At 55.8% G+C, this 115,343-nt stretch carries 95 protein-coding genes and 3 pseudogenes (2 of these 98 only partly in view); 36 read left to right on the top strand and 62 right to left on the bottom strand.

From position 1 onward, the window contains the following. From OC597_RS05235 to OC597_RS05220, 4 genes and pseudogenes are all read left to right on the top strand, one after another. Positions 1–759, top strand: partial view of an ABC transporter permease gene (locus OC597_RS05235; protein WP_085116706.1) — the 3' portion only. The gene continues 258 nt to the left of window position 1, outside the view; the window shows 759 of its 1,017 coding nt (coding positions 259–1,017); its start codon lies beyond the left edge, outside the window; it ends in the stop codon at positions 757–759. Positions 760–764: 5 nt separating this feature from the next. Then, positions 765–1,651 (top strand): annotated as a pseudogene (gene ddpC / locus OC597_RS05230) (D,D-dipeptide ABC transporter permease). Beyond that, positions 1,651–2,655, top strand: coding sequence for an ABC transporter ATP-binding protein (locus OC597_RS05225; RefSeq protein ID WP_262207880.1), 1,005 nt, complete (start codon positions 1,651–1,653; stop codon positions 2,653–2,655). Before ddpC ends, OC597_RS05225 begins: the two are co-directional and overlap by 1 nt. Further along, entirely contained in the window at positions 2,645–3,592 is a 948-nt protein-coding gene (locus OC597_RS05220; RefSeq protein ID WP_262207878.1) for an oligopeptide/dipeptide ABC transporter ATP-binding protein, read from the top strand. Before OC597_RS05225 ends, OC597_RS05220 begins: the two co-directional genes overlap by 11 nt. Before the next feature lie 12 nt (positions 3,593–3,604). Here OC597_RS05220 and lpxA read toward each other — a convergent pair whose 3' ends face one another. Both lpxA and OC597_RS05210 read right to left on the bottom strand, forming a co-directional pair. Beyond that, positions 3,605–4,393: an acyl-ACP--UDP-N-acetylglucosamine O-acyltransferase gene (gene lpxA, locus OC597_RS05215; RefSeq protein ID WP_262207876.1), complete on the bottom strand. Its 789-nt coding sequence runs from the start codon at positions 4,391–4,393 to the stop codon at positions 3,605–3,607. 296 nt (positions 4,394–4,689) lie between these two features. Then, positions 4,690–4,971 carry a YjcB family protein gene (locus OC597_RS05210; protein WP_085116713.1) on the bottom strand — a complete coding sequence of 94 codons (282 nt, stop codon included), beginning with the start codon at positions 4,969–4,971 and terminating at the stop codon, positions 4,690–4,692. Positions 4,972–5,264: 293 nt separating this feature from the next. Here OC597_RS05210 and mrdA2 point away from each other — a divergent pair, with 293 nt between their 5' ends. Both mrdA2 and OC597_RS05200 read left to right on the top strand, forming a co-directional pair. Continuing rightward, the gene (gene mrdA2, locus OC597_RS05205; protein ID WP_262207874.1) at positions 5,265–7,190 is read left to right on the top strand and encodes a peptidoglycan DD-transpeptidase MrdA2; all 1,926 of its coding nucleotides are present in this window, start codon (positions 5,265–5,267) and stop codon (positions 7,188–7,190) included. A 102-nt stretch (positions 7,191–7,292) separates the two neighbouring features. Beyond that, the gene (locus tag OC597_RS05200) at positions 7,293–9,011 is read left to right on the top strand and encodes a penicillin-binding transpeptidase domain-containing protein (protein WP_261254850.1); all 1,719 of its coding nucleotides are present in this window, start codon (positions 7,293–7,295) and stop codon (positions 9,009–9,011) included. 31 nt (positions 9,012–9,042) lie between these two features. Here the strand turns inward: OC597_RS05200 and OC597_RS05195 are convergent, their stop codons facing one another. Beyond that, positions 9,043–10,281, bottom strand: a complete 1,239-nt coding sequence (locus OC597_RS05195) for a putative porin (RefSeq protein ID WP_262207872.1) — start codon at positions 10,279–10,281, stop codon at positions 9,043–9,045. A 443-nt stretch (positions 10,282–10,724) separates the two neighbouring features. Beyond that, positions 10,725–10,937: an osmotically-inducible lipoprotein OsmB gene (gene osmB, locus OC597_RS05190; protein WP_085116717.1), complete on the bottom strand. Its 213-nt coding sequence runs from the start codon at positions 10,935–10,937 to the stop codon at positions 10,725–10,727. A 173-nt stretch (positions 10,938–11,110) separates the two neighbouring features. Between osmB and OC597_RS05185 the strand changes: the two genes are divergently transcribed. Further along, on the top strand, positions 11,111–11,305 hold the full coding sequence (locus OC597_RS05185) for a hypothetical protein (RefSeq protein ID WP_262207869.1): 195 nt from the start codon (positions 11,111–11,113) through the stop codon (positions 11,303–11,305). 8 nt (positions 11,306–11,313) lie between these two features. Here the strand turns inward: OC597_RS05185 and OC597_RS05180 are convergent, their stop codons facing one another. Next, positions 11,314–11,607, bottom strand: coding sequence for a hypothetical protein (locus OC597_RS05180; protein WP_262207868.1), 294 nt, complete (start codon positions 11,605–11,607; stop codon positions 11,314–11,316). A gap of 334 nt (positions 11,608–11,941) precedes the next feature. Then, positions 11,942–12,481, bottom strand: a complete 540-nt coding sequence (locus tag OC597_RS05175) for a helix-turn-helix transcriptional regulator (protein ID WP_262207867.1) — start codon at positions 12,479–12,481, stop codon at positions 11,942–11,944. Between the two features lie 625 nt (positions 12,482–13,106). Here OC597_RS05175 and OC597_RS05170 point away from each other — a divergent pair. Then, on the top strand, positions 13,107–13,241 hold the full coding sequence (locus tag OC597_RS05170) for an AcrZ family multidrug efflux pump-associated protein (RefSeq protein WP_262207865.1): 135 nt from the start codon (positions 13,107–13,109) through the stop codon (positions 13,239–13,241). Between the two features lie 39 nt (positions 13,242–13,280). Here OC597_RS05170 and OC597_RS05165 read toward each other — a convergent pair whose 3' ends face one another. From OC597_RS05165 to OC597_RS05140, 6 genes are all read right to left on the bottom strand, one after another. After that, positions 13,281–14,042, bottom strand: a complete 762-nt coding sequence (locus OC597_RS05165) for an amino acid ABC transporter ATP-binding protein (protein ID WP_261254844.1) — start codon at positions 14,040–14,042, stop codon at positions 13,281–13,283. After that, a complete protein-coding gene (locus OC597_RS05160) occupies positions 14,039–14,956 on the bottom strand; it encodes an amino acid ABC transporter permease (RefSeq protein WP_261284547.1) in 918 nt (305 codons plus the stop codon). Before OC597_RS05160 ends, OC597_RS05165 begins: the two co-directional genes overlap by 4 nt. Continuing rightward, complete coding sequence (locus OC597_RS05155) at positions 14,953–15,867, bottom strand: ABC transporter substrate-binding protein (protein ID WP_262207863.1); 915 nt, start codon at positions 15,865–15,867, stop codon at positions 14,953–14,955. Before OC597_RS05155 ends, OC597_RS05160 begins: the two co-directional genes overlap by 4 nt. 16 nt (positions 15,868–15,883) lie before the next feature. Beyond that, a complete protein-coding gene (locus OC597_RS05150) occupies positions 15,884–17,221 on the bottom strand; it encodes an LLM class flavin-dependent oxidoreductase (protein ID WP_262207861.1) in 1,338 nt (445 codons plus the stop codon). 17 nt (positions 17,222–17,238) lie between these two features. Further along, entirely contained in the window at positions 17,239–18,558 is a 1,320-nt protein-coding gene (locus OC597_RS05145; RefSeq protein ID WP_262207859.1) for an MmgE/PrpD family protein, read from the bottom strand. Between the two features lie 276 nt (positions 18,559–18,834). Next, the gene (locus tag OC597_RS05140) at positions 18,835–19,698 is read right to left on the bottom strand and encodes an alpha/beta hydrolase (protein WP_262207858.1); all 864 of its coding nucleotides are present in this window, start codon (positions 19,696–19,698) and stop codon (positions 18,835–18,837) included. Positions 19,699–19,870: 172 nt separating this feature from the next. Here OC597_RS05140 and OC597_RS05135 point away from each other — a divergent pair, with 172 nt between their 5' ends. Beyond that, the gene (locus tag OC597_RS05135; protein ID WP_262207856.1) at positions 19,871–21,307 is read left to right on the top strand and encodes an MFS transporter; all 1,437 of its coding nucleotides are present in this window, start codon (positions 19,871–19,873) and stop codon (positions 21,305–21,307) included. Here OC597_RS05135 and OC597_RS05130 read toward each other — a convergent pair. From OC597_RS05130 to OC597_RS05120, 3 genes are all read right to left on the bottom strand, one after another. Then, complete coding sequence (locus OC597_RS05130; protein WP_261254816.1) at positions 21,286–21,687, bottom strand: VOC family protein; 402 nt, start codon at positions 21,685–21,687, stop codon at positions 21,286–21,288. The genes OC597_RS05135 and OC597_RS05130 overlap by 22 nt on opposite strands. 81 nt (positions 21,688–21,768) lie before the next feature. After that, complete coding sequence (locus OC597_RS05125; RefSeq protein ID WP_262207853.1) at positions 21,769–23,016, bottom strand: LVIVD repeat-containing protein; 1,248 nt, start codon at positions 23,014–23,016, stop codon at positions 21,769–21,771. Between the two features lie 9 nt (positions 23,017–23,025). Beyond that, on the bottom strand, positions 23,026–24,099 hold the full coding sequence (locus OC597_RS05120; RefSeq protein ID WP_262207852.1) for a sugar ABC transporter substrate-binding protein: 1,074 nt from the start codon (positions 24,097–24,099) through the stop codon (positions 23,026–23,028). Between the two features lie 222 nt (positions 24,100–24,321). Here OC597_RS05120 and OC597_RS05115 point away from each other — a divergent pair, with 222 nt between their 5' ends. Next, on the top strand, positions 24,322–25,410 hold the full coding sequence (locus OC597_RS05115; protein WP_262207850.1) for an oxidoreductase: 1,089 nt from the start codon (positions 24,322–24,324) through the stop codon (positions 25,408–25,410). A 54-nt stretch (positions 25,411–25,464) separates the two neighbouring features. Here the strand turns inward: OC597_RS05115 and OC597_RS05110 are convergent, their stop codons facing one another. From OC597_RS05110 to OC597_RS05065, 10 genes are all read right to left on the bottom strand, one after another. Continuing rightward, positions 25,465–26,886, bottom strand: a complete 1,422-nt coding sequence (locus OC597_RS05110; RefSeq protein ID WP_262207849.1) for a hypothetical protein — start codon at positions 26,884–26,886, stop codon at positions 25,465–25,467. After that, positions 26,867–28,792, bottom strand: coding sequence for a hypothetical protein (locus OC597_RS05105; protein ID WP_262207847.1), 1,926 nt, complete (start codon positions 28,790–28,792; stop codon positions 26,867–26,869). Before OC597_RS05105 ends, OC597_RS05110 begins: the two co-directional genes overlap by 20 nt. A gap of 10 nt (positions 28,793–28,802) precedes the next feature. Then, positions 28,803–30,464, bottom strand: coding sequence for a hypothetical protein (locus OC597_RS05100; protein ID WP_261284558.1), 1,662 nt, complete (start codon positions 30,462–30,464; stop codon positions 28,803–28,805). A 13-nt stretch (positions 30,465–30,477) separates the two neighbouring features. After that, positions 30,478–32,313, bottom strand: coding sequence for a hypothetical protein (locus OC597_RS05095; RefSeq protein WP_262207844.1), 1,836 nt, complete (start codon positions 32,311–32,313; stop codon positions 30,478–30,480). Positions 32,314–32,380: 67 nt separating this feature from the next. Continuing rightward, entirely contained in the window at positions 32,381–34,531 is a 2,151-nt protein-coding gene (locus OC597_RS05090) for a hypothetical protein (RefSeq protein WP_262207842.1), read from the bottom strand. 21 nt (positions 34,532–34,552) lie between these two features. After that, positions 34,553–35,986, bottom strand: a complete 1,434-nt coding sequence (locus OC597_RS05085; RefSeq protein ID WP_262207840.1) for a hypothetical protein — start codon at positions 35,984–35,986, stop codon at positions 34,553–34,555. Continuing rightward, complete coding sequence (locus tag OC597_RS05080; RefSeq protein ID WP_262207838.1) at positions 35,983–37,734, bottom strand: hypothetical protein; 1,752 nt, start codon at positions 37,732–37,734, stop codon at positions 35,983–35,985. Before OC597_RS05080 ends, OC597_RS05085 begins: the two co-directional genes overlap by 4 nt. Before the next feature lie 3 nt (positions 37,735–37,737). Further along, positions 37,738–39,339 (bottom strand): Hint domain-containing protein, encoded by a 1,602-nt coding sequence (locus OC597_RS05075; RefSeq protein ID WP_262207837.1) that lies wholly within the window; start codon positions 39,337–39,339, stop codon positions 37,738–37,740. Positions 39,340–39,427: 88 nt separating this feature from the next. Then, the gene (locus tag OC597_RS05070) at positions 39,428–39,952 is read right to left on the bottom strand and encodes an NUDIX hydrolase (RefSeq protein WP_262207836.1); all 525 of its coding nucleotides are present in this window, start codon (positions 39,950–39,952) and stop codon (positions 39,428–39,430) included. A 518-nt stretch (positions 39,953–40,470) separates the two neighbouring features. Then, the gene (locus OC597_RS05065) at positions 40,471–41,085 is read right to left on the bottom strand and encodes a TetR/AcrR family transcriptional regulator (RefSeq protein ID WP_262207835.1); all 615 of its coding nucleotides are present in this window, start codon (positions 41,083–41,085) and stop codon (positions 40,471–40,473) included. A 177-nt stretch (positions 41,086–41,262) separates the two neighbouring features. Here OC597_RS05065 and OC597_RS05060 point away from each other — a divergent pair, with 177 nt between their 5' ends. Continuing rightward, the gene (locus OC597_RS05060; RefSeq protein WP_262207834.1) at positions 41,263–42,477 is read left to right on the top strand and encodes an MFS transporter; all 1,215 of its coding nucleotides are present in this window, start codon (positions 41,263–41,265) and stop codon (positions 42,475–42,477) included. A gap of 45 nt (positions 42,478–42,522) precedes the next feature. Here the strand turns inward: OC597_RS05060 and OC597_RS05055 are convergent, their stop codons facing one another. The 4 genes from OC597_RS05055 to OC597_RS05040 all read right to left on the bottom strand — a co-directional run bounded on the left by OC597_RS05055 (position 42,523) and on the right by OC597_RS05040 (position 44,804). Continuing rightward, complete coding sequence (locus OC597_RS05055; RefSeq protein ID WP_261254754.1) at positions 42,523–42,717, bottom strand: ribbon-helix-helix protein; 195 nt, start codon at positions 42,715–42,717, stop codon at positions 42,523–42,525. A gap of 56 nt (positions 42,718–42,773) precedes the next feature. Then, positions 42,774–43,562 carry a spermidine synthase gene (locus OC597_RS05050; protein ID WP_261284565.1) on the bottom strand — a complete coding sequence of 263 codons (789 nt, stop codon included), beginning with the start codon at positions 43,560–43,562 and terminating at the stop codon, positions 42,774–42,776. Positions 43,563–43,599: 37 nt separating this feature from the next. Then, positions 43,600–44,055: a 3-hydroxyacyl-ACP dehydratase FabZ gene (fabZ, locus tag OC597_RS05045; protein WP_261284566.1), complete on the bottom strand. Its 456-nt coding sequence runs from the start codon at positions 44,053–44,055 to the stop codon at positions 43,600–43,602. A 254-nt stretch (positions 44,056–44,309) separates the two neighbouring features. After that, a complete protein-coding gene (locus OC597_RS05040; protein WP_012145114.1) occupies positions 44,310–44,804 on the bottom strand; it encodes a TIGR00645 family protein in 495 nt (164 codons plus the stop codon). A 311-nt stretch (positions 44,805–45,115) separates the two neighbouring features. Between OC597_RS05040 and OC597_RS05035 the strand changes: the two genes are divergently transcribed. The 3 genes from OC597_RS05035 (at position 45,116) to OC597_RS05025 (ending at position 50,163) form a co-directional block, all read left to right on the top strand. Continuing rightward, the gene (locus OC597_RS05035; protein ID WP_261254699.1) at positions 45,116–46,582 is read left to right on the top strand and encodes a serralysin family metalloprotease; all 1,467 of its coding nucleotides are present in this window, start codon (positions 45,116–45,118) and stop codon (positions 46,580–46,582) included. A gap of 321 nt (positions 46,583–46,903) precedes the next feature. After that, complete coding sequence (locus OC597_RS05030) at positions 46,904–49,261, top strand: TonB-dependent receptor domain-containing protein (protein WP_262207829.1); 2,358 nt, start codon at positions 46,904–46,906, stop codon at positions 49,259–49,261. An 83-nt stretch (positions 49,262–49,344) separates the two neighbouring features. Further along, a complete protein-coding gene (locus OC597_RS05025; RefSeq protein WP_261462584.1) occupies positions 49,345–50,163 on the top strand; it encodes a heme/hemin ABC transporter substrate-binding protein in 819 nt (272 codons plus the stop codon). Here OC597_RS05025 and OC597_RS05020 read toward each other — a convergent pair. Continuing rightward, complete coding sequence (locus tag OC597_RS05020; protein WP_099062084.1) at positions 50,160–50,453, bottom strand: Rdx family protein; 294 nt, start codon at positions 50,451–50,453, stop codon at positions 50,160–50,162. The two genes, OC597_RS05025 and OC597_RS05020, sit on opposite strands and share 4 nt — an antisense overlap. A gap of 67 nt (positions 50,454–50,520) precedes the next feature. After that, positions 50,521–52,479, bottom strand: coding sequence for a sigma-54-dependent Fis family transcriptional regulator (locus OC597_RS05015; RefSeq protein WP_262207826.1), 1,959 nt, complete (start codon positions 52,477–52,479; stop codon positions 50,521–50,523). Positions 52,480–52,672: 193 nt separating this feature from the next. On the opposite strand from OC597_RS05015, the gene OC597_RS05010 reads away from it, so the two are divergent. The 6 genes from OC597_RS05010 to OC597_RS04985 all read left to right on the top strand — a co-directional run bounded on the left by OC597_RS05010 (position 52,673) and on the right by OC597_RS04985 (position 59,993). Next, the gene (locus OC597_RS05010) at positions 52,673–53,689 is read left to right on the top strand and encodes a Gfo/Idh/MocA family oxidoreductase (RefSeq protein WP_262207825.1); all 1,017 of its coding nucleotides are present in this window, start codon (positions 52,673–52,675) and stop codon (positions 53,687–53,689) included. Next, positions 53,689–54,468, top strand: coding sequence for a TIM barrel protein (locus OC597_RS05005; protein ID WP_262207824.1), 780 nt, complete (start codon positions 53,689–53,691; stop codon positions 54,466–54,468). Before OC597_RS05010 ends, OC597_RS05005 begins: the two co-directional genes overlap by 1 nt. Before the next feature lie 93 nt (positions 54,469–54,561). Further along, entirely contained in the window at positions 54,562–55,485 is a 924-nt protein-coding gene (locus OC597_RS05000) for a substrate-binding domain-containing protein (protein ID WP_262207823.1), read from the top strand. A 107-nt stretch (positions 55,486–55,592) separates the two neighbouring features. Continuing rightward, the gene (locus tag OC597_RS04995; RefSeq protein ID WP_261254672.1) at positions 55,593–56,489 is read left to right on the top strand and encodes a helix-turn-helix transcriptional regulator; all 897 of its coding nucleotides are present in this window, start codon (positions 55,593–55,595) and stop codon (positions 56,487–56,489) included. Positions 56,490–56,590: 101 nt separating this feature from the next. Then, positions 56,591–58,288 carry an ABC transporter ATP-binding protein gene (locus OC597_RS04990; protein ID WP_262207822.1) on the top strand — a complete coding sequence of 566 codons (1,698 nt, stop codon included), beginning with the start codon at positions 56,591–56,593 and terminating at the stop codon, positions 58,286–58,288. Beyond that, positions 58,278–59,993 carry an ATP-binding cassette domain-containing protein gene (locus OC597_RS04985; RefSeq protein ID WP_262207821.1) on the top strand — a complete coding sequence of 572 codons (1,716 nt, stop codon included), beginning with the start codon at positions 58,278–58,280 and terminating at the stop codon, positions 59,991–59,993. The genes OC597_RS04990 and OC597_RS04985 overlap by 11 nt, the downstream gene beginning before the upstream one ends. 51 nt (positions 59,994–60,044) lie before the next feature. Here the strand turns inward: OC597_RS04985 and OC597_RS04980 are convergent, their stop codons facing one another. Continuing rightward, a complete protein-coding gene (locus OC597_RS04980) occupies positions 60,045–61,256 on the bottom strand; it encodes an MFS transporter (RefSeq protein WP_262207819.1) in 1,212 nt (403 codons plus the stop codon). Between the two features lie 97 nt (positions 61,257–61,353). Here OC597_RS04980 and OC597_RS04975 point away from each other — a divergent pair, with 97 nt between their 5' ends. From OC597_RS04975 to OC597_RS04955, 5 genes are all read left to right on the top strand, one after another. Beyond that, positions 61,354–62,292, top strand: a complete 939-nt coding sequence (locus OC597_RS04975) for a LysR family transcriptional regulator (RefSeq protein ID WP_261254656.1) — start codon at positions 61,354–61,356, stop codon at positions 62,290–62,292. Positions 62,293–62,452: 160 nt separating this feature from the next. Further along, positions 62,453–63,214: a dimethylarginine dimethylaminohydrolase family protein gene (locus tag OC597_RS04970; RefSeq protein WP_261254633.1), complete on the top strand. Its 762-nt coding sequence runs from the start codon at positions 62,453–62,455 to the stop codon at positions 63,212–63,214. A gap of 27 nt (positions 63,215–63,241) precedes the next feature. Beyond that, a complete protein-coding gene (locus tag OC597_RS04965; RefSeq protein WP_112349794.1) occupies positions 63,242–64,015 on the top strand; it encodes an ABC transporter substrate-binding protein in 774 nt (257 codons plus the stop codon). A 36-nt stretch (positions 64,016–64,051) separates the two neighbouring features. Continuing rightward, the gene (locus OC597_RS04960; RefSeq protein WP_099061995.1) at positions 64,052–64,744 is read left to right on the top strand and encodes an ABC transporter permease; all 693 of its coding nucleotides are present in this window, start codon (positions 64,052–64,054) and stop codon (positions 64,742–64,744) included. Continuing rightward, positions 64,744–65,466, top strand: a complete 723-nt coding sequence (locus OC597_RS04955; RefSeq protein ID WP_085116754.1) for an ABC transporter permease — start codon at positions 64,744–64,746, stop codon at positions 65,464–65,466. The genes OC597_RS04960 and OC597_RS04955 overlap by 1 nt, the downstream gene beginning before the upstream one ends. Before the next feature lie 6 nt (positions 65,467–65,472). On the opposite strand, the gene OC597_RS04950 is transcribed toward OC597_RS04955, so the two are convergent. Beyond that, entirely contained in the window at positions 65,473–65,928 is a 456-nt protein-coding gene (locus tag OC597_RS04950; protein ID WP_085116755.1) for an Lrp/AsnC family transcriptional regulator, read from the bottom strand. Positions 65,929–65,942: 14 nt separating this feature from the next. Between OC597_RS04950 and OC597_RS04945 the strand changes: the two genes are divergently transcribed. Continuing rightward, complete coding sequence (locus OC597_RS04945) at positions 65,943–67,049, top strand: succinylglutamate desuccinylase/aspartoacylase family protein (protein WP_261284577.1); 1,107 nt, start codon at positions 65,943–65,945, stop codon at positions 67,047–67,049. Here the strand turns inward: OC597_RS04945 and OC597_RS04940 are convergent, their stop codons facing one another. From OC597_RS04940 to OC597_RS04920, 5 genes are read right to left on the bottom strand one after another with little or no spacing between them, the layout of a single operon-like run. Next, positions 67,050–67,970, bottom strand: a complete 921-nt coding sequence (locus OC597_RS04940) for a metallophosphoesterase (RefSeq protein WP_262207813.1) — start codon at positions 67,968–67,970, stop codon at positions 67,050–67,052. A gap of 17 nt (positions 67,971–67,987) precedes the next feature. Beyond that, positions 67,988–68,830 (bottom strand): carbohydrate ABC transporter permease, encoded by an 843-nt coding sequence (locus OC597_RS04935; RefSeq protein ID WP_261423876.1) that lies wholly within the window; start codon positions 68,828–68,830, stop codon positions 67,988–67,990. Next, on the bottom strand, positions 68,827–69,738 hold the full coding sequence (locus tag OC597_RS04930) for a carbohydrate ABC transporter permease (protein WP_261254612.1): 912 nt from the start codon (positions 69,736–69,738) through the stop codon (positions 68,827–68,829). The genes OC597_RS04935 and OC597_RS04930 overlap by 4 nt, the downstream gene beginning before the upstream one ends. A gap of 11 nt (positions 69,739–69,749) precedes the next feature. Further along, a complete protein-coding gene (locus OC597_RS04925; RefSeq protein WP_262207812.1) occupies positions 69,750–71,036 on the bottom strand; it encodes an ABC transporter substrate-binding protein in 1,287 nt (428 codons plus the stop codon). A gap of 32 nt (positions 71,037–71,068) precedes the next feature. Further along, on the bottom strand, positions 71,069–72,172 hold the full coding sequence (locus OC597_RS04920; RefSeq protein WP_262207811.1) for an ABC transporter ATP-binding protein: 1,104 nt from the start codon (positions 72,170–72,172) through the stop codon (positions 71,069–71,071). 366 nt (positions 72,173–72,538) lie between these two features. Here OC597_RS04920 and adhP point away from each other — a divergent pair, with 366 nt between their 5' ends. Further along, a complete protein-coding gene (adhP, locus tag OC597_RS04915) occupies positions 72,539–73,552 on the top strand; it encodes an alcohol dehydrogenase AdhP (RefSeq protein WP_261254603.1) in 1,014 nt (337 codons plus the stop codon). A 188-nt stretch (positions 73,553–73,740) separates the two neighbouring features. Here adhP and exaC read toward each other — a convergent pair whose 3' ends face one another. Continuing rightward, positions 73,741–75,261 (bottom strand): acetaldehyde dehydrogenase ExaC, encoded by a 1,521-nt coding sequence (gene exaC / locus OC597_RS04910; RefSeq protein ID WP_262207810.1) that lies wholly within the window; start codon positions 75,259–75,261, stop codon positions 73,741–73,743. 281 nt (positions 75,262–75,542) lie between these two features. Between exaC and OC597_RS04905 the strand changes: the two genes are divergently transcribed. After that, positions 75,543–77,339, top strand: a complete 1,797-nt coding sequence (locus tag OC597_RS04905) for a sigma-54-dependent Fis family transcriptional regulator (RefSeq protein ID WP_262207809.1) — start codon at positions 75,543–75,545, stop codon at positions 77,337–77,339. Positions 77,340–77,385: 46 nt separating this feature from the next. On the opposite strand, the gene OC597_RS04900 is transcribed toward OC597_RS04905, so the two are convergent. The 10 genes from OC597_RS04900 to OC597_RS04855 form a co-directional block, all read right to left on the bottom strand. Further along, complete coding sequence (locus OC597_RS04900; RefSeq protein ID WP_262207808.1) at positions 77,386–78,312, bottom strand: ABC transporter substrate-binding protein; 927 nt, start codon at positions 78,310–78,312, stop codon at positions 77,386–77,388. A 150-nt stretch (positions 78,313–78,462) separates the two neighbouring features. Then, positions 78,463–78,657, bottom strand: a complete 195-nt coding sequence (locus tag OC597_RS04895) for a heavy-metal-associated domain-containing protein (RefSeq protein ID WP_261254595.1) — start codon at positions 78,655–78,657, stop codon at positions 78,463–78,465. A gap of 73 nt (positions 78,658–78,730) precedes the next feature. Then, positions 78,731–79,216, bottom strand: coding sequence for a Cu(I)-responsive transcriptional regulator (cueR, locus tag OC597_RS04890; RefSeq protein ID WP_427639498.1), 486 nt, complete (start codon positions 79,214–79,216; stop codon positions 78,731–78,733). A 13-nt stretch (positions 79,217–79,229) separates the two neighbouring features. After that, the gene (locus OC597_RS04885; protein ID WP_261254593.1) at positions 79,230–81,746 is read right to left on the bottom strand and encodes a heavy metal translocating P-type ATPase; all 2,517 of its coding nucleotides are present in this window, start codon (positions 81,744–81,746) and stop codon (positions 79,230–79,232) included. Between the two features lie 77 nt (positions 81,747–81,823). Beyond that, the gene (locus tag OC597_RS04880) at positions 81,824–83,302 is read right to left on the bottom strand and encodes an efflux transporter outer membrane subunit (protein ID WP_316044859.1); all 1,479 of its coding nucleotides are present in this window, start codon (positions 83,300–83,302) and stop codon (positions 81,824–81,826) included. Next, entirely contained in the window at positions 83,299–86,475 is a 3,177-nt protein-coding gene (locus tag OC597_RS04875) for an efflux RND transporter permease subunit (RefSeq protein WP_261462602.1), read from the bottom strand. The genes OC597_RS04880 and OC597_RS04875 overlap by 4 nt, the downstream gene beginning before the upstream one ends. Next, the gene (locus tag OC597_RS04870; protein ID WP_262207807.1) at positions 86,472–87,605 is read right to left on the bottom strand and encodes an efflux RND transporter periplasmic adaptor subunit; all 1,134 of its coding nucleotides are present in this window, start codon (positions 87,603–87,605) and stop codon (positions 86,472–86,474) included. Before OC597_RS04870 ends, OC597_RS04875 begins: the two co-directional genes overlap by 4 nt. A gap of 96 nt (positions 87,606–87,701) precedes the next feature. Continuing rightward, entirely contained in the window at positions 87,702–89,795 is a 2,094-nt protein-coding gene (locus OC597_RS04865; RefSeq protein WP_262207806.1) for a putative bifunctional diguanylate cyclase/phosphodiesterase, read from the bottom strand. Between the two features lie 282 nt (positions 89,796–90,077). Further along, complete coding sequence (locus tag OC597_RS04860; protein WP_262207804.1) at positions 90,078–92,513, bottom strand: glucose/quinate/shikimate family membrane-bound PQQ-dependent dehydrogenase; 2,436 nt, start codon at positions 92,511–92,513, stop codon at positions 90,078–90,080. Between the two features lie 676 nt (positions 92,514–93,189). Further along, complete coding sequence (locus OC597_RS04855) at positions 93,190–94,122, bottom strand: LysR family transcriptional regulator (RefSeq protein ID WP_262207802.1); 933 nt, start codon at positions 94,120–94,122, stop codon at positions 93,190–93,192. 136 nt (positions 94,123–94,258) lie between these two features. On the opposite strand from OC597_RS04855, the pseudogene OC597_RS04850 reads away from it, so the two are divergent. Continuing rightward, positions 94,259–94,952, top strand: a pseudogene (locus OC597_RS04850) (SDR family NAD(P)-dependent oxidoreductase). A 36-nt stretch (positions 94,953–94,988) separates the two neighbouring features. On the opposite strand, the gene OC597_RS04845 reads toward OC597_RS04850, so the two are convergent. Then, positions 94,989–95,873 carry a LysR family transcriptional regulator gene (locus OC597_RS04845; protein ID WP_262207800.1) on the bottom strand — a complete coding sequence of 295 codons (885 nt, stop codon included), beginning with the start codon at positions 95,871–95,873 and terminating at the stop codon, positions 94,989–94,991. A 131-nt stretch (positions 95,874–96,004) separates the two neighbouring features. On the opposite strand from OC597_RS04845, the gene OC597_RS04840 reads away from it, so the two are divergent. After that, complete coding sequence (locus OC597_RS04840; RefSeq protein WP_261254552.1) at positions 96,005–96,427, top strand: ester cyclase; 423 nt, start codon at positions 96,005–96,007, stop codon at positions 96,425–96,427. A gap of 78 nt (positions 96,428–96,505) precedes the next feature. Here the strand turns inward: OC597_RS04840 and OC597_RS04835 are convergent, their stop codons facing one another. The 5 genes from OC597_RS04835 to OC597_RS04815 all read right to left on the bottom strand — a co-directional run bounded on the left by OC597_RS04835 (position 96,506) and on the right by OC597_RS04815 (position 103,679). Beyond that, positions 96,506–97,978: a pyridoxal phosphate-dependent decarboxylase family protein gene (locus OC597_RS04835; protein ID WP_261284593.1), complete on the bottom strand. Its 1,473-nt coding sequence runs from the start codon at positions 97,976–97,978 to the stop codon at positions 96,506–96,508. Positions 97,979–97,983: 5 nt separating this feature from the next. Then, positions 97,984–99,375: a diaminobutyrate--2-oxoglutarate transaminase gene (locus tag OC597_RS04830; RefSeq protein WP_261254508.1), complete on the bottom strand. Its 1,392-nt coding sequence runs from the start codon at positions 99,373–99,375 to the stop codon at positions 97,984–97,986. Positions 99,376–99,771: 396 nt separating this feature from the next. Further along, positions 99,772–100,491 (bottom strand): SDR family oxidoreductase, encoded by a 720-nt coding sequence (locus OC597_RS04825; protein ID WP_261254506.1) that lies wholly within the window; start codon positions 100,489–100,491, stop codon positions 99,772–99,774. A gap of 2 nt (positions 100,492–100,493) precedes the next feature. Further along, entirely contained in the window at positions 100,494–102,152 is a 1,659-nt protein-coding gene (locus tag OC597_RS04820; protein ID WP_262207795.1) for a GMC family oxidoreductase, read from the bottom strand. Positions 102,153–102,161: 9 nt separating this feature from the next. Continuing rightward, complete coding sequence (locus OC597_RS04815; RefSeq protein WP_261254492.1) at positions 102,162–103,679, bottom strand: aldehyde dehydrogenase family protein; 1,518 nt, start codon at positions 103,677–103,679, stop codon at positions 102,162–102,164. Positions 103,680–103,847: 168 nt separating this feature from the next. On the opposite strand from OC597_RS04815, the gene OC597_RS04810 reads away from it, so the two are divergent. Beyond that, complete coding sequence (locus OC597_RS04810; RefSeq protein ID WP_261254489.1) at positions 103,848–104,780, top strand: LysR family transcriptional regulator; 933 nt, start codon at positions 103,848–103,850, stop codon at positions 104,778–104,780. Here OC597_RS04810 and OC597_RS04805 read toward each other — a convergent pair. The 7 genes and pseudogenes from OC597_RS04805 to OC597_RS04775 all read right to left on the bottom strand — a co-directional run. Continuing rightward, entirely contained in the window at positions 104,755–105,552 is a 798-nt protein-coding gene (locus OC597_RS04805; protein ID WP_262207793.1) for an alpha/beta fold hydrolase, read from the bottom strand. The genes OC597_RS04810 and OC597_RS04805 overlap by 26 nt on opposite strands. Before the next feature lie 19 nt (positions 105,553–105,571). Further along, complete coding sequence (locus tag OC597_RS04800; RefSeq protein WP_219016187.1) at positions 105,572–105,760, bottom strand: hypothetical protein; 189 nt, start codon at positions 105,758–105,760, stop codon at positions 105,572–105,574. A 1-nt stretch (position 105,761) separates the two neighbouring features. Further along, positions 105,762–107,462: an FAD-dependent monooxygenase gene (locus tag OC597_RS04795; RefSeq protein WP_262207784.1), complete on the bottom strand. Its 1,701-nt coding sequence runs from the start codon at positions 107,460–107,462 to the stop codon at positions 105,762–105,764. Positions 107,463–107,484: 22 nt separating this feature from the next. Continuing rightward, positions 107,485–107,691, bottom strand: coding sequence for a hypothetical protein (locus OC597_RS04790; protein WP_262207783.1), 207 nt, complete (start codon positions 107,689–107,691; stop codon positions 107,485–107,487). Next, on the bottom strand, positions 107,658–108,143 hold the full coding sequence (locus OC597_RS04785) for a polysaccharide deacetylase family protein (RefSeq protein ID WP_262207781.1): 486 nt from the start codon (positions 108,141–108,143) through the stop codon (positions 107,658–107,660). Before OC597_RS04785 ends, OC597_RS04790 begins: the two co-directional genes overlap by 34 nt. Next, on the bottom strand, positions 108,136–108,684 hold the full coding sequence (locus OC597_RS04780; protein WP_262208081.1) for a GMC oxidoreductase: 549 nt from the start codon (positions 108,682–108,684) through the stop codon (positions 108,136–108,138). Before OC597_RS04780 ends, OC597_RS04785 begins: the two co-directional genes overlap by 8 nt. 243 nt (positions 108,685–108,927) lie before the next feature. After that, positions 108,928–109,757: pseudogene (locus OC597_RS04775) on the bottom strand (GMC family oxidoreductase); the annotation flags it as partial. Positions 109,758–109,923: 166 nt separating this feature from the next. Here OC597_RS04775 and OC597_RS04770 point away from each other — a divergent pair. From OC597_RS04770 to OC597_RS04750, 5 genes are all read left to right on the top strand, one after another. Beyond that, positions 109,924–110,703: an SDR family oxidoreductase gene (locus tag OC597_RS04770; protein ID WP_261440545.1), complete on the top strand. Its 780-nt coding sequence runs from the start codon at positions 109,924–109,926 to the stop codon at positions 110,701–110,703. 24 nt (positions 110,704–110,727) lie between these two features. Further along, a complete protein-coding gene (locus tag OC597_RS04765) occupies positions 110,728–111,462 on the top strand; it encodes a GntR family transcriptional regulator (RefSeq protein ID WP_262207779.1) in 735 nt (244 codons plus the stop codon). Then, positions 111,459–112,313 carry a fumarylacetoacetate hydrolase family protein gene (locus tag OC597_RS04760; RefSeq protein WP_262207777.1) on the top strand — a complete coding sequence of 285 codons (855 nt, stop codon included), beginning with the start codon at positions 111,459–111,461 and terminating at the stop codon, positions 112,311–112,313. The genes OC597_RS04765 and OC597_RS04760 overlap by 4 nt, the downstream gene beginning before the upstream one ends. 20 nt (positions 112,314–112,333) lie before the next feature. After that, a complete protein-coding gene (locus tag OC597_RS04755; protein WP_262207775.1) occupies positions 112,334–113,335 on the top strand; it encodes a VOC family protein in 1,002 nt (333 codons plus the stop codon). 169 nt (positions 113,336–113,504) lie between these two features. Beyond that, a protein-coding gene (locus OC597_RS04750) for a diguanylate cyclase domain-containing protein (protein ID WP_262207773.1) crosses the window boundary here: on the top strand, positions 113,505–115,343 show its 5' portion. The gene runs 36 nt beyond the window's last position; only the first 1,839 of its 1,875 coding nucleotides appear in the window; its start codon is at positions 113,505–113,507; its stop codon lies off the right edge, out of view.

Raw genomic sequence — 115,343 nt, 5'->3', positions numbered from 1 at the left:
CGCCCGGTGCTGGAGGATCTGCGTGCCTTCTTTCCCGCCACGCTGGAGCTGGCTTTTTGCGCCTTGCTGCTGGCAATAGTGCTGGGGGTGCCGCTCGGCGTGGTGTCAGCGGTTTATCGCAATAAATGGCCCGATCATCTGGTACGACTGCTGTCGGTAACCGGCATCTCCACCCCGGCGTTCTGGCTCGGGCTGGGCGTCATTATCCTTTTTTACGGCCAACTGAATCTCTTACCCGGCGGCGGCAGGCTGGACGACTGGCTGGATCCGCCCACCCATATCACCGGCTTCTACCTGCTGGACTCCTTGTTGACCGGCAACGGCGAAGCGTTCTGGAACAGCCTGCAGCATCTGATCTTGCCCGCGCTGACGCTGGCGTTTGTTCACCTCGGGGTAGTGGCGCGGCAAATCCGCTCGGCGATGCTCGAACAACTGGGGGAGGACTATATCCGTACTGCTCGCGCCAACGGTCTTTCGCACTGGCGAGTGGTATTGGGTCATGCATTGCCGAACGCGTTGATCCCATCGGTAACGGTGTTGGGGCTGGCATTGGGAGATCTGCTCTACGGTGCGGTGCTGACCGAAACAGTATTCGCCTGGCCGGGCATGGGCGCTTACGTGGTGGACTCCATTCAGGCGCTGGATTTTCCGGCGGTAATGGGCTTTGCGGTGGTGGTGTCCTTCGCCTACGTGATGGTTAATTTGATTGTCGATCTGCTCTACCTGTGGATCGACCCGCGAATGGGGCGCGAGGGATAATGACGATGACTCAAATCGAACAACCGCCAGTGACACAACCCGCCTTACGCTTTGTCAGCCTGCGACGTGCCTGGTACCGGGTGCGACGTAGCCCGCTGACGCTGCTGGGTGCCGCCATCATGATTATCGTGCTGTTCCTGATGTTGTTCTCACCGTGGCTGGTACCGCACAACCCGGATGCGATTGACCTGACCGCGCGTTTGCTGCCGCCCTCTGCCAATCACTGGTTCGGCACTGATGAAGTGGGCCGAGATCTGTTCAGCCGGGTGCTGGTCGGCAGCCGACAGTCGGTGGCCGCCGGGCTGGCAGTGGTGGTGCTGGCGGGGGGCATTGGCTCGCTGCTTGGCTGTTTCTCCGGCGTGATCGGCGGCACGGTCGATGCGTTGATCATGCGTTGCATGGACATCATGCTGTCGGTGCCTTCGCTGGTGTTGACCATGGCGCTGGCGGCGGCGCTGGGTCCCAGCCTGTTCAACGCCATGCTGGCGATTGCGGTGGTGCGCATTCCGTTTTATGTCCGACTGGCGCGTGGCCAGACGTTGACGTTACGCCACCAGGCATACATGCAGGCGGCGCGTACCTTTGGCGCTTCGCGCTGGCACCTGATCGGTTGGCATGTGCTGCGTAACGTGATGCCGCCGTTGGTGGTTCAGGCGTCACTGGATATCGGCACCGCGATCCTGATGGCGGCTACGCTGGGCTTTATCGGCCTGGGTGCCCAGCAACCGACCGCTGAATGGGGGCGATGGTGGCCAACGGCCGTAATTATGTACTCGACCAGTGGTGGTATTCAGCCTTTCCCGGAACGGCGATCCTGATCACCGCCACCGGCTTCAACCTGTTCGGCGACGGTCTGCGCGACCTGCTGGATCCTAAAACCCGGGGACGCTGATGAGTGAAACTACCGTTTTATCTATCGATGAGTTGCAACTGGAATTCCCGGTCTACGGCGGCAGCGTCAAGGCGCTCAATCGTGTTTCACTGCAGGTTAAGGCCGGTGAGATTGTCGGCGTGGTGGGCGAGTCCGGCTCCGGCAAGTCGGTGACCGCGATGATGACCCTGCGTCTGTTGGCAGAGGATGGCTACAGTGTGACCGGCGGTTCGCTGGAGATGTTGGGTACCGACGTACTGAAGGCCAGCGAGCGACAAATGCGCCAACTGCGGGGGGCCAGGGTGTCGATGATTTTTCAGGAGCCGATGAGCGCGCTGAATCCGACGCGCAAGATTGGTCGCCAGATGTGTGAAGTGATCCGTCTGCATCAGCGGTTATCGGCGGCGGCGGCCCGTGACAAAGCGATCCAACTGCTGCGGGAGATGCAAATTGCCGATGCGGAGCGGGTGATGGAACGTTATCCGTTTGAGCTGTCCGGCGGTATGCGCCAGCGGGTGCTGATCGCCATGGCATTCTCCTGTGAGCCGGAGCTGATTATCGCCGATGAACCGACCACCGCACTGGACGTCACGGTGCAGCGTCAGGTGCTGCGATTGTTACAGCAGAAAGCGCGCGCCAGCGGTACGGCGGTGCTGTTCATCACCCATGATATGGCGGTGGTGTCGCAGCTTTGCGACCGGGTGTATGTGATGTACGCCGGGCACGTGATAGAAAGCGGAGCTACCGCCAGAGTCATCGAACACCCGAGCCACCCGTATTCCATCGGGCTGTTGCTGGCGGCACCGGAGCGTGCCGAACCGCGCAGCCTGCTGCGGGCTATTCCCGGCACGGTGCCCAATCTCAGTGCGTTGCCGCCGGGCTGTGCCTTCAGCAACCGCTGCCGCCACGCCGACGCCCAGTGCCAACAAACGCCGTCGCTGATGCCATTGGCCGCTGAACCGACCCAGCGGGTGGCCTGCTGGCATCCGCAGTCAATCGAACAGGAGGTAATAAATGAACCTTGAAGCGCTGTTGGAACTGCGCGACGTGCGGCTGCGCTTTCCCGCCAGTTATAACTGGCGTGGTAAGCCGCGAGAGTATGTGCATGCGCTCAATGGGCTGGATCTCAATATCATGCGTGGGGAAACCCTGGGTATCGTCGGCGAATCCGGCTGCGGCAAGAGCACGCTGGCGCAGTTGCTGATGGGATTGTTGAAGCCCAGCAGCGGCGAACTGTTGCGTGCACGTAACCAAGGTTCCTGGTTTGGCAGCGGCATGCAGATGGTGTTTCAGGATCCGCAGTCGTCGCTCGATCCACGTCTGCCGGTGTGGCGCATAATCACCGAACCTGTGTATGTACAGCAGCATAACAGCGTGACGCAGCGGCGAGCACAGGCGGCAGAACTGGCGCAACAGGTCGGCCTGCGGCCGGAGGCGATTGACCGGCTGCCGCACGAGTTTTCCGGCGGGCAGCGCCAACGCATCTCCATTGCTCGTGCATTGTCCTCACAGCCGGATATCATCGTGCTGGATGAACCCACCTCGGCATTGGATATCTCGGTGCAGGCGCAGATCCTCAATCTGCTGGTGGAACTGCAGCGCCAACGCAACCTGACCTACGTGCTGATCTCGCATAACGTCTCGGTGATTCAGCACATGAGCGACCGGGTGGCGGTGATGTATTTGGGGCAAATCGTTGAGCTGGGACCGACCGCGCAGGTACTGCGCCAGCCGCAGCATCCCTATACCCGGCTGTTGCTGGATTCAGTACCCCGCGCCGGTCGTTCGCTGAGCGACAGCGCCATTGAAGACCGCAAGGGCGAACTGCCGGGCAACCGCCAGTTACCCCAGGGCTGCTTTTTCCGTGAGCGTTGTCCCTATGCCGGGGAAGGCTGCCAACTGCCACAAAACTTGCGTGTCAATCTGGCAGGCACGGCGGTGCGTTGCCATAAGGTGGCATAACGGCCTCTTTGATCAACGGATAATACCGCGCGTCGAACGTGTAAAGAAATCGAGGAACAGGCTCAACAGCGGGTATTCCACGCTGAGGTGAATGACTTCTTGCCGGACATCCTCCAGCGCCATGGCCCGGTGGTAGATCATGTCATACAGCGAGTGAATCACCCGCTGCTGTTGCGGGTCGGCGGCCAGAAAAGCCGGGGCGGACAGGTGTACACCACCGGGTTTGGCACGCTGCCCTGCAGCCAGTACGAAAGGCGGCAGATCTTGCACCGCCAGGGAGTGGTCGTCTAACCGGGCATGGGCACCGATAATGCAAAATTGATGTATCGCGCACCGGGCGCCGACCCAGGCGGCATCGCCCAGCTCAACATGCCCGGCCAAACCGCTGTGATCGCCGAGGTAAGTGCCGTCACCGATGATGCAGTCATGGGCAACATGCACATTGTCGCGCAGATCATTGTCATTACCGATGAGGGTGCGCTGGCAGCCTTGCAACGTCCCGCGATGCAGGGTGGCGTATTTACCGATGCGATTGCGGTCGCCGAGGATTAGCGTGGTCGGCTCACCGGCATATTTCAAATCCTGGCTGGCTTCGCCGATCGAGGAAAACTGACCGATGACATTGTCACGGCCGATACGTGTCAGGCCATTGATCACCGTATGCGAGGCGATCGAGGTACCTTCACCAATCTCAACTCCGGCAGAAATGTAGCAAAAGGGGCCGATACGCACGCGGGCACCGATAATCACGCCGGGCTCAATCACGCTGTTGTCGGCAATACGGGCAGAAGGAGAAATCATGACGCATCCTGATGGCGGCGCGTGGCTATCCATCAGCCAGGCCAGTCATCGGTTAATTATTAAGCCGGATTCTGGATTAATTAAGGGGGGAACAGGAAAGTGTGGGCAGGAAGTTTGCCTCCCCGTCGGTGTGACAAGGTCGTCTGGGGCCAGCATATGTCGGTAGACGCCTTAGGTTGCTACTTTATATTTTATTTATTTTATGAACCTTTGGGTAATAACGGGATGTTACCACCGGCGGTAAACAGAAGATCAACAACAGGCAAAACGGTCACGCTTTGCCTGTCCACTCTGGCTCAGGGCATGGGCCAGTCGGTGGGAGTGTTGCTGACGACTTCGACATACATGTCCCAGGCGTGTGACCAGAAAAGCACAAAGCCTTCCTGACTGAAACTGATGCCCATCAGGCCCATGACAAACCAGCAGGTGGTGAACAGCCCCAGGCTACTGAACATAAATGCCATACCGTTACGGCTGGTCTTACGGCAAACGACGTTTAGCTGGCTGGCCATAAACATCATAACGGCGCTCAGTAACTCCCAGCGCATCATAATAAAACCGGTGGCAATGGCACTCATCGAACAGGGTCCTTGGAAAAAGCCGCAACCGGCAGGGCGCCGGGAGGTTTGTGCGGGCAAAAATGGAATAGTGTGATCTGCGTCACATTGTAGCACTGGCGCAAACGGCGGCTCAATCCCTGACCGGGAGAAAAATCGGCATTTGGTAACATTCCAACATGCTGAAACATTTATGCCATTTCATTAGCAACCTTTTAATGGGGCACCTTCACCAATAACGCTATGCTTGCCGACCTTTCACTGCCCTGATTTATCTTGGGAAAGTGTGACGTCAGACAGGTAACTCGCCACGCATGGCCCTATTACAAGATAAAATTCGTGACCATTCTGCAGAGGAAATGCTGTTTATTCGCCGTGCAGGTGTGGCGATGGTGCTGGTAGTTGCCTGTTTTGGCGTACTGGTCGCCAATCTGTACCGTTTGCAGATTAAACAGCATGGGTTCTACCAAACGCGATCCAATCAGAACGACATTAAAATGGTGCCGATTGCTCCTAGCCGCGGGCTGATCTTCGACCGCAATGGTACCCCGCTGGTACGCAATATTACGTTGTACCAGATCCAGATCATTCCCAGCAAAATCGACAATATGACCGCACTGCTGCAAGAACTGACGCCGATTGTCGATCTGACCCCCGAAGACATCACCGCCTTTCGCGATGACATGCACCACAATGGCCGCTATAAGCCGGTGACGCTAAAAAGCGGGCTGAGCGAAACCGAGGTGGCGCGTTTTGCGGTCAATCAATATCGCTTTGACGGGGTAACTATCGATACCTATCAGCAACGTGAATATCCCTATGGTGCCGAGCTGGCGCATGTGGTGGGTTATGTATCGAAAATCAATGACGCTGATTTGAAACGGTTGGATAAAGAAGGCCTTAGCGAGAACTACGCTGCCGACCACAATATCGGCAAGCAGGGCATTGAGGCTTACTATGAGGCTGAACTGCACGGTACCACCGGCTATCAGGAAGTGGAGGTGGACAACCATGGCCGGGTGATACGCCTGCTGAAGGAGCAGCCACCGCAGGCCGGCAAGAATATCTATCTAACGCTCGACTTGCCGCTGCAGCAGTACATTGAATCCGTGTTGAAGGGGCAGCGTGCGGCGGTGGTGGTTGAGGATCCGCGTGACGGCGGCATTCTGGCGATGGTGTCCAGCCCCAGTTATGACCCCAATCCTTTCGTGAAGGGCATCAGTTACTCCGCCTATAAATCTCTGCTGGCCAATCCCGATTTACCGCTGATTAACCGCGTCACGCAAGGGCTGTATCCACCGGCCTCCACCGTGAAACCCTACATGGCCACTTCTGCGCTGTTTGCCGGGGTGATCACCCCCAACACCACTTTCTTTGGTGCTCCAACCTGGACCTTACCGGGTACTCAACGCCATTATCGTGACTGGCTCAAAAGCGGTCACGGCATGCTGAACGTGACCAAGGCGATTGAAGAGTCTGCCGATACCTTCTTCTATCAGGTGGCGTATGAAATGGGCATTGACCGTATTCACAGCTGGCTGAGCCAGTTTGGTTACGGCCAGGCTACCGGGATCGATCTTAATGAAGAGTATCGTGGCGTGTTGCCAAGCCGCGAATGGAAACAGCGAGTGCATAAAAAAACCTGGTATCAGGGTGACACCATCTCGGTGGGGATAGGCCAGGGGTATTGGGTCGCCACGCCGATCCAGATGGTGAAGGCATTAACCACGCTGATCAATAACGGCAAGGTGAAAACACCGCATCTGCTGTATTCGATGAAGCAGGGCAACCGGGTCAGCCGCTACCAACCGCCGGCAAAAAGCGCGCAGATTGGCGATGCCAAATCGCCGTATTGGGGCATCGTGCGCAACGGCATGTACGGCATGGCCAACCTGCCGAACGGTACCGGTTACAAGCTGTTCCACACCGCGCCATACCAAATTGCCGCCAAGTCCGGCACTTCACAGGTGTTCGGTCTGAAAGAAAATCAGACCTATAACGCCAAGATGATCCCAGTGCGGTTGCGCGACCACATCTTCTATACGCTGTTTGCCCCCTATAAAAATCCACGGGTGGCCATGGCACTGATTCTGGAAAACGGCGGCGGTGACGGCGTAGTGGCAGGGCCGACCGCACGGGCAATCCTCGACCATATTTTTGACCCGGCTAATGCGCCACAGACGGGCGGCGACCTGAAAGTTAAACCGGAGTTAAACGACAGTGCGGACGTGCAGCCCTAAACGCGTTTGTTTTTACTTTCTTACAAACTGCAATCTTCTAAAGATTTTTGTCAGGTTAGACTGAAATCATTACATAACCTTAATAAAAACGCAGGGTTAACAGTGGCGCCATTAACAAAAAAAAGCGGTAAAAATTACTCCACCCTTCGCTTTGGCTGGATTTGCGCCGGGATACTGGTTTGCTTTTTCCTGCTGGCGTTCCGGGTCGGCTATTTGCAACTGTTGGAGCACCAGCAATTGGCGGATCAGGCGGATCAGCGTTCGATCCGTACCCAGGTGCTGCCGACCAACCGGGGGATGATCACCGATCGCAATGGTGAAGCCTTGGCCGTGAGCGTATCCTCACGAGATATCGTGCTGGATCCCAAACATATTATCGATACCCATACCGATCTGACTAATGAGCGCTGGCAGAGTCTGGCCAACGTGCTGAAAATGCCGCTGACCGAGGTGCAGAAGCTGATCCAGACTAACGCCCATAAGCGTTTTGTCTATCTGGCGCGTAAGGTTGAAGATGATAATGCCAACTATATCAGCAAGCTGCATTTAACCGGTGTCAGCACGGAACAGGACTTCAGCCGCTTTTATCCGATGAGTCAGGATGCCGCCGGGTTGATCGGTATTGTCGGACAGGACAATCAGGGGTTGGAAGGCATTGAGCTGGGCTTTAACCACTTGCTGCAAGGCAAGAACGGGCTGCGCGTCTACCAGAAGGATGGCAGCGGGGCGGTGATTGGCGTGATCAAAAACGTCGATCCTGTGCCACCGCCGAACGTTACGCTGAGCATTGATAAATTCATCCAATACGTGCTGTATGCGCAGATCCGCGACGGAGTGGTGGCGAATCAGGCCGATTCTGGCTGTGCGGTGTTGGTGAAAGTGAATACCGGCGAGGTGCTGGGTATGGCCAGCTACCCATCATTTAACCCAAACAACTATGCCAATACACCGACGAAAGACATTCGTAACGTGTGCAGCAGCGACAGCTTCGAGCCGGGCTCCACGGTGAAACCGGTAGTGGTAATGGTCGGGCTGGAGCACCACTTGATTAAGCCGGATACCGTGCTGGATACCACGCCTTATCGGGTCAACGGTCACCTGATCAAGGATGTGGGCCACTGGTCGAAGCTGACCATTACCGGCGTACTGCAAAAATCCAGTGACATTGCCGTTTCACACATCGCACTGGCGTTGCCGGCCACTGTACTGCCGGCGGTTTACAAAAGCTTTGGCCTGGGGTTGCCGACCGATCTGGGTATCGGTAACGAAAGTAGCGGCTACTTGCCGCAGCACCGTGAGCGCTGGGCGGATATCGAACGTGCGACCTTCTCCTTTGGCTATGGCTTGCGTGTGACGCCGCTACAGATGGCGCGCGAATATGCCACTATCGGTTCCTATGGGGTTTATCGACCATTGTCGATCACCAGGGTCACGCCGCCGGTGATGGGACAACGGATCCTGCCGGAAGATACGGTAAAAACCGTGGTACATATGATGGAAAGCGATGCCTTGCCGGGTGGCAGTGGGCTCAGCGCTGCGGTACCGGGTTACCGGTTGGCGATTAAAACCGGTACCGCCGAGAAAATGGGGACCAACGGGAAATACGACGGCGGGTATATCAACTACACCGCCGGTGTGGCCCCGGCCAGCGATCCGCAGGTGGCGCTGGTAGTGATGGTCAACAACCCGAAAGCCGGTAAGCACTTCGGTGGCTCGGTGGCCGGCCCGGTGTTCGGCAAAATTATGGCTCAGGTGTTGGAGCATATGAACATCCTGCCGGATGCCCAGCCGTTGAAGGTGGTGTCTCAGGTTAAGGGGTGACGCAAAGCCCCCTCGATGGAGGGGGACCGGATCAGAAGTAGTAGCCGATGTTCACGTTGGAGCGAAAATACCATTTATTGCTGCCGGAGGACTGGGTGCTGGTCCAGCCGGTGGCGTTTTCGGCACCACCCCAGGGGTTGGCGTTTTGCGCCCAGGTCAAATCAACCCAAACCATCACCGGCAGGGCAAAGATCTGCACCCCGAGAGTATTCATTTTAGAGTCTGACCCGCCGTCCTTATCCTTCCACAGCACGCTGTAATCGTTATAAAAGCGCAGTTTTTTTACCGGTCCCCAGGGCACTTCGACATCGCGTGCCAGATTGATCGACGCGGTAGTGGCCTGCGCCGGAATCAAATAGGCTGGGGTCAGGCCGTTACCGCCTATTAAAATCACCGAGTTGTTTGCCCCCTCAGGCCCCTTGGCGTCATAAGAATAACGGATAACCTGGGTCGACAGATGCCATGGGTCGTAGTTCACCAACGCGTGCAGGCCTGCCGCCCAGAAAGAGCCATTATCCCCGGTGGCATGATTATAGAGCCGGGAGCCTGCCAGCGAGCCGCCGAGCTCGTTGTTCCAGTCACCCTGATGGAACTCACGCGTCAGACGCAGGTTAACCTGGTCGCGTTTCTCGTTGGATTGCAAATGCTGCGAGCCGTAGTTGGTGTTTTTCAGATCGTCATAATTGCCCACCTCCGGCGCATAGCGCACGCCTGCCGGCATCATGCGGGGAAAATAGGCTGCATCGAATGCCCAAGCATTGTCATGGTATTGGTATTTGGCACCCAGCCCGTTATTAACACCGAAACCGAGGTAAAACGGGATGCCGTAGGACCACCCAAACTGCGGATAGGGTTGCAACCCAAAGGGTTTGAAAGGTGCGCCAAGCTGTAGGTCCGAGTTGCCAGTCAGGTGATAACCGACATAAGCACGGTCGATAGCGTATTTCCGGCGATCCTGAAACCAAAAACCAGAATCAAAGAATGCGTCATTATAATTGGCGCTGGTATCGATGCGGAAGGCGTCAAAACGCAAGTGCGGCGGGTTGCGATAATTGCTACTACCCCAATCCTCATAGCGGTAATTGGCACGCAATGCTCCACCGATATCAATGTTTTTCTTATTATCTGTGCTTTGCCAATGCAGGTGAGGAAATACCGGACTGCTCTTTTTTACCGCCGACCCGGTGACGAGTTTGTCCTTGTCTGCTGTGGTGGTATTGGCGTAACTCATTGGTGATAAAAGTAAAGTTATGATGATGGCCTTACGCATGGCTTTCCCCTGATCAAGACTGACTTTTTAAAAGCGAGCGCGTTCCGCCATAAAATAATGGAAGCGTTGCTTGGGTTTTATATATGAGACAAGTTTTGGTTAAGTATTTATTATTTTAACCTTGATTAAGTTTCAAATATGAAACTTTGTTCCACATTTAATATGGAAACTATAAGCCTGACATTTTTCAAGTCAAGAAATAAAAAGGTCAGTGCGAGTAAAGCGAACATTGCTCACGAAGCGTCGGTTGACAGGTCATGGAAAGGTGAGGGAGTGTGCGAGTAGGACTTGGACTGTTATTCTGATTGGGTTTTATGATGGATAATAAAAATCCCTGCTGAGTTTCTTTAATATTAATAAATAATGGAATGACATCCATTTCAGGTCGATTATTTTAAACAGTCAATAACCGACCTGAAACTGATATTTTTTTGCTGTAAGGATCAGCGGCTGGTCTGGTGGCCGATGATGCCGCCCAGTGCTGCGCCACCCAAGGTCCCCAGCGTGCTGCCGTCGGTCAATACTGCACCGCCCAATGCGCCTACGCCGGCACCAATAGCCGTGTTGCGATCGCGGTGAGACATATTCCCGCATGCAGTCACGGAAAGCGTTGCCATGATAACAACCATTACGCCTGCAGCACGTTTAATGTTCATAAGAGTTTCCTGGTAAAATTGGCTAATTAACAGACAAAGAAATCACTGATTAATCGGCCGGTAAAAGTTGAGATGAATGTATTCCTGTGGAAGAAATTAGAATAGGTAAATATTCTTAATTTTGAGCATTCGGATTTTGCCGAACGGCTTCCCGCATTTGAGCTGGAGATAAAATGAACAGCCTGACTGCAGGCGCGAGAAAACGGCATCTCTATGGTACTGCCGTCGTCACAGGTGCTGTTAATCTGACTGACCAGCAGATCTACATGAGTTACGAGAAAAATCGACAACGGCATGCCTTGGTGTGCATTAGGGAAAAGAAGCAGGGTCTTCTGCCCTCGAGAGAGGGCCTTGAAGTTATTCTATAATGATTGACTTAAAGTGAACTCAGAAACCAAATAAACCCACAGACCACCAGCCAAAATAAGCCGCTGATGATAAATACGCCATGCCAGGCATAGCGTTCAAGCCACTGAATGGGGGTTCTTTTGATCTTTACCGATGATGTCGTCATCTTGTTATTGAGGGTCAAAGATATCCACTTGCTGAATACCCCCTGATGATGTTTCTGGAGGGTGATGTTTCTGTTGGCTGACTGTGTTTTTTTTAAAATAACAGGAATATTCATTGTGAATGAGGCGCTGAGATGTTTATTCGTTTTAAATTTCACCTGTCTCTCCCTGAAACAAATATGTAACAATTTAACCATGTATATCTATTTTTAATAATGCTTTCGCGATAACGATAAGCTGCGTCCATTATTTTTGCACAAACGGGAGTTTACTCACTACTTCATTCCTGCTGTTTATTTTTGATAATTGCTTTTTAAAATATATTAAATTATATATTCCCATTGAAATCAAATTGATGTGGAATGGGTTCCATGTGAAACAAAATTAAATTTTGAACATAGTGTGAGGTTGTCTGGGGTGAGATCGCTGATGAAAAAGAGACTTCCGGCACAACAAGTCAAAGAAGCATCAAAAGTCTCACTGAAGTCTGTCTCAGCTTGAGAGTGATGACTCAATGCCGGTTTTTGGCCAGCAAGACCAGGATTTGAGCAAAACCCGAGCCTGCTGGGGGGCCAGTGCGAATAACGCCACATCGTTATTCAGCCCAAGTTTTTGCATCAATCGACGCTTCTGATAGCTGATCGTTTTCACGCTACGTCCTTGTTGATAGGCGATATCTGTCACGCTTAGACCCTTGTGAAGGGCTTTCATCACCAACTGTTCACGGGGGGCCAGTAATTGGCGACGGACAGTGATATTCGAGCTCAAGGGGGGGCCGAGTAAAGCGCCCAGGGCATACAGCATGGCATTGCTGGTCAAAGAGAGTCGGGCCATGGCCGCCTGTTTTTGGTTGCTGACGGTGCGGACATCCCGCTTAAGTCTCCAGGCAATCGTGGTCAGGGCCTGACCACTGAGTAGGCCTTGCATAATAATGCGTTCATTGTCGGTCAGCAGGCTGGCTAGCTGGGGTGGCAAAAGGGGGGACGGTTGTTTGCCGTGAATATCGGTAATGGCAGGTTTCGGTAATATCATGGTGATGTTTCCCTGGTAGGGGCACTCCTCTTTTTGGCAATATGTGCATATGGACTGAGTCCGTGGCCAAGGGCATTGGCAAAAAATAAAATTTAAGTTGTTAAGGAATTAATTAAAAGCCCACCGGCATTGCCTGCATTTTCCTCTTTTTTTTATCATAGATAGTTCCCTGGAATAATCCTGTGAAAGGTCTGGTTAGTTTATAATTCTTGGCTATGAATCCTCTGGGGATAACCCAAGTAATGACTGTTATTTTCGCATAAATATATCTTTGGTGAATATTTCATTCTTGCTACCTTTCTACAATAGTTGCGTTGTTGGGGGCATTATTTTATCTGTGTTCAATAAAAACAAGGCCCGGGCGTTGATCCCTGCAGGCGAGATCTGCTGGGGCTTCCCGTCAGGTTGGCACGGTGATTTTTGGTGCTTGGTATGAGGGGAAATCGGCTGCTGAGAAAGAGCATTTTTTTGTATTGCAGTAATGCAACTGTGTAAGTTACATTAGCGACGTTAGGGTGTGATCTACATCACAGATTGAAATCAAGCAAAAATAACCTTAAGAAAACTCAGGGAAATATTTCTTTTCTGAGATGGCTTTTCTCTGCTTAAAAACCAGGTGACGACGATGTTAGAGATGATTGAGAGTTTGGCAACCGTGGTGCTCCTGGTGCCGGTAATGATAGCCGTGTTACTTGGCTCGATTTATGGCCTGGGTGAGCTGTGTAATCTTTTCTCCGCCATAGGCAAAAAGAAAGGCTGAATTTAATGATCAGGGGGCGCAATGCCCCCCGACGCAGGTTTAAAGTACGGTGGCCAGGAAGTCACGCGTTCTTTGATGCAAGGGCGCATCCAGTACTTGCTGCGCAGTTCCCGTTTCCACCACTTTCCCCTGATCCATAAAGATGATTTGATCCGCTACCTCGCGGGCAAAACCGATTTCGTGCGTTACTACCACCATGGTCATGCCCGAATGCGTCAGGCCTTTCATCACCTGCAGCACTTCGCCCACCAGCTCAGGATCGAGCGCAGAAGTCGGCTCATCGAACAATAACACCTCGGGGTTCATCGCCAGCGCGCGGGCAATGGCGACCCGCTGTTGCTGACCGCCAGAAAGCTCACGCGGCCAGGCGTGGATACGGTGTTCCAGCCCGACGCGGGTCAGCAGGGCTTTTGCCCGTTCCAGCACCACAGATTTCTTTTCCTTTTTAACCAGCAATGGCGCTTCGGAAACGTTTTCCAGCACCGTGCGGTGGGGGAACAGGTTGAACTGTTGGAATACCATGCCAATACTTTTGCGTTGTTCGGCGACCTCGCGCTCCTTCAGTTCATACAGCTGATGACCTTTTTGGCGATAGCCGATGAGCTGTTCGCCCACGCGAATGGTACCACCGTCGAGTTTCTCCAGGTGGTTGATGCAACGCAGCAGGGTCGATTTCCCCGAGCCGGAAGGGCCGAGGATCACCGTGACCGAGCCCGCCGGGATCTGCAGGCTGATATTCTTCAGCACTTCGGTGCCGGAAAAGGACTTCCGTACCTGATTAATCACAATGGCGGCACTCATGATTCTGCTCCCTGTGCCGGGCTAATCGGGGGCTTGCGGTTGCGGAACAGCCAGTTACTGCCCGTGGCCTGGCTGCCCCGACCAAAGTAGCGCTCAACGTAGTGCTGACCGATCGACAAAATAGAGGTCATCACCAGATACCACAGCGTGGCGACCAGCAGCAGCGGGATCACCTCGTAGGTGCGCTGGTAGATGATCTGCGCCGAATACAGTACATCCTGCAGGGCAATCACCGATACCACCGCGGTGGTTTTAAGCTGTCCGATCACCTCATTACCGGCCGGTGGCAGAATCGTGCGCATGGCCTGCGGTAACACGACCCGCCACAGGATCTGCCCACGGCGATAGCCCAGAGCCTTGGCCGCTTCCAACTGACCGCTGCCGACGCTTTGGATACCGGCCCGCACAATCTCTGCCGCATAAGCCGACTGATGCATCACCAGGGCGATCACCGCCGCGCTGAAGGTGCTGATAATGGTGTTGGTAGGCGCGCTGGCGACTTCGCCCAGAAAGGGGATCCACAGGCTGATACGCGGATAGAGCGCGGCAATGTTGTACCACAGGAAAAGCTGCACCAGCATCGGTACTGCGCGGAAGAACCAGGTATAGAACCAGCTCACTGCCACCAACACCGGGTTGGCCGACAGACGCATTAACGCCAACAGTACGCCACCGGCGAAGCCGAAGATCACCGAAATCACCGTCAGTTTCAGCGTCATGATCACGCCGTTGATAATCGAGTCTTCGGTGAAGTTTTCCGCCACCACCGCCCATTCGAAGCGCGGGTTGTGCACCATCGAATTGGCGATGATGCCCACGATCAGCAGCACCAGCAGCGCGCTGAACCAACGCCCATAATGCCGATGGCCGACAATGCGCAGCTCGGCATCGTCGATGGGGTGTTGCCCACTCATTTTGCGATCTCTTCGTTGATACCGGCAGTTTTCACCGCACCAAAACCGATATCCCAGCCGTCGAGGATTTTCTGGTAGCTACCATCGGCAATCAGCGAGTTCAGCGCCGCCTGCACCGGTTTCACCAGCTCGGAGCCTTTTGGCAAAGCAATGGCAACGGTGGTGCCTTCAATGTTGATGTCGCCGGCCAGTGCCAGCGGCTTCACATGAGTAGCCTGGTAACGCAAGCCTTCATATGGGCCGAAGAACATCGGTACGCGACCGCTGATCACCGCCTGAACGCCGGCCGGGCGGTCGGGGAAGATCGGAATAGTGATAGCCGGTTTACCGCCGCTGACGCATTGATCGCTGGCTTGCTGCAAACGGGTGATCTGCGAAGTGCCGGCACCGGCACCCACGGTTTGGCCACAAAGCTGTGCTAAATCGGTATACGGGCCAAGTGCCGCATCTTTACGGGCAATCAGCGCCAGTTTGGAGGCATTGTAATAGCCGACAAAATCGACCTGCTGGAAGCGTTTTTTGTTGGCGTCGATGTTAGCCAGCGCCACGTCATAGCGGCCGGATTTCAGGCCGGGAATGATATTGTCGAAGCCGCCGGTGTCTTTCCAGTGGATCGCTACGCTAAGACGATCGGCAATCGCGCTCATCACATCGATTTCACGCCCGGCCAGCGTTTTGTTGTCCGTTTCATAGAAAGTGGTTGGCGGGGTATTCGGGTTGGTTCCCGCCACGATGTAACCGGCCTTTTTGATAGCTTCAGGCAGGCTGTCATGCAGCGCAGTATCGGCGCTGGCTTTCACTGCGGCACGGAAGGGCACATCGTCTTCGGCAGCGAAACCGCTGGCCAGCGGAGCCAATGTGGCAGAGGCCAACAGCAGGGACAGAGCGGTGCGTTTAATGGTGGTTTTCATGATGTTCCCCTGCGAATTAAGCCGATTTAACGTTGGCGAAGTTGATTGCCGGTTGCGGCAGGCCCAGGTTTTCACGCAGGGTTGAATACTGATACTCCTCACGGAACAGGCCACGACGGCGCAATTCCGGGATCACCAGTTCGACGAACAGCTCCAATTGGTTCGGCAGCACGGCAGGCATGATGTTAAAGCCGTCGGCACCTTGCTGTTCCAGCCACAGTTGGAAGTCATCGGCGATCTCTTCGGCGGTACCAACCACCACGCGATGTCCTCGTGAACCTGCGGCAACGGCGGCCAATTCACGCAGCGTCAGATTTTCACGCGCGGCCAGATCGGTCAGCAGTTTCACCCGGCTTTGGCCGCCTTCGGTCGTACCGACGTCCGGCACCGGGCCGTCGAGCGGGAAACCGCTCAGGTCAAATCCAAAACGAGCAGACAACTGCTCGATGCCATTGTCGATATCCACCAACTGATTGAGTTGGTACCAGGTTTCCTGTGCTTCGGCCTTGGTACGGCCGATGATCGGCATCACGCCCGGCAGGATCAGCAAGTGATCCGGGTTGCGGCCGGCATCGGCGACAAATTGCTTTTGGCTGCGGTAAAACGCCTGGCCTTCTTCCAGCGTGGCGGCGGCGGTAAACACCACCTCGGCGGTTTCAGCCGCCAACTGCTGCCCGGCCGGTGAGGAGCCGGCTTCGATAATCACCGGACGCCCTTGTGGCGAGCGCGAAATGTTCAGCGGTCCCTGTACCGAGAAATGCTTGCCCTTGTGGTTGGCGGCATGGATTTTCTCGTCAATGGCGTAAACGCCGTTTTCTTTGTCACGCACGATGGCGTCTTCTTCCCAGCCGTCCCACAGTTTGTAACTGGCTTCCAGGAATTCGCGCGCCACTTCATAGCGCTCTGCGTGCGAAGGCAAGTCGTCACGGCTGAAGTTGCGTGCCGCATCGCTGGAGAATGAGGTCACCACGTTCCAGGCGGCACGGCCGTGGCTGATATGGTCGATGGAGGCCATGGCGCGTGCCAGATGGAAAGGCTGGTCGAAGGTGGTGGAGGCGGTGGCCGCCAGCCCGATATGGCGGGTATTTACCGCCAGCGCGGCCAGCAGCGTCAGCGGCTCCAGGCGTGACATCGTAGACGGCAAACGGTGCACGCTGGTCGCCAGCGCATCGCCGACGAAGAACATGTCAAAGGTGCCTTCTTCGGCCTTTTGCGCAATCCAGGTGAACCAGTCGATGTCGGTCGGTGAACCGCTGGCACCGGCGGCACGCCAGCCACCGACGTGGTGGCCCAGCGCCTGAACAAACAGGCCGAGACGTAATTGACGCGATGGTGTTGAAGGTGAAGTACTCATAATCATTCCTATATTTATTATTGGTTTAGTAATTTTATTAAGCGGATCAACGCTTTGGGCTGCATTAACCTGCAGTCATCAATCACGCTGTCGCTGTCCAGATGCGGCAACAGTTGCAGAATGCTGCGCAGCTTGGCGTTGACGTCGGTTTGGCGGGCGGTCGTTTGCTTTCTGGTGACAATGTCACTGAGTTGATGGCCATCATGCAGAGTTATGGTCACGCGGTGGAAGCGCAACTCTGCATCCAGTTCATCCGGCGGGGCCGTCAGGTCGGCATGGCGTTCAACCCTTGCCGCCAGAGCGGCAATCACCGGGTCCACCGGATTTTCGCCGTAGTGCATCAGTGGCACGGCTCCGCTGTACAGGGCATCGGCGATGACGTATTCCAGGCTGAAACGTGCTTCAACCCCGTTTGACGGGCGACGAATATAGGGCGCGGTATCGGCACCAGGCGGAAAACTGACCTGAATGTGGCTGATTGCCGCAGGAATATCGGCAGAGGGAATACCTTGTTCGTTCAGACGCTCACGCAGGTTGAATGCCGCTTCGGCGGCGCTGTGGGTGCCGCCGCAGGTCGGGTAGCGTTTAAACTCCAGACCCGGTTGCAGAATACGCCACGGCGCCCCCCAGTCGGCGGTCAACAGCTCCGGCCGTTGCCGTCCGTCACCGTGCGAGTGCAACAGGCTGTCTATTACGCCTTCCGGCTGGCCGGCAAAACCCGCCTGTGCCAGCAACACCGCATTGACCGCGGCACGTGCAGCCAATCCCGCGTGCAGCGGTTTGGCTGCCGAACCAAACTGACTGCGCAACCCGGCGGCCTGGGTGGCGGCCAGCCCAAGGGCGACCTGCGTTTGTTCGGGTGTCAGCTGTAAATAGCGTGCGGCTGCCGCACTGGCGGCCACCGCCCCGAGGGTGGCGGTGCTGTGAAAACCTAACTGATAATGCTGAGTCCCGGCCGCCAACCCCAGTCGCCCGGCGGCTTCCACGCCGATCGCATAGGCGCTCAGCAGCGCATGCACATCAGGCGTATCGCCGGTCAGCGCCAGCAGTGCAGACAGGACCACCGTAGTTGGGTGCCCGCGTAGCGCAGGGTGATAATCATCAAAATCCAGTGAGTGGCTGACATAGCCAAAGTACAGCGCGCGGTTCTCTGCCCCGATAGGCGGGAATACCGATCTCACCGCCGCCAGGCCGCTGTCGGTGAGTGCGCCCTGGGCGACAGGCAATGCGCAGGCGAAATAATCCATCAGCCCGACACGGGCGGCCGACAGGGCGGAACCCTCGGGCTGGCTATTCAACACCAGGCGGGCAAATTGAGCGGTAATTAGCGATGACAAGATATAAAACCTGATTTTTTATGCGGTTATGCACTGGCCTGCGATTCAGATTTCATTGTGTGGTGATTTGAACGCACCCGAAAGAACGAACGGGACTTTGATATTTCCAAATGGAATATAGGAGGGAGTAGATAGCGCAGGATACCGAAGGAACAGGCTGTCGCGCCCGCCTTAGTCATTTTTGTGCAAAGCAAAGCTGGAATTGAGAATAAGCAGCCACTACGGCGCTCAGGATCAGGCTTTATCACCGGATGAACGCCGTAGTGAGCGATGACGCTATTTAATCATCGCCATCACATGTTTGAACATGGCGCTGTCAGCATTGGCCAATTCATTCACCAGGGTGAAATGGTTGCTGTGCCGGTCTTCCAGCAGGGTGACATCAAGCCCTTTCTCGCGGCAGGCGGTGTAATAAGCCAGCGTCTGGTTCTTAAAACCCTGAGTTTCTTTGGTCCCTACATCGAGCAGGATCTGCGGTGCATTGGCCTTTTCCGGCAGCATAAACAGCGGGCTGAGCGTTAGTGCTTGCTCTGCGGTCAGGCGCATCCAGTCATTCACGTAGATATCGCACAGCGGGCGAATGTCGAACAGGCCGCTCAACGCCAGCGCGCCTTTAATCACATTCACCGGCAACTGATAAAGGTGCTGCCAGTCATCGGCGATCAGCATGCCGCTCAGGTGGCCACCGGCCGAGCTGCCACTGACAAAAATACGCTCGGGGTCGATGCCATATTGGCCGGCATGGTGGTAAAGCCAGGCTATCGCGCTGCGCACCTCGCGGACGATTTCCGCCAGCGTGGCTTCCGGTTGCAGGGTATATTCCAGCGTCGCCACCGCTACGCCGTGACGGGCGAAGCTGGCGGCCATCGAACAGGCTTCTTCTTTGCGCTGGGAATGCCAATAACCGCCATGAATAAAGACCAACAGGGGCGAAGGCTGGGTGGCGGCCGGGAACAGATCCAGGCGTTCAGCAACGCCCATGCCGTAGTGAATATCACAGATCCCCGGCGTCTGTGCTTTGGCCTGGGTGGCCAGCGTCGCATATTGCGCCATGCAAGCGTCAAAATCTTCTACCGAAGCGCGGGCGTTGTATTGCTCGGCACGCACGGACAGGTCATCAAACAGCAGATCGATTTTCATCTTGTCTCCTTGTGTAGTTCCTCATCATCTGCCTGAAGCGGATTTGAAGTTTGATCCTTAATGCTGACCGATGACATGGCGTCATATGCATTAATAAACTGCATAGGCTGCGTCTTCCGCCATATCATGGGCTGACATAGGCTACTGACAGGTTCTTTCAGGAGTCAGTACTATGAAGCTAATTACTCAATCTGCCGTCGGCAGCCCCCATTCCGGCGGCATTCTCACCAGTCTTTCTCTGACCATGCTGGTTTCATCGCTGGGTGCCAGCATTGCCAACATCGGTTTGCCCACGTTGGCACAGGCGTTCAGCACGTCGTTTCAGGCGGTGCAGTGGGTGGTAATCGTCTACCTGCTGGCCATTACCACTTCCATTATCGCCATAGGGCGTCTGGGGGATCGGATCGGCCGCCGCCGCTTGTTGCTGATGGGCATTGCCTTGTTCACCCTTGCCTCCGGACTGTGCGCCGCCGCACCGGATATCTGGCTGCTGTTGGCGGCGCGCGTTGCCCAGGGAATGGGGGCCGCAGTGATGATGGCGATGACCATGGCACTGGTGGGTGAGACGCTGGGGAAAGAAAACACCGGCCGTGCCATGGGGTTGCTTGGCAGCATGTCGGCCATCGGTACCGCGCTTGGGCCTACGCTCGGCGGCGCGTTGATTTTTGGTTTCGGCTGGCGGGCGATGTTTCTGGTGAGCCTTCCGCTGGGGTTACTGGCATTTATGCTGGTTTATCGTTATCTGCCGGTGGGTTCGCCGCAGTCGCAAAAAGATAACGGCAGTTTTGATCTGCCCGGGACTTTGCTGCTTGGTCTGACGCTGGCCTGCTACGCGCTGTCGATGACGCTGGGGCATGGTGATTTCGGCGTCATCAATTTGCTGTTGTTGCTTTGTGCGGCGCTGGGGATCGGACTGTTTGTACGGCTGGAAAACACCACGGTCTCTCCTTTAATACAGTTGGCGCTGTTCCGCCAGGCTGGGCTGAGTGTCGGGTTGGGGATGAGCGCACTGGTCATGACGGTGATGATGACATCGCTGGTGGTAGGGCCGTTTTATCTGACGCATGGTCTGGGGTTGGCGGTAGGACAGGCCGGACTGGCGATGTCAGCCGGGCCGCTGGTGGCTGCTTTGCTCGGCGTGCCGGCCGGTAGGCTGGTGGATCGTCTGGGGGCACAAAAAATCACCGCCGTGGGCCTGGCGATCATGACCCTGGGGGCCGGCGTCATGTCGATGATGACGCTCAATCAGGGAGTCTTTGGCTACGTGGCCCCCCTTTGCCTGATTACTCTGGGCTATACGCTATTTCAGGTCGCCAATAATACCGCGCTGATGAAGCATGCGGCCCCTGAGCAGCGCGGGGTGATGTCCGGCATGGTTAACCTCTCACGTAATCTTGGTCTGATCACCGGGGCATCCGCCATGGGCGCTTTGTTTATGCTGGCGGCAAACACCAGTGATATCACGTTAGCCACGGCGGAGGCGGTATCAAACGGCATGCGAGTGACTTATCTGGCGGCGGGAGTGTTGGCGGCAATAGCACTGGTGATGACCTTGCGGAGCCATGCCGCCATTAAACCGGAAGGGGATTACAGCAGGTCGCCTCGGTAGGCGATATGAATTTTGTTGCCGTCCGGATCGCGCAGGTAAGCGCCAAAGTAGCCTTGGCCATAATGAGGGCGCTCACCGGCTTCACCTTCCGAAATGCCGCCTGCCGCGATACCAGCGACATAGGCTTCACGCACCTGTTGTTCACTGCGGGCGGTGAAGGCCACCATGCTGCCGTTACCGGCGCTGGCCGGTTGTCGATTATAGGGCTGGTAAGCGTAAAAACGCGGCAATGCCTGATCGGGCATCACCCAGCAACGTGCGGCGGGGCCCCCATCTGGGGTGACCGGGCGTTGAATTAACCCCAACGGCAGCAAAATGGCATCGTAAAAAGTGGCGGCTTGCTCCAGATCGCTGACGCCTACGGTGATATGACTAAACATGCTTTCCCTTAATATGTCCGGTTTACCGATTCATTCATCTTATGCCAATGAACCTAAAATGGTCGCGGCAAGCCTAAATTCTTAGCCCAAATACTCGATGATCGACAAACCGCCGTTGTAATCCGTACTGTAGATAATGCCCTGGGCGTCGACAAACACGTCGCAGGATTGAATCACCTGCGGGCGGTCTGGGCGTTTATCCATCATCGTTTCTGGGGCGGCGGGCACTAAAGCCCCGGTTTCTTTCGGTTGATAAGGGTTGCTGATGTCATAGGCGCGCACACCGGCATTTTGGTAGGTGGCAAAAATCAGCGTTGAGCTGATAAAACTGCCGGGGCGGTTCTCATGCAGGTTATGTGGCCCGAAATGCGCCCCCTTGCTGATGTAATCACGTTCCTCCGGCTGTGGGAAGGTGGCAATGCTTACCGGGTTGGACGGTTGGCGGATATCAAACAGCCAGATCAGTTTTTCGCCGTCCTGCTGGTTATCGAGCACCGCCTCATCCAGTACCACCAGCAGATCCCGGTCCGGCAGTGGCAGCGCGGTGTGAGTACCGCCACCAAAGGGAGGGCTCCAGTTGCGGTGGGCGATTAACTGCGGTTGGCTGCGATCTTTGATATCCAGCAGGGTTAGGCCGCCATCGCGCCAACTGGCGTAGGCGGTGTCGCCGCTGATAATGGCATGGTGGAGGGCGTAGCGTTTACCTTGCGGCCAGTCTGGTGTTTCTCCACCGGCGCTGTGCATACCCGGCAGCCACCAGCGGCCGGCGATCTGTGGATTACGTGGATCGGCCAAATCGACGGTCAGAAAAATATAGTCGCTGTAGCCGTCAATCAGGGCGGAAACGTAGGCCCAGCGGCCACCGACATACCAGATGCGGTGGACGCCGATCCCCTCCAGCGCCAAAAAACCGATCTCCTTTGGCTGGTCCGGGGTCGAAATATCGAAAATTCGCACCCCGGCACTCCAGCTGCGGGCGTCATTGCCTGACACCGTCTGGCTGATGGCACGGGTGTAGTAGACCTTCTCATCGGCGAAACGGGCATCGGCAAACAAATCGCGAGCGTTGATCACCAGCAGCAAATCATCGTGCGCCTGTAAATGTACGTTCCAGGTACCCGGCGGCGCGGGGACAAAACCGGCCGCACGCGGGTTTTTCACGTCACGCACATCGACGATAGAAAACCCCTGCGAAACCATATGCCCGATATAGGCATAACCCCGGTGAACCATAACCTGCACACCGTCAGGCTTACCGCCCTGATCGCTGTGGCCGATCAGCCGCATATTACGGCTGTACTCGGGTTGGGGAAGCGCTCGCGATGCCATTTCCGTTCCTTACTTCTTAGCCTGTTGCGCTTCAAGCGTGGCGAACCACGGCGCGATAAAATCATCCGATTTGCCCCAGCCAGGAATGACTTTGGCCAGTGAAGCGACGTTGGTGGCATCCGGGTGGCTGAGCAACAGATCCTGCGGGATGGCAGCGGCTTTAAATTCATAGGTCGCCGGGGTTTTCTCACCGGCAATCTTATTGGCCACCAGACGCAGGTTAACGGCACCAATCAGTTTGGGATCAACCGCCACGCTGAGCTTCCAGGCGCTGCCCTTGGCACGCATCAACGCCAGATCCTGGTTTGAAATATCAATGCTGTAGAGTTTGATTTCGGTGCGGCCATTCTCTTCCAGAGCCTTGTAGGCGCCCTGGCTAAACGCATCCCAGGTTCCCCAAATAGCATCGATTTTTCCCTTTGGATACTTGGCCAGGATCGCGCCGATCTTGTTGGCGGTGTCACCCTGAACGTCGGAGGACACCGCGCCGATGGACTCAAGCTCTTTGATGCCCGGCTGATCTTTCAGCAACTTTTGATACTGCGCCTGACGCCGCTCCATCGGTGGGAAACCCGCCACCCACAGCTTGACGATATTGGCTTTGCCGTCGAAGTCTTTCACCAGTTGGCCGAATGAAAGATCGGTCAACGAGGCATCATCCTGCTGGCTGATGGTCACGCCCGGGATCTCGCCCTGTACGGCGGTATCGAAGGCGGCCACCGCAATACCGCTGTCGACAATGCGTTTCAACAGGGCGGTGGAATAGGGGTCACGTCCCTGAGACAGGATAATGCCGTCGTACTTCTGGCTGATGGCCTGGTTGACGAAGTCCTGAAACTTGGCGTCGTCACCGTTGGTCAGGAAGGTATTGACCTGAAAGCCCAGTTTGCGGCCTTCTTGCACCGCACCGCTGACAAACTGCGTGGTATTGTCGTCAGACCCCAGATTGCGGATCACCGCGATACGGATTGGCCCCTGGTGATTGGCAATCGCCGCCGGGATCGGCGCGGTGGCAGGGGCGGAGAACGCGGGAAACACGGCGAACAGGCTTAACGCCAGTAATGAGGTGTTGAACAGTTTCATTAAGTTTTACCCTGCATGGTTAAGCATCATTAAAAACGGGAGGACAATTCATCGTCACCATTGGGATGGTTGTTTATTCAAAGAATGAATTGAAGCCGTCAGTTTCCATGCGGGCGGAACAGATGACAATGAACGAAAAATCATAAGCTAATGCTAAAGAGTATTAGGCAATGCTAATCCCGCCTTTATGATGGCAAGATCAGACAAAATAAGGACTTGAACATGAGTGATAGCCACATTCGCGTGGTCGCCGGCCCCGCCAATTATTCTGCTTACCCCGGTGCGATTGACCAACTGGCGCAATTTTATTCTCCGCAACAGTTGAACAATGCGCTGTGGGTGTATGGCGAACGTGCGCTGGCCGCGGCCAAACCCTGGCTACCGGCGGTGTTTGATGCTGCCGATGCCCGCCGGGTGTTGTTCGACAGCCACTGTAGCGAAACCACGGTGCAGGATATCGTGCAACAGGCCGGGGCAGATCGTCAGGTGGTGATTGGCGTTGGCGGCGGTGCGGTACTGGACACCGCCAAAGTGGTGGCCCGTCGGTTGGGCTTACCCGTGGTGGCTATCCCGACCATTGCCGCCACCTGCGCCGCCTGGACGCCGCTTTCAGTGTGGTACAACGACCAGGGGCAGGCGCTGCGCTACGAGGTTTTCAACGATGCCAATCATCTGGTGTTGGTCGAGCCAGAAATTATTCTGCGCGCGCCAAAAGAGTATTTGTTGGCCGGTATCGGCGATACCCTGGCGAAATGGTACGAAGCGGTGGTGCTCAGTCCCCAACCGGAACGTTTGCCGTTGACCGTGCAGTTAGGCATCAATACCGCATTGACCCTGCGTGACGTACTGCTGACCGAAAGTGAGGCGGCGCTAAAGGCGCAGGCGCAAGGGCAATTGACTCAGGCCTTCCTCAACGTGTTGGAGGCCATTCTTGCCGGCGGTGGCCTGGTGGGCGGACTGGGCGATCGTTATACCCGCATCGCGGCCGCGCATTCGGTACACAACGGTCTGACCGCGCTACCGCAGACCGATGCCTTCCTGCATGGCACTAAAGTCGCCTATGGCATTCTGGTGCAAAGTGCGTTGCTGGGGCAGCAGGAAACCGTGGCTCAGTTGATTGCGCTGTATCACCGCCTGGATCTGCCCGTCAGTCTGGCGGCGTTGCAGGTGGACATTCACGATGAGGCGCAAATCAAACGGTTGATTGAGCGCACCCTGCAAGCGGGGGAATCCATTCATTTGCTGCCACTGGCGCTTAACCCAGCGACATTGCGTTCCGCGCTGAGCTATGTGGAGTCACAGACGGCTTAACAGCGTTGTTTCTGCGTAGCCTGCTGTGGATGCCAACAGCAGGCTAGCCGTTATTCAAGGCACGTAAATGATCTCAAAGCTGGAGGTTTTGTCGTAGTAGGGCGTCATGCCGCCATCGACGTAGAAAACCTGCAGGTCGTAATGATATACCAGCTTTTTATCCGGATTGAGGATCAGATCCAATGCCGCGACTTTGACCGTGACGTCATGGCTGGGGTGTTCTTTGGTCAGCTCAACCGTCTGGTTGTCGATGTTCACCAAAATGCGTTTGATCGGGCGAGGCCCTGAAGGATCGTAAGCCCCGCTGTCGCTTCTGAATTCAACGGTTTTGTAGATGTCCACCGGGGCGGACTGTTGGATAAAGTCGAGCACCTTGCTCTGGTATTTGGCATCCAGCGCCAGCATCACCGGCAGATGATCCGGGTTAAAACCGGTAAATTGCACCGACAGATAGCCTTTCAACAACAGGTTTTGCGGGGAACGGTTAAATAACGCGTCCCAAATCAGCGCGAACTGCCGGGCGGGCAAGGTGAATGAATCGACAATCCCGCTTTGCAGGTTGATCAGCGCATTTTTTTCTTCGGTTTTCCCCTCCGGCAATGCCAACTGCAACACCAGTGAGTCGGCGTTGGCGAAAGGGGCCAACCGGGCATCCGGCTGCATTTGTGAAAACTGGGTCGTGGCGTTAGCAATGCGCCCCTGGTTCACCTTGGGTGACAGGAAGTAGTCAAAGGTCACATTGATTTCATCCAGTGAGGTGGCGTGACCGCCGGCAGAGAATGAAATCGACAGCATGGGCTTGCCGTCGGTATCGGTCGCCAGCAGGAAGGTATCCGGCAGATAGTAAAGGTAGTTTTTACGTACATAATCCTGATAGTAATTGTACCAAAGCTGCTGATACTCCAGTGGGGTGAGGATCAGTTGCAGACGAGCCGGGGGTGGCAAAATACCCTGATAGATATACGGATAGTAGTTTTCGGCAAAGTAGAAAACTTTAGGGTCGGTGACGGTATTGGTGATGCCATGATCGGTTTTGATGGCGACCACCAGCGTGGTTTGCGCATCGTAATCCGACAGGGCCTGCAACAAGGCATCGCGCTGTTCCAGCTTGTACAAATCAAGCTGTGCCTGATAGCGGTTTTCCTGCGCTGTCAGCATCACCTGGTCGAAGATCATCTCTTCGACGCTGCCAAAGCGGGTGAAACTCAGCACCACATAAGGAACCTGTGGCACCTGGCGACTCAGGGCGAAATCCAGCTGCATGCGCCAACTGGTGCCGTCGGTGCTGGTGGCAATCTGGTAACGGGTTTCTCCTGAGACTATCTCGGTACAGACCTCGGCGGTCATCTCGTCCGCCAGCACCCGCGGGGCAGCCCGGTAGCGTAGTTGTTTGGCCTCAACGTCAGGAAATTGTTCGCGCGCATTCTGCAGAATAATTTGGTTCAGTGTCACCAGGTCATTGAGAAAGGTATTCATGGTTATCCTCATTGCGTTCAGTTTGGGCCAGAGTTCTGAATTGGTTCAGGCAGGACGAGGTCCAGAGGAAGCGTCCGTCATGCCGACGATACAGCGGGCTTTCCAGGCGGTCGGCGGGCCAGTGCCAGTGGGACAATGCGTCAATCACCGGCGTGAGCTGCGGGATCCCCGCGAGCCTGGCGTACTCCAGGGCGGTGCGCCATTCGTTGGGGTGGGCGTAATAGGGGGTCAGAATACTGAACCGGTCGTAACGGTGGTCGCTCCATTGCACTGCCTGATTCAGCATCTGAATAATGCGCCGATAGGCCGGCAATACGGCGTCGCTTCCGGCCACCAGCGTATGGAGCAAAATCAGCGCGTTGGTATTTACACAACAATCCAGTTGGCGAATATCATTGTCGTCCTTCATCCAGGTATGAAAGCTTTGGCACTCAGCCCATTGGTGCTGTTCGGCAGCCTGACGGGGATCGACCCGGCAGACTTGATAGCCGTTCATCTGTGCAATCGTCTGCCTGACCTGTGCCAGCGAAATACGGCCAAACTTGTACAGCAGCTCGGTAATGATGGCGGTGTCGTCAATGTCGGCGCAAATACGCTGATTGGCCATCCACTGGGGATGGGCGGCCGTCGGCCAAAAACTGAAGTGGGACGGGCGGGTTTCGCAGGCGATTAAAAAATCCAGCGCCCTCTCAATAAAGGGAGCGGTTTGTGGGGTGTAATCCAGGGTGCGTAACACCTGCGCGGTAACAAAGGCATTTTCATCCTGATGCCAACGCCCGTCCGGCGTTCGGACATGGGCGGTAAAGGCACCGCTGGCACACTGTTGCTCAAGTAACGCCGTTAGGCTGGAGCGGACAGTTTGTATGGCCAGGGGAGCCGGATCCAGTGGCATCTCTTCGAAGTGGGTGTTTTGCGGGCTGAAAGTACAGCTGATGGCCTGACGACCCTGCATATCCACCGAAAAACCCACCACGTTGAATTGCAGCGGAACCTGCGCGGTCATTGCGCATTGCAACAAAGGCATGGTTTGGCGGCTTTGGGTCAGCAAGGCTTGCACCGCAGGGAACACCCGCGAGTTATCACCAAAGAAGCTGGCCGCCATGGTGAACAGCGTGAAGCTTTCCAGTTCGTCACCGGGGCCGTAAACCAGGCTAAAACCGTAGGTGGTGGCTGGAAAACCTTCATTACTCAAGGTCTGGTGCAGGGCGTGGTCCAGCAGCGGTGCCAGCGCAGGGAACAGCCGTTCGCAACCGAAAAAGGTCATCACCGCCAAAATATCGGCATCAGTGATGCGGGCGCTGTACCACTGAAAGTAATATTCACGCGGTGAGGCGGGCTGCTGCGGATAATAGCCCACCATCAGCAGTGACAATCCCGCCTGTTGGCAGGCAGCGGCAGGGTAATCTTTCACGCCGCCGGGCCAACCGTCCGGGTCTGGAATTCCGGGCGGCACTTCGGAATACACTTTGGTTTTAACCGTCTCCGGACTGTATTTTCGTCCCAGCCAGGATCCAAACCGCAGTGGCTGTACGCTCTGGCGCTGCATGTGGCCGACTGCCGCCAAACAGCTTTCGACCTTCTGCTGAGATGGCGAAAGGGTCAGTTGTTGGTAGTGCCGGTAAAAATTTTCAACTCCCCGATCCTCGGCGTAACGCGGCAAAAATGGATCCAACGTGCATGAAAGTGCCTGCGGGTTAGACGACGAAACGGTGAACTCGAGCGGGCAGCCGTTATACCCCAGCAGACTGGTGTTAAAGGCGGCAGACAGGCAGCCGGAGGCCAGGCGTGCCTGGCTGAAGCGGGCGATCTCGGGCGCCAGCGTGGTGTATAAGTAGGGCGCTTCCTGACACAGGGCGCTTACCAGGGCGTTCCATGCCGCTGGTAATACTGCATGGCGTTCGACCATCGTCAGTCACCTATGCCACGGCCGGGATAACAATGGCCGGTGGGTTTTCGCTGCCGTCAATCGTGACGCTGTCACCTCCCACCTTCAGGTAAGTGATTTTGTAGTCAACCGTCCAGGGCTTCTCAGTCAGGCAGCGATACTTAAAGGTCTGCTCTTCGGTTTTATCCGGATTAAACTGATATTTCTTGGTTTTTCGACTCTTTTTGTCGTCCAGATAGGTCAGTTCAACGATCACCTGGTTGTAATTCTCCCAGGAAAATTTCCGGTCGAGGAAGATGGCAATCTCGTTGAAAGTCAGCACCGCCCCGGGATCCAGGTTCAGCAGGGTTGATGCCGAGACCGACTGCGGTTGATAGCTGCTGCTGCCTTCCCAGCCGGTGGTGGCGGCAGACTTGAAGGCATATTCGCTGTGGATCACAAAGAGCTCATTGCGGTCGCTGCTGCGCGAAATGCTTTTGCTCCATTTACCGTCATCGGTGATAAACGGCTCGGCGGTATAAACCTGTTTGTTGTAGTCGATTTTGAACGTAGCGGCTTTAATGCCGTACTCGGCAAAGCCGTCCGGCCCCAATACGGTAAAGTCGATTTTCTGGAAGAAGGGATCGTTAACGTTCACTTCAATAAAGTAAGGCGGTTCTTTTTTGGCGCGCAGGATATCGCTGCCGATAAAGTTTTGCGGCACTGCCGATTGGCTGAGGGCTTTCGACGAAATGTAATTGAAGTTCAGGCTTTTGGTTTCTTCGATCCGCACCAGCTTAATCTCCAGTGAGGCGCTGGGGAACAGCCCGCCTTTACCGCCTTCTTCGCCGTCTTCCTTGCCACTGGCGAGCAGAGATTCCAGGATCGAGTCGCTGGCTGATTTGGCCTGGGTATTGCTGTCATCATTAGGTTTAAGCGACGCGGTAAAGAAGCTTTTCAGGATCTCTTCTTTGACAAACTGCAGCGCCCACTCTTTCTCTTTGGCTTCCTCCTCGCTCGGCATGCTTTCGGTCACCTTGATGATTAACTTTTGATCCTGCTGCAGTTTTTTGATCACGCTGTCAAAGCCCAACCAAAAACTGGCGGGGGTTTCCACCGGGATTGGGATATTGGCGCCAAATTTCAGGTCGAACTCTTTGTAGAGGCTTTCAAACTTGGCCTCGACCTCGACTTTCAGCGCCGGGGTAATGCCGGTAAAGCTAAGGTTGTAGGCCACGGCGGCCGGGGCCTGCGCCTTATTAAACGCCGCCTCCAGGATCACCGCCTGTTGTGGCGTCAGTTTGGCGCTGAAGATGGCGCTGTTGTTGCCAAACAGGCTGGGGCATTGCGCGCTGATCAACTCGCCGTTGGCATTGCTGCCGACATCGAGCACAAAAAAGTTCACCGTGCCTTTGTCATAGGGAACCTGGGCCTTGCGGGCGGTTTTGGGATCCACTTTCAGTTTGCGCAGGTATTCGTTGAAGGCCGTGTCCAGCTTGGCGGGGTCGATCGAGGTATTGACCTCGAAGTTGATGTAACCCCCTTGCTGGCCGCTGCCGTCGCCGGTGTACTTGATCAATGAAAAGATCGGCTTTCCGTCTTTCTCTGCGATATGGATATCACCGGGCAAATACCAGAACTGCTTGTCATCGGAGTCGTCGGCAAAGAAGGTGATGTTGTCGATAGTGGCGGTTCTTGCTCTGAGTAATAACATGGCGTTTCCTTAATTAATTGAGGTTGGCAATATCAATAGCGTCTTGACCGGTGGTGGTTTGGACGTACTCGGGTTTATCCCCGCCCTGGCCCGGTAGGTAGCTGAACCAAATCTCCAGGTCGACGGTGAGCCGTTCTGGGTCAATTTGGTCGGCGCTAAAGCGCTGAGGGGCGGCATCGATTTCGCTAAACTGAAAAATTTGCTGCAGGGGTGGGGTGTCATCGCCGGGCAAATAGGCATAGCTGGCAGAAACCAGCACCGACTCCACCTGCTGCCAGTCCATATTGGCGGAAAGCGTTAACACCCGTTGGTGATACAAACTGGAGGGCAGATACACATCCTGGCTGGTCGGTTCGTTCAGTACCGCAGAGATATGGGGTGAGTTGGCGGCGCTGCTGTACTCCTTGGTCACGTCAAATAAATACTGGTCGGGATTGGGCAGCATCACCGGGTAGCTGTCCTGCTGCGCAGTCTGGCTAATCTGAAAGCTTTTCGACAGGCTGGATGTTGGTACTTCAATGTGACGGCAACTCAGGGTGACCAACACCGACTGGTACCAGCGCCAGTCAAACAGGTTGGCGGCCTTGATGACAAAATCGTAGCGGCCATAGAGCGACTCAACATCCAGATAGACATCGTTCAATTCAGTTTGCAGCACGCCGGAACTGACCGATCTCACGCCGCCCACCGCCTGGTTGAGATAGACGGTGAAGTCATACTCGACGGGCCACAGCATTTTGCCGGTTTGCGGATCGGTGATACTCGGTGACCTGAAGATTTTAGGTTTGGTATCGCCCTGGCGGAAAGTGTATTGCTTGTTGTCCGGGCCATAGCGCAAACGCACCATCACCAGTTGAACGTTATTGTCCAGTTCGTCGGACAACAGACTGACCCGAACCTCTCGGTGGGCGAAAAAATCATCCTGCAGATCGCTTTGGCTGATCACCCGACCGGCCTGGTAGTCGGTACCGGCGACCAGTTCGGCAAACAGCGCCTGCGGATAAAGTGAGCGTTTGACCACCGTGGTTTCCGTCAGTTTTCCGCTTAAACGCCGCTGGTCAATATCCTCAACCGACAGTCGTTGCAGGTAAAAACCGGCCTGGGGTTTGTCTTGTTGTGGCACTTCGGCAAACACCGGGGTAAAAAACTCGCCGGTCAGGATCTGCGTCAATTCGGCCGCGGCCTGTCTGAAGTGGCCGTCGGGATCGGTGTCCCTGACTTTGATGGTCACCACTTTTTCGCTGATCAGCTGTGCCGAGGTTTTTTCGATATCAACGGAAAAGAAGAGCAGGTTGAAACCGACCGACTGTTGCAGGAATTGATAAACCTGGTCCCAGCGGGCCTCCAGTTCAAAGGTGGCCGGAGGAAGTTGTAGCAGGTAGTCAATTTTGTAGCTGATGGCGATCGGCGCGGTGGCTGGTGTGGCCATCAGACTGGCCAGCAGGGCGATATCGCTGTCCTGGGCCAGTTTGGCCAGTAGATAACAGTTGAGTTGCTCGCTTAATGAGGTCTTGCTGGTTTGGCCTTCGATAAAGCCGGGAATATCCAGCGTGGCGGTACAACCGATCGCCTGCAACGGCAATAGCACCGCGTCGTGCGGCATGTCCGGACTGGCTGCTGCCGCCGCCCTGGCGGCCTCGGGACTGCTGTTCAACTGGGTTTGCAATGACAGCATGGCATAATAAACCGTGGTCGGTTGACTGCTGTTTCTAAATATCTGTAGCTGGACGGCGGGCTGGTTACCATCAATCACGCTAATGCCCGGCGCCGCCGCGCAATAATAATAAATCGGCCTGTCCGGGTCGGCTCGGATAAAACAGATGTTTTGCACTACGACCTGAGTGTTCATAGCGACCATTCCATTTTATAAAGGTGAGTCAGGGCAAAGAAGCTTTGCCCTGGAGTGTCTCAGAGCATCAGAAAGTCACCACCACGATGGTGCTGGTTCCTGTCACATCCTTCTCGACGGTTTTTTCAAGATTGTCAGCCCCGTAATACACCGTAGAGACGTAATGGATCTTCACCTCGTTGTCTTTTTCCGCCTGCATCAGGTCGAAGGTCAGAGATTGGGTGAGGGAATTAGAATCGAACTCGGTCAGGGCCAGGGATTGGGACTGCGTAAAGTCCCATTTCGGGTAATAAACCACCATTTCATAGGTGATCAACGTGACGTCTTTCTGGGTTGGTTTGAAGATAATGGTGTACTTCTGCGATTTCGGCAGGGCATTGGCGACCAAAATCTGGTGGCCACGGATCAACCCATAGCCCGGTAGCTGCGGGCTGGTCTCAACGCCGCTCGGGATATAGGTCAGGCTGTCACCGTCCAGGGCATAGTAATCGGTGGAGAAATAAATCGGTTTATCCACATCGACACCAATCGGGTAAATAAAGGGCTGAGGAGGGGTCGACTCACTGACCACCTGGTTGCTGGTCTTGAGTTTGACGCCCTTATCCGGATCGGAATATTGCGTTTTGATCACCACCTGGCTGAAGACTTTCCAGCCCATAGGATCAAGCAGCGTAGCAATGTCGGCATAAACGATGCCACATTCGGCCACGTTGATGGAGATAATCAGATCCTTATCGCTCTGAAGGTCGCCAGAGTGGTAGGGCTTGGCCTGCATACCGGTGAAGTTGACGGTATAGGAATATTTAAATGCGCGGCCCAACTCGGGTTTGATAAACCATTTGCCGGTTTTTTTCGGTTCGCTGTCGCCAGGGGAAAACTGCAGAGTGCTCTGGTTGTCTTTGTCGTAGAAGGCGGTCACCACGATATTGGCCACGTTGTATTTCGCCAGATCCTGAGTGACAAAAAACTCGGGCTGAATGTACTGATAGAAAGGATCGTTGAGATCGTACTCTTTAAAGTAATCTTTCAGATTGGCTTCGCCGACGATGGATTGGATAGACGGCAACTGGGTCTGAGGGGCGATGGAGAAAGAGACCACCGAGTTTTCCTCATAGACGCGGGTAAAGCTTTTGGTTTCGCTGAGGCTGGATTTGAATTTATCAAAGCCGTCGGCTTCATTAAGCAATTCGAGGCTCATGTCCAACCCGGTTTGGCTGCTTAAAATTTGCTCTACCTGTTTTTGCCCCCAGGCGGTCAGCCCGTCCTTCCATTTAATGTACTGATCCGGTGTCATGCCCATTTCTGCTGCGGTCAGCCCAACCTGAACGTCGATCGTGATCGCGCCTTTTTCGATATATTCGCGCTCAATTTTTTTCTCATCGGCTGACCAGGTATGGTAGCTGATGGTTTGCGTCACCGACTTGGTGATCTCGCTGTCGTAGCTGACGGTGACTTTGGCCGCCGGCAGGGAAGCATCCAGACTGAAGTCGAAGCGAATGCCTACGCTGGAGTTTTTATCGGTGCCTTTCAACACCTGTTCGAACAGAGTGGCACCTTCACCCGTGAGTGAAAGGCTGAAAACGGTGTTGTTATCCCCCAGACCTGATGGCGACAAGGTGGTGGGGATTTGACGATAGAATTTGTCGTTGCTGTCCAGAATCAATGAAGCCTGTGACGAGGTTAGCCTTGGCGTCATCAGTTTGATTTGTTTCGCGTCTGCCGGCATCAATTCCGACAGGAATTGGTCATTGCCTTTGTTGCTGTCATACAACGCGACAAACCTGGCCGCCTGGTCGTCATTCAGGCCGGTATTGCGTAATGCGGTATCCATGGCCGTCTTTTTGGTCGCATTTTCGGGGTCGGCCACCGAGGCCTGCTCGGCTTGAACATACTTGACGATCAGGGTGGATTTCGCGATCAGCGGATCTTTAAGCTTGCCAAGCAACTCGATGCTGATCCTGGTTTTCATCTCTGAATCAGGCTGCGGCAGGATAACGGTAAATTGCGCATAGCCGCCCTGGGTGTCTTCACTGCGATACTTGTAGAACATGAAATAGGGGTTCTTGCCATCCCGGGCGGCAAATACCGGGATCTCCGGCACCACATAATAAGTATCCTTATCAATGCTGTCGCCGTAGCAGGTATAGGCATATTCCGTAATACCCAGGTATTTATCCGTGGCGATCTTGACCGATTGCTGCAAAGCGGTGGTTAACATAGGGTGTTCCTCTTGTTTATGTCACTTGTTGTATTGCAGTTTGACGGGGCTGGCGCTGGCCTGTTGTGGGCCAGAGTCGTAGGTTTTGGGAAATATTGAGGCGGTTTTTCCTTGCCAACGGTAGTCAATGCGACCGTTTAATCCGTTGGCATGGGCATTGATCCACCAGTTGGCTTGCCATTGCTGGGTACTAAACGAGAAGCTAAAGTTTTGTTTTTTCCCCTGGCCGGCCGGCGAATAGCTCGCGGTGCCGCTGACCGTTTTAAACTCTGCCTTCAGGTGTTCGGCTTCAAACAGCACGCTGTAAAAACCCAGGTCTTGCGGAGTAAGCGCGATGTTGTCCTGCCAGTGGAGTTGATTCTCATAGCTGGAGTAGTCAGCAAACGTCACTTTGAGGGTGATATCGCTGACTTCTGAGGTGGTTTTCAATGTCACCGGCGGGAAGTTGGGCCACGGCATCGGCGTTTGTGTCTGGTCGTAACGCAGCTCAATCGACGTGATATTAAAACCGTTAGGATTGAAGCCCAGGCTCACTACGCATTCACGATGTTTGACAGGTTTGTCCGGTCGAGTGGGTTCAGGCAAAGGCGTCGGCGTAAACGTGATTATGCTGTCAGCGGGCAGTTGGCCGAGCAGGGTGGCGATATCCTGCTGCTGCGTCAGCAAATAACGCTGTGGCACGCTATTGCTGTAGCTGACGTCATAACTGATCTTGCTGGGGATCTCATCTATCGAGTGGATGTTACGCAGCGTGTTGCTGACCAGTTGTGACGCGGTTTTCACCAACGAATCCCTGACCAACTCGCGGGTCTGTTCCGAGGGGGCGTTGTTGAACTGCTCCAGGAGGGTGATCACCCCGGCGTCGATCTGCTGGTTGAGCAGGATGGCGATAGCTTCCGGTTGGCGCGCCTGTTCGTTGAAGGCCAGGGTTAAAAATGCCACCCAGTCTGCCTCTAGCCTGGCGGTGGCACGGCTGCTGACGCTGAACTGGCTGTGAGTGACCAGATAAACCTGGTTCCTGGCTCCCCGAATGGCGCTGTCCAGTAGGCCAGACTCTGTGTGGGTCAGCGGCATTTTGGACTGTTCAAACTCGACGTTATAGCTGTCTGACTCTGGCTGGTGGATAAAACGCAGGAACAGCGATTGGCGGATGTCGCCTTGCTCCAGGCTGATTTTTCCCGGTGCCGGGATGAAATGCTGGCGGATATAGGCCTCAATCGCCGCCGTGTCGACTGGCAGGTTGGGGGCGACAAAGGTCGCCAGACCGCCGCCAGGGCTGGTCAGCAAATGCAGCGCACTGATTTTACCGCCCGGGCCGTCCAGCACCACCTGCGGAGTATAACTGCCGTAGGTATAGCACTCCGGCGGCCGCGTTTGGTCGTGGAAGGCCAGGGCTCTGCCAAGCAGGAAAAAGTTCTGCAGCATTTGTTGGGGGTTTAGTTCTTCAGTGTTCATTTTTCACCTTTGACATCAATCGTTTGATCGCCGGTCACATAGGCCGACCATGGGCCGGTACTGATTTGGTAGCGAAACCCACTGGCAAAAATCGAAGTGACTGTCCAGGGGTAGTCGTAGCGGTTCTGCTGGTGGGTAAAGGTGTGCTCCGTGGTGCGGCTTTGGCTTTCCGGCTGAAAGGTCAATGCGACTTTGAGCATTTCAGCGGGCAGAGCGACGGTGATCTGCGCTCGCTGTGAGCCAAACTGCGGGAAGCTGTAAGCCCCGATAGTGGTGGCCTGGGTAATCGGCATCGGTAGCGGCACGACCCCACCACCGGCCAACTGGTAAGCCGTTGCTTCAATGAAGGTTTTGTCACCGAGAACCGGGCAACTGAAATAAGGCTCTGCCGCGGTTAAGGCCAAATCTTGCAGCCAACCGGCAGAATGATAGATACCGCCAATACGACTCTCCTTGGCGAAACCCGGATCAAGACTGATGGTCAGGAATGGGCAGGGCAATGCGGCGTAATCCAGTACCAGCGCCCGTTCGGCGCAGAGGCGCCGTTCACCGATCAGGGTGTGCCAGCTTCCTTCCTGCGGATAATTAACCCGGATTTGGTAAAAGAAAGGTTCTGGCTCCAGCGCACTGGTAAGAAACTTGAAGGTCAGCCGGCTCTGGTCCGGACTCAGTCGCTGGGTTTGCGTTTGTTCCTGCGGGTAAATATCTCCGGCTGGAACAGTCAACTGAATATCGATGGAAACGTTGCTTTTCAGTCCCAGCGGCAAGACGTAAAAGACGTCGATTTCCTGTTCGCCCGGCGGTAATGGCGGGGCGGTAGTGCGGTGAATGATGGTATCAGGTGAGACCTTGGCAATTTGCTGTGCGGCGGCAAAAGGATCCAGTATGAAACACAGCGGACGCCGGCTCAGTACCACGGAATCGAGCTTGAAGATCACCCGTCCGCTCTGTGCTGGAACGCTCAGGGCGATCATTGCCGTGTTACTGGACGCCGGACCGGCGTAGGGAGTGCCCCGCAAATTGTAGAGACGATCAAGCAACGTCTGACTGAACAGCAGGTTTCCCTCAGGATCGCTCACTGGCAGTGGTGGGCTGATTTGCAGCGGTAGCAGCGCAATATTCTGGTAGAGATATTGCGTCAGCAGGCCATAGTCAAAGGCCATCCGATCATCGCCAACAGGCTGCGTGCCTTTGACTCCGGCGATCAATGCCAGTATCAGCTCCCGGGGGTCAAACTCGACGGAGTACGCCAGCCGTGGTGAGACCCCTTCTACAAAACCGTCCAGCCGGGCATTAAAGCCGATAGTTTCGTTGAGCAGGGTTTTCTCGATCAGTTGAGTGCTGGCCGAGTTCAGCAAAATAATAAACTGGATGCACTGTGCCGAATACCAGGTCGGGTCATAGCTTTGCCCACTGAGGGCACTGTGATACTCGATCGGTACGTCAAATCCCAGACTGGCGGGCAACACGGGCAGCACCTTCACTGCTGTATCCGGGTGCTGTTGTTTGAAGTCCTCCAGGCTTTGCTCACCGGCATACTGCAGTTCGGTGGTGAAATTCAGCCAACCGTAAATGCTGTCGGTGCTGGGACTGCGAACAATATCCAGCGAGAACGCCAAGGGATCTGCCGCCAAAATGGTGACGGATGCCGGGTATAAAAAATAGGCATCATTTTGCTGATAGGCCGCAATGAACCTGTGCAGATCGGTAATAATAATCTGCTGAAAGTCCGGGTATCCCTGATACATAAGTTATTTACCCGTCGAGTTGAGATAGTTATGGTAATCCTGATGCCATTCTTTCGGCAGTTTGCTCAGGATATTCGCCGGGCGTTGATAATATTCATCCTCATAGATGCGTTGCATCTGGATATCGCCGACCAGGATACCGTTAGCGTACAGGGTGTTATCGTCGTAACGGCCATTGTCAGCGGAAGGGTCGGCGGACAGTTGCAGGTTATACACCTTCAGGTCACCTTGCTGTTGCACCATGCTTATGATTTCGCTTTCACCGTCCAGGGTGATTAATTTAGTTGAATGATTTAGCTCACGAGCTATCACCACGCCGGACGGGGTAATAAAAGGGTGGCCCAGGCTGGCACTAATATTCGTTATTTTGCCTTTGTTATTACGCAGGGTGAATTCGATGTAATGGCGTTCCTGTCCGCTGGTGACGGCTTCAACCTTCAGGGGGTGATTATTCCTCGACAACACAGTTTCACCGATACTGATGGCTGAAATTTGTTTTTCACTGCCATCCTGCATCAGTATTTTTGTATCTTCGGCCAGACAGCCGTAAACAATACGCATTGGTTTTAACAGTACGGTGTTTAAAAAACGCTGTTCGGGTTCAAGACTTTTTGGCGCATTGGTAATAAAGCTGACAACGCTTTTCCCGTCGACGTTAAGAATGACTTTGAAAACATAATAAACCCATTCACCAGACTCAAAATCAACCTGATTGAACCTTAGCCAGTCCAGATCCCAGGCGATATTGCTACCGTTAATTCGGGTGTTGGGTGAGTTGAAAATATTGTAGTTGCTGAACGGAGTGATGGGATCGCCACCCGCGCGGGTACGTATCAAATAAATAGTGTTGCTGGCTTTGACCGGTTGGCCGCCGCTGAGCTCAATTTGCCCCAGATAGGTAATATTTCCTTTAATGGGCACCCTGACCGAACCATCATAGGTGTTGCGGTAATCGCAGTCACCTTCATTACGGGTTAAACAAATTTTTATTTCGTTGGGATTATTAATGCTTCGCGGTGATTCATTATAAATATCTTTAGGGTAACTCTGACTGGTAATAATTTCCGCACCGTAAACCGTATTATTGTTGATGGTTTGTGCAAAGGTATAAATCACCGTGACCGGATAATCCGTAGCAATCTGGCTGCCCGGATAGACCCCGTTGGCGCTAAGGGTGCAGTCTGCGGCGTAGACATAGGCCTGGTTGTAGTTCACTGTGCCGACATTGGTCGCTTCAGCGTCAAACAGACCCAGGGTTTGCGTCACATTGGCCGCCGACACCGGCAGAGAGCCAATGGCATCGGCGCGGTAGTTTCTGCCATCGGTGGAGTCGAGCCGGACAATGCTGTAGACCGGTTGGGCGGCGCCGTCACTGGCTTCGCTCAACCGGCCAGAACTCCGTTTAAGCTGCTTTGCCTGTTGCCAGCATTGGGTAAACTGCGGGGTATTGCCTGAGGCAAGACCGGCAAGTTTTAATTGAATATCGTAAAAACTGACCAGCAAAGGGTCGCCGGGCTGAATAATAAACAGGCCGCTGTTGCTATATTTGCTGATGACATCTTTTACAATAGTCTTTTCATCTGAAGTATAACCTTGTGTGATCATAATATCAGTACCCAATAAGTTTCAGACATGAGCATGCCAAAGGCATGACAGAGATAAATCAGGTTTTGGTGTTTAAGTTATGAGTTTATTATTTGCACGTTTCTTTGCAATAGGTGTAAATGGCGCTCAGGGTATCGGAACCCAAATACTCTTCAAATTGAGCATCGGTGGGGTCAATATCAGGATCCGCAGTCATGTTATACAGTTCTTGTGCAAACATATCTTTGGTGGCGGAGGGTTTATTTTTAAAGTAAGTTTTCAATTTACCTTTGCTGACCTTGCGTATCCAGGCGAACTCACCGCCAAGTGCTACTTTTCCGGTGAAGAGAAATACCTTGCTGGTATAGAATGAAATATCATTGGGAAAAACCTTATAGCGAACAACCTGTTCTACTTCAATATTTTTCAGGGTTTCTTCCAGGGTTTCTCTTTTTATCACGTTTAAGGCAAAGTTCTTGCCATCAATCGGGCCATCTTTTGCATCCGCAGTGCCGCCAAATAACATCGGACAACCTCGGGCAAAACCTTCATTTTTCAAACCTAATAGAATAAAGTCATCATTCCCAACAGCAGCCGGATTGCTGTCAAGAATGACGTATTTTTTAATGGGCATAGTCAGGTCCTTATACATTCGTGAGTATAAAAATAGGATTTATTTATCGGGTCGGGAGCGATGAATTACTCATCATCAACAATAGCAATGGCGACTAAAAAATCAACTGACACTTAAAAATAAATGAAGTATTTTTTTGTTTACATCGAGATAATCAAACAAATCACCGCGTTAACAAAACCAAGAAAAAATTATTTAAATAATCAAATAAACAGGAGGTGGTTGTTTTTATTTTGTTAATTATTATTTTTAATTGCATTAAATCAAGGGATTGAGTTGGCCGGTTTCTGAAGCCTTTCCACGCTTATTGAAATAAACAAAAACGATTAGCCAAGCAATTAATTCTGATGTTGGAATTTCTTTAATCATAAAGATTGTGAATAACTGATTAAACAGTTGAAATAGTTCTCACGATAGCTAGTGAATGATATTTATACTTTGCTAATGATATTATTGAGCAATGGTTTGCCAACGTGTTCGCCGGACTGGGTCCGGTAAACACTTAAGATCAGGTGCCATCAGGCATGGGCGTTAGTATCCCAAACCGTCATCAATGCCGTGACGGCGTTATCCAGCACAGGGTAGTCGACGCCGTCCCGTGCCAGCGTCGAAACGCCCAACAGAAAGCTGTCGAACAGCGTGGCGATAACCGCAGGATCAATCTGTTTTCTTAACTCACCGCTCGCTATGCCCCGTTGAATACAATGATTAAAACCGTTCAAGGTACGTTGGCGGGAGTCTGTCAGCGGTTTCAGCACGGCGGCATGCTCAGCCGTGCTGCCGGACATCACCGCCAGAGCTACCATGCAGCCTTTGGGATGATGGTCTTCGCATTGCATCTTAACCGAGCGGCGCAAGGAAATTTCAATCGCTTCTCTGGGCGGCAGTGAATCATCCCACAGCGCATCATTAACCCGCCCGTAGCTATTGAGATAGCAGGACACCGTCTCGTTGAACAGCGCCTCTTTGGAACCAAAGGCAGCATAAAAACTGGGTGCGGTAATGCCGCCACCGATCTGCGCCTTAAGCTGTGCCAGCGAGGTGGACTGATAACCGTGCTGCCAAAACAGATGCAGTGCCTGCTGCACAGCCTGGTCGCGATCAAAGCGGCGAGGGCGGCCCATTTGTGCCATAACGGCCTCCAGGTTTGTTAGTTAAATACCGATCGATATAAATGTCATTGACACTCAGATGATACCCGCTTAGCATTATTATACCACTCGATACATAAATCAATTCGCGTGATGGACTCACGGGTACGGATAAGTGTCGACCATATTTATACCGATCGATACATAATGAGGTTATTGATGAGCCAGACCCCTATCAGTTGTATTGAAGACCGAGAGATACCCGCTCAGGCGCAGCGATTGCCGATGGCGGCGCTGCTGGCATTGGCCATGACCGGTTTTATCTGTATCGCCACCGAAACCTTACCCGCGGGTTTATTGCTGCAGATGGTCCCCGGTCTACAGGTGTCGCCCTCGCTGATCGGACAGATGATTACCGCCTATGCGTTGGGGTCTGTGTTGGCGGCCATTCCCCTGGCGCTTGCCACTCAACGCTGGCGTCGACGTAATGTTTTACTGCTGACCATTGGCGGTTTTTTTGTCTTCAACACGGTCACGGCACTTTCCTCCAGCTATGTTGTCACGCTGGCTGCGCGTTTTTTTGCCGGAGCGGCCGCAGGGTTGGCCTGGAGCCTGCTTGCCGGTTACGCGCGCAGAATGGTGGCGCCTCATCTGCAGGGTAAAGCTATGGCGGTGGCTATGGTTGGCGCGCCAATCGCGCTGTCGCTGGGTGTCCCTCTGGGAACATGGCTGGGGGCGGTGGTGGGCTGGCGCAGCGCTTTTGGTGTGATGTCTTTGATGACGCTGGCATTAATCGTTTGGGTGTTGGCAAAGGTGCCGGATTATCCTGGCCAGGCGGGGCCACAGCGGATGCCGCTGTATAAGGTTCTGATCACTCCGGGTGTCAGATCGGTATTGGGCGTCGTCATGCTGTGGATGTTTGCGCATAACATTCTTTACACCTACGTTGCTCCGTTGGTGACGCCGGCAGGGCTGGCTAACCAGGTTGACGCCGTGTTACTTGTTTTTGGCCTGGCGGCGCTGGCGGGTATTTGGTTCACCGCTCGGGTGGTTGATCATCATTTGCGAAAGGCGGTGCTGGTCAGCCTGGTACTGTTCGCCGTGACGATGTTGCTGCTGGGCATCGGCATTTATTCAGCGGCCGCGGTCTATGTCGGGTTGGGGCTATGGGGGTTGAGCTTTGGCGGGGCGGCGACGTTATTGCAGACTGCACTGGCAGACACGGCTGGCGAAGGGGCGGATGCCGCGCTGGCGATGAACGTGGTCATTTGGAACAGCGCCATTGCCGTCGGCGGTATTTTCGGTGGCCTATTGCTTGAGCACTTTGGCGCGGTGTCCTTCCCATGGGTATCGCTGGTGCTGATACTGGGCGGTTTGGCGCTCACGATGGCGGCCAAACGGCATGGTTTTTCCACCGAGGCACGCAAGGGGTAATCACTGCAGTGGTTTCAGATGGCGCCAACCGAGCGCCATCTGACGTCAGGCGTTATCCACGCGTGGATTAGAGTGGGTCGGCTGGCTTGGGTACTCCACCTGATGTTTCTGCAGATAGTCGCGTATGAGCTGACGGATCACCTGAGAAGGGGTGACGTCCTGTTGCAGGCACAACTCTTCCAACGCTTTTTTCTTATCAGGATCAATGAGTACGGTCAGACGTGCCGTTTTCTTTTCCATGATGGTGACTCCAGAGAATAATAATCAAATGATAATCGTCAGGCGGCCATAGCGCCTCAGCTAAAGTGCAACCGTTCAATCTTGCGTGACAGGAAGCGGAGATCGCAGTTAAAGCTCGGGCCAACCTCGGCGGACAGGCGGCGCAGCAGGCTTAACGGCGTCTCGATTTCGACCGGTGTCGCATAGATAATCACGTTGCCGCTGGGGGCCACGCAGTACAACACGGTGTTAAACACCCGGTGCAGGCTGTGGTACAGCAGTGAGTTTTCATCGGGCACTTCATGGTAGTTCAGCACTAACCAACCTTGTGGCGAAAGCCGCCCGGCACAGCGCTGAAGAAAGGTTTGCGTGCCCTGTTGCGGATCCATACTGAAGGCACTGTAGAGATCGGAGAAAATCAAATCATAGTGTCGTGTTACGGCAGCCCGTAAAAAATCGGCCGCGTCAGCCACGTGCAAGATCACCGACTCGTCAGCGGGCAAGGTGAAGTAACTTTGGGCAACAGAGATCACCGCCGCACGCAGTTCCACCACTTCCAGCAGCATATTGGGGTCATAGGCATGCAACGCCCGCACCAGACCTCCGCCGCCCAGACCCAGGATCAATGCAGATGAAGGAGGTTGCCAGGCCACCGCCATCAACATGGTTTTGATGTAGTTGTGAACCGGTACCTGCGGCGCGTCGATACACATTTTGCTCTGCTCGCAGATGCCGTCAAAACGCAGGGTCCGGTAGCCCTTGTGGTCAGAGACAATAATTTCGCCGCAGTGATCCTGCTCGCGGGCAATGACCTGACCGCGTGGCGAGAAATCCAAGCTATTTAGCAACTTATCAACCAAAGACATAGTAATTTCGTTCAGCCTCCATCAGAAAACGGTGGTGCTACTTACGGGCGCACATAAACTCGGCGGTACAGATACGGCGGCCATCAACCGTGGCACGGCCGGTAAAGCGGGCAAGGCCGGAGCGTTGTCGGACAAAGGCGACTTCCATGCGTAGCTGATCGCCAGGCCGGGCCGAGCGATAGAAGCGGGCACGATGAATGGCGGCAAAGTAGTAATGCTCGCCGGGCAATAACGGGCTAAGAAAGTAGTGGGCCAACAACCCTGTGGTCTGCGCCAACGCTTCCACCATTAATATGCCGGGAAACACCATAGTCTGGTGGTGGCCGGTCCAAAAAGTCGGTTCATTGGCGGTGATATTTTTGATGGCGCTTAGGCGACCTTCGGCAATCGAGGTGCCGTCAGGCAGGATACGGTCAACCAGCAGACAGGGAAAGCGGTGTGGCAGGATAGATTGAACGTCCTGATACTGTATAGGTTTACCATTCAGCGGCATGATTGATTTGGGTCCTGTCAGCGGGACGAAGCTCAGCTTGCGCCGGCTTCTGTGCTTGTCGAAGTGTAATAACATTATAATGTTATTATCATCAGATGCACCAAATGAATATGAACAGGCTGCTAAATAGGGTTCGTTAGTGACAGCGTCACCAGTAAAAGATGTTGAGAATATAATTCAATTTATTGATTAATTGGGTTTTTTAGCAGGTAAGGGAGCGATTAGCCGCCAACAGAAGGGGCGGCTAACGGGGATCATTTTTTATCGCGAGTCAGCTTATCAAGATAGCCCATCACAAAGGCGGAAAGCACAAAGGTGAGGTGGATGATCACATACCACATCAGCTTATTGTCCGGCACGTTCTTGGCATCCATAAACACTCGCAACAGGTGAATGGACGAAATGGCGACAATCGACGCGGCTACCTTGCTCTTCAGCGAGGTCGAGTCCATTTTCCCCAACCAGCTCAGTTTTTCTTTGTCGTCGCTGATATCCAGTTGCGAAACAAAGTTCTCGTAGCCCGAGAACATCACCATCACCAGTAATCCACCCACCAGCGCCATATCGATCAACGACAGCAGCGTCAGAACCAAATCCGCTTCTGCGATGGCGAAAATGTTTGGCAGAACGTGAATGATCTCTTGGAAGAATTTTATCGACAGCGCCAACAGGGCCAGCGACAGGCCAAAGTAAACCGGCGCCAGCAGCCAACGAGAGGCGTACATGGCATTTTCTAGAAAGCGTTCCATAGTCATCTGAGTTCGTTACAAAAAGTGGGGCACAGTATAGCGCAACAGGCCCGGCAAATGGCAAGTGACCGTGGCGCGATTAAGGGGGGATTTCATCGGGACTATAGTTGTTCTGGCCGAGGGGTTAATTCCCTCTTGTTATAAGGTGATTTTATCGAGGTTTACTCCGGCGTGATTTATTTTTCCCATATATATTGAGCTATCTGAAAATCATACTAGGATTTAAATGCTGCAAAATAATATAGCGGCAATTTTTTATATCGCGAGCGAATTATATATAACGGAAGTGAATTAATCGACTGGAGATGGACATGGAAAATTCCCTGAATGGAAAAACAAGCGGTTGGGACAGTGTTAATGATTTGCTTAATTACCATAATAGAGGTAATGGTTTAACCCTCAATAATAAGCCTTCTTTCGGTGTGGAAGAGGCCGGCAAACAAATAGCGCGCAGTGAACAAACCTGGAATGGCGTTCATGTCACCGGCCAGGGCGCTACCGTGACTTATTCCTTCCCTGATTGGGATTATAATCAGAGTAATTTAAATTTCCGCTTTGGCGTCAAGAATCAGGACACCGGCCTTAGCGCCTTCACTGCCGATCAACAGGCGCAGGCCAAGCTTTCTCTGCAGTCCTGGGCGGATGTGGCAAACCTTAATTTTGTTGAGGTGGGCCCAGGGCAAAAATCCAACATTACCTTTGGTAATTATCAGGGCGACGGCCAGGCTTATGCTATTAAGCCTTTTAGCGGTGCCGGCAACGACTACCGCGGGCATAATACTGATGGTCAAAGCTGGTTCAATATCAATTACAAGTACGCGGATACCCGGGACGGGGTTTACGCCAACCTGCACCCTGAATTGGGTAACTACGGCCGTTTGAGTATCACCCATGAACTGGGGCATACGTTGGGGTTGGATCACCCGGGGGTTTATAATGCCGGCCAGAACCCCAGCTATGCAAAGGGAACCTATGCTGAAGATACCCGCCAGTTCAGCGTGATGAGCTATTGGGATGAAGCTGTTACCGGTGGTGACAACGGCGGTCATTATGCTGCCGCACCGCTGGTTGACGATATTGCCGCTATTCAGTATCTCTATGGCGTTAATACCACTACGCGTACCGGGGATACGGTTTACGGGTTCAATTCCAATACCGGGCGGGATTTCTACACGCTGACGGACAGCAACCAGAAGCTGGTGTTCTCCGTCTGGGATGCAGGCGGTAACGATACGCTTGATTTCTCGGGTTATACGCAGAACCAACGCATCAACCTGACAGAAGGTTCATTCTCTGACGTCGGTGGGTTGAAGGGCAACGTTTCCATCGCCCTGGGTGCAGTTATTGAAAATGCCATTGGGGGTTCAGGGAATGATGTGATTGTCGGCAATGATGCGGCCAATATTCTTCATGGCGGTGCGGGCAATGACGTTATTTACGGTGGCGGTGGGCAGGATCAACTATTCGGTGGCAGCGGCAAAGATATCTTTGTTTTCGCGGCGGTGAATGACTCGCCGTTCACATCTCCTGACAAGATCATGGACTTTGAAACCGGCATCGACAAAATTGATCTGTCCTTCTTTAATCATGGCGATAAAGGCGCAGGCTTTATTCACTTCGTCGACAGTTTCAGCGGTCAGGCGGGGGAGGCACTGCTAACCTATAATTCACAAAGTAACTTAAGTGAGTTAGCGCTAAATATAAATGGCCAGGCCGCTCCGGACTTCCTGGTTAATATCGTAGGGCAAGCCAATACGGCCACTGACTTTATTGTTTAACTCTGCAACGGTGGGTTACGCCCACCGTTTTTTAAGGTCTTTATTCTTCATCCCTCCAGGCAACCCCGTCTCTGATCCAGTACCTGTGCCGCTTTGTAAGGATTTCGTAAATAATTGGGGAATATCCCAGCAACGGATTTAAAAGGGCTATTCCGATATTGATTATGATAAGCATTATCATTATCATCTGTTTCATCAAGTCTACGCAGAAAGACCTTTCTTTAAACATTGTTACTTTTTATTAATATTATTTATTCCGGAAAGCCACCGGGAGACGAAGCAACTGCGAGCGAATACTAATAATTATTGCAGGGCTAACACATGCGCAAAACCTTTAATTACCGGGGAGTTATCGGACAGTCTTTCCTGTGGGGAACCTTGTTCACCACCGCCTTTAACGTTAATGCCGAGGTAAAGAAAAGCTTAATAGAAAAAACCACGCAAAATGAAGAGGAAATAACGGTTGTTGCACCGGTGATTGAGAAGAAGGCCGGAACAATCACCACGATTTCTGCGCAGGATATGCAGAAAAAGGGAGGCAATGATTTCGGTTCGATTATGCGTTATGAACCGCTGATTAGCGCCACTGGCGTCAGCGGAGGATCGTCTTCAGGCAAAAGCGGGTTCGATCGCAGTGGTTATACCGGTTATAACATCCGTGGCCTGGAGAGCAACCGCGTTGGACTGGATGTCGATGGCATTCCACAACCGGATGCCACCGGGCGCAGCTATGTCAGCCGTGCCGGCCTCAATACCTTTGGCATTGGCCGCGACTATCTTGACCCCTATATGTATGGTCAGGTGGACATCGAGTCAGGGGCCACTTCAACCGAACGCAGTAATACCTCCATCGGTGGCGCGGTGTCGTTTTCACCGAAGTCGGCGGACCAGTACCTGTCACCGACCAAACCGACCTATTTTGGTTACCAAAGTGATTACGATTCCGCCAACCGCAGCTGGCATAACGGCATTACCGCCGCAGCGGGTGATGAACAACTGCGCGGGGTGTTTGTTTATAGCCGCCGTGACGGTCAGGAAACGCGTAATAACAGCGGTACCCACCAGGCTTATCCGGCTAACTGGCATTCCAACGCGTTGGTGGCCTCCGGTATCTGGCAGCCGAATGACGAGCATAAAGTCACCGGTACGGTGGATTATTACGACAAAACCAACCATACCCATTATGACAGCTGGAACTCGGCCGGCAGCGCCATTCTTGGTACCGCCCAGCAGCAGAGCAATACGCGCCGCTGGGGTATCAGCCTGAAAGATGAATGGACGCCGTTCAATGATTACGTCGACACCCTGACATCGAAAGCTTATTACCAGCAAACCCAGGCGCACGACAACACCTACATGCCGACCAGCACCGGCAGCATGGAGCGGGTTTACTCCGACTACAACGTCGACACCTACGGTTTTGAAACGCAAATTGCCAAAACTCTGGGGCGGCATACGCTGAGTGGCGGGCTCAATGGGCGGATCACCGATACCGAACGGCCATTCCGTGAAGAACCGGCTCCCAGCGCATTTACCGCCATCATGCAGCCGGAATCAAACAGCCGCAGCTACATATTGGGCGGATTTGTGCAGGACCGGGTTCAGTTTGATCTCGATGGACGCGGCTTTGCCGTGGTGCCGGGCGTGCGTGTGGCTCACCAGAGTACCAAGCCGCAAAACCTGAGCAACCTGACCACCGGCAGCACGGTGCTGACGGAATCCGAGCTGGAAACGCTGTACGGCAAAAGCAACACCGATACCCAGGTATTGCCGTCACTCAGCTTCCAGTACGACATTACGCCGGGGTTGATGACCTATCTGCAATACAAACGCGGCGCGCAGTTCCCAAATGCCAGCCAGCTTTATGGTTCATGGAACCTCGGTTCCAGCTACGCGGGCACGGCTCAGTATGCGTTGATCGGCAACGCCGATCTGAAAACCGAGACCAGCAACAATCTGGAATGGGGTATGAAGGGGGAAGTGGTGGAAGGGGTGACGCTGCGGACGTCGCTGTTCTACAACACCTATAAAAACTTCATCGCCTATACCCGCTATCAGCGTGCCAGCAGCCCAGGTCAGTTCACAAACGTGCCTTCCAATATCTACACCATTTATCAGGCGGAAAACCGCGACAAGGCCTACATCTACGGCGGGGAAGTCAGCACCCGACTGAATTTTGGCACCTGGTTTGAGCAGGTTAACGGCCTGAGCGCGAATTTTGCGCTGGGGTATAACCAGGGTAAATCCAAGTCCAGCTACTCCGGCGATAAATATGTCGATATCGACAGCGTAGCGCCAATGAAGGCGATTGTGGGCGTGGCGTGGGACGACCCGGCGAAACGCTACGGTGCAGCGGTTACCGCCACCTTTGTCAAAGGCAAGCAGGCGACGGCCACCAACCGTGAAAGCTATAGCAACGCCAGCGGCGGAACGCTCACCGACTCTACGGCAGAGTATCTGCGCGTGCCGGGTTACGGTCTGGTCGACATGTCGGCCTACTGGCAGGTGGCCCGCAATGTGAAGCTGAGCGGCGGTGTATATAACATCACCGACCGAAAATACCGCGATTACCTGAGCAGCCGTGAGCTGACGGACTCCACCAATCAGGATGCTTACGATAATGCGCTGGCTGTCATGCCGGGAAGAACCTTCCAGCTTGGCGTCAACGTAGATTTCTAAGCCTCGTCGTTAATGCAACGCCCGCCTTTCATTGTCGAAGGGCGGCTGTTGTGTCAGTCATCTTCTCCATAAGGAGCTAGCGGATGAAATCATGGATTATCGTGTTGTTGGCATTGCCGTTTTCGGTGTTCGCCAGCGAGCGCGTGATAGCCATTGGTGGTGACATCACGGAAATTATTTATGCCTTGGGGGCGCAGCAAATGCTGGTCGCGCGTGACAGCACCAGCCAACAACCACCACAGGCCAGCAAACTGCCAAATGTCGGTTATATGCGCCAGCTCAACGCCGAGGGGATCCTGGCGATGGAGCCCACGTTGGTGATCACCAGCGAATTGGCACAGCCGTCGTTGGCCTTGCAGCAGGTTGAACAGGCCGGGGTTAAAGTGGTAACGGTGACCGGCAAACCCGAATTGGGCGTGATTAACCAAAAGATTGCCGTTATTGCGACCACTTTGGGACGAGTTGCCGAGGGTAAAATCCTGCAGGCTGAACTGGCGCGTCAGATCGCCGCCGTACCTACTCGTCCGTTGCCCGTCAGGGTACTGTTCATCATGGCACACACCGGAATAACGGCCATGGGAGCAGGTAATGGTACCGCCGCCGATGGTGCCATTCGCAGTGCCGGATTGGAAAATGCCATGGCCGGGGTGGCGCGTTATCAGTCGTTGACTCAGGAGGGATTGGTTGCTGCCGCGCCGCAGTTATTGGTGATAGGGAAAGCCAGCCTGCAGCGGCTGGGGGGAGAAACCAATCTTTGGATGTTGCCGGGGCTGGCATTTACCCCGGCGGGCCAACAACGGCAGTTGTTGGTGATTGATGACAACGCCTTGCTGAGCTTTGGGTTGGCGATGCCGGCGGCCATCGGCCAACTACGGCAGGCCGCGCAAGCGGTTATGCCTTAACTTTTGGCGCCTTTATTATCGACATGGCCCAGGGAACGCTCGGGGAAGCAGCGATCGCGCAGGCGTTGCTTTAACGCTGCTGCCTCCGGGAACCCACCGTCGATTTTTCGATCCCAAATGACCACGTCATCAACGGTGACCTGGTAAATGCCTCCGGTGCCGGGAACCAGCGTGACGGAAGCCAAATCGGTGCTGAAAGTATGGAGTAACTCTTGCGCCATCCACGCGGCTCGCAGCAGCCAGTTGCATTGCGAGCAGTAATGAATAGTGACGGCAGGGGATGTTTTCATGGGCTGAGCCTGAGCGGTAAGATTGTCAGCATCATCGGATGCCATCGCCATGCTGTCAATGCGTCACTCAGGGGCGAAACAGCGTTAAATCGATCTGCCATTTATTGATTTTGTTGTACAGCGTGGTGCGTGACAGCCCGAGCATCTGGGCTGCCTGCCTCAAATTGCCGCTATTGGATCCAATCACCTGAATGATATGAGCGCGTTCATTATCTTCCAGTCGGCTTGAGGGGGCGGAGTCCGTTTCTGGGGACATCCGCCGCATATCCTCGGGCAGGTCGCCCACGTCGATCAGTAATCCTTCACACAGGTTCACCATCCGTTCCACCAGGTTTTCCAGTTCGCGCACGTTGCCCGGCCAGGGCCAGGCGTTAAGACAGGCCATCGCCTGCGGTGAAACCTGCGGCGGGACTTTTTTCATCCGTGTACTGAGCTTATGAATGAAGCCATTGACCAGTCCGACGATGTCTTCCCGGCGTTCACGCAGCGACGGAACCGGGATCGAGAGCACGTTCAAACGGTAATAGAGATCGCGCCGAAATGCGCCGGTCTCCACGGCCTGTACCAGGTCGCAATGGGTGGCCGCAATGATGCGCACATTTACTTTTACCGGGTGTGCCGCACCAATCCGCAGAACTTCGCTTTCCTGCAGCACGCGCAGCAGGCTGGTTTGGGCTTCCAGCGGCATTTCGCCAATTTCATCGAGCAGCAGGGTTCCCCCGTCTGCCAGTTCGAATTTGCCGGCGGAACCGCCACGGCGCGATCCGGTAAAGGCACCGTCTACGTAGCCAAACAGCTCGCTCTGCACCAAATCGCGCGGTAAGGCTCCGCAGTTGACGGCGACAAAGGGCTCATTGCAACGTCCGCCGCCGTTGTGGATCGCCTGGGCAAACAGCTCCTTGCCGGTGCCGCTTTCGCCGGTCAACAGCACCGTGCTGTCACTGCGGCTGCAGGTGCGCGCCTGCGTGATCGCCTCACGCAGGCGGCTGGAGTGGCCGTAAATCATCTCAAAGGTATAGCTGGCGCTGACCCCCATCACCCGGCGGGTAATGGCGCGGATACGCTGGTTCTCTCGCACGGAGAGCACGCGGCCGTCATCCGGCGCGGGCATCAGGGAAATCACGCAGGAAAGGGCGGGTTTACCTGCCGGCATAAACACCATTTCACGGTCGTTGCAAAATGGCATGGTCAGCAGTGAACCGGATTGTGGGCGCAGCAACTCATCGATAGAGAGGTTACCCGGCTCCAGACCGTCAAAAATCTGGCGGGCATAGCGGTTAACGGTTTTCAGCCGCCCCTGGCGATCGCAAACCATCACGCCTTCATTCAGGGTTTCCAGAATCGACTGTTGTTCGGCCAGCAGCCGGTGCAGCCTTAGTTGCTGACCAACGGCCTCTGCCGCCGCCTGCACGGTGCCCAGCGTATGGGCATTGAAATTATCCGGCGTGGCGGTGAGCGTCAGCACGCCAATCATCGCTCCCTCGGCGTTACGTACCGGTGCGGCGGCACACTGGCGATGCCGTTGGCGCAGGCCCAACTTCCAGTTCTCGCCGCTTAATACATATACCAGGCGCTGTTCCAGCAGGCAGCGGGCGGTGCAGTTGGTGCCCTGAACCTCTTCACGCAGAATGCTGCCGACCGGCGTCATGTCGGCGCCGCAGTAGTGAAGGGTGACGCCATTGGCATCGGTCAGATTGATGTGCCCGTCGGGATTGTAGGCCAGCAGGTTTTCCATGATGCTGCGCGCCACGGTAATCAGCTCGGCGTTGTGCAACAGGATGGCCTGTAGCTGTTCTGCCGGTGGTGCGTGATAGACAAACTCATCGGGATCAATACCGTACTCCCGTGAGCGCCGCCAGGATTGCAGGATCGATTTGCGTATCCAAACCGGCTGACCTCCTTCGTTGAATGCCTGCCAGCCTTGCCAAAACAGGCTGTCCCATTCACCGGCCTCCGGCCCTTCCGGCAGGCTGAAGATCGGGTCGCTCTCATCTTTGATTGGCATCAGGCCAGCGGCGGTGTGCATCGGCAGCTCCGTTTTGGAATGTAATGTCCATTTTATTGACATGTGAAATTGACATGTCAATTTAGTTGTCACTTTGTTGCGCCTATCTGTGCAACGCCTCACAAATTCCCCGCGTTTCAAGCTGGCATCCCCTTTGCAATACCGCCAGTGAACTCTGTTGCCCGCGAGGGCATTACCCACATAAGGAATCACCATGAGTCATTCACCCAAAATCCTGCGCGTTGGTCTGATTGGCGCCGGCCGCATGGGCAGCTTTCATGCCGAGTCGCTGGCACGGCGAGTGCCGGGCGCAGTGTTGGTCGCGGTGGCCGATCCGTTACCGGAGGCGGCGCAGCGGCTGGCAGAACGTCTGGGCGTTGAAGCCTATAGCGATTTGCAGGCGATGCTGGATGATCCGGCTATTGATGCCGTCGTCATCGCTTCTCCGGCGCGTACGCATGCGCAGTGGGTGGTAGCGGCGGCCAAGGCCGGTAAACACGTATTCTGTGAAAAGCCGATGGCCGTCACGCTGGAGGAAGCGGATAGCGCCATTAATGCCGCAAATCAGGCGGGCGTGGTCCTGCAGGTGGGCTTTAACCGTCGTTTTGTCACCGGGTTTGCCGCCGCCATCGCCGCCGTCAAGTCAGGGGAGAATGGCACCACCCAGTTGTCGCGCTCGGTCACGCGCGACCCGCAGTTACGCGATCCCGCGCCAATCCCGGCGTGGACCATCTTTCTGGAAACCCTGATCCACGATTTTGACACGCTGCTGCATTTCAACCCTGGGGCCCGGCCGGTGGAAGTGTATGCACTGGCAGATGCACTGGTGCGTCCGGATTTCAAGGATCGCGGGTTACTGGACACGGCGGTGGTGACCATTCGCTTTGATAACGGGGCCATCGCCACCGCCGAAGCTAATTTCCAGGCGGTCTACGGCTATGACGTGCGTGGTGAGGTATTTGGCAGCCAGGGCATGCTGCAGGCGGGCAATATCAACTTGAATAACTGCGTGCGCTATCACGCCGGTGGCATCGCCATTGAGACCTCGCGACAGGATACCGATTTGCTGCACGACGCCTACGTGGCGGAACTGACCGAGTTTGCCCAGTGCATTCAGCAAGGGCAAAAACCGAGAGCCACCGGGCAGGATGCGCACAATGCGTTGGAAATCGCGCTGGCCTGTATTGCGTCGGTGCAGCAGGGTAAACCGATCAAACTGGGAGAACAATAATGGCCAATTATCAGTTGTCCGTTTGCGCCGAAATGGTGTTTCTCGATCTGCCGTTTGTCGAACGCGTGGCGCGCATTGATGCACTCGGTTTTGGCGTTGAAATCTGGAACTGGGCCAATAAAGACCTTGATGCTTTGGTAGCTACCGGAGCGCGCTTTACCTCGATGACCGGCTACCTCAGCGGCAACCTGACCGACGAAGAGGACATCAGCGAACTGTTGCAAAGTGCCCGGCAGTCACTGGCCGTGGCGCAGCGCTTAAACTGCCCGAGTTTGAACCTGCATGGCACCGGCCTGGACTCGCAAGGACTGCCGGTGAAACCGGTGCAGGTGGTGACGGGTGCCATGTGGCTGAAGGCGGCCGATACGCTGACCCGGTTGGCGCAGATGGGTGAGGATGCCGACAAAGTCTTCACGCTGGAAAACCTCAATCTGCCGCTGGATCACCCGGGTACGCCCTTTGCCAAAGCCGGCGACACGCTGGCTCTGGTGGAGGCGGTTAACCGTCCGGGGTTGAAAATGAATCTCGATCTTTATCACGCGCAAATTGGCGAGGGTAATCTGATCGAGCTGATCCGCCGCTGCGGTCCGGCGATCGGTGAAATCCAGGTGGCTGATGTGCCGGGGCGAAAGCAACCCGGTACCGGCGAAATCAACTACCGCGCCATCGCCCGCACGTTAGACGAGATAGGCTATCAGGGCGTGGTGGCGATGGAGGGCTGGGCAGCCGGTGACAGCACCGAGGCGCTGCAACAGTTCCGTGACCATTTCACCCTCTAATCCTAAGCTAGCCGGGTAGTGGCCTGTTACCCGGGATAAGCAGTGATGCGTTGATTTTAATAATAAATAAACCTCAACCTACAGGATGTAACCATGAAAACCAAAACGTTGCTGTTGCTTCTGCTGAGCCTGGTTATGGCCTTCAGCGTCCAGGCGAAAACCTATAAGGTCGGCGTGGCGCTGGCCAATTTCGATCTTAACTTTGTCTCTATTCTGCGTTCGCAGATGGTCAGCGAGTTGAAACTGCTGAACATGGACGGTCAGTTTGTCGATGCCAAGGGGGACGTGGCGCTGCAGGTGCAGCAGGTAGATGACTTTATCAACCTGGGGGTAGACGCCATTATCCTCAACCCGGTCGATACCCAGGGGGTGAAACCGATGATGGATGCCGCCGAACGCGCCAACATTCCACTGATTTTCGTCAACCGTAAACCCGAGGTGAAACTGGGTAAGGCCATGGCCTATGTCGGCTCCGACTCGGCGGCGGGCGGTGAGATGCAGATGGAGGCGCTGGCGAAAAAAATGAACTACCGCGGCAACGTGGCGATCCTGATGGGGGCGCTGTCCAATGAAGAGGCTCGTGAGCGCACCCGTGCAGTGGAAGCGGTGATCGCCAAGTACCAGGGCATGAAGGTACTGGAGAAGCAGACCGCCAAATGGCAGCGTAATGAGGCGGTGGACGTGGTGTCCGGCTGGTTGCTGAATGGCCGCCCGATTGACGCTATTGCTGCCAACAACGATGAAATGGCAATCGGTGCCATCATGGCGCTTAACCAGGCCAAAAATAAAAGCATTCTGGTGGCGGGCATTGACGGTACACCGGACGGCCAGCAGTTTATCAAAAACGGCAGCATGGCCTTGACCATCTTCCAGGACGCCAAAGGCCAGGCCACCGGCGCGGTGCAGGTGACCCAGGTGCTGCTGGAAAAACAAAAAACCGAGCCGTATCACTGGGTGCCTTATAAAATCATCACTCAGGATAATCTGGCCCAGTTTATGACGGCTAACCCGAAATAGGCGGAGCAACCCTGGTGGTCGGCAGATTGAATAAGAATTACTTTCATTTACCGGCCGTTATGCGATAGTGAAATCCCTGTCGCTCGCTATTTGAAAATCCGCTTGTCATGACAACCACACTGAATCCTATATTGCCCCATGAGCCTAACACCGCGTCAGTTCAGCGACCAGAACGCCTAAAATTTGCCCCGCATATTTTGCTGCATAGCGGCACCTGGCTGGAACAGCACTCCGCCTGGGAGGATGACCCACTGATCGACGGCATCAAACTGGCATTGGTTCACAGTGGTCAGATGCAATGCCGGGTTGCCGGGCAGGCGGTACGGCACGTCGTTCAACCTTCGCTTTGTGCATTTGGCAACCTGGGCGACTACGCAATATCACACCGTTTTCAGCCTGATATCCCCCTGCGTTACACCATTTTGCAACTGGAGAGCGACGGGCAGGATCAGCATGCCGAGCTGTTTCCCACTGCGTTGAAATATCGGGCGGGGCAGCCGCCGAAAATGGTCATCGGTCCGGCGTCAAAACTGCTGCTGGCGTTGTCGACACAGATCGCCAGCTGCCCGTTGCAAGGCGCTACGCGCGATTTGTATCTGGCCGGGAAGGCGATGGAGCTGATAGCCATGAGCCTGCAACACCTGTCCGACACGCCTGCACCGGCAACCGCCCGTCTGCGGCTCTCCCGCGCAGACATTGAACGTCTTCATGCCGCGCGAGATCTGCTGATTGCCGATCTGCCGCATCCCCCCGGGTTGGACCGTTTGGCGGCACTGGTGGGCATTAACACCCGCAAATTGACCCAGGGCTTCCGCCAGATTTTTGGCAGCAGCGTGTTCGCCTGGCTGCAGGAGTATCGTCTGCAACAGGCACACCGCATGCTCAGCAGCGAAGCGGCCAATGTCTCTACCATCGCCTATCGCGTGGGCTACAGCCCGGCGCATTTATCCATCGCATTCCGCAAGCGCTTTGGTATTTCCCCCAGCGCCATCGTGGCCCGCTGACCGGCGGACTAAACAAAGAGTTCCGCTGGCAAAAGCATCCCCACCCGAGCTCCCGTGGATTTCCGCTATCGTAAGGCATGGAATTTTATGGAGAGATAGCGATGGAAGGGGCTTTACACCGCTTGTTGCGGCCCTATTACCGGCCGTTGGCGGCGGCGATTGTATTGCAGGCGCTGGCGGGCGTCTGCTCATTGGTACCCTGGATTGTGCTGGGGCATATTGCCGCCGCGGCCCAACCGGCGGCTGAACTTGGCGGGTTGTGGCCGATAGCCCTCAGTGGCCTGGTTTGGCTGTTGGGTCAGACGTTGGCGTTATACCTGACGCACCGGGTGGATGCTAGCCTCTGTCATCAACTGCGTCTGAAATTGGCGGCCAAGTTGCAGCGCTTGCCGCTGAACTGGTTTGTACACCAGGGTGAGGACGGCGTAGCCCGCTACGTGGAACAGGACGTGCGGGCGCTACATCAACTGATTGCACATGCACCAACGGACCTGGTGAACTTGCTGATTATCCCACTGGTGGCCTTTGGCTATCTGTGCACGCTGAATATGCCATTGGCGCTGTTTGGGTTGCTGCCGCTTTGCGCAGCGGTGGGTCTGTTCCGGGCTATGCGCGCCCGCCGATTCCGCGATGCCTTCGAACAGCGCGATCGTACCATGGAGGAGATGTTGGCAAGCTATGGTTCGCTGGCCAGCCACCCGGTGGCCGTGCGGCAGTATCCGCAGGCCGGGGTGCAGGCTCAAGCCCAGGCAGCGACCGAGCTTTTTGTTAGCGCCTTCAGCCAGTGGGTACAGCGTATTGGCCGCTTCAGCGCGGGTACGCAACTTCTGCTGGGCGCACCCTTGCTGGCTGCCTGGGTGATCGCCGGAGCGCTGGGCTTGGGTCATGGCCTGCTACCGGCCGCGCAGTTGTGCGTGTTTCTGCTGATGGTCAAGGCGATTGCTGCGCCGCTGCAGGCGATGGGGCATGGGGGTGATGCTCTGCGCAGCGCCCGACTGGCGGCGACGCGACTGAATGCGCTGCTGACCATGCCAGATATGGTGGAAGGTACGCAACAGCCCAATCTTGCCGCCCCGGCCGAGATCGAAGTCCGCGATCTCAGCTTCCATTATGCCGACCAACCGATCCTGCAAAACATCAGCTTTAGGTTGCCCGCCGGCAGCGTCACCGCGATTGTCGGGCCTTCGGGGGCGGGGAAAAGCAGTTTGCTGTTATTGTTGGCGCGTTTTATGGATCCAGATTGTGGACAGATCCGTGTTGCCGGCCAATCTTTGTCCAGCCTGTCTGACGCCGGTCGATTCCGGCTAATCACCCCGGTATTACAGCAAGGTTGCGCGCTGGCGAGGCCATTGGATCAGAATATCGCGCTCTATCGTCCAGAGGCCAGCCTGGCAACCATTCATGCCGCGGCCAAGGCTGCCTGTCTGCACGAGGAAATCATGGCGCGGCCGCTCGGTTATCAGAGGATACCCGGCCGTGACCTGCAGCTTTCAGGGGGGGAATTGCAGCGCCTGTCTATCGCCCGCGCTTTATTATCACCGGCACCGATCTTGTTGTTGGACGAACCCACCTCGGCGCTTGAACCCCAAACGGCGGTTGCCCTGTTACGCAGCCTGCGCCAGCGGTCGGGCAGCACGGTGATCGTCAGTCACCGGTTAGCCGATGTGATTGATGCCGACTGCATTTTGGTGCTTGAACGTGGGCGATTGGTCGCCAGCGGCAGCCATGGGCAGCTATTAGCCGCCGGCGGACTTTATCGCCGGCTTTGGGACAGTCAGGGAGACACTTATGGCCATTAATTGGGCACGTATGAAATTATTGGCACCGCAGGATCGGGCGCGGTTGGTGAACACGCTATTGTGGATGACGGCCTGCGCCGTGTCGGACGGTATCGCCGGCCTGATGCTGCTGCCGCTGATTGTCGCCTGGTTTAGCGCTGATACGGCACAAATAGGGTCGGCGTTATGGGGACTGTTGGCGGCAACGTTAGTCTATGGCTGTCTGATGTTTTGGGCGACGCTAAAAGGCTACTTGGCGGGATGTACGGTGGTGAGAGTGCTGATCGGCGCGCTGATCCAGCATATTCCGCGTATTCCCGCCAACCTGCTTGGCCGGATCCAGTTGCCCGGGTTGGTCCGGGGGCCGGTACTGACCGCCATGGCGATCCCGGCGCATTTGCTGGCACCGTTGATTGCGGCGGTGGTCACACCCGCCACGGTGGTTGTCGGATTGGCATTTATCGATTTGCCGTTGGCCGGTTGTTTGTTGGCCGCGGGTATCCTTTTGGGGCTGTGGCTGCGCTGGGGGGGACGGAAGACCCTGCTACTGGAACAGCAACTGCACCAGACCGAGCGGGACAGCGCCGCCCAGTTGGCTGAGTTTGGCCAGCAGCAGGCGTTGCTGCGGACCACCGGACTGGACCAGCAGGCTGGGCAACGACTGGTACAGGCACTGAACGCACAATACCGTAACGTGACGCATCTGCAGCGGCGTTCACTACCCATCACGCTGGCCTTTGCCGGTGCAGTGCAGGGGGTTTTTCTGTTGGTATTGTTGTTGGGTGCCTGGCGCGTCGCGAAGGGTGAACTGGCACCGTCGCTGTGGATCGCCGAAATGGTGCTGTTGGTGCGGTTTATCGAACCTCTGGCGGCCATGACGCAGCTCGATCAGTCGCTGCGCAATGCCTGGCAGGCGCTGGTACAGGTATTATTGGTGCTGGAAACCCCGGCGCTGCAGTTTACTCAACCGGGAGGCACCCCTGCGGACAGCTATTTGGTGGCCCGGAAGATCGGTTATCGACTGCCAGACGGCTCAGCCCTGCTCAGTGAGATCGACCTTGATATTCCGCCCGGCAGCCAGTTGGCGATTGTCGGCCCTTCAGGCGCCGGCAAAAGTACCTTGCTGGGCGTATTGGCGCGCAATACAGACGTCACTGAAGGTCAGATCGTCCTCGGCGGTGTGGATATTCGTCAACTTAGCGAACCGACGTTGGCAAGCTGGCGCAATGTATTGTTGCAGGATACGCTGCTGTTCCAGGGCACTATCCGCTGGAATCTTCAGTTGGCCAATCCGGCACTGAAACAGCATGAACTGCAGCAGGCGCTGTCAGCGGTAGGGTTGCAACAGGAAATTGCCCGTTTACGTCAGGGGCTGGACAGCGAGGTTGGCGTGGGCGGTTCGGCATTGTCCGGCGGCCAGCGGTTGCGTCTCTGCCTGGCTCGCAGCCTGTGTGCCAGAACGCCGATATTACTGCTGGATGAACCCACGGCCAGCCTGGACTCGCTCAGCGTCAGCCGGGTAATGGCATTGCTGGCGCGTCAACGCGGGCGTACCAGTTGCATTTATGTCACTCATCATCCACAACTGGCGGCTCAGGCGGATCGTATTGCCATTGTGGTGGCGGGGCAGTTACGCCGCATTGGTAGTCATGCGCAACTGTTAGCCGAGGATAATTGGTACCGTGAGTTTTGTGCCGAAAACAACCAACAGGCCGCAAAAGACTAAAACATAAGAGCCGCAGCTTTCACTGCGGCTCTTGAGGGGCAATTTTATTTCTCAGGCTGTGGCGCGGGTACCGGGCCTGGCCAACATTCTCAGTACCAGACCGCCCATTGCCGCCAGGGTAGCCAGTGCCACCACGCCCGGCCAACCGGCACTTTCGAGGATCTTGCTGCCCAGTGCCGCCCCGCTGGCCATACCGACAAATACCAGGGTAAACATGATGGCGTTGAGGCGGCTGCGTGCCGCCGGGTTGATGGCGTAAATAATAGTCTGGTGCGCCACTAACGTAGCCTGAATACCGAGATCAAAACCTACCGCGCTCAGGGCGATCAGCGCCAGTTGCGCCGGTACCGACAGCAACGGCAGCAGAAACATCAGAGCGAATGAAACCACTACCATGGCGGCACCGATTTTAGTGACGTAGTCCGGCCCGTGACGATCGGCCAACATACCCGCTAACGGCGCAGCCAGGGCACCAGCTGCGCCAGCCAGACCAAAAGCCCCGGCGACGGCGCTGCCCAGTTGATAGCGCTCTGCCAGCATCACCGCCAGTGTCGACCAGAAAGCGCTGAACGCCACCGACAACAAACCTTGTGCCAGCGCCGCGCGCCGCAGCTCCGGGTAGTCCGCCCACAATTTGCCTAAAGAACGCAGCAATGCCGGGTAGCTCAGCGTGGTATTGGGCTTAAAACGCGGCAGTACCGCCCCGATCGCCAGGGTGATCGCCAGCACACCCAGTGCCGCCAACAGGTAAACGCTGCGCCAGCCGAAATACTCCGCCACCACGCCGCTGAAAACCCGCGACAGTAAAATACCGGCCAGCAACCCGGTCATTACCGTACCCACCGTTTTGCCCCGGTTGGCGTCAGATGCCAGCGTGGCAGCCGCCGGGATAATGTCCTGCGCCACGGTAGCGGCCAGACCGATCGCCAGGCTGCTGAGCAACAGCAGCGGGAATGACGCAGAAAACCCGCAAAGGAGCAGGGTGAGTGCCAGCAGCACGCCTTTAATGCGGATGATCTGGCGACGATCGTGGCGATCGCCCAGCGGGGCCAGCAGCAAGATCCCCAGTGCGTAGCCAACCTGGGTCAGCGTAGGCACCATGCCGGTGTCACTTACTCCGGCGTGGAATGCATTGCCCATAATGCCGAGCATCGGCTGGCTATAGTAAATGGACGCCACGCTCAAACCGGCGCCGGTAGCCAGCAGGAAGACCACTTTGGCGGAAAGCGCGGTGGTGTTAGTGACGGGGGAAATCTGGCTCATGGTGGTAATTCCAATCAAGGTTAAGTGCGGCTATTTTTGCCAGTATTCGCCACAAACTGTAGCCCCCGCGCAGGTAAAACTGTTATACGTAATAGGTATGAATAAGAACCTATTTCCTAATGGCGACCGCATAGCCATGCTGCAAACCCTGGTGCGTATCGTCGACAGCGGCAGCCTCTCGGCGGCGGCGGCACAAATGCAGACTTCACAACCCACCGTCAGCCGGCGTTTGCAGGTGCTGGAACAACTGCTGGGCGTTAAGTTAATCCAGCGCACCACCCACAGCATGAAGCTGACCGACGATGGCGAACGTTGTTATCAGCATGCCCGTAAGCTGATTGAGCAATGGCAAATCATGGAGGATGAACTGCGAGGCGCACGCGATGAGCCGGTAGGTATCTTGCGGGTAAGGGCGCCGCATGCCTTTGGTCAGGACCAGTTGATTGGGCCGCTGGGCGATTATCTGCAACGCTATAGCCAGACTAGCGTGGAGTGGACGCTCAACGATCACTCACCTGATTTCATTCCTGAAGGCGTGGACTGCGCGATCCACGTCGGCGCGGTGACCGACCCTTCCGTGGTCGCGGTGCTGCTGGCGGAGGTTCCGCGGATAGTGGTGGCCGCCCCGGAGCTGTTGGCGACGCATGCGCCACTGGGGCAGATCGGGGATTTGGCGCAATTGCCCTGGCTGGCGCTAAACAGTTTTTATCGTAATGAGGTCAGCTTGACCCACAGTAGCAGCGGTGAAACCTGCCGTTTTGACATCGCACCCCGGTTAAGTACCGACAGTCTCTATGCGATACGCAAAGCGGCGTTGAACGGCGTGGGGGTGGCGATGCTGTCATCCTGGGTGGTCAAACAGGATCTGGAACAGGGGCGGCTGACGCCATTGATGCCGGACTGGCGAGCCGCATCTTTGCCCATCTATCTGCTTTACCCGTACGCCAGTTATTATCCGGCGCGCCTGCGTAAATTCCTTGAGCTGATGAAAGAAGTGATGCCACGCATCACCGGCGCACATGCCCCTCTGTCGTGAGCGGGCCGGTTTTGCACTGAGCACAGCGGAATAGGTTGTGGCGAGGGTGATAAACAGCGTAAATACCGAGTGCCAGAGGGAGGATTCAGCCTGATTGGTGATGCTATCTGTTTGATAATCTAAGAACAGTGACCGTCCTTTTCAACCGAGAGAATCGCCCATGCACTTTACTCAAGCCATTGCCAGACTCCCTGCTGATAGCTGCGCCAGCGGACAGACCACCGCCCAACTGGGTGCCCCGGATATCGCGACCACCGGCCGCCAGTTTTTGGCCTATGTGGACACCTTGCTCCGCCTGGGGCTAAAAGTGACAGTGTTACCGGCTGCTCCGGCATTTCCTGACGCACATTTTGTTGAAGACACCGCCGTTGTGATGCCGGAGCTGGCAGTGATTACCCATCCGGGTGCGCCCAGCCGTCGGGGCGAAGTGGCCACCATTGCCCCGCTGTTTGAAGGGGAACGCCCGGTCGTGCGCATGAGCCAACGCGGACATCTTGACGGGGGGGACGTGCTGCTGGTCGATCGCCAGTTTTTTGTCGGCCTGACGTCACGCACCGATGAGGCCGGTATCGGCGAGTTTAGCGCGGCGGTAGAACCCTATGGCTACCGGGTCACTGCCATTGAGGTAAGCGCCGGGCTGCACCTGAAATCGATCGTCAACTACGTGGGTCGCAATACCCTGTTGCTGACGGAGGACTACCAGCACCATCCTGCCTTTAGCGGTTTTAACAGCATCGTGATCCCGGAAGCGGAGTCCTACGCCGGTAATACGCTGTGGATCAACGATACGCTGATCACGCCGCAGGGTTATCCGCAAACGCTGGCCCAAATCGAAAAATTAGGTATGCCGATCGTTCAGCTCGACACCAGCGAATTTAAAAAAATGGACGGCGGCCTGACCTGCCTGTCACTGCGTTTCTGACACTTACTTTTACCGGGGATCTCAGCCATGAAAAAAACGTTAGCGGTTTTACTGACCAGCCTGGCATTAAGCGGCCCTGTGGCGGCTCAGGCCTTCGACACCATCAGCTTTGGCGTGGACGGTGGTTATCCACCGTTTGACGTGCTGGCCCCCAGCGGTGAGATCACCGGTTTTGACATCGATATCGCCAATGCGTTGTGTACCCAACTGCATGCCAAATGCGTGTTCGTTAAACAACCTTTCGAAAGCATGATCGCGGCGCTCAACGCCCATAAATTCGATGCCATTATTGCCTCGCTGACCATTACCGATGAACGCAAAAAAGAAGTGGATTTCACCGACCGCTATTACCGCAGCTCGGCCCAGTTGGTGGCGCGCAAGGGCAGCACGTTACTGCCTGACGTCGCCAGTCTGAAAGGCAAAACCGTTGGCGTGCAGACCGGCTCGATCCACGAGGCCTATGCCAAGCAACACTGGGGCGGAAAAGGGGTGAAAATTGTCTCTTACGCCAATCAGGATAACGTCTATCTGGATCTGATGTCTGGACGTATTAATGCCTCCTTGCAGGACAATACCCAGGCCGCCAGCAGCTTTATCGATACGCCACGCGGGCAGAAATTTGCCTTCGCCGGTCCGGTGATTGAAGACAGCAGCATTTCCTCCGACGTGGGTATCGCCGTGGGTAAAGACAACCCGGCGCTGCGCGACGCGCTTAACGGGGCGATCAAGGCGATCCGCGCCGACGGTACCTATGAGGCGATCCAGAAAAAATATTTCAGCTTCGATATTTACGGCGGCTAAACCGGCCCGGATTCAGTCATGTAGGGGAGGCCGGGAATGGTCATAGAGTATTTGCCGTTGCTGGCGCATGGTGCATTACTGTCGCTGTGCGTGATGCTGGTTTCACTGGCGGTGGCGCTGGTGCTCGGCATGACCAATGCGCTGATCAAACTGTTTGGTCCGCGCTGGTTGCGCTGGGTGTCGACCGGCTACACCACGCTGGTACGCGGGATCCCGGAACTGGTGATCATGCTGCTGCTGTTCTTTGGCGGTGAGATGCTGGTTAATGGTTTCCTTGGCCTGCTGGGGTTGGGGCCGTTACGCTTCAATACCTTTATCTCCGGCGTGCTGGCGATTGGCTTTGTGTTTGGCGCTTACTACACCGAAACCTTCCGCGGTGCGTTTCTTACCGTAGAACGCGGCCAGCTTGAGGCGGCGATGGCCTATGGCATGCGTCCGGGCCAGGTGTTTCGCCGCGTATTGCTGCCGCAAATGCTGAGTTTTGCTATCCCCGGCATCAACAACAACTGGCTGGGGCTGATGAAAGCCTCGGCGCTGGTGTCGATCCTCGGGCTAGAGGACATGGTGTGGCTGGCGGAACAGGCGGGGCGGGCAACGCAAAAACCCTTCTTGTTCTACTTCCTGGTGGCGCTGATTTATATGGTGATTACCGCCGTATCCAGTTGGGGCTTTAGTCGGCTGGCACGGCGTTATGCGCTGGCTTCCTCACACTCTGCCGGAGCACGCTGATGAATCTGCAAAACATCCTGGAAGCCGCACCGAGTTTTCTGTGGAGCGACGGTTCTGACGTGACCGGGCTGGCGATGACCGCCAAACTGTTCTTGCTGTCAGTGGTGCCGGGATTACTGTTGGCGGCGCTGATGGCAATTGGCCAGGTTTATGGCCCGCGCCCGGTGTCGTGGGTGATCCGCAGTGTGACCTATTTTTTCCGCAGTACGCCGCTCTATTTACAGTTGATGCTGATTTACTACGGCCTGTCACAGTTTGACGTGGTGCAACTGGGTTGGCAGAACGATCAGCCTTTCTGGCTGCTGTTTCGTGACGCCACATTCTGTGCCACGCTGGCATTGGTGCTCAATACCAGCGCCTACGTCGCCCAACTGTTGGCCGGCATGATGGAAACCTTCCCGCGTCAGGAGTGGATTGCCGGTGAGGCCTATGGCATGAGTCAGTGGCAGATCATCCGTCGGCTGGTGCTGCCGGCAACGCTGCGGCGTGGCATTCCTGCGTTGAATAACGAGATGGTATTCCTGCTGCATGCCACTTCGTTGGCCAGTACCGTCACGCTGCTGGATATTACCGGCGTGGCACGCGCCTTTTATGCCGCCACCTACTCGCCGTTTATTCCGTTTCTGATGGCGGCGGCCTTGTATCTGCTCTGTACCTTCCTGCTGATTTTCCTGTTTTCACGGGCGGAGCGGCGTTGGCTGGCGTTTATCCGCCGTGACTGAGCGCCTTCAGGAGCGTTTTATCGACTGTAGTTCGGTCAGGGTGACGATTTTATCCACCCGAAACTTTTTGCTGGTCAGCCAGGTATCGGCCAGCAGCCGGTAGTTTTCCATGCTGCGGCAGCCAATACGCACCAGAAAATCGAAGTTGCCGCTGACCAGCCAGCAGTCCAGCACTTCCGGGGTATTACGCATTTCCTGCTCGAACGCCGGTTGAGAATGACCATGGTCGGCCAGCGCGATCTGCGCCTGGATCACAAACGCATGTTCGGGCTCCGGCAGTTCGATAATGGCGCTGTAACCACGAATAATACCGTCGCGTTCCAGTCCGCGAACTCGTTCCAGGCAAGGACGAGCGGTCAGATTGACCTGCTCGGACAGTTTCTGATAGGAAATGCGGCCATCCCGGCACAGTATTTCAAGGATTTTTTTGTCGATGCGATCAAGCCGGGCTTTCTTTTCCACAGATAGGGCGTCCAATGAAAAGTAAACATCATAAGTTACCTGAACATGCCCTGGGTGGGCAGCGCCAATTCACCAGTTTTCATTTCGGCCAGCCGGGTAAAGGCGAAAAAATTTACCTGCAGGCCGGTCTGCATGCCGACGAATTGCCCGGTATGCTGGTGCTGCATTATCTTAAAAGATTACTTAGCCAGGCGGAACGGCGTGGTGAGCTGCAAAGTGAAATAATTCTTGTCCCGGTAGCCAATCCGCCAGGGCTGGCACAGGTGGTCCTCAATGGTGGCGTAGGGCGCTTCGATCTGGTCAGCGGTCGCAACTTCAACCGTGACTTTCCCGACCTGGCCCAGTTGTTACAGCAACAGATTTTCAGTCGTACGGAACCTGCACATCAGCAGGTGCGTGCCGCGATGCGCAGTGCTTTACAGGCCGCGCCAGACACTACTGAGGTCACGGCGCTGCGCCGACAATTGCTGCTATTGGCCTGTGATGCGGATGTGGTTCTGGATCTGCACTGCGACGATCGCGCAATCTTGCATATGTACGCCGATCCGGCCTGGTGCGAACAGGCCGAAGTCCTGGCTCGCTTTATGGGCATTGGCGCGGTGCTGCTTTCGCAAGACAGCGGCGGCGGCTCCTTTGATGAAGCCTGTGGCCTGCCTTGGCACCGGCTGGTGGCACAGCATCCTGCGCTTGATGGGATGTCGCCAGGCTGTATGGCGGTTACGCTGGAATTACGTGGGCAACGGGACATCAGCCATGAGCTGGCCAGCGCCGATGCTGAACGCCTCTATCGATACTTACAGCACCGTGGAGCCGTTGCCGGTGAGCCACTTGGGGTACCGCCGCTAGAAGTGGCCCTGTTGCCGTTCGCCGCCGGGGAGATCGTCACTGCCACCGCCAGCGGCATCCTGTTGTTGCTGCGCCAGCCGGGGGAATGGGTAGAGGCCGATGAAGCGGTCGCTGAAATCATCGACCCGATCACCGATACGGTAAAAGCGGTGCGGGCCCGCGCTGGTGGACTGATTTATGCCTGCCGCCAGGCACCTTTTGTCACCCTGGGGGCCGAGGTGATGAAGATTGCCGGTAAGACGCCCTATGCGGGCGGTGGCGGCCTGGCGTCGTAGCTATCGCATCAGCACCCGGCTAATTTCTGGGCCATAGCCGGTGACCGAAAGTGTATCGCCTGCCAGCTCAACCATGGCGAACGGCAGCAGGTCATTGCCATCGACCATGCCCTTCAGGGTGATAAAGTCGGTGTTTTCCACCCGCACATAATCCCCCAAATGATAGTGACCGGCAAAGTAGGCGCGTACCTGATAACGGCACAGCAGGGCCACCAGGGCATCGCAATTCCACAAGTTATGTTCATTCTCCGGTGCCAGTGGGTAGTGGCCAAACACCACAATGGTTTCGCCTTTGCTTTGTGCGTCTTCCAGACTGCACGCCAGCCAGCGCAGTTGTTCATCGCCGACGGCACCGTTCCAGCTTTGCGCTTGCGGTTGATGCTCGGCACGGATGCGGGCCAGCAGATGCTGTGCCTGAGCGTGCTCTTCGCCGTTGGCCGGGTTGCAGTACAGGCTTATGTCGTTACCGTCGATCACGATAAACCGATAGCCGTTCAGGCTGAACTGGTAATAGTGTTTTGGCAACGCCAGCGCCGGAGACTGCGCCGCCAAATGGCGGGAAATCACGTCGGCATCATGGTTGCCCAGCACTACCGCATGGGGATGACGTAACTGCCCGTACACCGGCAATAATTCGGCGTAACTGCTCCAGTGATCGTCAACCAAATCCCCGAGCGTGGCGACAAAGGCCAGCGGCAGGTCATTCAGTTCGGTAATGGCCTGGCTCAGCTTACCTAGGCTATTACGGTAATAGCGGTTGTATTCCAGATTGGGATCGGCGTCGGCATATTGTGGATCGGCGATTAACCCGAAACGAACGGAGCCCGAGGACGTCGACTGGCCGGAAAACTGGGGCGGCTGATAAAGCGAACTGACCTGGCCCAGGGCCAGAGACTGTGCGGCGGTGAGGTGTGAAGTCATAGATTACCTGCTTAGCGCTAGCGAATACCGGCGCGCATAAAGGATTGAACGAACTGGCGCTGAAACACCAAAAACAGCACCAGTAAAGGCAGGGAGGTCATCAGCGTCGCCGCGCCGATCAACGCCCATTGCACGCCTTGTTCCGGCGCTGAAAATAGCTGTAGCCCGACGGTCAGTGGTCGCACGTTAACCGAGTCGGTAATCACCAGTGGCCAAAGAAAATCATTCCAGTGGAAGCTGATCGAGACCAGGGCAAAAGCGACATATACCGGCTTCGCCAGCGGGATATAGATGCGCCGCAGGATGTAAAACCGGCTGGCCCCTTCGACGATCGCTGCCTCTTCCAGCACCAGCGGGATACTTTTGAAGGTTTGTCGCAGCAGGAAAATGGCGAACGCCGAAGCAAAGTAAGGCAGGGCGATGCCCAGTAGCGTATCGCGCAGGCCCAGAGCGCCAATGGTCTGGTAGTTGTTCAAAATCAGCACATCAGGGCTGATCATCAACTGCAACAACACCAGGGCAAACAGGATGCCCGCGCCCTTGAGCCGGAACCGCACCAGGGCATAAGCCGCCATGGTGGCCAGGATCAGTTGGCAGAACACAATCAGCAGCACCAACAGGATGGTGTTGAGGAAATAGCGACCAAAAGGCGCGGCATGCCAGGCGTTAATAAAGTTCTGGGCGGTCAGGGGAGCAAAAAGTGAAAAACCGCCCTGATCGGCCGCAGGGTGAATCGCCACCCAGGCGGCGACCAGTATAGGGAAAACCCACAACAACGCGGCACCCCAGGTAAGCAGGCACCAACATAATCGACGCAGCGAAAGGCTGCGCGGCGGTACGGCGGTGATGGAAAGACTCATTGGTAGTGGGCTCGCTTATCCAGCAGATTGAATTTAATTAACGCGATGCTGGCCAAAATGATCAGCAGCACCACGGTCATCGCCGAGGCATAGGGCAGATCCCAATAGCTGAAGGCCGTGCGGTAGATGTAGAACAACAGCAGGCTGGTGCTGTTGTCCGGCCCGCCATTGGTCATGGCAATCACCTGATCGACAATGCGGAAAGCATTCATCGAAGCGTTGATCAGAATAAACAACGTGGTCGGCATCAGCAGCGGCCACTGGATGCGGCGGAAGAAATAGCCGCGTGAGGCCCCTTCGATCTCGGCAGCCTCGGCCAGCTTGGGGTCAATCTGCTGTAACGCCGCCAGATAAAAAATCATGAAGAAACCGGCTTCCCGCCATACCGATACCGCCATCAGGCAGTACAGCGCAGACTGCGGATCCCCCAGCCAGTTGACCGCCGGCAGCGAAAACAGCGCCAACAGCTGATTCAGCAACCCCACCTGTGGGGTATAGAAAAACAGCCACAGATTGGCGATCGCCACCATCGGCAGCAGTGAAGGAATAAAGAACGCGGCACGAGCAAACGCCGTACCGCGCAGGCGTCGATTGACCGCCAGCGCCATCAGCAGGGCCAACCCTACCGCCAGAGGAATGGTGATCGCCGCATACAGCAGGTTATTGCGCAGTGCCAGAATGAAAGTCTCGTCATCCAGCAAGGCGCGGTAATTTTCCAGCCCAACGAACTGGGCCGGTCGGTTATTATGCGCGGCGCTGAACAGGCTTTCCCACACCGTGGCCAAAGCCGGGTAGTGGGTAAAAGTGATCAGAAAAACCAACGCCGGCAGGACCAATAAATAGCCATAAAGCTGCAAAGAAAAGCGCTTATGTCGGGCGACGGGCAAGGCTGAGTGCGATGAGGTCATGCCGGCTCCGGTTATTGGTAACGTTGCAACAGGCGGTCGGCCTGTTTTTGCGCGCTTTCCAGCGCCTGCGCAGGGGTTTTACCTTGCGTCACGGCGGCTTCCACCGCACGGTTCAGCAATTCCTGAATTTGTACGCTGTTATAGGTGGAAAGCTCCGGCTGCGAATATTTCAGCTGTTCACGCGCCACGGTCGCCTGCGGCACTTTTGCAGCATATTCCTTCATGGTTGCGGTTTCCCAGGCGGCCGGTGAAGTCGCCACATAACCAGTGGCAATGCTCCAGCGGGCGGACTGTTCCGGCGCCGAGAGCCAACGCATAAAGGTGACGGCGGCTTGTTGCTGAGCCGGGCTGGTGCCGTTAAACAGGTACAGGTTACCGCCGCCGGTTGGGCTGCCTCGCTGGGTTTTCTCCGGCAGCATGGCGACGCCAAACGGGAATTTGGCGTTTTCACGCACCGTGGTCAGGTTACCGGTGGTGGTGACCATCATGGCGGTTTTACCGTCGATAAAGTCCTGCGGCGTGGTGCTCCAGGTAATGGCGCCTTTTGGCGAAACTTGATATTTCTGCGCCAAATCGGTCAGCCAGGTTAATGCCTCAACGTTGGCCGGGGTATTGAAGGTCACCGCGGTGCCCTTGCCGTTATCCAGATGGCTGCCATTGGTGGCGGCAATCCCCTGGAAAGTCCAATAGCCAATCGGGGTGGAAGGGATCTCGATCCCCCATTGTTTAACGGCGTTACCGTCGCGGATCACCAGCTTCTGGCCAAAATCCACCACCTGCTGCCAGTTGGCCGGTGGAGTATCGCCATTCAACCCGGCTTGCTGGAACGCCTGTTTGTTCCAGTACAGCACCACGGTAGAGCGCTGGAACGGGATGCCCCAAACCTTGCCCTGGATTTTGCGAATAAATGCCGGGTAGAAGCCGTCGAACCAGGCTTTGCCAGCCTGGTCGTTAGCCAGATCGCTGACCGGTAAAATGGCCCCGGCGTCGATCAGTGAATAGGCTTCGATATCGCCAATGACGGCGATTTGCGGTGCATTGCCGCCACGGAAGGCGGTTAATGCCTTGGTCACCGTGGTGGCGTAGTCACCGGTATAGACCGGCTGAATACTGATATCCGGATGCAGCTTTTCAAAATCTGCCACCAGGCCTTCAACGGTATGGCTGATTTTGCCGCCGACGGCGATCGGATAGTACATTTGCAACTTCACGGCATCCGCCGCCTGGGCAGAAAGAGTAACGCTGGCCAGCAACAGGGCGACAGCGCTTAACCTGGATAAACGGATCGAGACGGACATGGTTTTCCCCTGAAATAAAATGATGTTTTTGATTATTGAACGGCGTATGGATAAGTTACTGGCTGAAAGGCCTGCTCCATGGCGTGGCAACGCTCACCACGGGAGGAGAACAGGTATTGCGCTTGCTCGGCCCATTGCAGGCCAACCAGGCTGCCTTCGGTAAAGCGCTGCATGCCGGGGACTTTTACCGTGATTTGCCCCTGGACCGCAGGCAGATGGCAAACGGCGAGGGTATCGGCCCCCATATATTCATAACTGAGTACCTGACAGGTGAGCTGGCCGCTGCCCGGTGTGCACAGGCTGATCTCTTCGGCACGGACCCCCAGACTTAGCGCCATGTCCGGGCCACCAAAAGCGACCGGCAGTGGGGCATTGCCAATGTGGTGGCCACTGTTTTTGCGCGTTAGTGGAATGATGTTCATCGGCGGCGCACCAATGAACTGCGCGGCAAAAATACTGGCCGGGTTGTTATATAAATTGTCAGGGGTATCGTGCTGCTCAATACGGCCATCGTTCAGCAGAATGATTTTGTCCGCCATGCTCATGGCTTCGGTTTGATCGTGGGTGACATACAGCATGGTCAACCCCAGCTTACGCTGGAGCGCACGGATTTCCCGGCGCATGCTCTGGCGCAGTTTGGCGTCCAGATTGGATAAGGGTTCATCCATCAGGCACAGTTTGTTCTGGGCTATCACCGCACGACCCAGCGCGACTCGTTGTTGCTGCCCACCGGAAAGCTGTGCCGGCAGGCGGTCCAGCAGCGGCTCCAGCTCCATCAGCTTGCTGATGTCGGCCAGACGCGCGGCAAAGTGCTGTTTGTCTTCACCCCGGGCCCGCAGGCCAAACAGCAGGTTTTCGCGTACGCTGAGGTGGGGGAACAGCGCATAAGACTGGAAAACCATCGACAGTTTACGTTGCGATGGTGGCAGGGCGGTGACGTCGCGTTGCTGGATCTCAATCGCGCCGCTGTCGGCGGACTCCAGTCCGGCCAGGGTCCGCAGCAGGGTGGACTTTCCGCAGCCGGAAGGCCCCAGCAGGGCCACAAAGTCGCCTTCCTGAACCTCAAAGCTGATGTCATCCAGTGCGGTTTTGCCGCCCCAGGTTTTCTTGATGTTATTGAGAGATAAATAGCTCATGGCGCTTCTTGAAGTGGCGTGTTCTGCCCACCCTAGCTGGCGCGTGTTTATCTGGTATGAATAATTAATGACAGTTGTATGTCGAAGCGACCCCATGCCCTTACGGGAAAGATGGCTTGCCGACCGCCGTCCATGTTAAATTTGACCTTTGCCACTCCGTAGCCCCTGATGATAAAGAGAATTTCAAATGGAAGAACGGCTGCCTGTGCCAAAGAAGTCAGGGTCTATGAGCACAGCCAAACCCCGCCGTCCGCACGGGCGATGGGTCTATTACATCCTGCATGAAGATATTCTGTGGCCTTGCCCTCAAGGGGGACAGTAACTACATTAACAACTGTACTTCAACTCACCTGAGGGATATATCCTATGAAAGCTGCCGTAGTCACCAAAAACCACAGTGTAGATATTCAGGAAAAGCAGCTTCGCCCACTGAAATATGGCGAAGCGGCGCTCAAGATGGAGTGTTGTGGGGTTTGTCATACCGATCTTCACGTCAAGAATGGCGATTTTGGCGAAGTTCCCGGCATCACCCTGGGTCATGAGGGCGTGGGCGTGGTCACCGCCGTCGGCGAGGGCGTGACCTCGTTAAAAGTGGGCGACCGCACCAGCGTCGCCTGGTTCTATCAGGGGTGCGGCCATTGTGAGTATTGCGTCAACGGTAACGAAACCCTGTGTCGCTCGGTCAAAAACGCCGGTTTCAGCGTTGATGGCGGCATGGCGGAAGAGTGCATCGTAGTGGCGGACTATGCGGTGAAGGTGCCTGATGGCCTGGATCCTTTTGCCGCCAGCAGCATCACCTGCGCCGGGGTGACCACCTATAAAGCGGTGAAAATCTCTGATATCAAGCCGGGGCAGTGGATCGCGATTTATGGTCTGGGCGGTTTGGGCAACCTGGCGCTGCAGTACGCCAAGAACGTGTTCAATGCCAAAGTGATCGCCATTGACGTTAATCAGGGCCAGCTGGATTTCGCCAAAGAAATTGGTGCGGATCTGGTGATCAATTCCAAAACGGAAAACGCCGAAGAAATTATTCAGCAAAAAGTCGGCGGCGCTCATGCTGCGGTGGTCACCGCGGTAGCACGCTCGGCCTTTAACTCAGCGGTGAATGCGGTACGCGCCGGGGGCAAGGTGGTGGCTGTCGGGTTGCCGCCGGAAAGTATGGACCTGAGTATTCCACGTCTGGTGCTGGACGGCATTCAGGTGGTGGGGTCGCTGGTCGGCACGCGAGAAGATCTGAAAGAAGCCTTCCAGTTTGCTGCCGAAGGCAAAGTGACGCCGAAAGTCACCAAAAGGCCGTTGGGTGACATCAACGCCATCTTTGAAGAGATGAAGTCAGGCACCATCCGTGGCCGTATGGTTATCGATCTGACCAACTCTTAATCCTGCCAAAACTAAGGCCACCGCTGGGTGGCCTTGAGGCCGTTGGTCAAGAGCTCTGTTGTTCAATGGTAGGGGCGCTGCATGCTGCGCCCATTTGCATAATCAATGGGTTACATCGGGTCGAACATGTTCGACCCCTACCGATTTAGCCCTTTCGCGGGTTTGTCAGCAATCTGAAGACCACCAAATCAGAACAGCCCAAGCGGTTTGGCATCGTAGCTGACCAACAGGTTTTTCACCTGCTGGTAATGCGACAGCGCCACCTTGTGGGTTTCGCGGCCAACGCCGGAATTTTTATAACCGCCGAAGGCGGCATGTGCCGGGTAGAGGTGATAACAGTTGGTCCACACGCGTCCGGCCTTGATGGCGCGACCCATGCGGTAAGCACGGTTGACGTCGCGGGTCCACAGACCGGCGCCCAGCCCGAACTCGCTGTCATTAGCCAGTGCCAGCGCTTCTGCTTCGTCTTTGAAGGTGGTCACGCCAATTACCGGCCCGAAGATCTCTTCGCGGAAGAAACGCATGCTGTTATTACCGGTGATCAACGTGGGCTGGAGATAGAAACCGCTCTGCAACGTCTGCTCATGGCTGGCACGCTCGCCACCGGCGATAATTTTCCCGCCTTCGTTTTTAGCGATCTCAATGTAGGACAAGATCTTGTCGAACTGCTGCTGGGACGCCTGTGCGCCGATCATGGTGTCGGTATCAAAGGGGTCACCCTGGCGAATGGTGGTGATCCGTGCCAGCACTTTTTCCATAAATTGCGGGTAGATAGATTCCTGGATCAGGGCGCGTGAAGGGCAGGTACAGACTTCACCCTGGTTGAAGAAGCCGAGGATCAGCCCTTCAACCGCCTTGTCGATAAATTCCGGTTCGGCCTGCATGATGTCTTCAAAGAAGATATTCGGTGATTTGCCGCCCAGCTCGACGGTACTGGGAATGATATTTTCCGCCGCACAGGCAAGGATATGTCGGCCTACCGGGGTTGAGCCGGTAAAGGCGATTTTATCGATGCGCTTGCTGGTCGCCAGTGCCTCACCGGCTTCTTTCCCAAAGCCCTGAACCACATTGAGTACCCCGGCCGGCAGCAGGTCACCAATCATTTCCAGCAACACACAGATGCTGAGCGGAGTTTGTTCTGCCGGTTTAAGCACTACGCAGTTACCGGCAGCCAGCGCCGGAGCCAGTTTCCAGGCAGCCATCAGCAGCGGGAAGTTCCAGGGGATAATCTGTCCAACCACGCCCAGCGGCTCGTAAATATGGTAGGCCACGGTGTTCTGGTCGATCTCTGCGGCGGTGCCTTCCTGTGCACGCAGGCAACCGGCAAAGTAACGGAAGTGGTCAATCGCCAGTGGGATATCCGCGTTCAGCGTTTCGCGGATTGGCTTACCGTTGTCCCAGCTTTCAGTCAGCGCCAGCAATTCCAGGTTTGATTCCATACGATCGGCGATGGCCAGTAATACGTTGGAACGCTCCTGCACGCTGGCTTTACCCCAGGTTTCGGCGGCGGCATGGGCGGCATCCAGCGCCAGTTCGATATCTTTCGCGTCGGAGCGGGGGAACTCGGCGACAGTCTGGCCGGTCATCGGGGAGGTATCAGTGAAGTAGTTGCCTGAAACGGGGTCGACAAATTTGCCGCCGATATAGTTGCCATAACGTGGTTTGAAAGAAATCAGCGAGCCAGGTAAACCGGGATGAACGTATTTCATGTAAACACCTCTCATGGGAACAGACTGTGTAGGGTTGACGCCTGACTGCGTAGCGCCATCACCTTAACCCTAAGCATTGCTTATGCCACATTGCGTCAGTGTCGTTCCTATAAAGCTGAAAGGTGTTTTATATCAATTAATTAAATAATTAAAAATGCTTTGGCCGGCAATAAAAACGAGGGCTTACTATTGGTTTCTATTATTTTTTGTGTCCCATGTCGCAACGCATGGGACACATTCATGATACAAAAATGCAACACTTTTATTGTCGGGAGTTGGCCATGTTGCATAAAGACCAGACCATCCAGACCGGGTTTGCCTCTGAGGGCGACAACCTGTCTCTCCCTGGCCCAATGTCCGAGTCCTGGCTACGTAGTCAGGCTTACGGGCTTAACCGGGCCGACGATCGGGTGCCTGTTGCCCGGCCGGGTTTACTCAATGAAGTGCGCGGGCAAAACGGCTGGGTGGCACAGTTGGCACGGCCGCTGATCGAACGTCTGGGCAGTGAAATTAACCGACAGCCTTCTATTGTGGTGGTATCCGATGCCGGCGGCATGGTGCTGGAAACCTGCGGCAATAGCCATTTTTTGCGCAAGGCGTCGCGTATTTCGCTGGCGCCGGGCAATTTATGGGGCGAGCAGGAGCGGGGGACCAATGCCATCGGCACGGCGCTGGCGTTGGGCGGCTTGTGTGAGGTGAATGGCGACCAGCATTTTCTCAATCAAAATGCCGGGCTTTACTGCGCAGCCGCACCGATTTATCGGCCCGACGGCCTGATTGCCGGGGTGCTGGATATCTCTACACCGGCGCAGCGTCCTTATGATGACGCACGTTCCTTGATTCTGCAGGCGGTCAGACACATCGAACACCAGTGGACGATGGGGTGTGTCACCTCCCGGCATTGGACGCTGAGGCTGCATAGCGATGCGCGGGTACTTGGCAGCGCCCATGAGCTGATACTGGTGTTTCGCGACGAGGTGCTCACCGCCGCCAATCGACTGGCAATGCAAGAGTTTAATCTCACCGCCGCCTGCTTTGGCAGCCTGGATTTCGCCACGCTGTTCCCGGAAATGCAGCGTCAGACGCTGAACGCACCGCGCCAGACCCTGGCGGTCAATAATCGTCACTATTATTCGCTGTTGCAGATGCCGGAAACGCATTCACCGGCCATCAGAGCGCGGGTTCTGCCTTTTGATCAAGACGGTGCCGACAGACAAAAAGCATTACGTATTTTGAATGCTGGGCTGGCGCTGTGCATCAGTGGCGAAACCGGCTGCGGCAAAGAGTATTTCAGCCAACGCTTGTTTGAGGAAAGTCACCGGCGCCAGGGAAATTTCGTGGCGATCAACTGTGCCGCGCTGCCAGAAAACCTGATCGAATCCGAACTTTTTGGCTATGCACCCGGTGCCTTTACCGGTGCTAACCCGAAGGGCTACCTCGGCAAGATCAGAGAGGCCGACGGGGGCGTGTTGTTCCTTGATGAAATTGGCGATATGCCATTGAGCCTACAGACCCGGCTGCTGCGAGTGCTGCAGGAAAAAACGGTCACGCCACTCGGCAGCCGTATCAGCTATGCCGTCGACTTTTCGCTGATCTGCGCCACCCATCAGGATTTGGCGCAGCAGGTGACGGCGGGGGCATTCCGTGAAGACCTGATGTACCGCATTCAGGAATTTAACCTGCGTATTTTGCCGCTGCGCCAACGGGCGCACGTCGATCGTTTCATCCTTAATTTGTGGCGTGAGCTGGGGGCTGAGTCACGCGGCATTCGGCTGGCACCGGACGCCGTTGCCGCGTTGGCGGGTTATCCGTGGCCCGGTAATGTTCGGCAGTTGATGAGCACGCTGAAAGTCCTGCTGGCGCTGGCGGACGACGGCAATCTGATCCGACTGGATGATTTGCCGGAGCAGTTCAACACCTTGCCGGAGCGCTGTGCCGAAACTCACGCTGTGCCGCAAGAAATGCTTGAGGCTATTCGCCGCGCTAACGGCAATATCAGTCAGGCAGCGAAACGCCTGGGCGTTTCACGCAGTACGCTTTATCGCAAGATGGAGAAAGGCCGTCGGCGTGATTCGTAGAAGATAGCTGTAATCCTGGGTTCCTCCCTGGGCCCAGGTCTGGATATTACTTATCGCCCAACCCCAGTGGGTTGATTTCAGAATGTTCGATTTTCTCGTCACTTTCCGCCCAACGATCCAACACCTTCAGGTAGCTGCCATTGGCGATAGCGCTATTGAGCGAAGCCTGTACCGCGTTCACCAGGCCATTACCCTTTTTCACCGTAACGGCAATGTTGGCGCTGCGCGGCCAACCGCCTGGCACGATGCCCACCAGCGTGGTTTTACCGTTCAGTTTTGCCTGATAAGCGCCGGATACGTTCGGCCCAAAGGTCGCATCTGCCCGGCCCGACTGGAGGGCCAGCGTGGCGGCCGCTTTGTCGGTCACGTAGATCGGCAACAGGGCGGGCAGCCCTTTGGCCTGATTCTCTTTATCCCAGGCCAGTAACACTGCCTCCTGATTGGTACCGGAATCGACGATAATCTTCTTGCCAGTAATATCCGGTGCTGATTTTATCGAGGTGATTTTACTGCCGCTCTTCACGTAGAAGCCCAGCGTATCCTGGCGGTAAGTGGCGAAGTCAAATTTGGTTTTACGTTCCTGGGTGACGGTAATGTTATAAATTGCCGCGTCGTATTTGCCGGAGGTGACGCCCAGCGGCCAGTCTTCCCACGAAGTCGGTACCAGTTTGAGTTTCAGCCCCAGGCCATCGGCTACCAGCCGGGCAATATCCGATTCGCTGCCAATCACCGTTTTATTGTCACGGGCGTACAACCCGAATGGCGGGCCACTGCCCAGAATAGACACGGCCACGGTCAGCGTACCCGGCTCGACGAATTTAAACCCGGCGGGGATCTTGGCCGCCGCTTCAGCACTTTTCAGCGTATTAATCGGGGTTTCGTTGGCGACCAGGTCAATGCCCGGGGCGGCATGCGCCAGGGCTGAAAGGCTAAGGAGTGCCGCCGCTGCGGTGAGTTTTGCGCTATACATCATTATTATTACCTGCATTATTATGTGGTTGAGGCGGTCAACTCACTATCCTTCAAGCCGCTGATTCTGTGAACGAACAAAAATGGCTAACTAATTGCGGGATAAAAAAATGCCGACCGCCGGAGTTTGTCGGGCGGTCGGCCAGGGGCAGGGTTATTGCTTGTCCGGGTATCCGGCGGAGCTTAAGGCGGAGAGGAACGGGGTTTCGTCCAGGGTGCTGTCGACCATAACTTCACGCGCGGCCAGATCGGTTTCGATCACCGCCTGTGGGTCGACGCTCAGTAGCGCTTTGGTGACGGAGCTGGCGCAGCCGCCGCAGGTCATATTGGGAATGTAGAAACGTAGCATGGTGATCTCCTTATGAATGACGGTGTTCGGCCAATGTGCGGCCTGCCAACGTAGTAAGGTCAAGCGGTTGTTTTCACGAGTGACCGCGTTGGCGCGCCGAAGCGGGCATGTCGATACCAAACCGGGGTGTCCTGCGGGGTACCGGTGAAACAGGTTCCACCGTCGCCGCCTTCTCTGCCAAACCCTCAATAATCGGGCAGTCCGGTCGGTCATTGCCGTGGCAATGTTCGGCCAGGTACTCGATGGTTTGCGCCATAGCCTGAAGCTCGGCGATCTTCGCCTTTAGTCCGGCGACATGGGAAAGCGCCATGGCCTTAACGTCGGCGCTGGAACGGTCACAGGTGCGCCACAGGATCAGCAGTTCCGAGATTTGGTCGACGGGAAAGCCAAGGTCACGGGCACGCCGGATAAAACGCAGGCTATGGGCATCTGCCGTGCTGTAATGGCGATAACCGGCATCAGAACGCATCGCTTTCGGGATTAAGCCAATTTGTTCGTAGTAACGAATCATCTTCGCCGAGACGCCGGAGAATTTTGCCGCTTGTCCGATATTCATCATTCACCCCTAAATCTTATTTGGTTTCGACCGTCATCGGTGCCTGGAAGCGTTTGAGCCGCAGCGCATTGCCGAGAACGAAGACGCTGGAGAGCGCCATCGCCGCCGCGGCGAAGATCGGTGAAAGCAATGTGCCGTTCAGCGGGTAGAGCGCACCGGCCGCCACCGGGATCAGCACTGCGTTATAGGCAAAGGCCCAGAACAGGTTCTGCTTGATGTTGCGGATCGTCGCCTGGCTGAGTGCGATGGCATTCGGCACTCCGCGCAGGTCGCCCGACATCAGCACCACATCAGCCGCCTCAATCGCCACATCGGTTCCGGTGCCGATGGCGAGCCCAACGTCCGCTTCGGCCAGTGCCGGTGCGTCGTTAATACCGTCGCCCACGAAGGCCACCCGTGCTCCATTGAGGCGGAATTTCTTCAGTGCCGCAACCTTACCGTCGGGCAGAACTTCGGCGGCGACTTCATCGATACCGAGTTGTTTGGCGATGGCTGCGGCTGTTGCCGCATTGTCGCCGGTGATCATCGCGACCTTAAGGCCAAGCGCATGTAACGCCTTAATCGCCTCCGGGGTGCTGTCCTTGATCGGGTCAGCGACCGCAATCACCGCTGCCAACCGACCGTCGATGGCGGCATAGAGCGGGCTCTTGCCCTGTTCACCGAGGCGTCGGGCAGTCTGCTGGAAGTGGCTGACATCAAGGCCGAGCTGAGTCATAAAGCGATCTGCACCGACGGCGACAGTTCGCCCCGCGACGCTGGCCGTGACGCCGAAACCCGGTGTGGCGTCAAAGCTTTCAATGGCCGCGAGCGACATGTTCCGCTGTCTGGCTGCCGCGACAATCGCTTCGGCAATCGGGTGCTCGGAGCGGGTTTCAACCGCCGCCACCAGCGCCAGAACCTCATCGTGTTCAAAGCCTTCTGCGGGCACCAGATCGGTCAGTTCGGGACGTCCTTTGGTCAGCGTGCCCGTCTTGTCGAGCGCAATAACACTCACATCACGCAGTGCCTGCAAGGCTTCACCTTTACGGAACAGCACCCCGAGCTCGGCGGCGCGGCCGGTACCGACCATGATCGAGGTCGGCGTGGCCAATCCCATGGCACAAGGGCAGGCGATAATCAGCACCGCGACTGCGTTAACCAGCGCAAAGGTCAGCGCCGGATCCGGCCCGAAGATCAGCCAGACCAGGAAGGTCAACGCCGCAGCCGCCATCACCGCCGGCACGAACCACAGAGTGACCTTGTCGACCAGCGCCTGGATCGGCAGTTTGGACCCCTGAGCTTCCTCGACTAAACGAATGATCTGAGCGAGCACCGTATTCGCACCAATTTTGGTGACGCGGAAACTGAAAGCTCCGGTTTTGTTGATAGTGCCACCGACCACGTCAGCACCGGCACTTTTCTGCACCGGTACCGGCTCGCCGGTGATCATGCTCTCGTCAACGTAAGAGGTTCCTTCGACGACTTCGCCATCAACCGGCACTTTTTCACCCGGACGAACCAGCACTATGTCACCGGTGGTCACCTGATCAAGTGGGATTTCCAGGGTTTCGCCATTGCGCTCGACGCGCGCAGTCTTGGCCTGCAGACCGACCAGCCGCTTGATCGCCTGCGAAGTCCGCCCTTTGGCCCGGGCCTCTAGCGTCCGTCCCAGCAAGATCAAGCTGACGATCACGGCGGCAGCTTCGAAATAGACGTTGGCGGTGCCCTGCGGCAGCACTTCGGGGACGAAGGTCGCCACAACCGAGTAGCCGTAAGCCGCCGCCGTGCCGACCGACACCAGCGAGTTCATGTCGGGAGCGCCGCGCAGCAACGCCGGGATCCCCTTGCGGAAGAAGCGCAAACCCGGCCCGAACAGCACCAGGGTGGCGAGTACAAACTGCAGATACCAGCTGGTCTGCTGTCCCAGCACCTGCATTACCCAATGGTGCATCGCGGGTACCAGATGCGAGCCCATCTCGAGAATGAACACCGGCAAGGTGAGGGTGGCAGCAATCAATAATGAGCGCCGCAGCCCCCGCGCCTCATGCTCACGACGCTCGGTATCCTGATCGTCTGCACTGGCCGTGGTGGCGGATAAGCGCCGTGTTTTATAACCGGCCTTTTCAACGGCGGTCTCGAGGTCGGTGATGGCGACGACCCCGGCAAGGTGACGTACCCGCGCACGTTCGGTAGCCAGATTGACGTTGGCTTCGAGCACGCCGGGGACCTGTGCCAGGGCTTTTTCTACCCGGCCGACACAAGATGCACAGGTCATCTCCTCGATCGCCAACTCGGTGGTCTCTTCACGCACGGCGTAACCGGCGCTCTCGATGGCACGGACCGCCGCCTGGGGATTGGCCGCGCCAGTGAAGGTGAGATCGGCGCGTTCAGTAGCAAGATTGACCGAGGCGGTCTGCACGCCCGGCACGGCTTTCAGCGCGCGTTCGACACGACCGACGCACGAGGCGCAGGTCATGCCGTCGACCGGCAAACTCAGTCGAGTGACTGAGGACAGAGTCGGATTGGTATCGGGTTTGAGGGTAACGGAAGTCATTGAACTGCCCCTTTATGGTGTCTGTTGCTGAAAGCTTAAAGCTTCCCACCGCTGGAAGGTCAACAACTGTCGTCGATTTATTTTACCCGTTGCGAATTAGTCGTGCCGTCAGCGCCTCGGCAGTCGTTCAGCCCCGATGTACAAGCTTGCCAACCACCGCCTAGCGCCTTGTAGATACTGACAATGGCCAGTTGCTGGTCGGTACGTGCGACGCTCAGCGCCCGCCGGCTGGTGAAGTCAGAGCGTTCGGCATCGAGGACCTCCTGGTAGAGGCCTTCACCTTGCGAGAACCGTACCCGGGCCAGGCGGGCCGCCTCGCGATTGGCCGCTGACTCATGCAGACGCAGCGCCAGCGTGCTGCCGGCGGCGCTATAAGCCTTAAAGGCATCATCGGTTTCCTGCAGGGCCCGCAGCAAGGTCTGGTCGTAGAGGATCAGGGCCTGTTTGGCGTGTGCCTCACTGGCGGCGATGCGGGCGCGGACACGCCCGCTATCAAGCAGTGACCAGCGAATGACCGGGCCGATAAAGCTCGACAGCGCTCCCGCGCCACTCATCGCATCCAGACTGCCGGCGACGAACCCGATCGAGCCCGTTATCTGGATCTCGGGGTAAAGGCCCGCCGTTTCTACACCAATTCCGGCGGTTGCCGCCGCCAGGTTCCGTTCGGCCGCTGCAATATCAGCGCGCCGCCACAGGAGCGCGGCAGGGTCACCCACGGCCAGGGTTCGAACTTTCAGCATCTCCTGCGCAGCGGTGGCAGCAGGGGGGCTGAATCTTTGCGGTGTTTGACCCAGCAGGACGGCCAAGGCGTTGCCGGCGGCCGCACGGCGGCGTTCAAGTTCTGGTGTGGCCGCCTCAACATTTCGCAGTAAGGCTTCGGCACGCAGCCGGTCGACTTCGCTGGCGGAACCGGCGCTGAACCTTCGCTCAACCAACGCCAGACTTTCGCGCTGGTTTTGGCGAGTCGCGGCGACCACCGCAAGTTCGGCCTCGATACCTTGTAATTCAAACCAGGTTGCCGCCACTTCGGCAGCGACACTCGCCTGTACACCGCGCAACAAGGCTTCGCGTGAGCCCGCTTGTGCTTGAGCGGCCTCCACCGAACGCCGCACGCGGCCAAAGAGATCGATTTCCCAGGCTGCGTCGATCGCCCCACGATAGCTTTCAGCCTGACGCGGTTGGTCAGGCGAGATCTCCGTTTCACTCCAGCGACGCTGGTCATAGCTGAGCGCCGGGCCCCCCCGCGGCAGGAAGTTCTGACGGTTCTCGCGCAGCAGGGCTTTTGCTTCCTCCAGCCTTGCCGCAGCGATACCAATGTCATGGTTTGCCGCCAGCGCTTGCTGAACCAAGCGGGTTAACGCCGGATCCTCGAAGGTGCGCCACCACTGCACCTCAACCTGGCCCGAACTCAGACCTGCGGCCGGGTCAGCAAAACCGCTGGGAAACGCCGATGACGACAGCGGGGGCGGCGTGTAGTCGGGGCCGACCGCCACGCAGCCGCTCAGCAGGACCAGCGCACTCAGCGGCGCTACAAGAGCTTGATAGCGTATTTTCATGACGAGACTCCCTCTCTGCGTGCTTTGATTCGTGAACGGTACCGATCGAAGCGGGCCGCCAGGCCACGCATCAGCAAATAAAAGACCGGCGTCAGGAACAAGCCAAACAGCGTCACGCCGAGCATGCCGGCAAACACCGCAATCCCCATGGCCTGGCGCATCTCTGCCCCCGCGCCACTGGCCAGCATCAGCGGAACCACCCCGGCAATAAAGGCCAGCGAGGTCATCAGGATCGGCCGTAGCCGCAGTCGACAGGCTTCGATAACCGCCTCCAGGGGGCTGGTCCCTTCGGCTTCAAGACTGCGGGCAAACTCAACGATCAGGATCGCATTCTTGGCGGCCAGGCCGACCAGCACAATCAGCCCTATTTGCACAAAGATGTTGTTGTCACCGCCGGTTAGCCACACGCCGGTGATGGCGCTCAGCAGGCTGGTCGGCACGATCAACAGCACCGACAGGGGCAACAACCAACTGTTGTATTGGGCGGCGAGGATCAGATAGGCGAGCAGCACACACAGCGGGAAAATGAACAGTGCCGTGGAGCCCGCGAGTTTTTGTTGGTAAGTGAGATCGGTCCATTCGAAGGTCATGCCCTCCGGCAGGGTTTCCCTCGCCAGGCGTTCCATCACTGCCACGGCTTGCCCCGAACTGACGCCCGCGACGGCGCCCCCCGAGATGTCGGCCGAAGGATAACCGTTGTAGTGGATCACCCGGTCTGGGCCTGAGCCCGGCGTAACGGTGACAAACGAAGATAAAGGCAACATCTCACCGGCCGCATTGCGCACCTGCAAACGGCCAATGGCTTCGGCCTGCATGCGATGGTCTGCGTCGGCCTGGGCGGTCACCTTGTAGGTGCGACCGAACCGGTTGAAGTCGTTGACATACAGAGAGCCGAGATAGACCTGCAGCGACTCAAAGACGTCCGCCAAATTGACCCCCTGACTTTTGGCCTGGGTGCGGTCGATGACAACATCGAGTTGCGGGGCATTGACGTCAAAACTGGTGAGCAGCCCGGCCACCTGCCCGGACTCATTGGCTTTCATCATCAGCACTTGCGTCTGCTGGGCCAGAGCTTCCAGTCCGACACCGCTGCGGTCTTCGATCTGCATCTTGAAGCCCCCGGTTGCGCCGAGGCCGGGCACCGGTGGCGGTGGGAACACGCCGAGGAAACCGTCAGGAATAGCGGCAAATTTTGCTTGCAGGCGGCCGGCGATCGCCGTCGCTGCCAGGTCAGACGTTGTACGCGCCTTGAACGGGTCGAGCATGATGAACATGACGGCGGCATTGGGCACATTAACGAAACCGTTGATCGACAACCCCGGGAAAGCCACCACGCTTTCAACGCCAGGCTCTGCCAGTGCCATTTTCGACATCTGTTTAACCACCGTATCGGTACGATCCAGCGACGCCCCATTGGGGAGCTGGGCGATGGCAACCAGATAGTATTTATCCTGCATCGGCACAAAGCCCGGCGGCACTGCCCTAAAGCCGAAGAAAGTCAGCGCGAGCAGCCCGCCATAAATCACCAGCGCTATACCGCCGATCCGGACCACCTTGCGCACCGTACCGGCATAGGCATCGGGCGCACGCTGGAATGGCCGTCCGAAGGCCTTAAACCAGCGATCGGCGCGGCCGCGCAGACTGTGCGGATCGCGCGCCATGGCAGGCTGACGTGGTTGCAGCAAAAGCGCGGCGAGCGCCGGACTGAGTGTCAGCGAATTCACCGCCGACAGCAGGGTCGAGATAGCAATGGTGAGCGCAAACTGGCGATAAAACTCACCCTGCAGACCGCTCAGGAAGGCGGTAGGGATGAAAACGGCGGCCAGCACCGAGGTAATGGCAATGATCGGGCCGGTGACTTCGTCCATCGCCCGTCTGGCGGCTTGTTTGGGGGGCTCGCCATTTTCGATGTGACGTTCGACATTCTCGACCACCACGATCGCGTCATCGACGACGATACCGATCGAAAGTACCAGGCCAAACAGCGATAAGGTGTTCAGCGAAAACCCCATCAGGTGCATAACGGCAAAAGTGCCGATCAGCGAGACCGGTACGGCCAGCAGCGGGATCAGCGAAGCCCGCCAATTACGCAGAAACACCACCACCACAATGACCACCAGTATCAGGGCTTCCAGCAGGGTGATGGCCACCGATTCAAGCGAGGCGCGAACGAATACCGTCGGATCATAGGCGATGCGTGAGCTAAGGCCGGGGGGGAAGTTGCCTTCAAGCCGTTGCATGGTTGCCCGTACCGCCTGTGAAACGTCCAGCGCATTAGCACCGGGACTCTGAACGATTTGCAGCGCAACGGCCGGTTCGCCGTCGAGCAGGCTACGCAGGGCATAGGCATCGGCCCCCATTTCAATGCGAGCGACATCGCGCAGGCGCGTGACTTGCCCGTCCAGACCGGTGCGAATGATGATATCGCCAAACTGTTGCTCGTCAGTCAACCGCCCGAGCGTGTTTACCGTCACCTGAAATGCCGCATTGGCGTGGGGCGCCTGGCCAACGGAGCCGGCCGCCACTTGCACGTTTTGCTCACGCACTGCAGCGATCACCTCACCCGCTGTCAGCCCGCGTGCGGCGATCAGGTCCGGGTCGAGCCACAGGCGCATGCTGTATTCACCGGCTCCCCAAACCAGAACGTCGCTGATGCCCGGAATGCGGGATAGTTCGTCGCGCACCTGTAGAAAAGCGTAGTTCGACATGTAAAGCGGATCGTAGCGCTTGTCGGGTGACAGCAGGTGAACCACCATCAGGATGTCCGGCGAGGTCTTCTGAGTTACCACACCCTGACGTTGAACCTCTTCCGGCAAGCGTGGCAATGCGCGCGAGACCCGGTTTTGCACCTGGATCTGCGCCATATCGGCATTGGTCCCCTGTGCGAAGGTGACGGTCAGGATCATTCGCCCATCGGTAGCCGACTGCGACGACATGTACAACATGCCTTCAACGCCGGTAATGGCCTGTTCGAGCGGCGCGGCCACCGTTTCGGCGATCACTTTGGGATTGGCTCCCGGGTAGGTCGCGCTGACTTGCACGGTCGGTGGCGTCACCGCAGGATATTCGCTGAGCGGTAACTGGAAGAAGGCAAGGATCCCGGCGATTACCATCAGGATCGAGAGAACAATAGCCACGATAGGGCGGTCAATGAAGAAGCGCGGGAAGGTCATGACTTAGCCCTCGGCAATGGCGTACCGTCGATCGCCGCCAGTTGCGGGGTAATCTGCATACCGGGGCGTACCAGCCCCTTGACGACAATACGTTCGCCGGGTTGCAGACCTTGCTTAATCACGCGCAACCCCTCAATCTCCGGGCCCATCTCGACGGGCCGATACTCCGTTTTATCGTTTTTACCGACCACGAGCACGTAGCGACGCCCCTGGTCGGTCCCGATCGATTGATCGGAGATTAAAACCCTGGCCTGTGGTGCACCGGTATCCAGCTTGACCCTGGCGAACAGGCCGGGCATTAATTGCCCCTCGGGGTTGTCGACAATGGCGCGCACACGCACCGTTCCGGTACCTCGGTCGGCGGTGTTGGCGAGAAAGTCGATCCGGCCCGGCCGTGAATAGGTCTTGTCGGTAAGTAAGGCCACGCTGACCCCGGCGGCAACGTTGGCCCGGTCTGCGGCGAGCGAACGTAAATAGGTGCGTTCGTCGATATCGAAATAGACGTAGAGTGGGTTAGTCGAGACAATGGTGGTGAGTGGCGTTACGCCGCTGGCGACATAGTTGCCCTCGGTGACCAGGACTTGTCCGATACGTCCGCTGATCGGCGCCGTGACGCTGGTGAAGCTCAGATCCAACTGTGCGGCATCCAGAGCGGCCTTTGCAGCGTCGACCTGCGCTTTACGCGTATTTAAAGTGGCCGTCGTCGCATCGAGACGCTCACGGGCCACCACCTTTTGGGCAAACAGCTGTGTGGCTCGCCGATGGTCCGTCTGGGCGAGGATGAACTCCGCCTCAGTCTCACGCAGACGGGCTTTTGCGGCGTTCACCGCCGCCTGGAACTGACGAGGGTCGATCAGGAACAGCTTGCGCCCCTTTTCAACAAAACGGCCCTCCGGAACGCTCACCTGCTGGATATAACCGGCAACGCGCGGGCGCAATTCCACCCGGTCTATGGCCGTGAGTGAACCGGTGAATTCGGCAAAGGGTGCTGCCGAACGGATGAGTACTTCAGACACCGGCACGCTGGGTGGCGTTGCCAACGTGGCGGGCGGTACGGCTTCCTTGCATCCGGCGATAGCCAGCGTGACGCCTAGGGCCACGGTGAATCGGATCGGGTGTTTATCTTTCATCGTCTTGCCTCCCTCAACTGGAGTCGAATGGGTTTGCAGAGCCGGGGTGGCTGCGGTTCCCTTTCTCAGACGATCAGATTTCCCACGTTGGGAAGGTCAAGCGGATATTTGTGGGGTGGGTCTCATTAACAACATGCTGAGCGCTTTAGGTGCCTCAACGGCCTGGCTAAACAGAAAGCCCTGGCCCAGGTGATAACCGGAGTCACGTAGCGTTTGGCGCTGCTGTTCGGTTTCTATGCCTTCTGCAATGATATCGATAGACAGTTTCTGGCCCAGAATCCCCATGCTTTCGACAATGCCCAAAATGGCCGGCTCGTTGTTCATACGGCGAATAAAGTCACGATCCAGTTTTATGCAGTCCAGCGGGTAATCCATCAGATGGGTAAAGGAAGAGTGCCCGGTGCCAAAGTCATCGAGCGCAATGCGGATCCCCATTTCCTTGAGCATTTGCAAAGCCCGCAGCACATACTTCGAGCCGTGCTTATTGAAGGCGTGCTCGGTCACTTCCAGCTCAATCAGATGGTGAGGGATATTAAACATCTGCAAGCGCTGCAGGAAAGTTTCGGCGTAGTTGTCGCGTAAAAACTCGATAGGGGACGCGTTCAGCGATATCGGCAACACCTCAACACCGGCCTCAAGCCAACCGGCCATATCGGCAAACACCTTCATTTGCATGGTTTCACCGATTTTTGTCGCCAATTCGTAATCGTTAAACGCCTCGCTGACAGTATCCGGCATCTGGATGCCAGTGTGCGGACAATACCAGCGCAGCAGGGCTTCAAAGCCGATAATGGCACCGGTTGGCAGGCTGACTTTTGGCTGATAACTCGGGCGGATTTGATTATTACGCACAATCTGGCGGGCGCGATTTAACTGTGCCGCGCGTTCCTTGGCCTTATCCATCATCCTCGAATTAAACATATAAACGCCGCCGCGGCCGCCGTCCTTGAGCTCGTACAGGGCGGTGTCGGCGCATTTCATCAGTTCGGACGCGTCACGGGCATCCTGCGGATACAGGGCGCAGCCAATGCTCATGCCGCAGTGAAGCGCTTTGCCACCGTGGGTGATCGGCGATTCAAGCTGCAGCAGAAAGCTATTGGCGATTTTGAAAATATCCTGCTGGTTTTCAACGTCGCTGATCACTACCGCAAATTCATCGCCACCCAGTCGGGAGACAAAAGAGTTCGGCGTCAGATAGGCCTTGAGCCGCCGGGATAATACGCGTAACAGATGATCGCCGGCATCATGCCCCAGGGTATCGTTAACCAGCTTAAAGTGGTCGAGATCCAGTAAAATCAGCCCCAGCGATGTCTGGTTGTTCAGGGCCCGTTTCATTTCCTGCTTTAATCTTTTCTTGAATAACCGCCGGTTGGGCAAGGCGGTCAATTCGTCATATTCACTGGCGATCAGCAAACGTCTTTCAGCTATTCGCTGCGAGGTCACATCGCGCGAAACACACAATATATTCTGTATCCGATCATCTTTATCGGTTACCGGGCTGAGGATATTATCCCAATGCTGCAATGTGCCCTCCGGGGTAGCACTAAGGCCGGCAAATCTGGCATTTTTGCCGCTTAACACCTTACGCAGCGCTTTTTTGCCCCGCTTGCGAGCCTCTGGGTGCAGCAGACCCAGCCAGGGCATGCCAAATTGTTGCTGGTTCTCATCTATGCCCAGGGCCAGGCTACCGGCTCGGTTCATATGCAGCAGCGAACCGTCGTTGTTAATCACTTTGATACAGTCAACGCTGGCATCCAGCATATTTTTTTGTGCCGCCAGCGTGTCGATAATGATTTGTTTTTCCTGCATTTGCTGATGGATATCGGCACAGCTCAGGTACCAATGGTTCTGCGCGGAGTTCGGAACTTGTTTTGTCGCGAATGACAGTAAAAACCAACGATACTCACCACTGTAATGGCGCAGGCGGGCTTGATGAACGAACGAGGTAGCGGCGGTTATCGACTGTTGCCACAGTGTATCGACGCGGGCATAGTCATCCGGATGCAGGGTATTCAACCAGCTGAGGCCATTGTTATCAGAGGAAGAGAGTCCGGTATATTCACACCACAACTTATTGAAATGCCCCCCGAGGCTATTCCCTACGCCAATGAGATTCGGTAAACCGTTAAAAATTTCATTAGCTAGATCAACAGGATGATTGCCATCACTGTGCTCGGGTAAAACATTCATCTGTCATTTCCTCTGAAAACCGCCGGATATTCACGCCAAAAGGATATTCTTGCCAGCGGAAATCGTTCTATAGCCTAGTCTGCTCAATAACAAGCCGTCAAAGAGAATGAGATATAATTCCGGGCAACACATTAGGAATACTCTCGTATTTGGTTTTTTAAATCATTCTGCTATCTCGGCGTGTTTCCTCTGTCAAATAGCCTCCCTGCGTGGTGCAGCAGATATTAAAAAGCCCCCATCTTTATCAGATGAGGGCTTGATGATTATAGCCTATGGCCAGATTTATTTATCAAGTGCATAGGCAATCACATAGTCGCCACGGTCTGGTGATTGGCGTGCACCACCGGCGGAAATCACAATGTACTGTTTGCCGGTGGTCGGCGACACATAGCTCATTGGCGTACCGCCGCTGCCGACAGGCAGGCGTGCTTTCCACACTTCTGCGCCGGTAGAAGAGTCAAATGCGCGCAGGTAGTAATCCTGAGTGCCGGCAATAAACACTAGGCCGCCCTGAGTGGCCAGCGTACCGCCCAACGTCGGCATACCTACCGGCATGGGTGCGCGCATTTTGATACCGAATGGCCCGGTATCCTGCACCGTACCGGCCGGAACTTGCCACACCACTTTCTGCGTTTTCAAATCGATGGCGGACAGGGTGCCGAACGGCGGTTTCTGGCATGGAATGCCCAGCGGTGACATAAAGCGGTTTTTGTTGACGCCATAAGGTGTCCCTTTCAACGGCACGGCGCCCATTCCGGTGTTGACCGACTCACCGCCATTGCTGGCCGGTGCATTGGCATCGGTTTTCTGCGGGATCATCTGTACCCACAGGCCCAGACGCATATCGTTGGCGAAGATATAGTGGTTGTTCGGATCGGTCGACAGGCCGCCCCAGTTCATGCCACCCAACGAGCCCGGGAAGCTGAGCGAGATATCGGTGTCGGGGGCGGTAAACAATCCGTCATAACGCATCGATTTAAAGCTGATGCGGCACATCAGTTGATCGAACGGCGTTGCGCCCCACATGTCAGACTCGGTTAACTTTTGATTGCCAATCTGCGGCATGCCGACAGAAAACGGCTGAGTGGCCGAGTACTGCTCGCCTGGGATGGTGCGAGTTTTTACCGGCAGCTCTTTCACTTCGGTTAACGGTTTACCGGTATGGCGATCCAGCACGAAGATCTGCCCGGTTTTGGCACCAATGACCAATGCCGGCTTGGTGGTGCCATCCTTCATTGGGAAATCGATCAGGCTTGGCTGCATTGGCAGGTCGAAGTCCCACAGGTCGTTATGAACGGTCTGATAGACCCATTTCTCTTTACCGGTAGTGGCATCGAGCGCCAGGATAGACGCGCCGTATTTGTGATCCAGTGCGTTGCGGTTTGCACCCCACAGGTCAACTGAAGAGCTGCCCATTGGCAGGAATACGGTGTTCATTGCCGGGTCATAGGACATCGGTGCCCAGGAGTTCGGCGTACTGCGCACAAAGGTCTGGCCCGGTTTCAATGCCGAGTTCGGATCTTTATTACCCGGGTCAAACGCCCAGCGCATTTTGCCGGTGACCACGTCGAAACCACGCAGCACGCCGCCTGGCATGTCGGTTTGTACGTTATCGGCCACGCGACCGCCGACCACGATGGTGGTGCCTGCCAGCGTAGGGGCAGAGGTCAGTTGGTATTTGGGATCTGAAGCGTCACCCAGACCGGCCTTCAGATCGACCACGCCCTGGTTGCCAAAGTTCTGGCAGAACTCGCCGTTATCGGCGTTGATTGCCACCAGGCGTGCATCGATGGTGTTCATCAGAATACGCCGCTGGCAACTGTCGCCGGCCGCCAGGGTGACGGGTGTAGCAGGGGTTGAACCTGGCACCGTCGGTTGTGGCAGCGGTTTGGTGACGTCGAAGTAGGCCAGACCGCGGCAACGGTTCCACACCTGGGATTTCGCATTGACTTCACGCTTCCAAATCTCTTTCCCGCTGTCGGCATCGACGGCAATCACGTTGTTATGCGGCGTACACAGGAAAATACGGTTACCGATTTGCAGCGGCGTTTGTTGGTCTTCGGCGCCGTTGCCGTCCGGACTTAACGGAGTATCGCCGGTGTGGAAGGTCCAGGCGACTTTCAGCTCTTTCACGTTGTCGCGGGTGATCTGGTCCAGAGCCACGAAGCGGCTGCCGCCCGGGGTATTGCCGTAGTTATCCCAGTCTTTTTGCTGCTTGGCTTTATCCACCGGGATCAGCGGCAAGGGCTTGCCGCTAAAGGCGACGGTAGGGTGTGGCTGGAACATCTGCACGAAGGTGCCGACCATGCCCACCGCCAACACTGCGCTGAGCAGGTAGGACAGTTTTGCCAGCGGCGCCTTGCCTTCCGGCTTGCGCAGCGCCGGCCAGCTCAGGAAGGCTAACAGCATCAGTCCGGTTGGTACCATCAGGCGTGAAACCAATGGCCAGAAGTCAAAACCGGCATCGAACACCGACCAAATCAGCGTGCCGATAAAGACCAGTAGGAACAGCACCACCGCTGAAGATTTGCGACGGAAGAATTGCACTGCGGAAACCAGGGTGACGATACCGGCAATCAGGAAGTAGCTGCTGCCCCCCAGCGAGATTAATTTACCACCGGCAATGGCAAAGAATAAGCCGACTGCGGTAAGGATTATCCCCAATAAACAACACCATAGTTTAAGTTTTATACCCGGACGGGTAGTTGATTCAGGCATGGCTGACAGACTCCAAAATAATGTTTTTCTTCATGTTTACCCCGAATGAACGCGGTATCGCTGTTCCCTGGACAATGAGGGAACCGAGCGCGAGTCAAACAGTGGAATTCGCATATTGTACCATTTGATTCGTTAGCAGGTTAAGGATATGTTGGTTTCTGGCAAAAATTGTTAACCTGAAGTGCGAGGGGCAACGATTTATGGCTCGCTGGTAGCCGATAAAATGTAGCTCTTGAGAGCATCTTGAAAAAGAGAAGATAAAATCTGGAGGATGACGACGTCTAATATCCGCTAATTTAAAGGAAAGCTGCAGTCACCTACTCAGGTCGCTTCAGTTGAATTTTATAAACCCATTTGCAATGCAGGGGTAATAAAGGCTGTTAGTTATTATGAACAGGGAATAGACAAACCTGGGAGTATATTTTGCATTGTTAATTTTTCTAGCCCGTTAATCGGGCCTTTTTGATTTCTTTAGTTACATAACATTAGAGATTTTAATTCATTACGTTAACATTAGTAATCCGCTATGCAGTGCTTCGGTTGATTGGGCGTCATCGTTTTAATGTACTGCATAGTGGGCATCCTTAAATCCAGATTTATCCTTGTTCAAAAATCCTATAAATTCACGACAGTGCCATATCTATTGATATTAATAGTATCGACAGCCCTGTACCCATTAGGTATTTATCGTCGCGAAACGTTGTTTAACCACGCTCAATACCAATTGTCGCAGCCAGCGATGTGCCGCGTCGGCTTCTAAGCGCGGATGCCACATCTGTGAAACGGTAATGCCCTGGGTTTTTACCGGTAGTTCAAAAGCATAGAGAGTGGCACTATCACCATTGCCTACGGGTTGATGGATCAGGAAAGAGGCAGGCACCAGCGCCACCAAATCAGAGGCCTGAGCCACCGCCAGCGCGGCGGGGAAGCTCGGCACTACCGCAGCAACTCTGCGCTCCAGCCCTAATTCGGTCAGTGCCTGGTCTACCGGCCCGGTTAATAGCCCACGGCGAGAGGCGACCACATGGCCGCAAGCGGCATACTGCTGGGCGGTAATTTCATTTTGCTGTTCAAACGGATGACCTTTACGGACCACCGCGACGAAACGATCGCGAAATAACGTCTGTAAGCGGATCTCAGGCCCCATTTCGCCCAGTACGCCAATTTCAAGGTCCACCAGCCCTTCACGCAAATGCTTTGAGCTTTTTTCGGGTTTGGGGGCAAAACACAGGCGTACAAAGGGGGCTGCCTGCGCGGCCGCCGCGATCAACACTGCGCCAAACGCCTCGACAAAACCTTCGTTGGCACGCAGGGTAAAGGTTCGTTCCAGGGTGGCTAAACTCAGTTCCGATACCGCCGGACGGAGTACCGCCCGGGCTTCGAATACGGCGTTTTGCGTGCGTTCGCGTATTTCTTCGGCGTAGGGCGTTAACACCATATTGCGGCCGGCTCGTACCAATAAAGGGTCACCGGTGACCGCCCGCAGCCGGCTAAGCGTGCGGCTCATTGCCGAGGCACTTAATTCAAGACGCCGCGCCGCGCCAGCCACACTCCCCAGAGAAAGAAGCGCATCGAGAGCAATCAGCAAGTTGAAATCGGGGTCTGTCATGTCTGGCATCCTGAGCTATTAATAAGGGGAGGCGTTCGCTGCATGTTATAAGTGCAAATGCTGCGTCTTCCGCAATCTATCCAGCATAGTTATATTTTCTACATCACAAGACAACTGAATGCAGAGGAAATAATCCATGCCAACACCGACTTCACTTCAAAAGACCGTTTTGCTGATTGGCGCATCCCGTGGTCTGGGCTTCGCGATGGCAGAGGAGTTCCTGAAACGTGGCGACAAAGTTATCGCTACCGGCCGTGAGTCCTCTAAAGAGCCTCTTTATCGTCTGGCCGAAAAATATCCGGACAGCCTTGAGGTAGAGACCGCCGATATCACCGTGCCAGAGCAGGTAAATGCGTTGCATGAGCGGCTTGCTGAACGCCGTTTTGATCTGTTGTTTGTTAACGCCGGGGTCAAAAATGACGATCGTGAGACCATTGCGGATGTCTCTACCGAAGAGTTTAACCGGGTGATGGTCACTAATGCACTGAGCCCACTGCGGGTGATTGAAACCTTTAAGGATCGGGTAACGCATGGGGGGACCATTGGCGTGATGTCTTCCGGCCAGGGCAGCCTGACTAACAACACCAATGGCAAGTTCGAGGTTTATCGGGCCAGCAAGTATGCACTAAATATGCTGATGCGCAGCTACGCAGCGCGTAACAGCAACGATCCTCGAACCTTGCTGCTGATGGCGCCAGGTTGGGTACGCACCGAGTTAGGGGGATCAGAAGGGCGTTTGAGCATCGAAGAGAGCATCCCAAACTTACTCAATACCATTGAGGCTTATGCCGGGCTACCTCGACTACCTGGGCAAAATCGTTCCCTGGTAATCGCATTGACGCATGAGACCGACCCGTTTGCTGGCGCTACTGAAAGGCTTTAACCAGAAAATCGATAAAGGCCCGTGTTTTCGCCGGCAAGTGCTGGCGAGAGGTATAAACCAGATTGACGGCCAGACCAGGGAGCACCCAGTCGCTCAGAATCTGGACTAATCGGCCCGACTGCAGGTCTTCCTGAATCACATAGGTGGGTTGCGCCAGAATGCCCAGATTTTGCAGTGCGGCAGCCCTTATCAGATAGCCGTCATTGGCTTCAAGAGCGGGCTTGGGGAGGGTGGTGACAAACTCCTCGCCTCGCTGAAAAATCATTTTATAAGGGTCGTTGGCATAGGAATAGAGTAATAGCTGATGATCAGAAAGCTCCTGTGGGTGATTGGGTGTGCCGTACCGTTGCAAATACTCTGGCGTTGCTGCTAAAACCCGTGTTGTTTCCGTCAACTTACGCACAATGAGCCCGGTATCTGGTTCGCTTTCTCGGGTGCGAATGGCGATATCGATATTATCGTCAATGATGTCGTAATAGCGATTCTCCGCAACGATCTCTAAACGGACATCCGGGTTTAGTAACTTGAATTGAGGTATTAAAGGGAATATGAGCCGAAGGCAAAGTGACAAGGATCCGGTAATACGTAAGACACCCACCGGATGATCTTTGCTGGCGGTGACCGCATCGGTAGCGCTTTGCATGGTGGTGAGGGCCGCTTTGGCACTCTCATAAAACGCTTTACCGACTTCAGTCACAAATAACCTGCGGGTGCTGCGTTCTATTAGTCTCACACCAAGTCGATCCTCCAGCGCTGCCAGGTGACGGCTGGCGGCGGCGTTCGACAAACTTAGCGCTTCCGCCGCCTTGCTTAAACTGCCTAACTCTGATGTTTTTACAAAAAGCTCAAACTCGGTCCAGCGGTCCATGGGTATTTTCCAGTTGGCGGAAATCTGTTTTCCAGAATAAGGCTTTTTCATAACGATTGGAATTGACACACTGTCCGTAGTCTTGGCAACGAAGATCTTCTACGTTGAAAGTCATTATTATGGGGTCATCTATGACGGATATTTTAAGTGTGGTACGAAAGTATTTTTCAATTTGTGTCGATGGAAAGGATGTGGAACGAGTCAGCGAATTCTTTGCCGATGATGTCATTATTCATCGCCCCGACGTCGCTGAGCCGATTGTCGGGATAGACCTCTTCAAAACGGCATTGCGTCTTCATGTGACCGACCGTTATGCATCTATACAGACCACTTTCCAAAAAGAAGTGGTTACTTCCGATACGGTCGTAGTGGCTTTAACCCATGTAGCCAAAGGCTCGAATACCTGGCACGGGTTTGATGTTACGGGTAAGGATGTGACCTGGACATCGTTGACTTATTTTCGGTTCGGCAAAGAAGGGAAAATTGTTGAAGAAATTGTAGAGCGCAATGAATTATTTATGGCTAAGCAATTGGGCATTATTGATTACCAATAAGGCGTTCGTTAAAAGAAAAAGCCGATAACCCGCAAAGGTTATCGGCTTTTCGCTGCCGGTCAGGGCAGAACAGGCGGATTAAGCGGCAGGCAACTGCTGCGCGGTTTTATCAACCAGTGCCAGCAGGACTTTGATATCGTCCAGGCTGACCGTTGGGTTTAACAACGTCATTTTCAGGCAGGTCACGCCATTAAACTCGGTCACCCCAACGTTGGCACGCCCTGACTCCAGGAGCGCATCGCCAATCCGCTGGTTCAGCAGTGCCACTGCGGCATCGCCGCTGGCGGCTAATGACTGCGGACGGTAGCGGAACAGCACGCTGGCCAACTGTGGCTGCATCACCAGTTCCAGCACCGGTTGGTCGCCGATATAGTGAGCAACCTGTTGCGCCAGCGTCACGCCGTGATCGATGATCGCGGCATATTGCTGCTGGCCTAATGCCTCCAGCCCCATCCACAGTTTTAACGCATCAAAACGGCGGGTGGTCTGCAAGGATTTAGACACCAGGTTAGGCACACCCTGAGCTTCGTCGAACTCGGAATTCAGGTAGGCCGCCTGATAACGCATCAGCTCATAGTGACGGGCCTCTTTCAACAAGAAAGCGCCGCAACTGATGGTCTGGAAGAATTGCTTATGGAAGTCCAGGGTAATGGAGTCCACCAGTTCAATGCCGTCCAGGTAGTCACGGTACTTCTCGGAAAGCAGCAGCGCGCCGCCCCAGGCCGCATCGACGTGCACCCAGATCTGGTGTTCTGCCGCCAACTGCGCAATCGCACGCAGCGGGTCGATAGCACCGGCATCGGTCGTGCCCGCGGTAGCGACAATCGCCAGGATCTGCTCGTCATTGGCCTTGGCTTGCGCCAGTTTTTCGGCCAGGTCGTTCACATCCATCCGCGCGAATTGATCGGTTTTCACCAGCGTGACGGATTGGTAACCCAGACCGAGCAACGCCATGTTCTTCTGCACCGAGAAATGGGCATTTTCAGAACATAAGACTTTAATCTTGCGCAGGTTACCGACCAGACCATCCTGTTGCACAGAGTGGCCCTGCTTGGCGAAGAAGGCATCGCGTGCCAGCATCAGGCCCATCAGATTGCTCTGGGTACCGCCACTGGTGAACACGCCCGCATCGCCAGGCTGATAGCCAACCTGGGTACGCAACCACTCGATCAGCTTCATTTCGATGATGGTGGCTGACGGGCTTTGATCCCAGGAATCCATGCTTTGGTTGGTGGCGTTGATCAACACTTCCGCCGCCTGACTGATCACCAGACTTGGGCAATGCAAATGCGCGACACACTGCGGGTGATGCACCGACAGGCTGTCTTTTAAAAAGTATTCAATCGCGCGTTCGATGGCCGCCTGGTTGCCCAGGCCCTGCGGATTAAAATCCAGCGTAATGCGTTCACGCAGTTCGGCAACGGTTTTTCCCTGATACATCTCGGGTTGTTGCAGCCATTGCACTACCGCCTGGCTACTTTGCTCGATCGCTTGTTGGTAGGCTTCGGTGCTTTGCGCCGAGGCGGCCAGAATCGGGTTTGACCGGGACATTAAATTCACTCCATGCCTACAGGCTTGACGCCGGCGGCTAACAGGGCCTGTTCAAATTTATCCAGGAAAATGCCCAGTTCATCGTTGGTGATCAGCAGGGAAGGCAGCAGACGCAGTACGTTACCGTTACGGCCGCCACGCTCCAGGATCAACCCGGCTTCGAAGCATTTTTTCTGCAGCAGGGCAGACAACTGAGGATCCGCCGGGTAGCAACCCATATGATCCTGCGCTTCGTCAGGTTTAACGATTTCCATACCAATCATTAAGCCCAGACCGCGCACGTGACCAATCGCCGGATAACGTTTTTGCAGCTCGGCCAGCTTGGCTTTCAGCCATTCGCCTTGTGCGGCGACCTTATCGGCCACGTTGTTATCTTTAAGGTGCTGCAGGGTGGTCAGGCCGGTGGCCATCGCCAGTTGGTTACCACGGAAGGTACCGGTATGGTGGCCAGGCTCCCAGGCGTCAAATTCTCGCTTGATGCCCAACACGGCCAACGGCAAACCGCCGCCTACCGCTTTGGACATCACGATGATGTCCGGCTCAATACCGGCGTGTTCAAAGGCGAACAGTTTGCCCGTACGGGCAAAGCCGGCCTGAACTTCGTCGATAATCAGTAGAATGCCGTGTTCCTGAGTGACTTTGCGAATGCGTTGCAACCATTCGACCGGGGCCGGGTTGACGCCGCCTTCACCCTGAACCGCTTCCAGAATAACGGCCGCAGGTTTGCGTACGCCGCTTTCGACGTCGTTAATCAGGTTTTCAAAATAGTAGGTCAGTGCCTTAACGCCAGCTTCGCCGCCGATGCCCAGTGGGCAGCGGTATTCATGCGGGTAAGGCATAAACTGGACTTCTGGCATCATGCCATTAATCGCTTCTTTCGGTGACAGGTTGCCTGTGACCGCCAGCGCGCCATGGGTCATGCCATGGTAGCCGCCGGAGAAGCTGATCACACCGGAACGGCCGGTGTATTTTTTCGCCAGCTTCAGTGCGGCTTCGACCGCATCCGCGCCCGATGGGCCACAGAACTGCAGGCAATATTCCTGGCCCTGTTGTGGCAGTAAAGAGAGCAAATAAGCTGAGAACTGATCTTTCAACGGCGTTGTAAGATCTAGGGTATGTAACGGCAAGCCGCTGGTAATGACATTTTGGATGCTTTGAATGACGTCAGGATGGTTATGACCCAGAGCCAGCGTACCCGCACCAGCCAGGCAATCAAGATATTGATTATTCTCAACATCGGTGATCCACACGCCTTGGGCTTTCGCAATTGCCAACGGCAATTTACGGGGGTAACTCCTGACATTCGATTCAAATTCGGCTTGTCTCGCCAAATATGTTTCGTTGTTTACATTTTCTAAACTCACACCGAAATTATCAATACGGACTTTATCCGTCATCATATCTCTCCTACAACTGGGGGTATCGATACCACCCTAGTTGAATTATTAAATTGAATAAGTAACTACCGTGAGAAAATCGCGCCCAATATATGGCTTTTTACCCCCCGGCTCAATAGTTATTTAGCCGGGGAGAATTTATTGTTTTTTCGATAAAAATCAACAAATTGCTGCTTTATTAGCCAGTAATGGCGTGATTTGGGGATAATGGAGCGCTTGACAAGGCACGAAAAACTCCCGCAAAGAAAACAGGGGTACCGGCCCAATACGTTTATTTTGCAGGTAATTTTCACCGGGATGGCAAGCTGGGTACGGAGGGGGTTTTGAAGTAACAACTTATTATTAATAAGTTGTTACTTAGACATTAACTGACTTTAGCGGAAGTAAAACTGTCGATCACCAGGGTATTTCACCGTGACGGTCAAAGAATCCGCCGGTGGGCCCATCATTGCCGATAGAGGCCAGTGTCACAATGGCATCCGTTCCTTCCGTCACCGTTTGATGACCGGTATGGTGATTGATGTCGGTTTTAGTAAAGCCCGGATTGACGGCATTGATCCTGATCGTCGGCAAGGCCTTGGCATACTGAGTGACCAGCATGTTGAGCGCCGCCTTGGAGGACGGATAGGCCAGTTGCAGCAGTCCGGCCTCGAAGGTTGCACCGCCTTTGCCGGTCATGGTATGCGATGAGCCCAGCGAGCTGGATACCATCACCACTCTGGGATTTTTTGCCGCCTGCAATAAGGGCAGAAAAGCTTGCATCATACGCACCACACCGAAAACATTGGCCTGATACATCTCTGCCAGCGCGGCTGCGCCGGTTTGGGCTGGATGCTCGCGTGAACCGCCAACCCCGGCATTATTGATCAACACGTCGAGTTGGCCGTAAGCCTTGCTGAAATCAGCCGCGGCTTGACGGACCGATTCTTCCGAGGTCACATCAAGCACCAGCAGTTCAGCCTTCAACCCCAATAATGCCAGCGCCTGAATCGCCTGCTCGCCACGCAAGGGATCGCGGGCACCGAGTACCACGCGCCAGCCGCGTTCGGCCAGGCGACGGGCGGTTTCATAGCCCAACCCCTTGTTGGCACCGGTAATCAATACGGTGGTGGTCATGGTTATATCGCCTTAATTTGATGGCTCGACAGGATCATGTCGGCGGCTTTTTCACCGATCATGATACTGGGCGCATTAGTATTCCCGGTAGGAATGACCGGCATCACAGAAGCGTCGATCACCCGCAGTCCCGACAGGCCATGCACCCGCAATTGCGGGTCGACCACCGCCATAGTGTCGGAGCCTATACGCGCGGTGCCGACCTGATGGTGGTAGGAACCTGTCATGCGGCTGATGTAGTCACGCATTTGCCGACGGTTGTCTACGCCGTCCATTCCCATCTCCTTGCCACGCCATGGCGTAAGCGCCGATTGATGCATCACTTCACGTAACAGCAGGGCTTTGTCGGTCATCACCTCCAGATCCTCACCTTCAGAAAACACCCGGGGATCCATTAACGGGGGTTGTAAGGGGTCGCGTGAGTTAAGCCACAGGCGGCCACGGCTTTTCGGTCGCACCAGACCCGGTGTAACGGTGTAACCCTGACTCACCCCAGGCAGGAACGGCATAGTGAACAGCAGTGACTGGGTATCCGGCGCTGAGAGCTGGGGCGCTGACTTATGGAAAATCTGCGCTTCAATACCCGAAGCCAACCCGACCTCCACCGGCTGTGGTGAAGACCAGACCATCGGGCACACCAGATGGTCATGCAGGTTTTCGCCCACGCCGGGCAGGTTAACCAAGGGAGTTATCCCCATTTTTTCCAGTTGTTCCGCCGGACCGATACCGGAGTGCAGCAAAATAGAGGGGCTCATCAACGAACCGGCGCACAGCAGCACTTCATGACGCGCTTCGATGCGGTAGTCGATGCCGCGATGAATAAAGTGCACGCCGGTGATACGATCGCGTTGGTTTAACAGTTTTAGCACCCGCGCTTCGGTGATCACCGACAGGTTGTCGGCCTGGCTGATGGCATCGCCATAACAGACCCAGGCACTGGCGCGTTTACCGTCCGGCGTCATGGTGTACTGCGGGAAACTGATCCCACTTGAGTCCTGGCCGTCGTTGTAGTCCTTTACTAATCGCAACCCGGCCTGTTGTCCGGCCTCAACAAAGGCGTGCGCCAATGGCGTCATGGCCGGGCTGGATACCTGCAACAGGCCGCCGGTGCTGTGCATCGCGGACAGCCCACTGATATTGCAGTGCTCCGCCTTGCGGAAATAAGGCAGCACCTCCTGCCAGCTCCAGCCGGTGGCCCCCAGCGCGGCCCAATTGTCATAGTCGGCGGGCAGGCCACGCACGTACATCATGCCGTTGATCGCACTGGAGCCGCCCAGCGTCTTGCCGCGTGGCCAGTAAATATCCTGTTTGCCGGCGTAAATTTGCGGCTGGGTAGAAAATCCCCAATCGACAGCGGAATGCCACAGTTCCATCGCCTGAGGGGGATTATGGATCGCCGGCATGTCATCTCTTGGCCCGGCTTCCAGCAGTAATACCTTTAACCCGGCGTCCACCAGTCGACGGGTGACTACCGAGCCGGCCGAACCGGCGCCGATAATAATAAAATCATATTTACTCTTATCATTACGGGTTGCCGCTTTACGGGGCACAGGCTGGCGCGCATGGCCGGAGAAGGGCAAGGCGGCCGCGGCCCCGATGGCCAGACTGGCGGCGATAAAGCGGCGCCGACCGCTGTCGGTCAGTTTGTTATCTGGGTTCATGGCGATTCCTTAGTGAGCGTCGATGTCTTTCAGAGCGATCCAGGTGGCTTTCATTTCCCCGTACTGCCGCAGAGCATGTATCGACAGATCGCGGCCGATGCCGGACTGTTTGAAACCACCAAAAGGCGAGAGAATATCGCGCGTCAGGAAGTGATTGACCCAGACGGTTCCGGCCTCCAGTTGCCGGGCAATGCGGTGCACTCTGGCAATGTCCGGGGTCCAGAAACCGGCGGTCAGACCGTATTCGCTGTCGTTGGCCAGCCGAATGGCTTCTTCTTCATTCTCAAAGGTAATGATTGAAGCGACCGGGCCGAAAATCTCGTTTTGCGAAGCGGTCATGGTCGGCGTGGCGTTGTCGATGATGGTCGGTATAAAGAAGTGCCCACCCGGAACGATATCCTTATCGGGGATCCCGCCACAAAGAATGCTGGCACCTTCATCACGCGCAGACTCCACGAAACCGAGAACAGTTGCTTGATGGCGGGCGTCGATCAGCGGTCCCATCATGGTGGCAGGATCCAATGGATGCCCTGGCTGCCAGCGCTTCACTTCTTCCAGCAGGTGCGCAAGGAATTGTTCTTTGATCGAGGACTCCACCAGCAAACGGGTACCGGAGGCGCAAACGGCACCTTGGTTGGCGCAAAAACCCAGGGCGGCAAAGCGTGCCGCGCGTGCCAGATCGGGTGTATCGGCAAAAATGATATGCGCGTTTTTGCCGCCGCCCTCAAGGTAGGTGCGTTTCATGTTGGACTGCCCGGCATAAATCAGCAGTTGCTTGGCCACCTTAGTCGATCCGGTAAAAGCCATGGCCCGTATGCCGGGGTGCAGTGCCAAAGCCTGCCCTACCTGGGCCCCTCCGGTAACGACATTGAATACGCCATCGGGGATCCCGGCCTGACGGGTCAGCTCCGCCAGGCGGATGCCGGTTAACGGGGCCTTTTCCGACGGTTTAAACACTACCGAGTTACCCATGGCCAGCGCCGGCGCAATCTTCCAGCAGGCAATCATTAACGGATTGTTCCAGGGGGTCATTACCGCCACCACCCCCAGAGGCTGATGGGTGATCATGCCGTGGAAACTGTCCCCGGTCGGGGCTATCTCGTCGGCCATCTTGTCGATCGCCTCGGCGTAGTAGCGCAGGGCTTTTGCCACGTCCTGAATATCCATATCCAGCGACTCATGAATGGTCTTGCCGGTATCCAGGCTCTCCAGCAGCGCCAGTTCCTCCTGGTGCAAAATCACCAAATCGGCCAGGCGCAGCAGGACACTTTTGCGTTCGGCCGGGGATTGGTCTCGCCAAACTCCGGCGGCGAAGGCCCGGCCCGCGGCGGCAACTGCCTCATCAACGGTGGTGAGGTCGCAATCGGCAATCGCCGCCAATAGCCGACCATCGATCGGGCTGTTATCGGCAAAAGTGGCGCCGTCGGCCGAGTCCTGGTACTGGCCGTCAATATAAGCACGCCCTTCGATCTGCAGTGCATTGGCCTGCTGCTGCCATTGTTCGAACGTTTTAGTCTGGCTACTCATAGGGGGTCCTTAGTTAAGTCGGTGATGATCCTCGTCGAGGAATGCAGCTAAATTAGCGGCGGTAGCGCTGAACAAACAGTGGGCTGGCCGTATCACACTGTTGCCGTACAGGAACCAATGGAGGGTGTATATTGTGCTAATGACGCAGCAGGCTAAAAGGACGTAAAAATGGATATGATGAATGCATTGCGCATATTCAATGCGGTGGTGAGCGGGGGTAATTTCACCGCCGCGGCAGAGGCTCTTGACCTGTCACGCCCCAGTGTCAGCAAGGTCATTGCCGAACTGGAACGCCATTTTGGCGTCCGCTTATTACACCGTACTACCCGAACCATGACGTTGACCGAGGCCGGTCGTGAATGCTTCGAGTACAGCCAGCGTATTGCTGCCGAATGCCTGGCGCTGGAGGCCTACATGGGCAATCAGGGCCAGCCGGCGGGCACGCTGCGCATCAGTGCGCCACACCCGTATTGCCGGGCGGAACTGGCAACCATTGTCGCCGGTTATCAGCGGCGCTATCCGCGGGTATCCGTGGAGTTTTGCCTCAGCGATCAGTTGGTTAATCTGATAGATCAGGGTATTGATGTGGCAATCCGCGTGGCCAATCTATCGGATTCATCTTTGGTGGCGCGTAAGCTGTGCGATATCCCTCGCATCCTCTGCGCGTCCCCCGATTATTTGAAGCGTCATGGCACGCCCGCTACGCCACAGGGATTGCGTGACCACAACTGTCTGGTGTACTCACTGTTGCCGCGTGCGGAACAATGGGAATATTTGGATGTGCAGGGGCAGTTGACCGAGGTGCCGGTATTCGGTTCACTGCGGGCCAACAGCGGCGATGCCTTGTTGGCCAGTGCACTGGAAGGCCGGGGGATTATTCTTGAACCGGAGTTCGTGGTGCGCGAAGCGCTGGCCAGCGGGACTTTGGTCCGACTGATGAGAGACTGTACCTGGAGCCACCGCTCGCTGTATGTGGTTTATGTTAACCGGCGCTATTTGCCGGTTAACATCCGTAGTTTTGTTGATTTTATCGCCGAATACTACCAGCAGGCCGCCGAGCCGCAGGATCCGAAACTCACAACGAGTCCTGCAGATAACTGAGCATTGCCTGGTTGAACCCGTGCGGATCCTGTAGCGGGGCAAAATGACTGACGCCCCGCAGTAGGATCCAGGTTGAGGTTGGGATGGTGGCAGAGATGTACGCCGCATGATCAAGATCGATGGCCTCATCATGTTCGGCGGCCACAACGGCAACCGGCCGGGTGATGCTGTGCAACTGCGCATCGCTATAGTTGGGTTCGCGCTGCCACATGCGGCTTATCTGTGCGATAAAAGCCTCAAATTCATCGGGGGTGGCGGAGAGTGCCTGATACTCTTGTTGTGCCCGATCGGCGGCGGCCAGAAAGGTGGAGGTCTGGTCGAAACCGGGCTTTACACCCGTCGGTGAGACGTTGAGCCCGAAAGCAAACAGCGTATTCAGGCGATTAGGGTGGTGAATGGCAATCTCCAGCCCGATCACCGCACCGTCGCTCCAGCCCACGATGTGCGCGCGCTCGACAGATAAAATATCCATTAGCGCCAGCACGTCAGCGGCCATCAGGTGATAACTGTAAGGTTGCGCCGAACGCGTACTGCGGCCGTTGCCACGACTGTCGATGGCGATTGCCTGATAGCCGTTATTCACCAGAAAATCGATCTGGCTTCCCCACCAGTCGGCGCTGGCAACGCCGCCATGCAGCAAAATAACCGGTTCACCTGCACCGAACACCGAAAAATAGAGCTGAATTCCGTTAACGGCCTCATACGCGCAGTGGCCTGTCGTCAGGATCGGCAGGGGTTCAGGCAGTGTCTGCCAGGGCGCTAATTCATGCATAGTTTTGTCCTCGTTGGGCTCAGGGCTTAAAGCGTGCGGCTTCGGCAATCAGTTCCCGGGCAGCCGTTTCATCCGCCAGGGCATCTAACAGCAACAAATTCAGGCGGGCCAGGAATAACGCCAGGGGTTCGCCGGAAAACTGTCCGGCGGTCTGATAAAACTGGCTGTACAGCTCATCGAGCTGTTGTTCGTTCAACTTAACCTTCATTTCATGATCCTCCGTTGTCATTCTGGTGGCCGCAGGCCCGCAACAATGCCTGTTTAATCATTTCGGGCGTCGCGTGGTCACTCTTGGTCCAGCGCCAACAAACGTGACCGTCCGGTCGAACCAAGTACAACGCCCCGGCAGGGCCACTGTAGGCGGCATGCAACTGTCCGTGCGGGTCTTCCACTGCACCGGCGTCACCGAATTGCGGCTGCCCAGGGCGGCCGATGGTCACTACACGTAACAGGGGTTGGCGATCTATTTCCTGGGCGGCCGTCGTGTCGTGGGCCAGGAAGCGCAGCAGGGTGAAATGGCGCGCATCCAGCAGGCGGGTCAGATGCTGTGGCTTGCCGTTAAGCAACAGGGGGAATTCCGGCAACACCGCGCCGGGTTGTGGCCCGCTGGTTTCGGGAGGGCTGGCGACTGGGGTATTCAACGGCGAATCGGTGTAGCAAATGCTGTGGGTCTGCCGGGGATTGATCAGCGAAGAGAACTGCGGATGGCGAGCCGCCAGCGACAGCACCGCATTACGCAGTGTGCTGCCGGCCGGAGTGGCAGGGCACATAAACTCCGCGCTGCGGCTGGCCTGTCCGGCATTTTCACGCCAGGCCGCCCGGCGTTCGCTGGAATAACTGGTCAATAAAGCCTCTGGCGCCAACCCCTTGAGCACGTAGGCCAGTTTCCAGCCCAGGTTGTAGGCATCATCCAGGCCGCCATTAAGCCCGCGCACGCCGAATATTGGCACCACATGCGCCGCATCACCGGCGAACAGCACCCGCCCGTGGTGATAGCTGTCCAGCGACAGCGCCTTGGCGTTATACATGCTGATCCAAATCGGTCGCCATTTTCCCTTTTCTCCGACCATTTCAAGGAAACGTTCCACCACCGGCAGCACGTTTTCCGGCTTCAGTCCTTCCTCGTCGCTGACATGATCCTCCAGCAGGTAATCTATGCGCCAGATATTGTCCGGCTGGCGGTGCATCCACATGGGGCCGGGGCGCAGGGCGGTTTCAAACCACACCCGGCGCTCGGCCGGCGTTTCGCTTTCCAGCTCGATATCGACGATGGCGAAGCGCCCATGGTGCACTTCTCCTTGCAAATGCAGCCCCAATTGTTCCCGCACCCGGCTGCGGCCGCCGTCGCAGGCAATCAGCCAGTCGGCCTCTAACGGGTAGTCAATGTCGTTGGCTTTTAGTGACAATGTCACTCCGGCCTCGTGATGCACCAGACTTTGCAGTTCGGTTCCCCAACGTAATTCAATCAAATCGTCGTGGCGCAAGACTTCGTCGAGCAGAAATTGCTCGATATAATATTGCTGCAGATTGATCATCGCCGGGAACTGCTGGTTGTCATCCAGCAACATGTCGAACTGCATCACCACGTCGCCCTGGTAAAAGCTGCGACCCCGGGTCCAGGCCAATCCTTTACCGACAAAGGTGTCGGCCAGCCCCAGTTTATCGAGGATCTCCAGGCTGCGACGGGAGATACAGGCAGCCCGGCTGCCGGTGCAAACCTGGGTGTCATTTTCCACAATCAATGAGGCGATGCCCTGTTTCGCCAAGGCCAGTGCCAGCGATAAGCCGACCGGGCCACCGCCCACAATCACCACCTGATGTCGACGCGGTTCACGCCCCTCAAGCAGCGGGGGCAACTGGACCGCATACTGTTGATAACGGAACTCGCCAATCACGTTTTCTTGTTGCATAAACCTTCTCCTTGCTGCACGGCTAATCAGCCGTCGGGGCGACTAACGCCGCAAAAGGGTGGCAGCGTAAGCCGCCCTGGATTGGCATCACCCAGTCGGGGAGCTGCTGAGTGATTTCCACGTCCATCAACACCGCCTGTTCGATAAAATGCCCCAGATGCTCCATCGCTTCCGGTCGGGCGTCATGCAGCACCATCACCGTCCAGCTATTGTTGGCGAGGTCGTCCAACGCGCGCGTGCCACCCAGGCGTCGGTCGGCAGTTCCCAGTCGCGCGGTACCGAATTCCACAGCACCAGGCTGAACCCTTGCTGTTGCAGGACTTCAACCGCCTCTTGATTCAGCACATGTGGCCCGAGGAGCCCCTTGCCGGCATAAGGGCGGAACAGCGGGGGCGATTCACCGTATTGACCGAGCCGGGCCTGTCCTTCGATAATTTCGTGGCGGGCGAAGCCCGGTGCGCCCAGCCCCAGCGGCAGTGAGTGGGTCAGGGTATGAATGCCTACCCGGTGCCCGGCTTCCTTCACCGATTTGACCAGGGCTTCGCCGCCCGGCGCGGAGATTTTCTCGCCGATAGGAAAGAAATTGGCCAAAAGCCGATACTCCGCCAGCGTCTTTAACACCAGTGGTGTGCCCTGGGGATGAGGCCCGTTATCAAAGGTCAGGGTTAACTTCTTATGCATGTTTCTGCTCCTCGAAAGTGGCCAATATCATGTCAACGGCCCGTTCTGCCACCATGATAGTCGGTGCATTGGTGTTGCCCGCTGGGATGCACGGGAAAACTGAGGCATCCGCAATGCGAACACCGGTCACACCGCGCAGCCGCAGCTGTAAATCCACCACGGAAGTAGCCGGATCGGCTCCCATGCAGCAGGTGCCGGTGGGGTGATATTCCGTTTTACCATGTTCACGAACGAACGCCGCCAACTGCACATCGCTGTTTAAATTCGGCGTTGGTAGCAGAACCTGGTCGATCAGCGCAGCCAACGTCGGGGCCTGAAACAGTTGCAGGCCGAGGCGCACAGCTCTGACCTGCGCAGCAACATCTTCAGGCGCGGCCAGATAGTTCAGGCTGATCTGAGGTAACGAATGTGGATGACTGTCGCGTAATCGCACCTCGCCGCGCGCCCGAGGCCGCAGGTGCGCCAGCTTGAGCGATAACGCGTGTTGACTCTGTGTCTGTTTGCCTTTGTCATCGACATTATCCGATGCTGCCAGCCCCATTAATTGCACATCGGGTCGGTCGTCATCGCCGGTGGCAAAGAAACCACCGCACTCGAGCAGATTGGAGGCGCAGACGCCGCGTTTAAACAGCAGCCATTCCAGGCCATTCGCCAGCGCCTTCAGGCCCTTGTCTTGCCCGAGCAGGCTGATGGGATCACGCAGGCTGGCGATAACCGAGAAATGCAGGTGATCCTGCAGGCGCTGGCCGACCCATGGGCTGTCAACGCGGGGTTTAATGCCAACCTCACGCAAATGATCGGCCGGGCCGATGCCCGACAGCATCAACAGTTTCGGGGTGCCGATGGCACCGGCACATAACACGATTTCCAGCCTGGCCTGCACCTGTCGACGTTTGCCGCCGGCATCGGTAAATTCCACGCCAGTAGCGCGATCCTGATCCAGCAGCAGGCGTTCAACCATAACGCCGGTCAGTACCTCGATATTCGACTGATGACGCACCGGTGCCAGATAGGCCACCGAGGTGCTGCAGCGCTGGCCCCGGTAGGTGGTGGTTTGATAGAAGCCCATGCCTTGCTGGCTGGCACCGTTGAAATCATTAACGTAGGGATAACCCAGCTCCTGGCCGGCTTTGACCATCGCGTACTGAGTGGGTGGCGATAACCGGAGTCACTGACTTTCAGGTGACCGCTGACACCGTGGTAAGGGTTATGCAGGCTCTGGTTGGATTCCGACTTGATAAAGTAGGGCAGTACGTCGCGGTAGCCCCAGCCGGTACAGCCATATTCGGTTTCCCAGTCATCATAATCCTGCGCATGCCCACGCACATACAACTGTCCGTTCACCGAGCTACCGCCGCCCAACACCCGGCCTTGCGGGATCGCCATCGCCCGGTTGCGCATGTTGGGTTCCGCGTCGCTTTGATAGGGCCAGATCAGTTTGCCGACGATTTCCGGAAACCCGGCCGGCATGCGGATGAACAGTCCTTTGTCTTCCGGTCCGGCTTCCAGCAGCAAAATGCGCGCTGAGCTTCTTTCTGCCAGCAGGCCGGCAACCACGCAACCGGCGGATCCACCGCCAACTACAACATAGTCGTACCTTTCATTCTCTTTCATGCTCTCTCCGTAGAGGTGATGGTGAAAATGCCGTCGGCAAATAAAATATATTTTTTATATTAAAGAATATTTTTTGTTGATGTCTATTTTTTTTATCGCTAGCATTACATTTATGCAACACCAACGGCTCAGTCATGGGCTTCCCCACCAGAAGGAGTGAAGGGTTATGGATGTAGGACTGGCGGATAAACGCGCCCTGGTATGCGCCTCCAGCAGTGGTTTGGGTTATGCCTGTGCTGCCGCATTGTTGAGAGAAGGCGTGAGCGTCTGGATTAACGGCCGTGACGAACCTCGCCTGCTGGCCGCGCAACAGCGTCTAAAGGCGGAAACCGGCGGACAAGTGTTTACCGTTGCCGGTGATATCACCACGGAACAGGGGAGAAACGCCTTGCTGGCCGCCTGTCCGGAGGCCGATATCCTGGTGAACAACAATGCCGGGCCGCCGCCGGGCAATTTCTTTGAGTTTGACGAGCAAACCTGGCTGGCGGCGCTGCAAGGGAATCTGTTGGCACCGCTGATGTTGATCCGTGCCCTGGTGCCAGGCATGCGGCAGCGGAAATTTGGTCGCATCATCAATATCACCTCGGCGATGGTCAGCACCCCCCGAGCCCATATGACACTGTCCGCCGCATCCCGTGCCGGTCTGACTGCGGCCTGTAAAGGCTTGTCCCGCGAGTGCATTGCCGACAATGTGACTATTAATAATCTGCTGCCCGAGCGTTTTGATACTCCGCGCCAGCAACAGATGGCGCAGGTCGCCATGCAACAGAGTGGCATCACCTTCGAGCAGGCGCGCCAAAAGCAGATTGATTCGATTCCTGCCGGACGCATGGGGCTACCGGCTGAATTTGGTGCCGCTTGTGTCTACCTGTGCAGTGAGATGAGCGGGTATATTACCGGGCAAAACATGCATCTGGATGGCGGTGCCTATCCGGCGTTGTTATAACCGCGTAGCGAGAAAATAAAGCCAATGAACAGCAAACAAGAATTTCACAACGGTGCCTTCAAGAGCCTGAGCGGTGCGGCGGTGGCGCTGATCCGCCGCCGGATTATTAACGGCGAATATCCGCCGGGCAGCAAACTGGTGATCGGCAATATCGCCGCTGAGCTGGACATCAGCCCCGGGCTGGTGCGTGAGGCGTTGTCACGGTTGGTCACAGAAGGGCTGGTCACCGCTCATGAACAGCGCGGTTTTCGTGCCAGTGAAGTCTCGCTCAGTGAACTGCAAGACATCACCGCCAATCGGCAACTGATCGAAACCCATGCGCTACGGCTGGCAATTGCCAACGGCGATGCGGAATGGGAAGCGGGGATTATTGCTGCCTTTCACCGTCTGACGCGCTGCCCACGCCTTGATGATGAAAACCAGCACCATTCTGCCAACTGGAGCCAACTCCACTACAGCTTTCACCGCAGTCTGTTAATGGCTTGCCAATCGCCGTGGATGCTGCGTTTTTCGGATTTACTGTTTGATCAGTCGGAGCGCTATCGCCGCTTGCGGTTTGGTTATGAACTGGAGGGCGTCGACACCCCGCGTGACGTCGACGGCGAACATCAGGCGATTATGGATGCGGTATTGGCGCGCAATGCCGATCTTGCTGCTGATTTACTGAGCCAACATTATCAAAGCACCGTTCAGAGGATTATCAAACAGGCAGACAACCCGCTATTCAACGGTAGTTCCCCGAAACCGGAGGCTCAATGAGGATCGTCAGTTTTATTAGCCAGGGGCGCGCGGGGTATGGCCTGTTGCGCGGTGAGGATGAGATTGTCGATTGCAGCCTGTTATTACCCTATCCGGACGTGCGCAGCGCGTTAGCCGCGGGCAGTTTTGGCGTGTTCCTGCCGTATTTGCACGCACCATCCACTCTGCGAGCCAGCGAGGTCAGTTGGCTGCCACCGGTGACTAACCCGGACAAGATAATTTGCGTTGGCCTGAATTACCGCCCGCATCTGCTGGAAACCGGCCGCCCGGAGCCCGATCGACCGACGCTGTTTCTCCGGCTGCCGTCTTCACAGGTGGGCCAGAGTCAACCGCTGCTGATCCCGCCGGAGTCGGTTCAGTTTGACTATGAAGGGGAACTGGCGGTGGTGATCGGCAAAGAAGGGCGTCGTATTACTCAGCGTGACGCCATGCAACACGTGGCGGGCTATGCCTGCTATAACGACGGTAGCGTACGTGACTGGCAGCGACACAGCTCGCAATTCACCGCCGGTAAAAACTTCCGCCATACCGCCGCTTTTGGCCCCTGGATGGTCAGTGCGGATGAGATCCCCGATCCGCGAGTGTTAACGCTGAAAACGCTCCTCAACGGTCAGGTCATGCAGCAAGCCTCGGTCGATGAACTGATTTTCTCTATTCCGGCGTTGATCGAGTACTGCTCAACCTTTACCGATCTGCTACCCGGAGATGTGCTGGTGACCGGTACGCCGGGCGGGGTCGGTGCATTTCGCCAGCCGCCCGTGTGGATGAAAGCAGGGGACCAGGTCGAGATCGCCATTGCCGGTATCGGCACCCTCAGCAACCCTGTGCTCGACGATGAAGGTTTTTTCTGACCCGCCGCCAAGGAACCGCCATGAACACGATACCCGTCACCCAATACGATCCTCCGTTCGCCATCACCCGCGCCAGTCATCTGGTGTTAACCTCACAGAACCTGGCCGCCAGCGAGCTGTTTTATACTCAGGTGGCTGGCATGGTACTAACCCACAGGGAAGACGACAGGCTCTATTTGCGCGGACTGGAAGAGGCCTGTCATCATAGTCTGGTGATCAAACTGAGTCAGGCGCAACCCCATTGCGAACGCATTGGCTTGCGGGTATTCCGTGAAAAGGATCTGGATCTGGCCAAGGCGTTTTTTGACCAGCAGGGCATGGAGAATAACTGGGCGCAGGTGCCTTTTCAGGGCCGCACCCTGCATTTTACTGACCCGACCGGGGCACAGATCGAACTCTGCGCCTCAATGCCGGTCGTGCCGCGCCTGCACCATCAGGTGCATCTGTATCGCGGCGGCAGTGCCCAACGGCTGGACCATTTCCAATTGCACACTCCACACGTGCAGCTGGCGGCAGAGTTCTACATGACGCAGTTGGGGTTCCGCGCCTCGGACATCTATTTTAATCAACAAGGTCTGGGTGCCGCTTTTTTACAGCGCAAGGGCAATACGCAGGATTTGGTCTATTTGCATGGCCCGGGGCCGCGCCTGCATCACTTCGGTTATACCATCCCAGATTCGCAAGAGATCCTGCGCGCCTGCGACACTGCCGGTAATCTGGGGTTTGGTGACGCCGTTGAGCGCGGGCCGGGCAGACATGGCATGGGGCACGTGCTGTTTGTTTATCTGCGGGATCCTGATGGCCACCGCATCGAGTTGCACAACACCCCTTACCAGATGATCGATATCGAGCTGGAAACCAACCTGCTTGCCGCCGATCAGCGCCAGCAACTGTTGCCCTGGGGGTTGCCACCTCAGCGTAAATGGGTGGCGGAAGCCAGCGCCTTCTCTGGCATCCCGGTAGAACAACCCTCTGGCGGCGGTTATCCGCTGGTGCTGGAAGAGTATTTATCCCGGGTTTGACCCACCGCAACCTCAACATTGGGCTGCATGATTAATTCCTCCAGGGGCCCGTAAAACTGGAAAAACCGTCTAAGCTGAATGAAATAAGTCATTTACGGCGCGGTGTTGAGTCATTAAGGCAGCGGCTAATCCTGCCCACATCGCCCAGGGACCTTCATTTGGAGCAGACATGTTCGAGCCATGCTTTCCGGAAAATGAAACCGAGCGGCTGTCGGTTCTACATTCGCTGAATGTACTGGATACGAATTCGGTAGAAAAATTAGACCGGGTTACGCGCTTGGCCGCCAAATATTTTGGGGTCAGTATTGCCTTGATCTCGTTAATCGATCGTGAGCGGCAATGGTTCCTCTCTCGCTCGGGTTTGGAGGCTAGGGAAACGCCACGCAACATTTCATTTTGCGGCCACGCCATTTTGCAACGTGACGCGTTAGTGGTGCCGGATACCGCGGTTGATCCGCGTTTCTTTGACAACCCTTTGGTGACTGGCGGACCCAAGATCGGTTTCTATGCCGGTCAACCCTTGCTGTCACTGGACGGTCTTCCGCTGGGCACGCTGTGCATTATCGACAGTCATCCCCAGAGTTTTTCACCCGAGATGGTGCATGATTTACGCGACTTTGCCGCCGTCATCGAAGAGTACCTGCACAGTGTTGAGCGTGATATTTACACGGAAAGTCTCAAATCCAATCTGCAACGTACCGAAGCCCTGTTTGAACAGACCTTTTCTCAGGCAGCAGTGGGCATGGCCCTGGTCTCGCTGGAGGGATATTGGTTACGGGTGAACCCACGGATCTGTGAAATGCTGGGGTATTCTGAGCGCGAACTGCTGGATCGTACATTCCAGGACATCACCTATCGCGAAGACCTGCTCACCGATCTTGGGCTATTGAAACAGCTGTTAGCCCATGAGATAGACACTTATTCCATGGAGAAGCGCTATATCCGCTCTGATGGCTCAAGGATTTGGGTTCAGCTTACCGTGTCGCTTAATCGTCTGCCCACTGGTGAACCTCATCATTTTATTTCCGTTATTGTCGATATCAGCGAACGCAAACTGGCAGAGTCCGACCTCTATTCACTGCAACATGAGCTCGAAGATCGGGTAGTGGCCCGCACGCAGGAACTGAATTTTGCCGTCAATAAGCTCAACCAGGAAATTGCCAGCCGTGCCCTTACCGAGCAGCAACTCAGTAGCGAGAAAGAACGCCTGCGGGCGATTACCGACAATATGCCGGCATTGATCAGTCAGATCGATGCCGATGAACGCTATCTTTTTGCCAACAGCGCCTATAAAGCCTGGTTTGACCTGGATGAAGGGCGTCTCAAGGCGATGACGGTGCAGGCGTTTATGGGGGAGGAGGCTTATGCCGCGGCCAAACCCATGATCGAAAGGGCGTTACAGGGGGAAACCGTCAGTTTTGAGAATGAACTCCAAACGCGCCAGGGGTCATTGATCATTCACAACACCCTGGTACCCAGTGAAACCCAGGGCTCCTATATTCTGTCCATGGATATCACCGAGCTTAAGCGTTTGCAGCAACGGTTAGAGTACGACGTCTCTCATGACATGCTGACGGGGTTAACCAATCGACGTGCTTTCTTACTGCGGCTGGGTGCCACCCTGCAGGCCTGTTGCCCGCAGCAGCAGATGGCGCTGTTGTTCATCGATCTTGATGGATTCAAAACGCTGAATGACAGTTTTGGTCATGATTTCGGTGACCTTATTCTGAAAACCTTTGCCGGGCTGCTCAGCGACTGTGCCGGCCCTCATCACAATGTTTCTCGCCTTGCCGGGGATGAATTTACGGTGATCCTCTGGCCTTTGACGCAGCCGCAGCTGCAGGTATGCGCATTTTGCGAGTGCGTGTTGGCCAGGCTGGCGGCGACACAACAGGTTGGTAATCAAAAAGTGACGCTCTCCGCCAGTATCGGTGCAGCCATATCCTCAGGCGGCAACATGACGGCAGAAGCCCTGCTGACCAGAGCGGATGATGCCATGTACCAGGCG

The organism is Serratia proteamaculans (genome assembly GCF_946227095.1).
GTDB lineage: Bacteria > Pseudomonadota > Gammaproteobacteria > Enterobacterales > Enterobacteriaceae > Serratia > Serratia proteamaculans_E.
Note: the sequence above shows the minus strand (reverse complement) of the source record. Positions and strands in the feature narration are given on the sequence as shown.

Bases quoted from the DNA above. Each gene is read 5' to 3' on its own strand.
- OC597_RS05105 (WP_262207847.1), bottom strand. From the start codon at position 28,792: ATGGTCGAACGCCATGCAGTATTACCAGCGGCATGGAACGCCCTGGTA.
- OC597_RS04905 (WP_262207809.1), top strand. From the start codon at position 75,543: ATGTTGCATAAAGACCAGACCATCCAGACCGGGTTTGCCTCTGAGGGC.
- OC597_RS04935 (WP_261423876.1), bottom strand. From the start codon at position 68,830: ATGAGTCTTTCCATCACCGCCGTACCGCCGCGCAGCCTTTCGCTGCGT.
- OC597_RS04990 (WP_262207822.1), top strand. From the start codon at position 56,591: ATGGAAGGGGCTTTACACCGCTTGTTGCGGCCCTATTACCGGCCGTTG.
- OC597_RS05035 (WP_261254699.1), top strand. From the start codon at position 45,116: ATGGAAAATTCCCTGAATGGAAAAACAAGCGGTTGGGACAGTGTTAAT.
- OC597_RS04865 (WP_262207806.1), bottom strand. From the start codon at position 89,795: ATGAATGTTTTACCCGAGCACAGTGATGGCAATCATCCTGTTGATCTA.
- OC597_RS04800 (WP_219016187.1), bottom strand. From the start codon at position 105,760: ATGAAGGTTAAGTTGAACGAACAACAGCTCGATGAGCTGTACAGCCAG.
- OC597_RS05195 (WP_262207872.1), bottom strand. From the start codon at position 10,281: ATGCGTAAGGCCATCATCATAACTTTACTTTTATCACCAATGAGTTAC.
- OC597_RS04895 (WP_261254595.1), bottom strand. From the start codon at position 78,657: ATGCTACGTTTCTACATTCCCAATATGACCTGCGGCGGCTGCGCCAGC.
- OC597_RS04980 (WP_262207819.1), bottom strand. From the start codon at position 61,256: ATGAGCCAGATTTCCCCCGTCACTAACACCACCGCGCTTTCCGCCAAA.
- cueR (WP_427639498.1), bottom strand. From the start codon at position 79,216: ATGATGAATATCGGACAAGCGGCAAAATTCTCCGGCGTCTCGGCGAAG.
- OC597_RS05125 (WP_262207853.1), bottom strand. From the start codon at position 23,016: ATGGCATCGCGAGCGCTTCCCCAACCCGAGTACAGCCGTAATATGCGG.
- OC597_RS04875 (WP_261462602.1), bottom strand. From the start codon at position 86,475: ATGACCTTCCCGCGCTTCTTCATTGACCGCCCTATCGTGGCTATTGTT.
- OC597_RS05100 (WP_261284558.1), bottom strand. From the start codon at position 30,464: ATGTTATTACTCAGAGCAAGAACCGCCACTATCGACAACATCACCTTC.
- OC597_RS05130 (WP_261254816.1), bottom strand. From the start codon at position 21,687: ATGTTTAGTCATATCACCGTAGGCGTCAGCGATCTGGAGCAAGCCGCC.
- OC597_RS05025 (WP_261462584.1), top strand. From the start codon at position 49,345: ATGAAATCATGGATTATCGTGTTGTTGGCATTGCCGTTTTCGGTGTTC.
- OC597_RS05110 (WP_262207849.1), bottom strand. From the start codon at position 26,886: ATGAATACCTTTCTCAATGACCTGGTGACACTGAACCAAATTATTCTG.
- exaC (WP_262207810.1), bottom strand. From the start codon at position 75,261: ATGAAATACGTTCATCCCGGTTTACCTGGCTCGCTGATTTCTTTCAAA.
- OC597_RS05140 (WP_262207858.1), bottom strand. From the start codon at position 19,698: ATGAAAATCGATCTGCTGTTTGATGACCTGTCCGTGCGTGCCGAGCAA.
- OC597_RS05060 (WP_262207834.1), top strand. From the start codon at position 41,263: ATGAGCCAGACCCCTATCAGTTGTATTGAAGACCGAGAGATACCCGCT.
- OC597_RS05020 (WP_099062084.1), bottom strand. From the start codon at position 50,453: ATGAAAACATCCCCTGCCGTCACTATTCATTACTGCTCGCAATGCAAC.
- OC597_RS04870 (WP_262207807.1), bottom strand. From the start codon at position 87,605: ATGAAAGATAAACACCCGATCCGATTCACCGTGGCCCTAGGCGTCACG.
- OC597_RS04920 (WP_262207811.1), bottom strand. From the start codon at position 72,172: ATGAGCTATTTATCTCTCAATAACATCAAGAAAACCTGGGGCGGCAAA.
- OC597_RS04965 (WP_112349794.1), top strand. From the start codon at position 63,242: ATGAAAAAAACGTTAGCGGTTTTACTGACCAGCCTGGCATTAAGCGGC.
- OC597_RS05120 (WP_262207852.1), bottom strand. From the start codon at position 24,099: ATGAAACTGTTCAACACCTCATTACTGGCGTTAAGCCTGTTCGCCGTG.
- OC597_RS04840 (WP_261254552.1), top strand. From the start codon at position 96,005: ATGACGGATATTTTAAGTGTGGTACGAAAGTATTTTTCAATTTGTGTC.
- OC597_RS04960 (WP_099061995.1), top strand. From the start codon at position 64,052: ATGGTCATAGAGTATTTGCCGTTGCTGGCGCATGGTGCATTACTGTCG.
- OC597_RS04995 (WP_261254672.1), top strand. From the start codon at position 55,593: ATGACAACCACACTGAATCCTATATTGCCCCATGAGCCTAACACCGCG.
- OC597_RS04830 (WP_261254508.1), bottom strand. From the start codon at position 99,375: ATGACGGATAAAGTCCGTATTGATAATTTCGGTGTGAGTTTAGAAAAT.
- OC597_RS05220 (WP_262207878.1), top strand. From the start codon at position 2,645: ATGAACCTTGAAGCGCTGTTGGAACTGCGCGACGTGCGGCTGCGCTTT.
- OC597_RS05150 (WP_262207861.1), bottom strand. From the start codon at position 17,221: ATGAGTACTTCACCTTCAACACCATCGCGTCAATTACGTCTCGGCCTG.
- OC597_RS05165 (WP_261254844.1), bottom strand. From the start codon at position 14,042: ATGAGTGCCGCCATTGTGATTAATCAGGTACGGAAGTCCTTTTCCGGC.
- OC597_RS04755 (WP_262207775.1), top strand. From the start codon at position 112,334: ATGAACACGATACCCGTCACCCAATACGATCCTCCGTTCGCCATCACC.
- OC597_RS05005 (WP_262207824.1), top strand. From the start codon at position 53,689: ATGGCCAATTATCAGTTGTCCGTTTGCGCCGAAATGGTGTTTCTCGAT.
- OC597_RS05115 (WP_262207850.1), top strand. From the start codon at position 24,322: ATGAGTGATAGCCACATTCGCGTGGTCGCCGGCCCCGCCAATTATTCT.
- OC597_RS05155 (WP_262207863.1), bottom strand. From the start codon at position 15,867: ATGAAAACCACCATTAAACGCACCGCTCTGTCCCTGCTGTTGGCCTCT.
- OC597_RS04825 (WP_261254506.1), bottom strand. From the start codon at position 100,491: ATGACCACCACCGTATTGATTACCGGTGCCAACAAGGGGTTGGGCTAT.
- OC597_RS05055 (WP_261254754.1), bottom strand. From the start codon at position 42,717: ATGGAAAAGAAAACGGCACGTCTGACCGTACTCATTGATCCTGATAAG.
- OC597_RS05010 (WP_262207825.1), top strand. From the start codon at position 52,673: ATGAGTCATTCACCCAAAATCCTGCGCGTTGGTCTGATTGGCGCCGGC.
- OC597_RS05185 (WP_262207869.1), top strand. From the start codon at position 11,111: ATGAACAGCCTGACTGCAGGCGCGAGAAAACGGCATCTCTATGGTACT.
- OC597_RS04925 (WP_262207812.1), bottom strand. From the start codon at position 71,036: ATGTCCGTCTCGATCCGTTTATCCAGGTTAAGCGCTGTCGCCCTGTTG.
- OC597_RS05000 (WP_262207823.1), top strand. From the start codon at position 54,562: ATGAAAACCAAAACGTTGCTGTTGCTTCTGCTGAGCCTGGTTATGGCC.
- OC597_RS04930 (WP_261254612.1), bottom strand. From the start codon at position 69,738: ATGACCTCATCGCACTCAGCCTTGCCCGTCGCCCGACATAAGCGCTTT.
- OC597_RS05095 (WP_262207844.1), bottom strand. From the start codon at position 32,313: ATGAACACTCAGGTCGTAGTGCAAAACATCTGTTTTATCCGAGCCGAC.
- mrdA2 (WP_262207874.1), top strand. From the start codon at position 5,265: ATGGCCCTATTACAAGATAAAATTCGTGACCATTCTGCAGAGGAAATG.
- OC597_RS04985 (WP_262207821.1), top strand. From the start codon at position 58,278: ATGGCCATTAATTGGGCACGTATGAAATTATTGGCACCGCAGGATCGG.
- OC597_RS04880 (WP_316044859.1), bottom strand. From the start codon at position 83,302: ATGAAAATACGCTATCAAGCTCTTGTAGCGCCGCTGAGTGCGCTGGTC.
- OC597_RS04975 (WP_261254656.1), top strand. From the start codon at position 61,354: ATGAATAAGAACCTATTTCCTAATGGCGACCGCATAGCCATGCTGCAA.
- lpxA (WP_262207876.1), bottom strand. From the start codon at position 4,393: ATGATTTCTCCTTCTGCCCGTATTGCCGACAACAGCGTGATTGAGCCC.
- OC597_RS05225 (WP_262207880.1), top strand. From the start codon at position 1,651: ATGAGTGAAACTACCGTTTTATCTATCGATGAGTTGCAACTGGAATTC.
- OC597_RS04945 (WP_261284577.1), top strand. From the start codon at position 65,943: ATGAAAAGTAAACATCATAAGTTACCTGAACATGCCCTGGGTGGGCAG.
- OC597_RS05085 (WP_262207840.1), bottom strand. From the start codon at position 35,986: ATGAACACTGAAGAACTAAACCCCCAACAAATGCTGCAGAACTTTTTC.
- OC597_RS05030 (WP_262207829.1), top strand. From the start codon at position 46,904: ATGCGCAAAACCTTTAATTACCGGGGAGTTATCGGACAGTCTTTCCTG.
- OC597_RS04770 (WP_261440545.1), top strand. From the start codon at position 109,924: ATGGATGTAGGACTGGCGGATAAACGCGCCCTGGTATGCGCCTCCAGC.
- osmB (WP_085116717.1), bottom strand. From the start codon at position 10,937: ATGAACATTAAACGTGCTGCAGGCGTAATGGTTGTTATCATGGCAACG.
- OC597_RS05175 (WP_262207867.1), bottom strand. From the start codon at position 12,481: ATGATATTACCGAAACCTGCCATTACCGATATTCACGGCAAACAACCG.
- OC597_RS04810 (WP_261254489.1), top strand. From the start codon at position 103,848: ATGGATATGATGAATGCATTGCGCATATTCAATGCGGTGGTGAGCGGG.
- OC597_RS05015 (WP_262207826.1), bottom strand. From the start codon at position 52,479: ATGCACACCGCCGCTGGCCTGATGCCAATCAAAGATGAGAGCGACCCG.
- OC597_RS04760 (WP_262207777.1), top strand. From the start codon at position 111,459: ATGAGGATCGTCAGTTTTATTAGCCAGGGGCGCGCGGGGTATGGCCTG.
- OC597_RS05090 (WP_262207842.1), bottom strand. From the start codon at position 34,531: ATGTTAACCACCGCTTTGCAGCAATCGGTCAAGATCGCCACGGATAAA.
- OC597_RS04900 (WP_262207808.1), bottom strand. From the start codon at position 78,312: ATGATGTATAGCGCAAAACTCACCGCAGCGGCGGCACTCCTTAGCCTT.
- OC597_RS04795 (WP_262207784.1), bottom strand. From the start codon at position 107,462: ATGCAACAAGAAAACGTGATTGGCGAGTTCCGTTATCAACAGTATGCG.
- OC597_RS05040 (WP_012145114.1), bottom strand. From the start codon at position 44,804: ATGGAACGCTTTCTAGAAAATGCCATGTACGCCTCTCGTTGGCTGCTG.
- OC597_RS04855 (WP_262207802.1), bottom strand. From the start codon at position 94,122: ATGACAGACCCCGATTTCAACTTGCTGATTGCTCTCGATGCGCTTCTT.
- OC597_RS04765 (WP_262207779.1), top strand. From the start codon at position 110,728: ATGAACAGCAAACAAGAATTTCACAACGGTGCCTTCAAGAGCCTGAGC.
- OC597_RS04970 (WP_261254633.1), top strand. From the start codon at position 62,453: ATGCACTTTACTCAAGCCATTGCCAGACTCCCTGCTGATAGCTGCGCC.
- OC597_RS04845 (WP_262207800.1), bottom strand. From the start codon at position 95,873: ATGGACCGCTGGACCGAGTTTGAGCTTTTTGTAAAAACATCAGAGTTA.
- OC597_RS05065 (WP_262207835.1), bottom strand. From the start codon at position 41,085: ATGGCACAAATGGGCCGCCCTCGCCGCTTTGATCGCGACCAGGCTGTG.
- OC597_RS05160 (WP_261284547.1), bottom strand. From the start codon at position 14,956: ATGAGTGGGCAACACCCCATCGACGATGCCGAGCTGCGCATTGTCGGC.
- OC597_RS04885 (WP_261254593.1), bottom strand. From the start codon at position 81,746: ATGACTTCCGTTACCCTCAAACCCGATACCAATCCGACTCTGTCCTCA.
- OC597_RS04955 (WP_085116754.1), top strand. From the start codon at position 64,744: ATGAATCTGCAAAACATCCTGGAAGCCGCACCGAGTTTTCTGTGGAGC.
- OC597_RS04835 (WP_261284593.1), bottom strand. From the start codon at position 97,978: ATGTCCCGGTCAAACCCGATTCTGGCCGCCTCGGCGCAAAGCACCGAA.
- OC597_RS05170 (WP_262207865.1), top strand. From the start codon at position 13,107: ATGTTAGAGATGATTGAGAGTTTGGCAACCGTGGTGCTCCTGGTGCCG.
- OC597_RS05070 (WP_262207836.1), bottom strand. From the start codon at position 39,952: ATGCCCATTAAAAAATACGTCATTCTTGACAGCAATCCGGCTGCTGTT.
- OC597_RS04805 (WP_262207793.1), bottom strand. From the start codon at position 105,552: ATGCATGAATTAGCGCCCTGGCAGACACTGCCTGAACCCCTGCCGATC.
- OC597_RS05075 (WP_262207837.1), bottom strand. From the start codon at position 39,339: ATGATCACACAAGGTTATACTTCAGATGAAAAGACTATTGTAAAAGAT.
- OC597_RS04860 (WP_262207804.1), bottom strand. From the start codon at position 92,513: ATGCCTGAATCAACTACCCGTCCGGGTATAAAACTTAAACTATGGTGT.
- OC597_RS04820 (WP_262207795.1), bottom strand. From the start codon at position 102,152: ATGAACCCAGATAACAAACTGACCGACAGCGGTCGGCGCCGCTTTATC.
- adhP (WP_261254603.1), top strand. From the start codon at position 72,539: ATGAAAGCTGCCGTAGTCACCAAAAACCACAGTGTAGATATTCAGGAA.
- OC597_RS05210 (WP_085116713.1), bottom strand. From the start codon at position 4,971: ATGAGTGCCATTGCCACCGGTTTTATTATGATGCGCTGGGAGTTACTG.
- fabZ (WP_261284566.1), bottom strand. From the start codon at position 44,055: ATGCCGCTGAATGGTAAACCTATACAGTATCAGGACGTTCAATCTATC.
- OC597_RS04785 (WP_262207781.1), bottom strand. From the start codon at position 108,143: ATGCATAAGAAGTTAACCCTGACCTTTGATAACGGGCCTCATCCCCAG.
- OC597_RS04940 (WP_262207813.1), bottom strand. From the start codon at position 67,970: ATGACTTCACACCTCACCGCCGCACAGTCTCTGGCCCTGGGCCAGGTC.
- OC597_RS05050 (WP_261284565.1), bottom strand. From the start codon at position 43,562: ATGTCTTTGGTTGATAAGTTGCTAAATAGCTTGGATTTCTCGCCACGC.
- OC597_RS05135 (WP_262207856.1), top strand. From the start codon at position 19,871: ATGAAGCTAATTACTCAATCTGCCGTCGGCAGCCCCCATTCCGGCGGC.
- OC597_RS05080 (WP_262207838.1), bottom strand. From the start codon at position 37,734: ATGTATCAGGGATACCCGGACTTTCAGCAGATTATTATTACCGATCTG.
- OC597_RS04780 (WP_262208081.1), bottom strand. From the start codon at position 108,684: ATGGGGCTGGCAGCATCGGATAATGTCGATGACAAAGGCAAACAGACA.
- OC597_RS04815 (WP_261254492.1), bottom strand. From the start codon at position 103,679: ATGAGTAGCCAGACTAAAACGTTCGAACAATGGCAGCAGCAGGCCAAT.